113 protein-coding genes and 1 pseudogene (2 of these 114 running past the window's edge) are annotated in these 112,625 nt (G+C 61.4%); 51 read left to right on the forward strand and 63 right to left on the reverse strand.

What is annotated here, in order from left to right:
• From IF199_RS18175 to IF199_RS18185, 3 genes are all read right to left on the reverse strand, one after another.
• On the reverse strand, positions 1-1,012 hold the 5' portion of the coding sequence (locus IF199_RS18175) for an HAAAP family serine/threonine permease (RefSeq protein ID WP_192558306.1). The gene continues 269 nt to the left of window position 1, outside the view; 1,012 of the gene's 1,281 nt are visible here — the first part of the coding sequence; the start codon lies at positions 1,010-1,012; the stop codon falls past the left edge of the window.
• A gap of 254 nt (positions 1,013-1,266) precedes the next feature.
• On the reverse strand, positions 1,267-1,437 hold the full coding sequence (locus IF199_RS18180) for a hypothetical protein (protein ID WP_192558307.1): 171 nt from the start codon (positions 1,435-1,437) through the stop codon (positions 1,267-1,269).
• Positions 1,438-1,484: 47 nt separating this feature from the next.
• Positions 1,485-1,679, reverse strand: a complete 195-nt coding sequence (locus IF199_RS18185) for a hypothetical protein (RefSeq protein ID WP_096820205.1) — start codon at positions 1,677-1,679, stop codon at positions 1,485-1,487.
• A 272-nt stretch (positions 1,680-1,951) separates the two neighbouring features.
• Between IF199_RS18185 and IF199_RS18190 the strand changes: the two genes are divergently transcribed.
• From IF199_RS18190 to IF199_RS18200, 3 genes are all read left to right on the forward strand, one after another.
• Positions 1,952-2,335: a tautomerase family protein gene (locus IF199_RS18190; RefSeq protein ID WP_096820206.1), complete on the forward strand. Its 384-nt coding sequence runs from the start codon at positions 1,952-1,954 to the stop codon at positions 2,333-2,335.
• A 213-nt stretch (positions 2,336-2,548) separates the two neighbouring features.
• Positions 2,549-3,073, forward strand: a complete 525-nt coding sequence (locus IF199_RS18195; protein WP_192558308.1) for a cysteine hydrolase family protein — start codon at positions 2,549-2,551, stop codon at positions 3,071-3,073.
• Between the two features lie 139 nt (positions 3,074-3,212).
• Entirely contained in the window at positions 3,213-4,181 is a 969-nt protein-coding gene (locus tag IF199_RS18200) for a 2-hydroxyacid dehydrogenase (RefSeq protein ID WP_096820208.1), read from the forward strand.
• Here IF199_RS18200 and tssA read toward each other — a convergent pair.
• Genes tssA through IF199_RS18225 form a run of 5 tightly spaced genes read right to left on the reverse strand, consistent with a single transcriptional unit; the run spans position 4,178 to position 11,684 of the window.
• Positions 4,178-5,260 (reverse strand): type VI secretion system protein TssA, encoded by a 1,083-nt coding sequence (tssA, locus tag IF199_RS18205; protein WP_102622080.1) that lies wholly within the window; start codon positions 5,258-5,260, stop codon positions 4,178-4,180. The two genes, IF199_RS18200 and tssA, sit on opposite strands and share 4 nt — an antisense overlap.
• Positions 5,257-9,078 (reverse strand): type VI secretion system protein, encoded by a 3,822-nt coding sequence (locus IF199_RS18210; RefSeq protein ID WP_192558309.1) that lies wholly within the window; start codon positions 9,076-9,078, stop codon positions 5,257-5,259. The genes tssA and IF199_RS18210 overlap by 4 nt, the downstream gene beginning before the upstream one ends.
• A complete protein-coding gene (locus tag IF199_RS18215; RefSeq protein ID WP_192558310.1) occupies positions 9,075-9,839 on the reverse strand; it encodes a DotU/TssL family secretion system protein in 765 nt (254 codons plus the stop codon). Before IF199_RS18215 ends, IF199_RS18210 begins: the two co-directional genes overlap by 4 nt.
• 18 nt (positions 9,840-9,857) lie before the next feature.
• The gene (gene tssK / locus IF199_RS18220; RefSeq protein ID WP_192558311.1) at positions 9,858-11,189 is read right to left on the reverse strand and encodes a type VI secretion system baseplate subunit TssK; all 1,332 of its coding nucleotides are present in this window, start codon (positions 11,187-11,189) and stop codon (positions 9,858-9,860) included.
• Between the two features lie 48 nt (positions 11,190-11,237).
• Positions 11,238-11,684: a type VI secretion protein gene (locus tag IF199_RS18225; protein ID WP_096820236.1), complete on the reverse strand. Its 447-nt coding sequence runs from the start codon at positions 11,682-11,684 to the stop codon at positions 11,238-11,240.
• A 228-nt stretch (positions 11,685-11,912) separates the two neighbouring features.
• Between IF199_RS18225 and tssB the strand changes: the two genes are divergently transcribed.
• From tssB to IF199_RS18280, 11 genes are all read left to right on the forward strand, one after another.
• Positions 11,913-12,455, forward strand: a complete 543-nt coding sequence (gene tssB, locus IF199_RS18230; RefSeq protein WP_064117633.1) for a type VI secretion system contractile sheath small subunit — start codon at positions 11,913-11,915, stop codon at positions 12,453-12,455.
• Positions 12,456-12,484: 29 nt separating this feature from the next.
• The gene (gene tssC, locus IF199_RS18235) at positions 12,485-13,969 is read left to right on the forward strand and encodes a type VI secretion system contractile sheath large subunit (protein WP_039767165.1); all 1,485 of its coding nucleotides are present in this window, start codon (positions 12,485-12,487) and stop codon (positions 13,967-13,969) included.
• 77 nt (positions 13,970-14,046) lie between these two features.
• Positions 14,047-14,544, forward strand: coding sequence for an Hcp family type VI secretion system effector (locus IF199_RS18240; protein ID WP_102622083.1), 498 nt, complete (start codon positions 14,047-14,049; stop codon positions 14,542-14,544).
• Between the two features lie 15 nt (positions 14,545-14,559).
• Positions 14,560-15,003, forward strand: coding sequence for a type VI secretion system baseplate subunit TssE (gene tssE, locus IF199_RS18245; RefSeq protein WP_192558312.1), 444 nt, complete (start codon positions 14,560-14,562; stop codon positions 15,001-15,003).
• Positions 14,987-16,780: a type VI secretion system baseplate subunit TssF gene (tssF, locus tag IF199_RS18250; RefSeq protein WP_192558313.1), complete on the forward strand. Its 1,794-nt coding sequence runs from the start codon at positions 14,987-14,989 to the stop codon at positions 16,778-16,780. Before tssE ends, tssF begins: the two co-directional genes overlap by 17 nt.
• Positions 16,744-17,769: a type VI secretion system baseplate subunit TssG gene (gene tssG / locus IF199_RS18255; protein WP_102622086.1), complete on the forward strand. Its 1,026-nt coding sequence runs from the start codon at positions 16,744-16,746 to the stop codon at positions 17,767-17,769. The genes tssF and tssG overlap by 37 nt, the downstream gene beginning before the upstream one ends.
• A 1-nt stretch (position 17,770) precedes the next feature.
• Entirely contained in the window at positions 17,771-20,311 is a 2,541-nt protein-coding gene (tssH, locus tag IF199_RS18260) for a type VI secretion system ATPase TssH (protein ID WP_192558314.1), read from the forward strand.
• Positions 20,312-20,388: 77 nt separating this feature from the next.
• On the forward strand, positions 20,389-21,051 hold the full coding sequence (locus tag IF199_RS18265) for a hypothetical protein (protein WP_192558315.1): 663 nt from the start codon (positions 20,389-20,391) through the stop codon (positions 21,049-21,051).
• A gap of 97 nt (positions 21,052-21,148) precedes the next feature.
• On the forward strand, positions 21,149-21,718 hold the full coding sequence (locus IF199_RS18270) for a hypothetical protein (RefSeq protein WP_192558316.1): 570 nt from the start codon (positions 21,149-21,151) through the stop codon (positions 21,716-21,718).
• An 11-nt stretch (positions 21,719-21,729) separates the two neighbouring features.
• On the forward strand, positions 21,730-23,739 hold the full coding sequence (tssI, locus tag IF199_RS18275) for a type VI secretion system tip protein VgrG (RefSeq protein ID WP_096820220.1): 2,010 nt from the start codon (positions 21,730-21,732) through the stop codon (positions 23,737-23,739).
• A gap of 12 nt (positions 23,740-23,751) precedes the next feature.
• A complete protein-coding gene (locus IF199_RS18280; RefSeq protein ID WP_192558317.1) occupies positions 23,752-24,294 on the forward strand; it encodes a toxin-antitoxin system YwqK family antitoxin in 543 nt (180 codons plus the stop codon).
• Between the two features lies 1 nt (position 24,295).
• Here the strand turns inward: IF199_RS18280 and IF199_RS18285 are convergent, their stop codons facing one another.
• The gene (locus IF199_RS18285) at positions 24,296-24,691 is read right to left on the reverse strand and encodes a DUF4280 domain-containing protein (RefSeq protein ID WP_085732036.1); all 396 of its coding nucleotides are present in this window, start codon (positions 24,689-24,691) and stop codon (positions 24,296-24,298) included.
• Between the two features lie 190 nt (positions 24,692-24,881).
• On the opposite strand from IF199_RS18285, the gene IF199_RS18290 reads away from it, so the two are divergent.
• Together IF199_RS18290 and IF199_RS18295 are read left to right on the forward strand one after the other, a co-directional pair.
• On the forward strand, positions 24,882-25,949 hold the full coding sequence (locus tag IF199_RS18290) for a phosphotransferase family protein (RefSeq protein WP_102622091.1): 1,068 nt from the start codon (positions 24,882-24,884) through the stop codon (positions 25,947-25,949).
• A gap of 38 nt (positions 25,950-25,987) precedes the next feature.
• Positions 25,988-26,755, forward strand: coding sequence for an SDR family oxidoreductase (locus IF199_RS18295; protein ID WP_085687598.1), 768 nt, complete (start codon positions 25,988-25,990; stop codon positions 26,753-26,755).
• 45 nt (positions 26,756-26,800) lie between these two features.
• Here IF199_RS18295 and IF199_RS18300 read toward each other — a convergent pair whose 3' ends face one another.
• The 3 genes from IF199_RS18300 to IF199_RS18310 all read right to left on the reverse strand — a co-directional run bounded on the left by IF199_RS18300 (position 26,801) and on the right by IF199_RS18310 (position 30,245).
• On the reverse strand, positions 26,801-27,397 hold the full coding sequence (locus IF199_RS18300) for a trimeric intracellular cation channel family protein (protein ID WP_244142401.1): 597 nt from the start codon (positions 27,395-27,397) through the stop codon (positions 26,801-26,803).
• 935 nt (positions 27,398-28,332) lie between these two features.
• A complete protein-coding gene (locus tag IF199_RS18305) occupies positions 28,333-28,575 on the reverse strand; it encodes a DUF1652 domain-containing protein (RefSeq protein ID WP_192558318.1) in 243 nt (80 codons plus the stop codon).
• A gap of 179 nt (positions 28,576-28,754) precedes the next feature.
• Positions 28,755-30,245, reverse strand: coding sequence for a helix-turn-helix transcriptional regulator (locus IF199_RS18310; RefSeq protein ID WP_192558319.1), 1,491 nt, complete (start codon positions 30,243-30,245; stop codon positions 28,755-28,757).
• Positions 30,246-30,665: 420 nt separating this feature from the next.
• Between IF199_RS18310 and IF199_RS18315 the strand changes: the two genes are divergently transcribed.
• Complete coding sequence (locus IF199_RS18315; protein ID WP_096822539.1) at positions 30,666-30,875, forward strand: hypothetical protein; 210 nt, start codon at positions 30,666-30,668, stop codon at positions 30,873-30,875.
• A gap of 5 nt (positions 30,876-30,880) precedes the next feature.
• Here the strand turns inward: IF199_RS18315 and IF199_RS18320 are convergent, their stop codons facing one another.
• From IF199_RS18320 to IF199_RS18330, 3 genes are all read right to left on the reverse strand, one after another.
• A complete protein-coding gene (locus tag IF199_RS18320; RefSeq protein ID WP_192560976.1) occupies positions 30,881-31,801 on the reverse strand; it encodes a DHH family phosphoesterase in 921 nt (306 codons plus the stop codon).
• Between the two features lie 71 nt (positions 31,802-31,872).
• Complete coding sequence (locus IF199_RS18325; protein ID WP_192558320.1) at positions 31,873-33,156, reverse strand: Zn-dependent hydrolase; 1,284 nt, start codon at positions 33,154-33,156, stop codon at positions 31,873-31,875.
• Between the two features lie 30 nt (positions 33,157-33,186).
• The gene (locus tag IF199_RS18330; RefSeq protein ID WP_096822542.1) at positions 33,187-34,671 is read right to left on the reverse strand and encodes an NCS1 family nucleobase:cation symporter-1; all 1,485 of its coding nucleotides are present in this window, start codon (positions 34,669-34,671) and stop codon (positions 33,187-33,189) included.
• A 621-nt stretch (positions 34,672-35,292) separates the two neighbouring features.
• Here IF199_RS18330 and hydA point away from each other — a divergent pair.
• The 3 genes from hydA to preA all read left to right on the forward strand — a co-directional run bounded on the left by hydA (position 35,293) and on the right by preA (position 39,564).
• Positions 35,293-36,732 carry a dihydropyrimidinase gene (hydA, locus tag IF199_RS18335; RefSeq protein ID WP_192558321.1) on the forward strand — a complete coding sequence of 480 codons (1,440 nt, stop codon included), beginning with the start codon at positions 35,293-35,295 and terminating at the stop codon, positions 36,730-36,732.
• Between the two features lie 189 nt (positions 36,733-36,921).
• The gene (locus tag IF199_RS18340; RefSeq protein ID WP_192558322.1) at positions 36,922-38,289 is read left to right on the forward strand and encodes an NAD(P)-dependent oxidoreductase; all 1,368 of its coding nucleotides are present in this window, start codon (positions 36,922-36,924) and stop codon (positions 38,287-38,289) included.
• Positions 38,290-39,564 carry an NAD-dependent dihydropyrimidine dehydrogenase subunit PreA gene (preA, locus tag IF199_RS18345; RefSeq protein ID WP_192558323.1) on the forward strand — a complete coding sequence of 425 codons (1,275 nt, stop codon included), beginning with the start codon at positions 38,290-38,292 and terminating at the stop codon, positions 39,562-39,564.
• 40 nt (positions 39,565-39,604) lie between these two features.
• Here the strand turns inward: preA and IF199_RS18350 are convergent, their stop codons facing one another.
• Positions 39,605-40,225: a TetR/AcrR family transcriptional regulator gene (locus IF199_RS18350; protein ID WP_007952885.1), complete on the reverse strand. Its 621-nt coding sequence runs from the start codon at positions 40,223-40,225 to the stop codon at positions 39,605-39,607.
• A gap of 194 nt (positions 40,226-40,419) precedes the next feature.
• On the opposite strand from IF199_RS18350, the gene copC reads away from it, so the two are divergent.
• Together copC and copD are read left to right on the forward strand one after the other, a co-directional pair.
• A complete protein-coding gene (gene copC, locus IF199_RS18355) occupies positions 40,420-40,782 on the forward strand; it encodes a copper homeostasis periplasmic binding protein CopC (protein WP_192558324.1) in 363 nt (120 codons plus the stop codon).
• 3 nt (positions 40,783-40,785) lie between these two features.
• Positions 40,786-41,643: a copper homeostasis membrane protein CopD gene (copD, locus tag IF199_RS18360; RefSeq protein WP_192558325.1), complete on the forward strand. Its 858-nt coding sequence runs from the start codon at positions 40,786-40,788 to the stop codon at positions 41,641-41,643.
• Between the two features lie 2 nt (positions 41,644-41,645).
• On the opposite strand, the gene IF199_RS18365 is transcribed toward copD, so the two are convergent.
• Positions 41,646-42,788 carry an HlyD family secretion protein gene (locus IF199_RS18365; RefSeq protein ID WP_192558326.1) on the reverse strand — a complete coding sequence of 381 codons (1,143 nt, stop codon included), beginning with the start codon at positions 42,786-42,788 and terminating at the stop codon, positions 41,646-41,648.
• Entirely contained in the window at positions 42,785-44,440 is a 1,656-nt protein-coding gene (locus tag IF199_RS18370) for an MFS transporter (RefSeq protein WP_192558327.1), read from the reverse strand. The genes IF199_RS18365 and IF199_RS18370 overlap by 4 nt, the downstream gene beginning before the upstream one ends.
• 150 nt (positions 44,441-44,590) lie before the next feature.
• Here IF199_RS18370 and IF199_RS18375 point away from each other — a divergent pair, with 150 nt between their 5' ends.
• Positions 44,591-45,541 carry a polysaccharide deacetylase family protein gene (locus IF199_RS18375; protein ID WP_192558328.1) on the forward strand — a complete coding sequence of 317 codons (951 nt, stop codon included), beginning with the start codon at positions 44,591-44,593 and terminating at the stop codon, positions 45,539-45,541.
• A gap of 45 nt (positions 45,542-45,586) precedes the next feature.
• On the opposite strand, the gene IF199_RS18380 is transcribed toward IF199_RS18375, so the two are convergent.
• From IF199_RS18380 to IF199_RS18390, 3 genes are read right to left on the reverse strand one after another with little or no spacing between them, the layout of a single operon-like run.
• Positions 45,587-46,387 carry a sulfite exporter TauE/SafE family protein gene (locus IF199_RS18380; protein ID WP_096822551.1) on the reverse strand — a complete coding sequence of 267 codons (801 nt, stop codon included), beginning with the start codon at positions 46,385-46,387 and terminating at the stop codon, positions 45,587-45,589.
• Positions 46,388-46,396: 9 nt separating this feature from the next.
• Positions 46,397-47,641: an NAD(P)/FAD-dependent oxidoreductase gene (locus IF199_RS18385; RefSeq protein ID WP_192558329.1), complete on the reverse strand. Its 1,245-nt coding sequence runs from the start codon at positions 47,639-47,641 to the stop codon at positions 46,397-46,399.
• Positions 47,642-47,679: 38 nt separating this feature from the next.
• Entirely contained in the window at positions 47,680-48,018 is a 339-nt protein-coding gene (locus tag IF199_RS18390; RefSeq protein WP_007952897.1) for an ArsR/SmtB family transcription factor, read from the reverse strand.
• Between the two features lie 98 nt (positions 48,019-48,116).
• Here IF199_RS18390 and IF199_RS18395 point away from each other — a divergent pair, with 98 nt between their 5' ends.
• Both IF199_RS18395 and IF199_RS18400 read left to right on the forward strand, forming a co-directional pair.
• Positions 48,117-48,980 carry an MBL fold metallo-hydrolase gene (locus tag IF199_RS18395; RefSeq protein ID WP_192558330.1) on the forward strand — a complete coding sequence of 288 codons (864 nt, stop codon included), beginning with the start codon at positions 48,117-48,119 and terminating at the stop codon, positions 48,978-48,980.
• A 126-nt stretch (positions 48,981-49,106) separates the two neighbouring features.
• Positions 49,107-49,967 (forward strand): tyrosinase family protein, encoded by an 861-nt coding sequence (locus IF199_RS18400; protein ID WP_192558331.1) that lies wholly within the window; start codon positions 49,107-49,109, stop codon positions 49,965-49,967.
• Positions 49,968-49,979: 12 nt separating this feature from the next.
• On the opposite strand, the gene bkdR is transcribed toward IF199_RS18400, so the two are convergent.
• Complete coding sequence (gene bkdR, locus IF199_RS18405; RefSeq protein WP_007915088.1) at positions 49,980-50,468, reverse strand: Bkd operon transcriptional regulator BkdR; 489 nt, start codon at positions 50,466-50,468, stop codon at positions 49,980-49,982.
• Positions 50,469-50,653: 185 nt separating this feature from the next.
• Here bkdR and IF199_RS18410 point away from each other — a divergent pair, with 185 nt between their 5' ends.
• The 5 genes from IF199_RS18410 (at position 50,654) to IF199_RS18430 (ending at position 56,784) form a co-directional block, all read left to right on the forward strand.
• Entirely contained in the window at positions 50,654-51,889 is a 1,236-nt protein-coding gene (locus IF199_RS18410) for a 3-methyl-2-oxobutanoate dehydrogenase (2-methylpropanoyl-transferring) subunit alpha (RefSeq protein WP_007965287.1), read from the forward strand.
• Position 51,890: 1 nt separating this feature from the next.
• On the forward strand, positions 51,891-52,949 hold the full coding sequence (locus tag IF199_RS18415) for an alpha-ketoacid dehydrogenase subunit beta (protein ID WP_192558332.1): 1,059 nt from the start codon (positions 51,891-51,893) through the stop codon (positions 52,947-52,949).
• Positions 52,950-54,221, forward strand: coding sequence for a dihydrolipoamide acetyltransferase family protein (locus IF199_RS18420; RefSeq protein ID WP_096822556.1), 1,272 nt, complete (start codon positions 52,950-52,952; stop codon positions 54,219-54,221). It begins immediately after the preceding gene.
• Positions 54,222-54,225: 4 nt separating this feature from the next.
• Complete coding sequence (gene lpdA, locus IF199_RS18425; protein ID WP_192558333.1) at positions 54,226-55,599, forward strand: dihydrolipoyl dehydrogenase; 1,374 nt, start codon at positions 54,226-54,228, stop codon at positions 55,597-55,599.
• A 165-nt stretch (positions 55,600-55,764) separates the two neighbouring features.
• A complete protein-coding gene (locus tag IF199_RS18430; protein ID WP_096822558.1) occupies positions 55,765-56,784 on the forward strand; it encodes a branched-chain amino acid aminotransferase in 1,020 nt (339 codons plus the stop codon).
• Positions 56,785-56,836: 52 nt separating this feature from the next.
• On the opposite strand, the gene IF199_RS18435 is transcribed toward IF199_RS18430, so the two are convergent.
• Positions 56,837-57,715 (reverse strand): LysR substrate-binding domain-containing protein, encoded by an 879-nt coding sequence (locus tag IF199_RS18435; protein WP_192558334.1) that lies wholly within the window; start codon positions 57,713-57,715, stop codon positions 56,837-56,839.
• Positions 57,716-57,821: 106 nt separating this feature from the next.
• Here IF199_RS18435 and IF199_RS18440 point away from each other — a divergent pair, with 106 nt between their 5' ends.
• A complete protein-coding gene (locus IF199_RS18440; RefSeq protein ID WP_192558335.1) occupies positions 57,822-58,430 on the forward strand; it encodes a LysE family translocator in 609 nt (202 codons plus the stop codon).
• 23 nt (positions 58,431-58,453) lie between these two features.
• On the opposite strand, the pseudogene IF199_RS18445 reads toward IF199_RS18440, so the two are convergent.
• From IF199_RS18445 to IF199_RS18455, 3 genes and pseudogenes are all read right to left on the reverse strand, one after another.
• Positions 58,454-59,272 (reverse strand): annotated as a pseudogene (locus tag IF199_RS18445) (TIGR03915 family putative DNA repair protein); the annotation flags it as partial.
• Entirely contained in the window at positions 59,269-60,489 is a 1,221-nt protein-coding gene (locus IF199_RS18450) for a putative DNA modification/repair radical SAM protein (protein WP_192558336.1), read from the reverse strand. The pseudogene IF199_RS18445 and the gene IF199_RS18450, both read right to left, overlap by 4 nt.
• Positions 60,490-60,577: 88 nt before the next feature.
• Positions 60,578-61,333 carry an ArsR/SmtB family transcription factor gene (locus IF199_RS18455; protein ID WP_192558337.1) on the reverse strand — a complete coding sequence of 252 codons (756 nt, stop codon included), beginning with the start codon at positions 61,331-61,333 and terminating at the stop codon, positions 60,578-60,580.
• A 79-nt stretch (positions 61,334-61,412) separates the two neighbouring features.
• Between IF199_RS18455 and IF199_RS18460 the strand changes: the two genes are divergently transcribed.
• Positions 61,413-62,513, forward strand: coding sequence for a cytochrome P450 (locus tag IF199_RS18460; RefSeq protein ID WP_192558338.1), 1,101 nt, complete (start codon positions 61,413-61,415; stop codon positions 62,511-62,513).
• On the opposite strand, the gene dmeF is transcribed toward IF199_RS18460, so the two are convergent.
• The 4 genes from dmeF to IF199_RS18480 form a co-directional block, all read right to left on the reverse strand.
• The gene (gene dmeF / locus IF199_RS18465; RefSeq protein ID WP_192558339.1) at positions 62,510-63,436 is read right to left on the reverse strand and encodes a CDF family Co(II)/Ni(II) efflux transporter DmeF; all 927 of its coding nucleotides are present in this window, start codon (positions 63,434-63,436) and stop codon (positions 62,510-62,512) included. The two genes, IF199_RS18460 and dmeF, sit on opposite strands and share 4 nt — an antisense overlap.
• 11 nt (positions 63,437-63,447) lie before the next feature.
• Entirely contained in the window at positions 63,448-63,723 is a 276-nt protein-coding gene (locus tag IF199_RS18470; protein WP_102621998.1) for a metal/formaldehyde-sensitive transcriptional repressor, read from the reverse strand.
• A 181-nt stretch (positions 63,724-63,904) separates the two neighbouring features.
• A complete protein-coding gene (locus tag IF199_RS18475; protein ID WP_192558340.1) occupies positions 63,905-64,216 on the reverse strand; it encodes a helix-turn-helix domain-containing protein in 312 nt (103 codons plus the stop codon).
• Positions 64,217-64,219: 3 nt separating this feature from the next.
• Positions 64,220-64,543 (reverse strand): type II toxin-antitoxin system RelE/ParE family toxin, encoded by a 324-nt coding sequence (locus tag IF199_RS18480; protein ID WP_065258430.1) that lies wholly within the window; start codon positions 64,541-64,543, stop codon positions 64,220-64,222.
• 585 nt (positions 64,544-65,128) lie between these two features.
• Here IF199_RS18480 and IF199_RS18485 point away from each other — a divergent pair.
• Together IF199_RS18485 and IF199_RS18490 are read left to right on the forward strand one after the other, a co-directional pair.
• A complete protein-coding gene (locus IF199_RS18485; RefSeq protein WP_192558341.1) occupies positions 65,129-65,500 on the forward strand; it encodes a DUF6124 family protein in 372 nt (123 codons plus the stop codon).
• Between the two features lie 10 nt (positions 65,501-65,510).
• On the forward strand, positions 65,511-65,792 hold the full coding sequence (locus IF199_RS18490) for a hypothetical protein (RefSeq protein ID WP_192558342.1): 282 nt from the start codon (positions 65,511-65,513) through the stop codon (positions 65,790-65,792).
• 75 nt (positions 65,793-65,867) lie between these two features.
• On the opposite strand, the gene IF199_RS18495 is transcribed toward IF199_RS18490, so the two are convergent.
• Positions 65,868-66,275 (reverse strand): hypothetical protein, encoded by a 408-nt coding sequence (locus IF199_RS18495; RefSeq protein WP_192558343.1) that lies wholly within the window; start codon positions 66,273-66,275, stop codon positions 65,868-65,870.
• Positions 66,276-66,311: 36 nt separating this feature from the next.
• Complete coding sequence (locus tag IF199_RS18500; protein WP_192558344.1) at positions 66,312-66,650, reverse strand: FKBP-type peptidyl-prolyl cis-trans isomerase; 339 nt, start codon at positions 66,648-66,650, stop codon at positions 66,312-66,314.
• A gap of 142 nt (positions 66,651-66,792) precedes the next feature.
• Between IF199_RS18500 and IF199_RS18505 the strand changes: the two genes are divergently transcribed.
• Positions 66,793-67,869, forward strand: a complete 1,077-nt coding sequence (locus tag IF199_RS18505) for a sensor domain-containing diguanylate cyclase (RefSeq protein WP_192558345.1) — start codon at positions 66,793-66,795, stop codon at positions 67,867-67,869.
• Between the two features lie 3 nt (positions 67,870-67,872).
• Here IF199_RS18505 and IF199_RS18510 read toward each other — a convergent pair whose 3' ends face one another.
• Complete coding sequence (locus IF199_RS18510; protein WP_192558346.1) at positions 67,873-68,337, reverse strand: hypothetical protein; 465 nt, start codon at positions 68,335-68,337, stop codon at positions 67,873-67,875.
• 101 nt (positions 68,338-68,438) lie between these two features.
• On the reverse strand, positions 68,439-68,747 hold the full coding sequence (locus IF199_RS18515; RefSeq protein WP_192558347.1) for an RcnB family protein: 309 nt from the start codon (positions 68,745-68,747) through the stop codon (positions 68,439-68,441).
• A 247-nt stretch (positions 68,748-68,994) separates the two neighbouring features.
• Here IF199_RS18515 and tcuC point away from each other — a divergent pair, with 247 nt between their 5' ends.
• Positions 68,995-70,287 carry an MFS transporter gene (gene tcuC, locus IF199_RS18520; protein WP_192558348.1) on the forward strand — a complete coding sequence of 431 codons (1,293 nt, stop codon included), beginning with the start codon at positions 68,995-68,997 and terminating at the stop codon, positions 70,285-70,287.
• Between the two features lie 13 nt (positions 70,288-70,300).
• Positions 70,301-71,068 (forward strand): substrate-binding domain-containing protein, encoded by a 768-nt coding sequence (locus IF199_RS18525; RefSeq protein ID WP_192558349.1) that lies wholly within the window; start codon positions 70,301-70,303, stop codon positions 71,066-71,068.
• On the opposite strand, the gene IF199_RS18530 is transcribed toward IF199_RS18525, so the two are convergent.
• From IF199_RS18530 to IF199_RS18580, 11 genes are all read right to left on the reverse strand, one after another.
• A complete protein-coding gene (locus tag IF199_RS18530; protein WP_192558350.1) occupies positions 71,058-71,972 on the reverse strand; it encodes a LysR family transcriptional regulator in 915 nt (304 codons plus the stop codon). The two genes, IF199_RS18525 and IF199_RS18530, sit on opposite strands and share 11 nt — an antisense overlap.
• 106 nt (positions 71,973-72,078) lie before the next feature.
• Positions 72,079-72,696 (reverse strand): hypothetical protein, encoded by a 618-nt coding sequence (locus IF199_RS18535; protein ID WP_244142402.1) that lies wholly within the window; start codon positions 72,694-72,696, stop codon positions 72,079-72,081.
• Between the two features lie 92 nt (positions 72,697-72,788).
• Positions 72,789-73,820 (reverse strand): 3-oxoacyl-ACP synthase III family protein, encoded by a 1,032-nt coding sequence (locus IF199_RS18540; protein WP_244142403.1) that lies wholly within the window; start codon positions 73,818-73,820, stop codon positions 72,789-72,791.
• A gap of 26 nt (positions 73,821-73,846) precedes the next feature.
• Positions 73,847-74,089, reverse strand: a complete 243-nt coding sequence (locus tag IF199_RS18545) for an acyl carrier protein (RefSeq protein ID WP_096822577.1) — start codon at positions 74,087-74,089, stop codon at positions 73,847-73,849.
• A gap of 33 nt (positions 74,090-74,122) precedes the next feature.
• Positions 74,123-75,481: a class I adenylate-forming enzyme family protein gene (locus IF199_RS18550; protein WP_192558352.1), complete on the reverse strand. Its 1,359-nt coding sequence runs from the start codon at positions 75,479-75,481 to the stop codon at positions 74,123-74,125.
• Positions 75,482-75,527: 46 nt separating this feature from the next.
• Entirely contained in the window at positions 75,528-75,854 is a 327-nt protein-coding gene (locus tag IF199_RS18555; RefSeq protein ID WP_102622007.1) for a hypothetical protein, read from the reverse strand.
• 38 nt (positions 75,855-75,892) lie between these two features.
• Positions 75,893-76,699: an SDR family oxidoreductase gene (locus tag IF199_RS18560; RefSeq protein ID WP_192558353.1), complete on the reverse strand. Its 807-nt coding sequence runs from the start codon at positions 76,697-76,699 to the stop codon at positions 75,893-75,895.
• Positions 76,699-77,472, reverse strand: coding sequence for an SDR family NAD(P)-dependent oxidoreductase (locus IF199_RS18565; RefSeq protein ID WP_096822581.1), 774 nt, complete (start codon positions 77,470-77,472; stop codon positions 76,699-76,701). The genes IF199_RS18560 and IF199_RS18565 overlap by 1 nt, the downstream gene beginning before the upstream one ends.
• On the reverse strand, positions 77,469-78,650 hold the full coding sequence (locus IF199_RS18570; RefSeq protein WP_096822582.1) for an oxidoreductase: 1,182 nt from the start codon (positions 78,648-78,650) through the stop codon (positions 77,469-77,471). Before IF199_RS18570 ends, IF199_RS18565 begins: the two co-directional genes overlap by 4 nt.
• Positions 78,647-79,726, reverse strand: a complete 1,080-nt coding sequence (locus IF199_RS18575) for an AfsA-related hotdog domain-containing protein (RefSeq protein ID WP_192558354.1) — start codon at positions 79,724-79,726, stop codon at positions 78,647-78,649. The genes IF199_RS18570 and IF199_RS18575 overlap by 4 nt, the downstream gene beginning before the upstream one ends.
• 56 nt (positions 79,727-79,782) lie before the next feature.
• Positions 79,783-83,451 carry an indolepyruvate ferredoxin oxidoreductase family protein gene (locus IF199_RS18580; RefSeq protein WP_192558355.1) on the reverse strand — a complete coding sequence of 1,223 codons (3,669 nt, stop codon included), beginning with the start codon at positions 83,449-83,451 and terminating at the stop codon, positions 79,783-79,785.
• 1,355 nt (positions 83,452-84,806) lie between these two features.
• Here IF199_RS18580 and IF199_RS18585 point away from each other — a divergent pair.
• Positions 84,807-86,615, forward strand: coding sequence for a monovalent cation:proton antiporter-2 (CPA2) family protein (locus tag IF199_RS18585; protein WP_096822585.1), 1,809 nt, complete (start codon positions 84,807-84,809; stop codon positions 86,613-86,615).
• Positions 86,616-86,660: 45 nt separating this feature from the next.
• Here IF199_RS18585 and hcnC read toward each other — a convergent pair whose 3' ends face one another.
• From hcnC to IF199_RS18610, 5 genes are all read right to left on the reverse strand, one after another.
• Positions 86,661-87,920, reverse strand: coding sequence for a cyanide-forming glycine dehydrogenase subunit HcnC (gene hcnC, locus IF199_RS18590; protein ID WP_192558356.1), 1,260 nt, complete (start codon positions 87,918-87,920; stop codon positions 86,661-86,663).
• On the reverse strand, positions 87,913-89,322 hold the full coding sequence (hcnB, locus tag IF199_RS18595) for a cyanide-forming glycine dehydrogenase subunit HcnB (protein WP_192558357.1): 1,410 nt from the start codon (positions 89,320-89,322) through the stop codon (positions 87,913-87,915). The genes hcnC and hcnB overlap by 8 nt, the downstream gene beginning before the upstream one ends.
• Complete coding sequence (hcnA, locus tag IF199_RS18600) at positions 89,319-89,633, reverse strand: cyanide-forming glycine dehydrogenase subunit HcnA (RefSeq protein ID WP_096822653.1); 315 nt, start codon at positions 89,631-89,633, stop codon at positions 89,319-89,321. The genes hcnB and hcnA overlap by 4 nt, the downstream gene beginning before the upstream one ends.
• A 245-nt stretch (positions 89,634-89,878) precedes the next feature.
• Positions 89,879-90,418 (reverse strand): hypothetical protein, encoded by a 540-nt coding sequence (locus IF199_RS18605; RefSeq protein ID WP_102622013.1) that lies wholly within the window; start codon positions 90,416-90,418, stop codon positions 89,879-89,881.
• Between the two features lie 222 nt (positions 90,419-90,640).
• Complete coding sequence (locus tag IF199_RS18610) at positions 90,641-91,579, reverse strand: hypothetical protein (RefSeq protein ID WP_192558358.1); 939 nt, start codon at positions 91,577-91,579, stop codon at positions 90,641-90,643.
• A 298-nt stretch (positions 91,580-91,877) separates the two neighbouring features.
• On the opposite strand from IF199_RS18610, the gene IF199_RS18615 reads away from it, so the two are divergent.
• On the forward strand, positions 91,878-92,561 hold the full coding sequence (locus tag IF199_RS18615; RefSeq protein WP_096822590.1) for a response regulator transcription factor: 684 nt from the start codon (positions 91,878-91,880) through the stop codon (positions 92,559-92,561).
• Positions 92,539-93,933 (forward strand): sensor histidine kinase, encoded by a 1,395-nt coding sequence (locus IF199_RS18620; protein WP_192558359.1) that lies wholly within the window; start codon positions 92,539-92,541, stop codon positions 93,931-93,933. Before IF199_RS18615 ends, IF199_RS18620 begins: the two co-directional genes overlap by 23 nt.
• 48 nt (positions 93,934-93,981) lie before the next feature.
• Here IF199_RS18620 and IF199_RS18625 read toward each other — a convergent pair whose 3' ends face one another.
• Genes IF199_RS18625 through IF199_RS18635 form a run of 3 tightly spaced genes read right to left on the reverse strand, consistent with a single transcriptional unit; the run spans position 93,982 to position 96,233 of the window.
• Positions 93,982-94,392, reverse strand: a complete 411-nt coding sequence (locus tag IF199_RS18625) for an SRPBCC family protein (RefSeq protein WP_192558360.1) — start codon at positions 94,390-94,392, stop codon at positions 93,982-93,984.
• Positions 94,393-94,416: 24 nt separating this feature from the next.
• Positions 94,417-95,214 carry an SDR family NAD(P)-dependent oxidoreductase gene (locus IF199_RS18630; protein ID WP_096822593.1) on the reverse strand — a complete coding sequence of 266 codons (798 nt, stop codon included), beginning with the start codon at positions 95,212-95,214 and terminating at the stop codon, positions 94,417-94,419.
• On the reverse strand, positions 95,211-96,233 hold the full coding sequence (locus IF199_RS18635; protein WP_192558361.1) for an aldo/keto reductase: 1,023 nt from the start codon (positions 96,231-96,233) through the stop codon (positions 95,211-95,213). Before IF199_RS18635 ends, IF199_RS18630 begins: the two co-directional genes overlap by 4 nt.
• A gap of 113 nt (positions 96,234-96,346) precedes the next feature.
• On the opposite strand from IF199_RS18635, the gene IF199_RS18640 reads away from it, so the two are divergent.
• Both IF199_RS18640 and IF199_RS18645 read left to right on the forward strand, forming a co-directional pair.
• Positions 96,347-97,246 (forward strand): LysR substrate-binding domain-containing protein, encoded by a 900-nt coding sequence (locus IF199_RS18640; protein WP_192558362.1) that lies wholly within the window; start codon positions 96,347-96,349, stop codon positions 97,244-97,246.
• Positions 97,247-97,422: 176 nt separating this feature from the next.
• A complete protein-coding gene (locus IF199_RS18645; RefSeq protein WP_192558363.1) occupies positions 97,423-97,794 on the forward strand; it encodes an endonuclease domain-containing protein in 372 nt (123 codons plus the stop codon).
• 215 nt (positions 97,795-98,009) lie between these two features.
• Here IF199_RS18645 and IF199_RS18650 read toward each other — a convergent pair whose 3' ends face one another.
• Complete coding sequence (locus IF199_RS18650; RefSeq protein WP_192558364.1) at positions 98,010-98,927, reverse strand: pyridoxal-phosphate dependent enzyme; 918 nt, start codon at positions 98,925-98,927, stop codon at positions 98,010-98,012.
• 164 nt (positions 98,928-99,091) lie between these two features.
• Between IF199_RS18650 and IF199_RS18655 the strand changes: the two genes are divergently transcribed.
• Positions 99,092-99,751: a methyltransferase family protein gene (locus IF199_RS18655; protein WP_096822597.1), complete on the forward strand. Its 660-nt coding sequence runs from the start codon at positions 99,092-99,094 to the stop codon at positions 99,749-99,751.
• Here the strand turns inward: IF199_RS18655 and IF199_RS18660 are convergent.
• Complete coding sequence (locus IF199_RS18660; protein WP_096822598.1) at positions 99,745-100,413, reverse strand: HAD family hydrolase; 669 nt, start codon at positions 100,411-100,413, stop codon at positions 99,745-99,747. The genes IF199_RS18655 and IF199_RS18660 overlap by 7 nt on opposite strands.
• 63 nt (positions 100,414-100,476) lie before the next feature.
• Positions 100,477-100,890: a response regulator gene (locus IF199_RS18665; RefSeq protein ID WP_096822599.1), complete on the reverse strand. Its 414-nt coding sequence runs from the start codon at positions 100,888-100,890 to the stop codon at positions 100,477-100,479.
• Positions 100,891-101,078: 188 nt separating this feature from the next.
• Here IF199_RS18665 and IF199_RS18670 point away from each other — a divergent pair, with 188 nt between their 5' ends.
• The gene (locus tag IF199_RS18670) at positions 101,079-102,020 is read left to right on the forward strand and encodes a class I SAM-dependent methyltransferase (protein ID WP_192558365.1); all 942 of its coding nucleotides are present in this window, start codon (positions 101,079-101,081) and stop codon (positions 102,018-102,020) included.
• Between the two features lie 6 nt (positions 102,021-102,026).
• Here IF199_RS18670 and IF199_RS18675 read toward each other — a convergent pair whose 3' ends face one another.
• Positions 102,027-102,800: a helix-turn-helix transcriptional regulator gene (locus IF199_RS18675; RefSeq protein WP_192558366.1), complete on the reverse strand. Its 774-nt coding sequence runs from the start codon at positions 102,798-102,800 to the stop codon at positions 102,027-102,029.
• A gap of 111 nt (positions 102,801-102,911) precedes the next feature.
• Between IF199_RS18675 and IF199_RS18680 the strand changes: the two genes are divergently transcribed.
• Both IF199_RS18680 and IF199_RS18685 read left to right on the forward strand, forming a co-directional pair.
• Positions 102,912-104,015, forward strand: a complete 1,104-nt coding sequence (locus tag IF199_RS18680; RefSeq protein ID WP_192558367.1) for a polyamine ABC transporter substrate-binding protein — start codon at positions 102,912-102,914, stop codon at positions 104,013-104,015.
• Positions 104,016-104,042: 27 nt separating this feature from the next.
• Positions 104,043-105,161 (forward strand): DmpA family aminopeptidase, encoded by a 1,119-nt coding sequence (locus tag IF199_RS18685; RefSeq protein WP_192558368.1) that lies wholly within the window; start codon positions 104,043-104,045, stop codon positions 105,159-105,161.
• 18 nt (positions 105,162-105,179) lie between these two features.
• Here IF199_RS18685 and IF199_RS18690 read toward each other — a convergent pair whose 3' ends face one another.
• Complete coding sequence (locus IF199_RS18690) at positions 105,180-105,764, reverse strand: NAD(P)H-dependent oxidoreductase (RefSeq protein WP_192558369.1); 585 nt, start codon at positions 105,762-105,764, stop codon at positions 105,180-105,182.
• Between the two features lie 87 nt (positions 105,765-105,851).
• Between IF199_RS18690 and IF199_RS18695 the strand changes: the two genes are divergently transcribed.
• Complete coding sequence (locus tag IF199_RS18695) at positions 105,852-106,484, forward strand: TetR/AcrR family transcriptional regulator (RefSeq protein ID WP_192558370.1); 633 nt, start codon at positions 105,852-105,854, stop codon at positions 106,482-106,484.
• Positions 106,485-106,676: 192 nt separating this feature from the next.
• Here IF199_RS18695 and IF199_RS18700 read toward each other — a convergent pair whose 3' ends face one another.
• A complete protein-coding gene (locus tag IF199_RS18700) occupies positions 106,677-107,303 on the reverse strand; it encodes a TetR/AcrR family transcriptional regulator (RefSeq protein WP_192558371.1) in 627 nt (208 codons plus the stop codon).
• 163 nt (positions 107,304-107,466) lie between these two features.
• On the opposite strand from IF199_RS18700, the gene IF199_RS18705 reads away from it, so the two are divergent.
• Positions 107,467-107,907 (forward strand): hotdog fold domain-containing protein, encoded by a 441-nt coding sequence (locus tag IF199_RS18705; protein ID WP_192558372.1) that lies wholly within the window; start codon positions 107,467-107,469, stop codon positions 107,905-107,907.
• 65 nt (positions 107,908-107,972) lie between these two features.
• On the opposite strand, the gene IF199_RS18710 is transcribed toward IF199_RS18705, so the two are convergent.
• Positions 107,973-108,659, reverse strand: coding sequence for a GNAT family N-acetyltransferase (locus IF199_RS18710; protein ID WP_085732106.1), 687 nt, complete (start codon positions 108,657-108,659; stop codon positions 107,973-107,975).
• Between the two features lie 183 nt (positions 108,660-108,842).
• On the opposite strand from IF199_RS18710, the gene IF199_RS18715 reads away from it, so the two are divergent.
• Both IF199_RS18715 and IF199_RS18720 read left to right on the forward strand, forming a co-directional pair.
• Positions 108,843-109,166 carry a YXWGXW repeat-containing protein gene (locus IF199_RS18715; RefSeq protein WP_192558373.1) on the forward strand — a complete coding sequence of 108 codons (324 nt, stop codon included), beginning with the start codon at positions 108,843-108,845 and terminating at the stop codon, positions 109,164-109,166.
• Positions 109,167-109,208: 42 nt separating this feature from the next.
• Positions 109,209-109,421 carry a YXWGXW repeat-containing protein gene (locus tag IF199_RS18720; protein WP_192558374.1) on the forward strand — a complete coding sequence of 71 codons (213 nt, stop codon included), beginning with the start codon at positions 109,209-109,211 and terminating at the stop codon, positions 109,419-109,421.
• A 6-nt stretch (positions 109,422-109,427) separates the two neighbouring features.
• Here IF199_RS18720 and IF199_RS18725 read toward each other — a convergent pair whose 3' ends face one another.
• Together IF199_RS18725 and IF199_RS18730 are read right to left on the reverse strand one after the other, a co-directional pair.
• Entirely contained in the window at positions 109,428-109,985 is a 558-nt protein-coding gene (locus IF199_RS18725) for a YceI family protein (protein WP_192558375.1), read from the reverse strand.
• 54 nt (positions 109,986-110,039) lie between these two features.
• Positions 110,040-110,945: a LysR family transcriptional regulator gene (locus tag IF199_RS18730; RefSeq protein ID WP_192558376.1), complete on the reverse strand. Its 906-nt coding sequence runs from the start codon at positions 110,943-110,945 to the stop codon at positions 110,040-110,042.
• A 120-nt stretch (positions 110,946-111,065) separates the two neighbouring features.
• Here IF199_RS18730 and IF199_RS18735 point away from each other — a divergent pair, with 120 nt between their 5' ends.
• Positions 111,066-112,502, forward strand: coding sequence for an amidase (locus IF199_RS18735; protein ID WP_192558377.1), 1,437 nt, complete (start codon positions 111,066-111,068; stop codon positions 112,500-112,502).
• An 84-nt stretch (positions 112,503-112,586) separates the two neighbouring features.
• On the opposite strand, the gene IF199_RS18740 is transcribed toward IF199_RS18735, so the two are convergent.
• A protein-coding gene (locus IF199_RS18740) for an MATE family efflux transporter (protein ID WP_102622031.1) crosses the window boundary here: on the reverse strand, positions 112,587-112,625 show its 3' end. It continues 1,317 nt past the right edge of the window; only the last 39 of its 1,356 coding nucleotides appear in the window; the start codon falls outside the window, past its right edge; the stop codon is at positions 112,587-112,589.

Genomic DNA, 112,625 nt, shown 5'->3' on the forward strand with positions numbered 1-112,625 from the left:
TGCCGCTTTTGACGATCAGGCCTTTCAGACCTTCGCTGGCACCGATGTAGTGACCGAGGAACGACTTGGAGATGGCCACGAACGCAATCAACGGCGCTGCGAAAGCGATGGTCGGGTTGCTGAAGTGGTTGGCCAGGTACGACAGGATCGACAGGTTCTGCGCCTTGGCTTCAGCCAGTTGCTCTGGCGACAGGGTCAGCACGCAGCTGAAGACGAAGAACAGCACCATCACCACCATCAGCAGGTGGGCGCGGGACAGTATCTGCGAGCTGCGCTCGTCGGCGTGAACACCGTAGCGACGCTTCTGGTCCACCGCAAACGCCGAGATGATCGGTGAGTGGTTGAACGAGAACACCATCACCGGAATCGCCAGCCACAGCGTGTGCAGCAGCGCCGACGGCGCCGGCACCTGCGAAGCGGTGGACAGGATGCCGCCGTTCCAGTGCGGAATCAGGTACACGGCGAGGAACAGCAGCGCAACGATGAACGGATACACCATCAGGCTCATCGCCTTGACGATCACTTGCTCGCCGCAGCGCACCACAGCCAGCAGGCCGAGGATCAGCACGAACGACAGCAGCGCGCGCGGTGGCGGCGTGATGTGCAGTTGGTGTTCGAGGAAGCTGGCGACCGTGTTGGTCAGGCCGACGCTGTAGATCAGCAGGATCGGGAAGATCGCGAAGAAGTACAGCAACGTGATCAGCGCACCGGCCTTGATGCCGAAATGCTGCTCCACCACCTCAGTGATGTCGGCGCCTTCGCGACCGGAAAGCACGAAGCGGGTCAGGCCGCGGTGTGCAAAGAAGGTCATGGGGAATGCCAGCAGCGCGAGAATCACCAGCGGCCAGAAGCCACCCAGACCTGCGTTGATCGGCAAAAACAGGGTACCGGCGCCGATGGCCGTCCCAAACAGTCCCAACATCCAGGTAGTGTCATGGCGATTCCAGCTCGACAGTTGCGCTGGTGCTGCCGCTTCAAAGCGTTGTTCGACGCTATTGGCCTGATCATTCATCCGGTCGGATCTCCGCATTCCGGTCACTTGCCACTCGGTCAGGACGCGTCGGAAAAAACCGACAGACATGCTCCGGCCGAAACAGGGGCGCGATTCTCCGCGATAAATGAGCGGAAGCAAAGACTTAGCTGAGGAATGGTTGTGCGGAGCAGATTGGAGCGATGTCGTTTTTTGGAATATTGCTGTCGGCAACAGGTACGCTTGATGTCGTTTTATGACGCGTCCCGGTGCCGAGTTTGATCAGAAAAACCTGGTCAGATCGATCGGCCCACTATGAAGCCAAGTGACATGCAGAAGAGACCGAAACCCAGCATGCTCCAGACCGGGTACCTGTCCTCTTTGTCTTTGATTCGCATTTTTTCGACCCACTCATCGTACTCTCGATCTGCTTGTTCAATGATGGCCTGACGGTCAAATGTGTTCATGTTGGCTCCTTCGGGTCAAGGGTCTGTTTTTTATGAGTAGCGAATACTCAAAACTTGAAGTAAACACTTGCTACTGCAGTGATTGCGGTCACCACACCACCCAATACTGCGATTGGATACAGGTATATTTCACTGTTCAGCTTTTTAACCTCCGCCAAAAGCTTTTGCCTTTCAGCAACGAGTTTTCGTGATTCATGCAGTAACCTTTCGAGTTCCAGCTCTTCGCGGTTGTTCTGAAGCATTGGCCTTCCTTGGCTAATGGCAATCACCGTTCAGGTTGCTGCCTCATACTGAAGAGCACATCCCGTCTTGCCTGAATGATTTCGCATTTCTCACCCCGTCAGATAGCGGATAAATCCACCAGCATCCGTAGGCAGCTTCCGTAACTTTTGCAGGACGGCACTGACATCGTCGAACGGCTTTAAACAACCTCACCGACTGGCATTTTTCGGCTATACCCAATGGCGAACCGACTGACAGCCGCTTCCAGTCCCCTGCCCCAAGGAGCCTTTTCATGCCCCTCGTCCGTGTCGAACTCAAGAAACGTCCCGACCCGACCTTCGCCAAACGCGTCGGCGAGCAGATCTACGCCGCGATGCGCAGCACGATCAATGTCCCGGAGCACGACAACTTCCAGATCCTGGCCGAGCACGACGGCGAGCATTTCATCTTCGATACGCAATACCTGGGGATCCAGCGCAGCGACCAGCTGGTGATCATCCAGATCACCCTCAATGAGGGCCGGACGCTGGAGCAGAAAAAAGCGCTGTACCAGACCATCGCCCAGAACCTGAACACGCACCTGTCGATCCGTCTGGAGGATGTGTTCATCAATCTGGTGGAAGTGAAGAAAGAAAACTGGTCATTCGGCAACGGCATCGCCCAGTACGCCAGTTGATGCATCTATTGACAGCCCGTTGACGCCGCCAGCATGATCGCCCCCATGAACCTTTGCGCGTTGCACCGCACCACCACGACCGCCACCGGCGGGTCGTGGTGTTTGCGCCTGAGGTAAATCCAGCGCAGCAAACCCAAGGCCCCGCCAGCAATGGACGGGGCCTTGTTGTTTCTCCCGTCCGTGCGGCACGTTTGGTACCGAAGGAGAAACACCATGCCCGCAGCACTGTTGATCATCGATATGCAGGTCGGCCTGTTCCAGGGTCAGGAAAAACCCAACGACGGCGAGCGTATGCTCGCCAACATCCAGCACTTGATCGCCCAGGCACGCCAACGGCAAGTGCCGATCTTTGCCGTGCGCCACACCGGGCCGGTTGGCTCGCCGATTGCCGCCGGCAGTGCGTTCTGGCAGTTATTGCCAGCGCTTGAGCTGGCCGCTGAAAACGCCACCTTCATCGACAAATCCCGCCCCAATGCCTTCCACGGCACAGATCTGGCTCAACAACTCAACGCCGCGAAAATCGAAGATCTGTACATCGTCGGCATGAAAACCCAGTTCTGCATCGACAGCACCTGCCGCGCCGCTGCCGATCTGGGCTTCAAGCCATTGCTGGTAGCCGATGCCCATACTTGCATGGACACACCCGCACTACCGGCCCAAGCGATCATCGAGCACCACAACGCAACCCTTGGCGCGGCGTTCGTGCAGTTGATCAACACTGCCGACGTTGCCTTCTGACGAAGCGCCCACGCGCTCCCCGTATCAGCTCCTACACTGGCTGGTGCGGGGCAGTGCCGGCCATTGCCAAACCGCTCTGGAATCAGCACTCTGACACGACTTTCGCGACCGACACGCCGACGATCACAGGAGCCGAGCAATGCCCGCCACCGTTCTGGTACTGGTTGAAACCATCAATGACTACCTGCCCATTCTCGAACGACAGGGCTTTCACCTGATCCTCGCCCCGACACCCGCCGAACGCGCCCAGGCCATTGCCACCCACGGCGCACGCATCGACGCGGTGCTGACCCGTGGCCCGCTGGGGTTGTACGCCGAAGAAATCGCCGCGTTGCCCGCGCTGAAAATTATCTGCGTGATCGGCGCCGGCTACGAACAGGTGGACCTGCAAGCCGCCAGCAACCGGGGCCTGACCGTCACCAACGGCGCCGGCGTCAACGCCTCGTCGGTGGCCGACCATGCCATGGCGTTGCTGCTGTCGCTGGTGCGCGACATTCCGCGCTGTGACGCGGCCGTGCGCCGTGGCGAATGGCCGAAGATCATGCGCCCGTCCCTGGCGGGCAAGCGGCTGGGGATTCTCGGCCTCGGCGCGGTGGGAATGGCCATCGCCAAACGGGCGAACCTGGGCTTCGACATGGAGATCAGCTACCACAACCGCCAGGTGCGCAGCGATGTGCCCTACGCCTTCTGTTCGACCCCCACCGAACTGGCGCGAGCCTCGGACTTTCTGGTGGTGGCGACGCCCGGCGGCATCGGCAGCCAGCATCTGGTGACCCGTCCCGTGCTGGACGCACTGGGGCCCAAAGGCTTTATCGTCAACATCGCCCGCGCCAGCGTGATCAACACGGCGGACCTGATCACGGCACTTGAGCAACGGCGAATCGCCGGCGCCGCACTGGATGTGTTCGACCACGAGCCCCGGGTGCCGGACGCACTGAAAACCCTGAGCAACGTGATTCTCACCCCGCACGTCGCCGGGCTGTCACCGGAAGCCACCCAGGGCACCGTGGAGCTGGTGGGGAAAAACCTGGTGGCGTTCTTTGCCGGGGAACCGGTACTGACACCGCTGACACTGCCGCCGAAGCAGAACAACCAGCGCGTGCACTAAAGCACGCCGAGCAACGTCCACAGCCGCCGCGATTCGGCGTCGGCCGAGATCAACTCGCCGAGCAGTTCGCTCAACGGCTTGTTGCCCCACTCCACCCCGCGCCGGATCAGGTATGGCACGGGGCTGTGAGGTTCGGTGCGGGCCAGGTATTCGGCGATCAGCAGCAATTGCCGATAGGCTTCTTCGCGGTTCGCCGGCTCACGAAAGACCTGCGCCGCCACGGGCGCTTCATCGACCGGCTGCGCCTCCACCACGGGGGCTTCGACAGGGGCGACCGGCGCCGGTTTTTGTGGGTGCATGGCGATGAACTCCTGAACCAGTTTCAGCAGCGCTTGAATGATCTCCTGCAAGGGCTGCAAACCCGGCCCCTGATCGCCCAGATACGTATCGCTCCAGGCGTTCAGACGCTGCAGGTGTTGCTGGCTCAGCAGCAGGTTGCCCTGTTGGCGCAGCCAGAATGCCAATGGCGTGGCGCGCACCTGATCGCTGAGTTTCTTCTGTTCATTGCGTGCGGTTTCCGCCGAGGCCTTGGCATTCTTGCTGTCGTTGACCTGCACCTGCTGCACCTGCAAACGGCGCCAGGTTTCCAGGTTGTATGCCTCGAAATCGCTGTTGTGCGAGCCGAACAGCGGCACCCGGGTCAGCAGCACCTCACTGTACCGACGCACCAGCCACTCCAGCGGAATCACCCGCCACGACTGATCACCCTCCTCGGCCTGCGGGTGCAACTGTTCGGGATAGCGCTCACACAATCCGGCGATCAGCGCCAGGCTGCCGGGCAATCCGTCCAGCCCTTGAAGGTGCAGCCAGGCCTCGCCGAGCCAGGCGCTGAGCATCAGGTCCTTGCTGCGCTCGATCAGCAACGTCGTGGTGAGTTTTTCCACTTCCGGCCAGTTCGCCTGCTTCAGCGTCGATTGCCAGACCCCGGTCGGCAGGCTCGCATCGTCCTCGCGACGCAGGTCGCGCAATTGATCGAACTCGCGTTCGTAACGCAGATCCGCACCACACGGCGCGTCGGCGCTGATCGGTGCGAGCAACTGATCGATCAGGTCCGGCATGGTTGCAGATGGCAGGCTCACAGGCCCTCCTCGCGGGATTCAATGGCGGCGGTGGTGCCGGTCGCCTGAAACGGCGAACGCGGCGCCCGGGTCGGCAACGGTGGAATCGACAATGGCAGCTTCGAGCCCTGGCTCATCAACGACAGACGCACGAACATCCGGGTGAACTCCGTGGTGACGCTGTCGTTGAGCGCGGTGACCGGCAGGCGCAGGGTCAGCGGAAAGTCCGTGTAATCCATGCTCGGCTGACGCTGCACCGAGAAGTGCGCGCGCATCAGCCGCAGCAACGACCATGGCCCGCCGTACTCCCAGCCCGCCTCCATGTCCCGCACCACCAGGTTCGGTTGCAGCGGATCGTTGACCGGGCGCTCGCGACCGTTGCGCGCCCAGCGCAGGGTCAGGCGGATCGGCTGGCCGACCATCCAGCGCAGGTTCGGCTGCTCGGCGGCGGGATAGCTAATCTGCTGACTGCCGGCCAGCAAGCCCCCGGCGATCACCTGATCGGCACCGCGCTCATCGTCGCGATCGGTGCGCCAGCGAACGTCCATCTCGACACCGAGAATGCCGCTCTTGTCGCGTACGAACAGCGGGGTCAGCCACAGGCTCGCCTGCTTCAAACGGTTGAGAAAATCTTCCGCCGCCAGTCGTTCCGGGGTCTGACTCAGCACCAGCCCGGCCTGGGCGACCGGCAGGCGCTTGTCGATGATTTCCAGAAAATGCTGCACCCGCGCCGGGTCGGCATCCTGCGCCTGCAAACCGTTGGCAAACGGGAAGCGATCGGCCAGGTACTGATTGAAATAGTTGGCCAGTTCATTCCACGCCGCTGCTGCCTGTTGCTGTTGCAGGTACTGGCAACGCTGCATGGCCGACTGTTGCAATTCCACCGCACGCATTGCCAGAGTGCCGCGCCCGCCCGCCAGATTGGCGGTCTGCAACACCTGCACGCAGGAGCCGGTGTCCATCTCGATGAAATCGCGGCTGACCAATTGCTCGATCTGTGCCGGCGAACTGGCCGGGTTCGAATCCTTGTACTTGAGCAGTTCGTCGTTGAGCGCGCTGAACTGGGTCACCCGTTCGTAATCCAGCGCCGACAGATTGCCCTGCTGGGTCATCAGCCATTGCAATGCCGACGTGCGCCGCTCGGTGATGCCGAGCATGGTGTTGAATTGCTGCTTGAGGCTCAGCTTCAAGTCCTGCACATCGCTGGCGCCGTACAGTTGCAGACCGAGGTTTTTCGAGCCGTCCCACTGGCTGATTTCAGTCCGTCCGCCGAACAGCGGTTGTGCGGTGATTTCATCCAGACCGTTGATGATCTGCGCCATGGCCCGACGGTTCAACGCCCCTTGCAGACGCGCCGCCAGATCGCTGCGATGGACTTCGACAAACGCCTTCTGCAAAGCCATGGCCTGCTCGGCCTGCACATTGAACACCGCATAGGGATGAGTCTGGTCGTTGTGATCTTTCAGGCTCAGCCACATGGCCTGCGCCGCCGCGCCTTCAGCCGCTTGCAGCAGCGCACCGCGATAAGCCGGGGGAATGCGCGGCAGTTCTTCGGCGACATAACTCTTGTAGCTGGCGAAATAGTTGAGCGATGTGTTGAGATCGTCGCCATCGACGGTCTGGCCTTGCAGGTTGACGTTGTCTTCGGTGGCGCGCATGGCGATGGACACGAAGTCGCGCTTGAACAGCGCCTGCACCGCGTTATTGAGCTTCACCACCTGATCCTGCAACGCCAGTTGCCCGCTGCCCTGCTGCACCAGCAAGTTGCCGCGCGAACCGACCTGAGCGATCCACTGATCACGGAAACTCTGCTGCAACTTGCCCGCCTGGGCGTCGAGTTGTTGCTCGACCGCCGGCCCGAGCAACGTGCTCTTGCGCACCTTGTCGAGAAACTCGCGGTAGCCCGGCACCAGTTCCTGGCCCTTGCCGCGACTCCAGGTCGAATTGGTCAGGGCGATCGCCGCTTGCAGGTCATCGATCAGCGCGCGCAGGTCTTCCAGCTCGCTGAGGCTGTTGCCACTCCCGGCCTCAAGCTGTTCCAGGTGCAGCTTGAGGTAGCCGGCCTTGCTGACAAAGTTGTCGGCGAGGAAATACTGATCGAGCCAGCGCTCCATCAGCCCGTTGAAGTTGCTGACGATCAGCGGCCGCTCGACACTCAGATCCAGCGCCTGCAAATCACCACTGTCCCCTGCCGCCAACAGCCGATTGTAGTAAGCGGCGTGGGGCACCGTCGCCGCGTTGAGGTTGAGCGACAGCGCGTTGTTGCTCAGTTGCACCAGGTCGTCCAGCGGTGCCCGCTGATTGTTCTGCACCTCAGCGAACAACTGGTTCTGTTGCTCCAGGCGCAGCGCCCGGTCCACCAGGTCCGTGGCTTTCTGGTAGTTCTGCCACTGGGCCGGGTCTTCGCTTTCGACGCTGTTGCGCCGATCCGCCACGCGGATCGCCTTGAGCTTCGTCAACTCCGCCACCAGCAACGCATGCAGCGGCTGAACCATATGACGCTGGGCAGCCTGGAACACCGCCCGTTCGATCTTCACGTCCACAGAGGAAATCCACGAAGACGGAAACGCCAGCGACACGTAGTGCCAGTGCGGCGCTTTTTCCAGTACCCGCCAGAAGCTCTGCACGTTGCGCCGGGTCGGCTCGACGCGGTGCGCCTCGTCGGTGACCGTGACGTAGCTCTTGTGCGCGCCCTGCATCAGCCGCGCCAGTTCATGGGCATCCTTGACCGACTGGTTCCACACCCAGAACATCGCCAGTGCCCAGACGACGCCGACCACCAGCGCCACGCCGGCCGTCAGCCGTTGCCAACGCTGACGCAGGCGCAACAGCCGTGGCACCCCTTGCGCCAGACCACGCTCACCGACCAGGCGCTGACGCCACAACTGACGCATGAACACACTGCGCTGCAAGCCGCTGTCATCGGCGCTGAACCCGTCGAGCGCATCCTCGCAGGGTTGATTGGCGCTGAAATACACACCGCGAAAACACGGTGCCTCGCCCTGCGCGTTGCCCTGAAACACCGGCTCAAGCACGTTTTGCAGACCCCGTCGCAGCGTTTCGAGACGCTCCGGCAAGGCATACAGGTCAGCACTCAAATGCCCGGACAAGGTGCCGAGTTCAATCACTGCTTCGGCGACGGCGCGGTGCAGGCGATCCAGCGCCTGATCACTCCACTGCCCCTGCCACACCGCATCCCGCGCAAACGGCGATGACCAGCCCAGGGTGCGTTCGCGTGCCTCATCAGGCAGCGCACTGATCAGGTCCTGAAACCCCGGCAGTTCCTCAAGCCCGGTGACGATCACGTACACCGGTACACTCAGGCCAAAGCGCTGCAGCAGATCGATGAAACGTCGGCGCGCCGCAAGCCCCAACTGCGTCGCCTGTTCCAGATTGCCGAGGCGACTGACCGGCACGGTCCAGATCACCCCGTCGAGCGGACGCTTGCTGCGCAGACGCAGGATCAACCCGAGCAGTCGCCACCAGCCGCCACGTTGCAGATGCATGCCGTCTTCCGGCAGAAACAAGCCTTGGGGCACCACCAGCACCGCACCTTCCGGGTCCGACCACCAACGGCCGAACCAGGCCGGTTTGTCGGTGGGTTGCAGGCGCCACTCAGTCACCAGTTGCGTGCCCTGGACCTCATCACCGAGCATCAGCAACCATGGCAACTGATAGCGATCGTGAGTGCCCTGCTCTTGCTCCATGTGCCGCACCGCAAGATAGAAGCTGCGGATCGCCGCGCCGCTTCGAGTGCGCAGCCACCACACCGCCACACCGACGATCACCAGCAACAACACCACCGCGACCACCCACGCGACGATCGTCAAGGTACTCATGAGTCTTGCTCCGGCGCCGCCATCGAGTCGGTGGTTTGCAGCACCGGTTCCAGTTCGGAACGAATGTCGCTCCACAAGAACTGGCCGACCCCGGTCAGCAACAGCACCATCGCCAGAATGCCCAACGCCAGACGAAAACCGTCCGGCAACGCCGTGCGCACCGGCAGTTGCAGGGGTGCGACCAGCGACGGCTGGACCAGTCGTTCGCTGACATCGTCGTAACTGGCCTCGTCCTGCCAGGCAAAGGTGAACAGCGCCAGCCGCCACTTTTCCAATTGCGCCTGACTGTGCTCGCCACGCAGGCGCCCGTGAAAACCGAGGATCAGACATTGCAGGTAGACGTTGGCGAGGTCACGGGTGGTGGGTTGTTGTTCATCGAGAAGGGTTTGAATCGCCGCCGGTAACTGTTCACCCGCCTGACGACTGGCATACAGGCGCGACTCCAATGGTTTTTCCTGCCAGGCGCCCTGGCCCGGCCATGGGCTGAACAGCAGGGTTTCATCGACCAGCGCAACGAAGGCGTACACCAGCGCCTTGACCTGTTCGGTCGCCGAGTCGCCGACCCGCGAAAACGCCGTGCGCCACAGTCGCTGTGAAGCCTGGGTGGACAGCTCGACCACGGTTTCGACCAGCGCCGCATCGTCCTCGATGTCCTTGGGCAATTGAGTCCAGTCCAGTTGCCATTGCTGCCACGTCTGACGGAACGCGCTGCTCAACGGTGCGTCCTGCAACCCAAGGCTTGCGGCACTTCCTTGCGACATACGGCGTTCCTTGTGTGATCAGGCACTTTCACTGTTCTGGGCGACAAACAGCACCACTTGCCACGGACTGCTGGTCAGCCGTGTGGCCGGCGCGGCGATCATCAGCGGCAATTGCGCGTCGAACCAGTTGCCTTCGGCCGTCACCACAAACAGTCGGGTGTCATCGCCGACGCTGTAGGCCACTTGCTCACTGCGGCTCATCGCCTGATGCATCAGGCCGCTCATGCGCTGGCGGCTGAGCAAGGCGATGTGTGGCGCCGAGGCGATGATCGCACCGCGCAGCCACTCGCCGGCCGCCTGCTCGCTGGCACCGTTGGGCATGCGCAGGCCGATGACCAGCCGCTGACTGGGCTGCTCGTCCGGCAACTGAATGGAAAAACTGTGTTCGCTGCGTTCGAAAGCGATGCTGCGGTAACCGGCGCGGATCAGCTCCAGGGTGGTTTCCAGCCAGTCCAGCAGCGGCTCGTATCCGCGCTGCAACTCGAAAAAATCCAGCGGCGCAAATGACGGCACGCCCGCCAGCGGATCCAGCGCCGACCACGCGCCGGCCAGGCCCAGCAGCTGTACGTACAAACCCTGTGGATGGGCAATGCGACTGTTCAGCGAACCTTCGACTTCCGGCAGCCGCGTCCATAACGCGGTCAGTTGGCGGCGGATCTCCAGCGCATCGTCCTGATTGCCGGACTGTTGTGCCTGACGCAGACGCCCGCCAAGGAACAGGCATTTCTCCCGGGCTCGCGCGCAGAGCCCGGCAATCCGCCGACCCAGCGGCGACTCCGGTAACAGGACCGGCGTCGGCGGTGTATAGGGCAACGGCAGGAAACCGCCACCCTCCCTGCGGATTTTCAGCAGTGGCAGGCAGATCGAATCGGCCTTGTTCAGTTGCGTGCACAGACGCGGGTTGGGTCGCCACACCGTGATCGATTCGGGGAATTCGCCGCTGGTGAGATCCGGCAGCGCCTCGCCAACCACCGACTGCAATCGCCCCTTGAGCGGCAACAGTTGACCGGCGCGCCACAGCGGACTGATCGCCAGGTAAACGGTGACGGTCGCATCGTCGGTTTCGTTGATCGACGGGCCGACATCCAGCTCCAGCAACGGCCCGACTCCCGCCTGCAGATTGACCGGCAACCCGTCGGGCATCGTCCCTTGCAACGACAGCACCCGCACCACCCCGGCACTCATCGCCGAAGGGTCGAACTCCATGTGGCTGACACCAAAGAACCACGGGTTGCACGCCTGGGCCAGATGCGCGCCGAGCGCCTCGGCCCGCAAGCCCTGCAACTGAAAATGCTGTGGCAGCAATTGCATGCCTTCATGCCAGCAGACCGCGTCAGGTAGCAGACTCATACGACTCCCTTCGACTGCACCGCGAACCGGCGGCGGACGGTGTTTTTTTCAGTTTTCCTTGCTGACCAGGCTCATCTCGCGGCTGTCGAACTTGAGCCAGGCATCGCTCTGATCGTCCAGCCGCAAGCGGTGCGCTCCGGGTGTGTTATAGCTGGCGAAGACTAAAAGTCCAGCCGCCCGCTTGCCCCCCAGCGGGAAGGGTTGGCGGTCGATGAATTGCCCCGGCACCAGCTCCAGTCCCCACACGCTCATCAACTGACGATAGTCGCGCTGGTACTGCTCGCGCCCGGCGAACCACTGCTGGGCGCTGATGCCCGACAGTTGCTTGAGCAGATCCGGATCGTTGACCGCGATGAAATCCACGGCGATCGGTGTGTCGTCATTGGCCTTTGGCGCGACGTCGAGGGTCAGGCTGTCGAGGTCGACTTTCGGCCCGAAGAACGAACAGCCCGCGAGCAGCGCAAACCCGAGTGTTAGAAAAAGTCGTGCAGACAAAATGAATTTTCCTTTTCGCGAGACAGTCCAAAAATGTTTTTCGCTTGCATTTTTATAGACCTGTTCTAGCGTCTTGGGTAGTTCGGTTCCTACAGCCGAATGTGGAAGGTTTGTCAAAGGAACGACAGGTCATCTGCCTCCCTTTCTAACCTGTGGTCCAGCAAGGGAAAGCGATGAACGGGCCTCCCCGATGCATTGCGCCCGCTCATCGCATCGGAGTCCGCCGACATGGCAGAAAGTACCCAGCACAAGCTCGACCGGGTTCGCCCGCCTCGAGTGCAAATCACCTATGACGTCGAAATCGGCAACGCCATCGAGAAAAAGGAATTGCCGCTGGTCGTCGGGATCCTGGCCGACCTCTCGGGAAAACCGCTCGAACCATTGGCAAAACTGACTGAGCGACGTTTCACCGAAATCGACCGAGACAACTTCAACGAAGTGCTCGCCTCCATCGGCCCCCGTGCCACGCTGCAAGTCAACAACACCCTCAGCGGCGACGACAGCAAGCTGAACATCGAACTCAACTTCAAACACATCGACGATTTCGATCCGGTCAAGGTGGTGGAGCAAGTCACCCCGCTGCGCCGCCTGTTCGAAGCCCGTCAGCGCCTGCGCGATCTGCTGACCAAACTCGACGGCAACGATGATCTGGACAAGCTGTTGCGCGATGTCATCGCCAACACCGAAGGCTTGCAAGAGATCAAATCGGCCCGCCCGGACACCGCTACCCCGGCAGCTGATGCCGAGGCTCCGGCCGAACCGCAAGCCTGATCGTCCACCTGACCGAGGAAGAATTCGCCATGCCCGCCGCCGCCCAGAATCAAGCCAGCGAAAATGCTGCTGCCGAGACTTTATCCCTGCTTGACCGGATCATCGCCGAGGGCCGCATGGCCCATGACGACAGCCAGCAGGACTACGCCCGCGACATGCTCGCGGAATTCGCCACCCAGGTACTCGACGAAGGCATGGCCATCGACAAGGACACGGTGGCGATGATCAACGACCGCATCAGCCAGATCGACGAGCTGATCAGCGCCCAGCTCAACGAAGTGCTGCATCACCCGGACCTGCAAAAACTCGAAGCGTCCTGGCGCGGCCTGCACATGCTGGTGCAGAACACCGAAACCAGCACCCGGTTGAAACTGCGGCTGCTTAACGTGACGCAGAAAGAGCTGCAGAACGACCTGGAAAAAGCCGTCGAATTCGATCAGAGCGCCCTGTTCAAGAAGATCTACGAAGAGGAATACGGCACCTTCGGTGGCCACCCGTTCAGCCTGCTGGTGGGTGACTACACCTTCGGCCGCCACCCGCAGGACATCGGCCTGCTGGAGAAACTGTCGAACGTCGCCGCCGCTGCGCACGCCCCGTTCATCGCTGCCGCCAGCCCACGTCTGTTCGACATGAACAGCTTCACCGAACTGGCGGTGCCGCGTGATCTGTCGAAAGTGTTCGAGAGCCAGGAGCTGATCAAGTGGCGCTCGTTCCGTGAGAGCGAAGACTCGCGCTACGTCTCGTTGGTGCTGCCGCACTTCCTGCTGCGCCTGCCTTACGGCCCGGACACTTCGCCGGTGGAAGGCATCAACTACGTCGAAGACACCAACGGCACCGACCACAGCAAATACCTGTGGGGCAACGCCGCGTGGGCGCTGTCGCAACGCATCACCGAAGCCTTTGCCAAGTACGGCTGGTGCGCGGCGATCCGTGGCGCTGAAGGTGGCGGCGCGGTCGAAGGCCTGCCGGCGCACACCTTCCGCACCAGCTCCGGCGACCTGTCGCTCAAATGCCCGACCGAAGTGGCGATCACCGACCGTCGTGAGAAGGAACTCAACGACCTCGGTTTCATCGCCCTGTGCCACAAGAAGAACAGCGACATCGCGGTGTTCTTCGGCGGCCAGACCACCAACAAGTCCAAGGTCTACAACACCAACGAGGCCAACGCCAACGCGCGAATCTCGGCGATGTTGCCGTACGTGCTCGCGGCCTCGCGTTTCGCCCATTACCTGAAGGTGATCATGCGCGACAAGGTCGGCAGTTTCATGACCCGCGACAACGTGCAGACCTACCTCAACAACTGGATCGCCGACTACGTGCTGATCAACGACAACGCGCCGCAGGAGATCAAGGCGCAGTACCCGCTGCGCGAAGCACGGGTGGACGTCACCGAAGTCGCCGGCAAACCCGGTGCCTATCGCGCGACCGTGTTCCTGCGGCCGCACTTCCAGCTGGAAGAACTGACGGCATCGATCCGCCTGGTCGCCACGCTGCCGCCTCCGGTAGCCGCCTGACCCGCATACGCCCGCAGGATGTTCCTGCGGGCGCTCCCCTGTTTGTCTAGCGCGACACCTTTCAGGAGTTTCAAGCGATGGATGCAATCATTCTCGACCTCGGCGGCGACATCAAAGGCGACAGCCTGCTCGAGGGCTACAAGGACAAGATCGAAGTCATGTCCTACAGCCACAACGTGGCGATGCAGGTGACCAACGACGTCAGCAACTCGGAGCGCACCTCCGGTCGCCCACACATCGGCGAGTTCACCCTGACCAAGTTCGTCGACAGCTCGACGCCCTCCCTCAACGAATATTGCTGCGCCGGCAAACCGATCCCGGAAGCCAAGATCACCATCGGCCGCAACGCCGCCGAAGGCAGCGGGCAACTGATGCCGTTCATCATCTACACCCTGACCAACGTAGTGCTGTCCAACGTCAGCGTCAGCGGCGGTACAGGTGGCAAACCGGTGGAAACCATTTCCCTGAACTTCACCAAGATCAAATGGGAACTCACGGCGCAAAAAGACGACGGCACCAAGGAAGGCACCGCCGGCACGGTCTGGGACCTGGCGGCCAACAAGGCCAGCAAGTAACCGGACGCCCTCGCCATGGCTGGCACCGGCATACGCGCACCGCTGTTCGAACGCCTCGCCTGGAGCGAGGCCGACGAGCCGCCGGAGTTCGATCGGCAGGATTTGCTCGACTCGGTGCACACCGAGCTCGGGCGCCTGTTCAACACCCGCCGTGGCCCGCGCACATTGACGGTGCCCCCCAGCGTGATCGACTACGGCATCGCCGACTGGAGTGCCCTGCAACAGCAGCGCAGCGATGATCGCCGTCGCCTGGCACGGGACATTCGCGAGGCCATCACCCATTTCGAACCGCGCCTGCTGCTGGGCGAGGTTCAGGTCAATCCCCTCCCCGAACAGCCACAGCGATTGAGCATCCGTCTGCTCGGCGAGTTGCGCAGCGGCTCGCAGCACTGGCCGGTGGCCTTTGTCATCGAGCCCGGCAACGAAGGGCTGGAGGTGCGCCATGAGCGACTCGATTGACCCGCAACTGCTCGACTATTACCAACGCGAACTGACCTGGTTGCGCCACGCCGGCAGCCAGTTTGCCGAACGCTATCCGAAAGTCGCGCGGCGGCTGGAACTGTCGCCCGGTGAATGCCCGGATCCGCACGTCGAGCGATTGCTCGAAGGCTTCGCCCTGCTCGCGGCGCGCCTGCAACGGCGTCTGGATGACGACTACGCAGAGTTCAGCGATGCGTTGCTGGAGCAGCTCTATCCCTTGGCCGTGCGCCCGCTGCCGTCCTGCGCCATCGTGCAGTTCGAGCCGGACCCGAGCAAAGGCAAACTCGACGGCGGCTATCCCCTGCCCCGGGACACGCCGCTGTTCGTCACCACCAGCAAGGGCGAAAGCATTCACTTTCGCACCAGTGCCGCCGTGCGGCTGTGGCCGATCGAAGTGACTGAAGCGCTGTTGCTTGGCAGCGACGAAGCCCAGGCGCTGACCGGCGTGGCGCAGTCCCGTTCGGCGTTACGCCTGAGCCTGCGCTGCCTGGGCGAAAGCCAATGGTCCGAGCTGGAAATCGAAAGTTTGCGCATTCACCTGGCCGCCTCGCCCGTGATCAACGCCGGCCTCTATGACCTGCTCGGCGCCCATGCGGTGCAGGTACTTGCAGGCTCGCCGGGGAGTATTCCGGCGAAGGTGAAGGGACTGCCGCAGATCGTCGGGTTCGCTGACGACGAGGTGCTGCTGCCGGATGAAGACGGCGTGCATCCGGGCATGCGGCTGCTGGCGGAGTACTTTGCCTTCCCGGAAAAATTCCACTTCTTCGACCTGCCGCTTGCCGGCGTTTCCAGCGACAGCCAGACGCTCTACCTCTACATCGTTTTCGACCGTGCGCCGGCCGGCCGACTGCACTTGCAGGCCAGCGACATCGCACTGGGCTGTGCGCCGGTGATCAATCTGTTCCCGCGCACATCCGAGCCGCTGCGCCCCGACGGCACCCGCAGCGAGTACCGACTGGTCGCCGACAGCCACCGGGAAAACAGCGTCGAGATCCACAGCATCCGAGGCATGCGCGCCAGTTCCAGTGCCGGCGTGCAACGCCTGCCCGCCTATTACGGCAGCCAGCACAGCGGTGGTGATCAACAGCGTTACTGGCATGCGCGGCGAGTCAGTGGCCAGTCGCCGAACCGGCTCGGCAGCGATCTTTTGGTCAGCGTCGTCGACACCCGTTTTGAACCGCAAACCGATCTGCCCGACTACAGCCTCACGGCCGAACTGCTGTGCACCAACCGGCATCTGGCCCAGAGCCTGCCGGCCGGTACACCACTGGGATTCGAACGGCCGGGCCCGGTGGCGTGGGCACGCCTGCGCAATCCGCCGAGCCCGCAGAGTCTGCCGCGACTGGACGGCGATTCGCGCTGGCGGCTGGTGTCGCAACTGACCCTCAATCACCTGTCGCTGGTCGAAGGGCCACAGGCGCTGGACGCACTGAAGGAAATTCTTCATCTGCATAACCTGCGCGATGAAGCCAGCGCCCTGCGCCAGATCGAAGGCTTGCTGAGCCTCGCTTGCGAACGGGTGATCGGCCACGTCGGTGCCGATGCCTGGCGCGGCTGGCGCAACGGACTTGAAGTGCAGTTGCAGCTTGATCCGCAGCATTTCGTCGGCAGCAGCGCGGTGCTGTTCTCGGCGGTGCTCGCGCAATTCTTTTCGGTGTACGCCACGGCCAATCGCTTTGTGCGCACGGTGCTCATGCAGGCTGACAAGGAGGTCAAGGCATGGCAACCCCAAGCCGGCATGCCCCTGTCGCTCTGACACTCGGTCAGCGACTGCGCCGCGATCCGCAGGCCTTCGAATGGTTGCAGGCGTTGCTGTTGCTGGAGCGCGAACAGCCGCAGGCCGACTCCCTGGGTTCCGGTACGTCGCCGCAGGCCGAAGCGTTGAAATTGCGCGGGCCGTTGACGCCCGTGTTCGCCGCTAGCCAGATCGAAAGCCTTGAGGAAAAACCGGGCGAACCGCTGACCCTGAACACACCGATGTTCGGCCTCGGCGGCCCCGACGGCCCGTTGCCTTACGCCTATCAGGAATGGCTGCAACAACGGGCCCGGGCCAAGGATCACGCGCCCGCCGAGTTCCTCGACCTGTTCCAGCATCGGTTGCTCAGCCTGCTCTACAAGGTGATGCGCAAACACCGGATCGCCCTCGGCTTTACCACGCCCGGCGCTTCGCCGGTGCAGGCGCAATTGCGGGCGCTGACCGGGTTGCTGCCCAAGTCGTTGCAGGAACGCCAGGCGATTCCCGACTGCGCCGTTCTGGCCTGCACCGCGTTGTACGCCGATGGCCGTCGGTCGTTGGCGGGGTTTGCAGCAATTGTCCGCGAGCAATTTGCGGTGCCGGTGGAGCTGAGCGCGTATGAAGGCGCGTGGCGTGAGATTCCGGCCGCCAGCCGCAGCGTCATGAAGGCCGGCGGGCGCAATCTGCAACTCGGTCGCACTGCCGTGGCCGGTACTCGGGTCTGGGATGAACACGCCGGAATTCGCCTGACGCTCGGCCCCTTATCCTCGGCGCAGGCCGGGCGCTTTTTGCCGGACGGCGAGGCGCACCCGGCACTGGCCAGCCTGGCAGCGCTGTATTTCGGCCCGGATCTGGACGTGAAACTGGTGATGCTGGTGCGCGGTGCCGGGCCGATGAAACTCGGTCGCCAGACCCCGGCGTTGTTGAGCTGGAACGGCGGTTTGCAACGGCAGGCCAGCCTTGCAGTACAACGGATCGAAACCCGTCTTCGTCAGCTGGAGATCACCTGAAATGGAACTGGCCAGCCTGATCGGACGCCTCAACCCGGACAACCGCCGCGCCCTCGAACGCGCCGCGCAACGATGCCTGCAACGCGGGCATCACTTTGTCGAGATCGAGCATTTGTTACTGGAGTTGCTCGACATCGAGGGCGGAGACTTTGCCTTTCTGCTGCCGCGTTTCGGGCTGGAACGGGATGCACTGACGGCTGAAATCAACAAGGCGCTGGACCTGTTCAAGGCTGGCAGCACCCGCACGCCGGCGCTGTCTTCGCACACGCTGGGATTGCTGGAAGATGCGGTTGTGCAAGCCAGCGTGCTGGGGATCGACAGCATTCGTTCCGGGCTGCTGTTGCTGGCATTGATCGACCGTGACGAGCGCCGCAGTCTGTTGCTCAACAGTGCATCGTCACTGCTGCGCATTCCAAAAGAAGCCCTGCGCGCGAACCTGCTGGAGTGGACGGAGAACTCCCGCGAGCACGCAGGCCCGCGCTCTGTCGCCTCTGGAAACCCTGCGCCACGGCAGGACTCGGTGCTCGATCAGTACACCCAGGACCTGACCGCTGACGCTCACGCCGGGCGCATCGACCCCATCGTTGGTCGCGACGGCGAGATTCGTCAGTGCATCGACATTCTTTTGAGGCGCCGGCAAAACAATCCGATTCTGGTCGGCGCACCGGGCGTGGGCAAAACCGCCGTGGTCGAAGGCCTGGCGCTGCGTATCGCTGCCGGGGACGTGCCGCCCTCCTTGCAGGAAGTCAGCCTGCGGGTGCTCGACCTGGGTCTGTTGCAGGCCGGGGCCGGGGTCAAAGGTGAATTCGAACAACGGCTCAAAGGCGTGATCGACGCAGTTCGCAGCGCCGACAAGCCAATCATCCTGTTCATCGACGAAGCCCATACATTAATCGGTGCTGGCGGTGCCGAGGGCGGCAGCGATGCGGCCAACCTGCTTAAACCAGCGTTGGCCCGAGGCGAATTGCGCACCCTCGCCGCCACGACCTGGATGGAATACAAGAAATACTTCGAGAAAGACCCGGCCCTCGCCCGCCGCTTCCAACTGGTGCAGGTCGAGGAACCGGACGAAATCACCGCCGTGGAAATGCTCCGTGGCGTGGCCGCCAAACTCGAACAGCACCACGGCGTGCAGGTTCTGGATGCGGCGATCCATGAAGCGGTGAAACTCTCGCACCGCTACATTTCCGGCCGTCAGTTGCCGGACAAAGCCATCAGCGTCCTCGACACCGCGTGCGCCCGGGTCGCCCTCGGTCAGCACGACGTGCCGCCACCGCTGGAGAGCCTGCGCCATCGCCAGCAAAGCCTGAAAGAAGAGGTTGAACGCCTGCGTCGTGAACAGGCCACAGGGCTCGACCACCGCGAACGCATCACCCTGCTGGAAGGTGAATCGAAGACCAACGTCCAGGCGATCCGCGAACTGGAGACCCGCTGGAGCGAAGAGCGCGTCGCCGTGCGCGAACTGCTCGACACCCGCCGCGAATTACTCGACCTCAGTGAACGCGCCGACAGCGACAAGCCCGACGAAGCCACGGACAGTCGCATTGATCATCTGGCAGCCGAATTGTTGCGGCTTGAGGCAGGCCTCGATGCGATTCGCCAGGACGATCCGCTGGTGCCCGAACAGGTCGACAGCAAAACCGTCGCTGCCGTGATCGCAGGCTGGACCGGCATCCCCGTCGGCAAAATGCTTGCCGACGAAGCCCATGCCGTGCGCACCCTCGGACAGCGCATGGGCTTGCGCGTGATGGGCCAGAAAACGGCACTCGCGACCATCGCCCAGCGCTTGCAGGCCTACCGCGCAGGGCTCACCGATCCGCAAAAACCGGTCGGTGTGTTCTTGCTGGTCGGGCCCACGGGCGTTGGCAAAACCGAAACCGCGTATGCGCTGGCCGACGCGCTGTACGGCGGCGAACGCAATCTGATCAGCATCAACCTCTCCGAATATCAGGAAGCCCACACCGTCAGCCAACTCAAGGGCGCCCCTCCGGGTTACGTCGGTTATGGCAGTGGCGGCGTGCTGACGGAAGCGGTACGGCGCAAACCGTATTCGGTAGTGTTACTGGACGAAATCGAGAAGGCGCATCCGGATGTGCTGGAAGCGTTCTACAACGTCTTCGACAAGGGCTTGATGGAGGACGGCACCGGCCTGGTGGTGGACTTCAAGAACACCGTGATGCTCGCCACCAGCAATGTCGGCGCTGAACTGTTGCTCGATACGCCCGTGTCACAGATCGGCTCTGAAGCCTTCAACGAAGCGCTGCACAAAGTCCTTTTGCAAGCCTTCCGCCCGGCGTTTCTGGCACGCATGACGGTGGTTGCGTACCGGCCGCTGGATGAGGCGACGCTGGAAGGAATTGTGTTGGCGAAGCTGGAAAAACTGCGCGGGCGCTACAAGGCGGCAACCGGCAAACAGTTCGAGTTTGATGCAGGAATCGTCAAAGCAGTACTCGCCAAATGCAGCGCGGCCGGGGCGCGTGATGTCGAGAACGTGTTGATGACGCAGGTGACCGGGAAGTTAGCGGAATGGGTGCTGGAATAGCACCCTTCATTTGCAAGGAATCAAACGGGCCGAGCTATTCGTCATTCGCTGCTTATTTATTCAAAAGGCGTTCAACCATGGGCAATACCTCATCAAACTCAAAAAAGGCCGATCAGCCTGAAGCATTGCTGTCATTGCTGCGCACAAACCCTGAAGCCTTTTTCGGCAGCCATGCCCTGATTGTGCGAGGCGGCTCCGCCACCTCGGACTGCAGTGTTTCACCCGTCTCGACGGGCAATAAAAGTGTATTGCAATTGAACGTCACGGCGGCGGGCATCGATTGGTATATCCCCTATAAAAACTTTGACGCAGGTTCTATCGAGGTCCCAAAAGGGCAGGACACAGGCACGCTGGTTGTGACGTGTTCAATGAACGGTTGTGCGCTGTCCGTTCATGGAACGGCAACCGGCAACCGCTTCTTTCATGATGCCGACGGCAAACACATGCCCGATCCGTTACCTGAAGGTGTTGAGCCCCTCCCCAAGTTTCGCCGCACAGATGCAGACTTTTCCGGAAGCGACTCCACCGACCTCAGCGCATTTATCGTCAAAGCCAAACAGGCTGCCGAGGAAGGCGCGAAGGACACTAACAAGTTTGTGAAGACCTGGTTTGAACACACGGTTGTCTCGGTAAAAACCGATGCCGGCTGGTCGGTTTACCGCTGTACCGTATTGATGTGGGGATCTGACTACACGTGGCTTAACAAGAACAAGCCTTTACTGGGCACGTTCCTGGACTGACGCCTGGTAAAAGCAAACCGGACGGCAAGAGAACAGTTCCAGAGAATCAAACGGGAGTCGATGAGGCAGCACGTGGTAGACATAAGGAAAAGTCATCATGTTGAAAAGTATTCTCGAAAGAACAAAAACACACCTGATGATGAACATAGACACAACTCATTCAGGAACCGTTGACTTCGACCTGGAACGTCCGTCTTCCGGTCCGCAATACATGCTGGTCAATTCCGGGGGGCCTTATCGGGCCTACTACCTGGCGTGGCGTGAGGACAGCGGACTGTTTATTGACCTGCCTGCCGCCCCCACCGGAACCGACCCGATTGTTTTTCTTACGGCAAATCTCACGGGCTGTTGCGTAGGCATTCAGAATTACGGTGGTTTTATCAGGGTTCGTCATTACAACCTGGCGACTGAGGACGATCACAAACCGGTCTTCTCCCGTGATGATCTGGCCAGATACGGCACTAACATTTCCTGGTTATTGCCGGCGGACAAGTACAACGCGGCTACTCTGAACAACGCGACTTCCTATACGCATTTTGGCCCATGGACAGATGCTGTCATCTGGGGTGAATACGTGGCCCGATACTGGCCGTTCACCTCAAAGTGGCACTTCTACTATCAGGATGGCAATGCCAGTACTGTCGTTCGTGAGTTGAACTATCAATAGCAGGCCATTTGATGCCCCGCTCCACCGACAGCAATACCACGCTCTCCCTCACCGCCCCCTCGCTGTCGGCGCTTTACCCCGATTCGCTGGCCGGTGACGAATCGCTCAACTCACTCGGCTCGCAAACCCTCAACGGCCTCAACGACGGCACCGCCCTCACCCTGACCAGCGCTGTCGCCACTCACGTCACCACCACCCTGCACAACGACGCCCAACTCCGTCCCTTCGACGCACTGGTCGCCGAAATCCGCCAACTCCCTGCCGACGCCACCGCCGAACGCTATCAACTCGTATTGCGTCCGTGGCTCTGGTGGCTGACCCTGGCCAGCAACAACCGCGTATTCCAGAACCTCGCCACTTCGGACATCGTCACCACGATCTTCAAGGCCCACGGTTTCACCGACTTCAAGCTGTCGCTGACCGGCAGTTACACGCCACGCGAATACTGCGTGCAGTACGGCGAGACCGATTTCGCTTTTGTCTCACGGTTGCTGGAAGAGGAAGGCATCTTCTGGTTTTTCACCCACGAAGACGGCAAGCACACGCTGGTGCTGGGTGATAGCAATGATGCCTTCGTGCAGATCCCCAACGGTCCGAAGGTCAAGTATCTGGGTCAGCAAATGGGTGAACGTGAGCTGCACGGCATCCGCTCCGGCCAGGTGTGCGTGCAGGCTGTCGCGGGCGTGTATCGAGCGACGGATTACGAGTTCACCACACCGACCACTTCACTTTATGGCCAGGCCGAAGCCGTGGCCGGGCCGCGCTCTATCTACGAGCATCCCGGTGGTTACAACGCCAAGGCTCGGGGCGATGCATTGACCAAACAACGGGTCGACGGTTTGCGCAGTGAAGAGAAACGTTTTGTCGGCGAAAGCGATTGCCGCTGGCTGATCCCGGGCCACTGGTTCACCCTCGACGGCCATGACGATGCGAGCCTGAATATCGATTGGGTGGTCACGCATGTCACCCACGACGCCAGCCACGAAAGCTATCGCAACCGCTTCGAAGCAATCCCCAAAGCCACGCCGTTCCGCCCGCAACGCACCACACCGAAACCACGCATGCATCCGCAGACCGCCCTCGTGGTCGGCAAGTCCGGCGAGGAGATCTGGACCGACGAGTACGGCCGGATCAAGTTGCAGTTCCCCTGGGATCGCGACGGCAAGAACGATGAAACCAGCTCCTGCTGGGTGCGCGTGGTGTTGCCGTGGAGCGGCAAGGGTTTTGGCATGCAGTTCGTACCGCGCATCGGCCAGGAAGTCATCGTGACCTTTATCGACGGCGATCCGGATCGGCCGCTGGTCACTGGATGCGTCTACAACGGCGACAACGCCCTGCCCTATGCCTTGCCCGCCAACCAGACTCAATCGGGGATCAAGACCCAGTCGTCCAAGGGCGGCGGAGGGTTCAACGAGCTGCGTTTCGAGGACAAGAAGGATGCCGAAGAGGTTTTCCTGCAAGCGCAGAAAGACCTGAAGATCAACGTGCTCAACGACACCACCGCCACCGTCGGCCACGACGAAACCCTCACGGTGCAGAACGCCCGCACCCGCACGGTCAAGGAAGGCGACGAAACCGTGACGCTTGAGAAAGGCAAACGCAGCGTGACCATCCAGACCGGCAGCGACAGCCTCGATGTGAAGGACAGTCGCACCGTGAAGGTCGGCGCCGACCAGACCCACAGCACCGGCGGCAACTACACCGATAAGGTCACGGGCGATTACAGCCTGACGGTGGACGGCAACCTGACGATCAAGGTCAGCGGCACCCTCACCCTGCAAAGCGGCGGCAGTTTCACGATCAAGAGCGGCGCGGATCTGGCGACCTCCGCCAGCACTTCGATCACCCAGAAGGCCGGCACCGCCATGACCAACCAGGCCGGCACCTCGCTGGACAACAAGGCCGGGACAACATTGACCAATGATGCCGGCATCAGCCTGACCAACAAGGGTGCGGCCTCGCAGACCGTGGACGGCGGCGGCATGCTGACCATCAAGGGCGGGCTGGTGCAGGTCAACTGACACGGAGTCACCATGGCGATCACACCGCTGGATTTGCAGCAGGATGACAAACACCTCAAGGGGCGTCTGCAGGACGGGCAACTCGATGGTCCGTTGAGCATCAAGGATGACGGTCGCCAACAGGCAGACCTGAATTACAGCCAGGGCGAATTGCAGGGCACCTCCCTGCTCTATCACCCCAACGGTAAGGTGTCGGCGCAGATGCCGTTCGTGCGCGACAAACTGCAGGGCATCGCCAGTTTCTACGCGCCCGAGGGCTGGTTGCAGCGCAAGGCCACCTACCGGCGCGGGTTATTGCATGGCGAGGCGTTCAATTACTTTCCCGACGGACAAGTGGCGGAGGCCGAGTTCTATCGCGACGGCGTGCGTGAGGGTCGCTATCAGCGCTTTCACCCGAACGGCAAACCGGCGGTGGATGCGCGTTATCTGAATGGTCAGTTGGTGGAGCCGGAGCAAGGGTTCGCCGAGGACGGGCGGCCGCTGGATGCCGATGGCAAGCCGATTTCCCGGGTGCGCTGGTGGTATCGCAAATGGACGGATCCGGCGCAGGCCTGACTCAGGGAATCAACATCTGCATCTGCCCCGGCATCACGATCTTGATCACCCCCGCCCAGTTGCACATCAACGTGCTGTTGGCATCGATCGCCGGCATCCCGCCCAACAGCAAGGTCGGCGCGCCGCCGGGGATCCACGGCGAGGCGGTGGCGGGAATGCACGGCATCGGCGTCAGCACACCCAACGCGGCAGCCGTGGCAGCCGCGACCATCGGATTGGCCATGCTCATGCACATGCCGAACGTGGTGACGTTAACCAGCGGAATATGATCCATGATGTTCGCCGCCGGCATCCCGCCGGTCAGCGTGCGGTTGACCGGCAGCACGTTGAGCACCGCCGGCGCGGCGCCGAAACTGCATTGCAGAGTGGCGCTGGCACAGACTTGCGGGCAGCCCATTTCAAAGCTCCTTTCTGAACAAGGCATTCGCGCTAAACCTTAGTCGCCTGCGGCCCGCCGCGCACATTCCCAAAGGTGATTATCGTGCAACACGCTAACCTATAAGACCGAACCGCGCTTGTGACCGCCCGAGCGCGCCATTAGATTAGCCAATGATGTCTGGCCTCCAAAATAAGCAGAAGGGATAAGCATGGCGCTTACTGACCAGTCCACCCGTATCCGCTCTGGCGAAGAACTCGATGCCAGCCTGATCGATCCGTACCTCAAGGCGCACATTCCGGGCCTGACCGGCACGCCGCAGATCAGCCAGTTTCCCGGCGGTGCGTCGAACCTGACCTACCTGCTGGAATACCCGGATCAGGAATTCGTCCTGCGCCGTCCGCCGTTCGGCCACAAAGCCAAGTCCGCCCACGACATGGGCCGCGAATTTCGCATCCTCAACCAGTTGCGCGACGGCTTCCCGTATTGCCCGAAAGCCTACGTGCACTGCACCGACGAATCGGTGATCGGCGCCGAGTTCTACGTGATGGAACGGGTCAAGGGGATCATCCTGCGCTCGGACCTGCCACCGGAACTGGGCCTGGATTCGGCGAAAACCGAAGCCCTGTGCAAGAGCTTCATCGACCGTTTCGTCGAGCTGCACCGGGTCGATTACAACGCCTGTGGCCTGGGCGATCTCGGCAAGCCTGAAGGCTACGTCGCCCGCCAGATCAAAGGCTGGAGCGAACGCTACGAAAAAGCCCTGACCCCGGACGCACCGCACTGGGAAAAGGTCAAAGCCTGGCTCAACGACAAGATGCCGGCCGATCACCCGACCTCAAGCATCGTGCACAACGACTACCGCTTCGACAACGTCATCCTCGACCCGAACAACCCGATGCAGATCATCGGCGTACTCGACTGGGAACTGACCACCCTCGGCGATCCACTGATGGACCTGGGCAACACCCTCGCCTACTGGATCCAGGCCGACGACCCGGCGCCGGTGCAACTGATGCGCCGCCAGCCAAGCCACGCCCCGGGCATGCTGACCCGCCGCGAATTCGTCGACTACTACGCCGAGCGTTCGGGCATCCAGATCGACAATTTCGACTTCTACTACACCTACGGCCTGTTCCGCCTGGCCGGCATCGTGCAGCAGATCTACTACCGCTTCTTCCATGGCCAGACCCAGGACAAACGCTTCGCACAGTTCATTCACATGAACAAACTGCTGGAGCACATGAGCCTGCAGGTCATTGCCAAATCCAGCCTCTGATGACGGCGTTATAACAAGGCTTACTACAAGGGAATCCCATGTCCAAGACTCAGTTGTTCGACCTCGACGGCAAGATCGCTTTCGTCTCCGGCGCCAGCCGTGGCATCGGTGAAGCCATCGCCAAACTGCTGGCCCAGCAAGGCGCCCATGTGATCGTTTCGAGCCGCAAACTCGAAGGCTGCCAACACGTGGCCGACGCCATCATCGCCGCCGGCGGCAAGGCCACAGCGGTCGCCTGCCACATCGGCGAAATGGAACAGATCAGCCAGGTCTTCGCCGGGATCAAGGAACAGTTCGGGCGCCTCGACATTCTGGTCAACAACGCCGCGACCAACCCACAGTTCTGCAACGTGCTGGACACCGACCTCGGCGCCTTCCAGAAAACCGTCGACGTGAACATCCGCGGCTACTTCTTCATGTCGGTGGAAGCCGGCAAGCTGATGCGCGAAAACGGTGGCGGCAGCATCATCAATGTGGCGTCGATCAACGGCATTTCGCCGGGGATCTTCCAGGGCATCTACTCGGTGACCAAAGCCGCCGTGATCAACATGACCAAAGTCTTCGCCAAGGAATGCGCGCAGTTCGGCATCCGCTGCAACGCCCTGCTGCCGGGCCTGACCGACACCAAATTCGCCTCGGCCCTGGTGAAGAACGACGCGATCCTGAAACAGGCCCTGACGCAGATCCCGCTCAAGCGCGTAGCCGACCCGAGCGAAATGGCCGGCGCCGTGCTGTACCTGGCAAGTGATGCCTCGAGCTACACCACCGGCGTTTCGCTGAACGTGGACGGTGGTTTCCTGTCCTGATCCGCCGCTGACGCAAAAGAAAAGGCAGCCCAAGGGCTGCCTTTTTCATGCCTCCAGAACCTTCGGCAACTGCCAGCCGAAATGCACCGACAACAACCGCAACAACAAACACGCCGCCCCCGCCAGCAACGCCGCAGCCACTGGCGGAACCCCCAGCCTGCGCCCGATGATCAACACCGCTGCGCCGACAAACGCCGAACTGGCATACAAATCCGCCTGCAACACCACCGGCACCCGCGCCAGCACGATGTCACGCAGCACCCCGCCACCGACGCCGGTAATCGTGCCCATCAGCATGGACACAAACGGCGAGATCCCGAAATTCAACGCTTTCTGCGCCCCGGCCACGGCAAACAGCGCCAACCCCGCAGCGTCCAGCACGATCAAGGTCGAACCGGACCAGCCCAGCACCAGTTCATGAAAAACAAACGCCACCCCACCCATGGCAAACGCCAGCGCCGGATAACGCCAGTCAGCCACAGCCTTGGGTGGTGTAGCGCCGATCAACAGATCACGGGTCACCCCGCCGCCGAGTGCGACGATAAAGGCAATCACCATCACCCCGAGCAGATCGAGCTGACTGCGCATCGCCGCAATCGCGCCTTCAACCGCAAACACCGCCGTGCCGACGAGATCGGCCACCAGCACAATCCACTCGACCCGCGCCTTCACAGGCGCCCGGGCTATTGAGTGACGCAACGGGTCGTTGAGATGTGTCGAGTCACTTGACCGTCGGCATACGCATCACCGGCGACCTCGGTATTTTCAATCACCTGACAGGTACGCTCCGGTGGCGGAGGCGGCGCGGCCGGCGGAGGGGGTGGAGGACTGGCGCAACCGCTGAGCAGCACCAGACCGAAAGCCGACAACAGCGAAGAACACACGCGTTTCCCAGGATTGTTCATAGGATGACCCGCGATGAATGGAAGACAAACTCCCGTCGCCGAGCGTACAAATGCCCGGTTATGGAAACCGAACCACTCATTCCTTATAGACCAGTGGGCTGCGAGTGCCAGTGAAATGGCTTGAACTGGTGGGATTTGCTGTCGATTTTTGGGATGAGTAGCTATCAATTGAACGAGTCGACTGATCCGTCGCCACCACTGACAAGCCAGTGCCAACAGGTGAATGTCAGATTGGGACGCAGAGCGTCCCGGGCTGCATTCCCACGCGGAGCGTGGGAACGATCAAAGAGCACACAAGTCGGCTTCGCGCTCCTCACCACTCAACACGATGAGCGTTAGCTCGAGTACCGCTTTTGATCGCAGGGCCCGTCGGCAGGCTGAGTGGAGGGATTGATCCGGGGGTGGGAGCGCAGCGACCGTGCGGCGCAGCCGCATGCATCGAGAGGAGGTGCAGCGAAGCAAACCGTAGGCGATGCCCCCGGATCAATCCCGGAGCGAAGGAACCCGAGCCACAGCGAGGGCCGAACGTCAGGGTAAAGACTTTTTGGTTACTTTTGAGGCGTTTGGAAAAGGTGACCCGCCGTAAGGGCGGAACCCTAAGAAGCCGTTACCGCAGCAACGGATATTCACCCAAACTACCCCAGAACATGGTCGGCCCAAAGGCCGCCAAGTTCACCCCGGCGACCGCAAAGAATTACTCTCAAGCTCATACCGCAACTCATCAACCAAACCATCCACCGCCTCATCCGTGCGCAACGCATCCAGACTCAACCCACTGATCACCAGATCCACCCGCCCCGAAACCGGCTCATACAACTTCACCGTAAGGGAGTGATCCCCATCCACCACACACTCACAAGCCAACGGCGAAAAACTGCGCTCAAGCCGAGCCCGCAACTGCGCCAGATAAATCATCGCGCCAGCTCCGCACAACGAGACTCAACGAAAAACAACACATTCATAAAGGGCTGATCCATTAGCAGGTTCCAAAGAGACACGATCACCAAAAAAATGCATCGCACCTCACCAGACTAAGAACACCCCGCCCGATCAAACACCCGAATTTGCACCCCATGAACTAGTGCATTTGCACCTTACCGCTGCCCTCTGCTGCTCCCCGAAAACAACCCACGCTCCCGAGCCCAGACAATCGCCTCACTGCGACTGTGCACATCGAGCTTCGAATACACCGTCGCCACATGATTGCGCACCGTGTTCGGCGCCAGTTTCAAGCGCGCAGCAATCTCCTTGTCCGCCAACCCCTCACAGATCAGCCCCAGCACATCGCGCTCGCGGGCGGTGAGATCGGTGAACGACACGCTCGGCAGTTGCGGCGAATTGACCTTCTTCACATTCGCCAGTTTTTCGATCAGCGTACGACTGAACCACGAAGCATCCTTCATCACCTCTTCAATCGCCGCCACCAGCTCAAGCTCGGTGCGCTTGCGCTCGGTGATGTCCATCAGCACCAGCAGATAGCACACCGTGTCCTGAATGTTGACGGTGTCGGCGGACACCGCGCACTCCAGCAATTCGGCGTCTTTCTTGCGGATCCGCATATCGACGCGATCGACCCGACCGGTCTTCTCCAGCGCCGCCAGCAACCGGGCGCGTTCCGCCGGTTCATCGATGAATTCCAGTTGTGCGACGGTCTTGCCGAGCACGTCGTCGCTCTCGTAAGCCAGGGTATCGAGAAAGGCCTGATTGACGTCGATCAGCCGCTGCTCGTCGGCACTGCAAATCAGGATCGGCACCGGGGTCAGGCGAAAGGCCTTGGCGAACCGCTCTTCACTTTGGCGCAAGGCAACTTCGGCCTTGTGCCGAGGCTCCATGTCGACGAACGAAAACAGCATGCAGTCCTCGTCATTGAGCACCAGCGGCTGCCCCGCCACGATCACCTGCTTGCTGCCACCGTCCGGCAGACGCAATTCAGCCTGCATCTGCGGAATGGTCGCGACATCGCGCAGGCGCTGGATCGCCAGGTCCTTGCGCTCGGCCTGTTCGAGAATATCCAGTTCATAGGTCGAGGCGCCGATCACCTGATCGCGGGTGTAGCCGGTCATTTCCAGGAACCCCGGATTGACCTTGATGTAACGCAGATCGCTGAGGCGGCAGATCACTGCCGGAGCCGGGTTGGCATTGAAGGTTTTTTCGAAGCGCTGCTCGGCGTTGGCCCAATCGGTGACGTCGCTCATGATCAGCACCAACGACTCGGTCTCGCCGTCGCGGTCGGTCAATACCATGCTGCGCACGCTGTGCACCCAGGTGCGCTCCTCATCGCTGCGCGGGGTGACTTCGACCAGCACGTCGCTGAAGGCTTCGCCGGCGGCTACACGGCTGATCGGGTACTGCTCCAGCGTCAGTGTATGGTTGTTGCGATAACGCAGATTGAAACGCTCGACGTATTCCCCGGCGTTGATGCCCAACTCGCCGATGCGACTGACGCCATGCATCGCCAGCGCCGCCTCGTTGGCCCAGAGAATCGTCTGGTCGAGTTCCAGCAGAATCACCCCGTCAGACAGGCCGGCAATGATCTGCTGCAACTGACGGCGATTGGTTTCGGTGGTCAGGACGTCCCGGCTCATTGGCTCTCCACAAATGCACGCATGTGAAGTTTACGACCGCAGGCCGTTGTGATCGTGCCGGGCAACTTTGTCCCTGATTATCGCGATGTGTGATCGACCAGTTCGCGCAGCGTATCCAGAAACAGCTTGAGTACCGGCGAGGCATCGTCCGCCCGATACGTCGCGCCGGGCCAACGGGTGATCCGCCGGCATCACCACATGGATCGGCTCGTGGATCAGCAATTCATTGCGCAGCTGCGGGTCGTCATAGCCGACGCGAAACACGAATGGCTCGGCCCGGACGTCTGCGGCGGTGCGACGATTGGTCTCGTCAGCTCCCACCGGCGGCGTTCGCGACTTTCGGCTTTCTCGACTAACGTTAGTACCTCATCGGATTGAGCCCCTGCCAGCTACACCGGGCTCTTGATCAAGGAGAGACTGATGACATCCAACCGCCTCATCGAACAGACCTATCGCACCTGGTCCAGCCCCATCCTGCTGGAGCTGAAAAAGCGCGAACACCAGATGGCGCCAGCCGAACGCCAGGCGCTTGAGAATGTGCTGGTGGAAAGACGATTGCTGGACGTTGGCAACCCGAATGGCGTTGAACGACGAAAAGGCGCGGCGAGTAAAACCGACAATCCCGGGTAATCACTTCACCCGCCTGAGTTTGCGTTCAGCCCCAGGCTCAGTAGTTCCTTGCGCAAGATCGAGGGTTTTAGAAACGCCAACCCAGCCTGCCATTCCATCGGCAGCAAACGACTCAACTTCTGCTGGCTGACCACGGGTTCGGCCAGCAAACAACTTTTGCGTTGACTGATGCAGATGACGTTCAGCAACCAGTCATCACCCTGCCCGTCCATCCAGCGGCAAATCTCGCTGCGATACTTCTCGATCAGCGCGTCGGCATCCCATACGGTCATCTGCGCAAAAACCTCAGGCAACCGGCTTTCGGGTTTCATGCGTTTGAGATCGGCGGCCAATGCAGCCGACATGTCTGATTCGATGGCCGCCTGACATTCGAGGAAGTATTGCCCGGGCCAGTCCGCCGTGAGTTTCCCGTGTGGCGCGAGTTCGGCGTAGGCATCGATGTCCGCGGTTGTGGTCATTTGCCCGGTGAAATTCAGCGTGTTGTCCAGAATCGCCGTGGCCAGCAGCGCGGCGCTTTGCTCGCTGATCTTCGAAATCAAACCTGCCGTTTCCCAACGTTGGAAAACCTGAGTTGCCGCCGCGCCGATCATGCGAATGTCGGCGGCAGATCCGAGTGTCTGTGCCCAATGGTCTTCGAAGCCCGGATGATGGTCGATGACTTCCACCACCCGATCGAGCGCGACCATCGGGTCGAAATGGTGGTAATCGGAGACGTCGACCAGAATGAACTCATCGTTGGAGGTCGGGCGGTAATCGTGCAGCACCGCGCCCCAGCCGAGCACGGTGTTCGAAACGCTGGCGTTGGGTTTTGCGCTGCTGACGGCGCGGGCAGGAATGCCTTGCAGGTTGAGCAGTTCTGCGTAGGCGATGCAGCAGGCGTAGGCGTCGATGTCCAGATACGCCGAGCCTGAGGTGATGACTTTGATGGGCGACATTGCGCGTCCCTGGCTTCCCTTTCAGGGGCGGCAACGTCGCACGTACAGATGACAGTTTCAAGTCAGGCGGCGCGCTGTCCTCCCGCCACCGCCGCCGAAGCCGCCAGCATCGCCCGCAGCAACACTGCACAGCCGGCCGCCAGATCGTCCGGCGCGGCGTTTTCGATTTCGTTGTGGCTGATGCCGCCTTCGCACGGCACGAAGATCATCCCGGCCGGGCCGAGTTCGGCGAGGAAGATTGCGTCGTGTCCGGCGCCGCTGACGATGTCCATGTGCGACAGGCCCAGACCTTTGGCGGCGCCACGCACGGCTTCAACGCAGCCTTTTTCGAAGTACAGCGGCGGGAAGTCGGCAGTCGGGGTCAGTTCATAGGTCAGGCCGTGTTCTTCGCAGGTCGCTTCGATGACTTGTTTCACCTCGCTGATCATCGAGTCGAGACGTGCCGGTTCCAGATGCCGGAAGTCGAGGGTCATGCGCACTTCGCCGGGAATGACGTTGCGCGAGCCTGGATAGGCTTGCAGGCAACCGACCGTGCCGCAGGCGTGGGGTTGGTGGCCGAGGGCCGCGCGATTGACCGCGCCGACGATCACCGAAGCGCCGACCAGAGCATCCTTGCGCAGGTGCATCGGGGTCGGGCCGGCGTGGGCTTCGACGCCGCGCAGTTTCAGGTCGAACCACTTCTGGCCCAGCGCGCCGAGTACTACGCCGATGGTTTTCTGTTCGTCTTCAAGGATTGGTCCTTGTTCGATGTGTGCTTCGAAATAGGCGCCGACCTTGTGCCCGCTGACCTTGCGCGGCCCGGCGTAGCCGATGGCGTTCAGTGCTTCACCGACGGTTACGCCGTCGGCATCGACCTTGGCCAGGATTTCTTCGAGGGTGAATTTTTCCGCGAACACGCCGGAGCCCATCATGCACGGGGCGAAGCGCGAGCCTTCTTCGTTGGTCCAGACCACCACTTCCAGCGGCGCCTCGGTTTCCACGCCCAGGTCATTGAGGGTGCGCAGCACCTCGACCCCGGCCAGCACGCCGAAGCAGCCGTCGAACTTGCCGCCGGTGGGCTGGGTGTCAATGTGGCTGCCGGTCATCACCGGGGGCAGGTTCGGGTTGCGGCCGGGGCGGCGGGCGAAGATGTTGCCGACTTCATCGACCGTGACGCTGCAACCAGCGTCCTTGCACCACTGCACGAACAGGTCGCGGGCCTGGCGGTCGAGGTCCGTCAGGGCCAGGCGACAGACCCCGCCCTTGACCGTGGCGCCGAGTTTGGCGAGTTCCATGAGCGACGCCCACAAGCGATCGCGGTTGATGTGCTGATGGGTCGATTGCAGAACGTCTACGGCTGCGTTCATGGGGATCTCCTCAGGCAGTTCTTATGGGAATTACAACGGCGATTTGACGACCACCGGGCTGGTCCGCATCGCGCACAACCCGTAATAGATCAACCCGCCCAGCGCCGAGCCGGTGAACCATCCGTAGCTGTAAAACCAGCTGAATGCGCTGCTGCCCAGCGACAGCAGGGTCAGCACCACCGGCACGCCGAACGCGATGAACCCGGCCCAGTTCCACGCCGGGTACACGTCGTCGCGGTACAGGCCGGCCAGGTCCAGTTGCTGTTTCTTGATCAGGAAATAGTCCACCACCATGATCCCGGCGATCGGCCCGAGCAGGCTGGAATAGCCCAGCAGCCAGTTCGAATACACGGTTTCCAGGCTGACATCGGAGACAATCCATCCGAGTTTTTTCAGCAGTTCATGGCCCATCAGCGCCAGGCCGACGAACCCGGTGAGGATCACCGCTTTGGTACGGTTGATCACCTTGGGGGCGATGTTCTGGAAGTCGTTGGTTGGCGAGACGATGTTGGCGGCGGTGTTGGTCGACAGCGTGGCGATGATGATCAGCGCCATGGCCACCGCGACCCACACCGGGCTCTGGATATGGCCGATCAGGGTCACCGGATCGGAGACGCTGACACCCACCAGTTTCACCGACGCGGCGGTCATCACCACGCCCAGTGCGGCGAACAGGAACATGGTCAGCGGCAGGCCGAAAATCTGCCCGAGGATCTGATCCTTCTGGCTGCGGGCATATCGGCTGAAATCGGGAATGTTCAGCGAAAGGGTGGCCCAGAAACCGACCATCGCTGTCAGCCCGGCGGCGAAGTAACTGACCACGCTCGCACCTTCGGGACGCTTCGGCGGAATCGCCAGCAGTTCAGTCATCGACACATTGGGCATGGCCCACACCAGCAACCCGATGCCGACCGCCACCAGCAACGGTGCCGACAGGGTTTCCAGCCACTTGATCGACTCGGCTCCCCGAATCACCACCCACAGGTTCAGCGCCCAGAAAATCATGAAACCGATCACCTCCCCCGTCCCGCCGAGGGATTTCCAGCCCTCAAACACCGAGCCGAGAAACAGGTGAATCGCCAGCCCGCCGAACATGGTCTGGATGCCGAACCAGCCGCACGCCACCAGCGCCCGGATCAGGCACGGCACGTTGGAGCCGAGAATCCCGAACGACGAACGCAGCAGTACGGGAAACGGAATCCCGTACTTGGTGCCGGGAAACGCGTTGAGCGTGAGAGGAATCAGGACGATGACGTTGGCAAACAGAATTGCCAGCAATGCCTCGCCAACGGTCAGGCCAAAGTACGCGGTGAGCACCCCGCCGAGGGTGTAGGTCGGCACGCAGATCGACATGCCGATCCACAGCGCGGTGATGTGCCATTTGTTCCAGGTTCGTTCGCGCACCTTGGTCGGTGCCATGTCGTGGTTGTAACGGGGACTGTCGAGGACGTCGCTGCCGGCTTCGAGCTCGAACAAGCCGTCGCGCTCGATCACTTGTGATCTGTTCTGTTGCATGGCCGCTCCACTGTTCTTCTGATTATTTTTTTGCTCATCAGGCGGCTGCACACGCGGGTGCAAGCCGGACGATGGCCGGAGGAACTGACAACTTTCTTGCACCGGCCATGGTGTCAGCGGCGGCATCAATAAACGTGCCGGGGGAACCGCTTGGCGCTAGGGCCGTGCTTTCAACTTTGTGTAACTGACTGATGTTTATCAGTTTTAATTATTCACCTTATGAGGCCGGGAAAACTTGACTGAACACTCAGGCTAAATGCCAGGCAAGTTGTCCGAACTGTCAGGACTCAATCTGGTGCACTGCACTTTTTTTCGTCGTGGGCGATCAACCGCAGCTCAACTTCAAGCGGCTGATTTCACATAGGAAATCTTGCTCATATTTCCAACCTGTCAAGTGCGTCAAAATGGTGAAGCACCTCACCATTTTGGTGATTTTGTGTTTTTATCGTTATTTATCAGTCACTTAAAACAGATATAAGCTTATAAAAAATATTCTTGCTCAATTGTAAAACTGCGACTAGCGTCTATTCCTGACAGCGCTGACAAGATTACGCATTGGCGCTGCAAACAATAAAACATCTAGAACCGGCACAAGTCGGTCATGCCTGCGAGGAACTCGGAATGTCTCTGTTGATCCGTGGCGCCACCGTTGTTACCCATGATGAAAGTTACCGCGCCGATGTCTATTGCGCTGACGGCGTGATCAAAGCCATTGGTGAAAACCTGGATATTCCCGCCGGCGCCGAAGTGCTCGACGGCAGCGGTCAATACCTGATGCCCGGCGGCATCGATCCACACACTCACATGCAACTCCCGTTCATGGGCACCGTGGCCAGCGAAGACTTCTACAGCGGCACCGCCGCAGGCCTGGCCGGTGGCACCACCTCGATCATCGATTTCGTGATTCCCAATCCGCAGCAGTCGCTGCTCGAAGCGTTTCATCAGTGGCGTGGCTGGGCGGAGAAGTCCGCCTCCGACTACGGTTTCCACGTCGCGATCACCTGGTGGAGCGAGCAGGTCCGCGAGGAAATGGCTGAACTGGTCAGCCATCACGGAATCAACAGCTTCAAGCATTTCATGGCCTACAAGAACGCGATCATGGCCGCCGACGACACGCTGGTGGCGAGTTTCGAGCGCTGCCTGGAACTCGGCGCCGTGCCGACCGTGCACGCGGAAAACGGCGAGCTGGTCTATCACCTGCAGCGCAAGTTGATGGCCCAGGGCATCACCGGGCCGGAAGCGCACCCGCTGTCGCGGCCCTCGCAGGTCGAAGGTGAAGCCGCGAGCCGGGCGATCCGCATCGCTGAAACCATCGGCACGCCGCTGTACCTGGTACACGTCTCGACCCAGGAGGCCCTCGACGAAATCACCTACGCCCGCAGCAAGGGTCAACCGGTCTACGGCGAAGTGCTGGCCGGGCATCTGCTGCTGGACGACAGCGTCTACCAGCACCCGGACTGGCAGACCGCCGCCGGTTACGTGATGAGCCCGCCGTTCCGCCCGCGCGGGCATCAGGAGGCGCTGTGGCATGGCTTGCAGAGCGGCAATCTGCACACCACCGCCACCGATCATTGCTGCTTCTGCGCCGAGCAGAAAGCCGCCGGCCGCGACGACTTCAGCAAGATCCCCAACGGCACCGCCGGCATCGAAGACCGCATGGCGGTGTTGTGGGATGAAGGGGTGAACTCGGGACGGTTGTCGATGCAGGACTTCGTCGCCCTCACCTCCACCAACACCGCGAAAATCTTCAATCTCTATCCGCGCAAGGGCGCGATCCGCGTCGGTGCGGATGCCGACCTGGTGCTGTGGGATCCGCAAGGCACCCGCACCATCTCCGCCAAGACCCACCATCAGCAGGTGGACTTCAACATCTTCGAAGGCAAGACCGTGACCGGTGTACCGAGCCATACCGTCAGCCAGGGCCGGGTGGTCTGGGCCGACGGCGACCTGCGCGCCGAGCGCGGGGCAGGCCGGTATATCGAACGGCCGGCGTATCCGGCGGTGTTTGACTTGTTGAGCAAGCGGGCTGAGTTGCACAGACCTGTGGCCGTCAAACGCTGATTCCCTGATTCCCTGATTACCGATGATCGTTCCCACGCTCTGCGTGGGAATGCAGCCCGTGACGCTCCGCGTCACTGGACGCGGAGCGTCCCTTGAGGCATTCCCACGCAGAGCGTGGGAACGATCGACAACAAAAAACCACTGCCCGACAGAGGCAGAAAACCTCAAATAACCGTGAGGCAAAAAACCGTGATCGAGACCCTGAATCATCTCCCGCACCCGCACGAAAGTGCGGCCGCCCTCGCCGGCCATTTCACTGATCTGGCACCGCCGCTCAACGACCGTCAGGCGCATCTGGAAGCTTCGCGCTGCCTGTATTGCTACGACGCGCCGTGCGTGAATGCGTGCCCGAGCGAGATCGACATCCCGTCGTTCATCCGCAATATCCATCAGGACAACGTACCGGGTGCCGCGCAGAAAATCCTCTCGGCGAACATCCTCGGCGGCAGTTGCGCGCGGGTCTGTCCGACCGAGATCCTCTGCCAGCAAGCCTGCGTGCGCAACAACGCCCACGAATGCGCGCCGGTGCTGATCGGCCTGCTGCAACGCTACGCCGTGGACAACGCGCACTTCACCGAGCACCCGTTCCAGCGCGCCGCCGCCACAGGTAAACGCATTGCGGTGGTCGGTGCCGGCCCGGCGGGTCTGTCCTGTGCGCATCGCAGCGCCATGCACGGTCATGACGTGGTGATTTTCGAAGCGCGGGAGAAGGCTGGCGGGCTCAACGAATACGGAATCGCCAAATACAAACTGGTCGACGACTACGCGCAGAAGGAACTGGATTTCCTCCTGCAAATCGGCGGCATCGAAATCCGTCACGGCCAGAAACTCGGCGATAACCTGACCTTGAGCGAGCTGCATCAGCAGTTCGACGCGGTGTTCCTCGGCCTCGGCCTGAACGCCAGCAAGCAACTCGGCCTGGCCCACGAAGACGCGCCCGGCCTGCTCGCTGCCACCGACTACATCCGCGAACTGCGCCAGGCCGATGACCTGTCGCAACTGCCGCTGGCTGAACACTGCATCGTCCTCGGCGCCGGCAACACCGCCATCGACATGGCCGTGCAAATGGCCCGCCTCGGCGCCAGCGACGTCAACCTGGTCTATCGCCGTGCCGCGGCGGACATGGGCGCCACCGGCCACGAGCAGGACATCGCCAAGGCCAATCAGGTGCGGCTGCTGACCTGGGCGCAACCAGACGAAGTGCTGCTCGATGCTCAAGGCAAGGTGCGCGGCATGCGCTTCGCCCGTACGCATCTGGTGGAAGGTCGCCTGCAAACCACTGGCGAGACGTTCGAGCTGGCCGCCGATGCGATCTTCAAAGCCATCGGCCAAGCCTTCGACGGCAGCGCCCTCGCCGACCCACTGGCCCGCGAACTCAAGCGTCAGGGCGAACGGATTCAGGTCGATGAAAACCTGCGTACCAGCATCCCCGGCGTGTACGCCGGCGGCGACTGCACCAGCCTCGATCAGGACCTGACCGTGCAAGCGGTGCAACACGGCAAGCGCGCCGCCGAGGCGATCAACGCTCAACTGATGCTCAACGTGGAGGCTGCGTAAATGGCCGATCTCTCGATTGTCTTCGCCGGTATCAAAGCCCCCAACCCGTTCTGGCTGGCCTCCGCGCCGCCGACCGACAAGGCCTACAACGTGGTGCGCGCCTTCGAGGCCGGCTGGGGCGGCGTGGTCTGGAAAACCCTGGGTGAAGACCCGGCGGCGGTCAACGTCTCTTCGCGTTACTCGGCGCATTACGGCGCCAACCGCGAAGTGCTGGGCATCAACAACATCGAACTGATCACCGACCGCTCGCTGGAAATCAACCTGCGGGAAATCACCCAGGTTAAAAAAGACTGGCCGGATCGCGCGTTGATCGTGTCACTGATGGTGCCCTGCGTCGAAGAGTCGTGGAAAAACATCCTGCCGCTGGTGGAAGCCACCGGCGCCGACGGCATCGAGCTGAACTTCGGTTGCCCCCACGGCATGCCCGAACGCGGGATGGGCGCGGCAGTCGGTCAGGTGCCGGAGTACGTCGAGCAGGTCACGCGCTGGTGCAAGACCTATTGCTCGCTGCCGGTGATCGTCAAACTCACACCGAACATCACCGACATCCGCGTCGCCGCCCGCGCCGCACACCGGGGCGGCGCCGATGCGGTGTCGCTGATCAACACCATCAACTCGATCACCAGCGTCGACCTCGAACACATGGTCGCCCTGCCCACCGTCGGCAGCAAAAGCACCCACGGCGGTTATTGCGGCTCGGCGGTCAAACCGATTGCACTGAACATGGTCGCGGAAATCGCCCGTGATCCACAGACTCAAGGCCTGCCGATCTGTGGCATCGGTGGTATCGGCAGTTGGCGCGATGCGGCGGAGTTCATTGCACTGGGCAGCGGTGCGGTGCAGGTGTGCACGGCGGCGATGCTCCACGGTTTCCGGATTGTCGATGAAATGAAGGATGGCTTGTCGCGGTGGATGGACAGTCAGGGCTACGCCAGCCTCGCCGAGTTTTCCGGGCGTGCGGTGGGCAATACGACCGACTGGAAGTACCTGGACATCAACTATCAGGTCATCGCGAAGATCGATCAGGAAGCGTGCATCGGTTGCGGGCGCTGCCACATTGCCTGCGAAGACACATCACACCAGGCAATCAGCAGCCTGAAACAGGCCGATGGCACGCACACATATGAAGTGATCGATGATGAGTGTGTGGGGTGCAATCTGTGTCAGATCACCTGCCCGGTGGCGGATTGCATCGAGATGGTGCCGATGGAGACGGGCAAGCCGTTTCTGGACTGGAATCATGATCCGAGGAATCCCTACCATGTAAGTGCCTGAGTCACAGATCGTTCCCACGTCGATGCGTGGGAACGATCGATCAAGGCTCCAACCCGATCCCCCGCAAAATCACACTCGTCACCGTCTGCACCGCCCGCTCGAACTGCATGTCCGACAACGGCTGATGCTCATTCAGAATGTTCACCTGGTGATCGAAGTCGGCATAGTGCTGGGTCGACGCCCAGATCATGTACAGCAGGCTCGACGGTTCCACCGGCAGAATCCGCTTGTCTTCCACCCACTGCCGGATCTTCGCCTCTTTCATCTTCGCCCAGTCGTACAGGCTGACATCCAGCGCCTCACCCAGGGTCGGCGCGCCGTGGATGATTTCGTTGGCCCAGACTTTCGAGCCGTAAGGCCGGCTGCGCGAGTGGTTCATCTTGGCGCGGATGTAGCTGCTGAGCACCACCCGCGGATCATCGAACATCTCGAAGCACAGGGCGTCCTGCTTCCACACTTCCAGCAGGTCGAACAGCACCGCGCTGTACAGCTCGCTCTTGGTCGAGAAGTAGTAATGCAGGTTGGAACGCGGCAATTGCACTTCGGCGGCGATGTCGGCCATGGCGGTGCCACCGAAGCCTTTTTCGGCGAATACCTTTTCCGCCGCCAGCAGGATCTTGTCGACATTGGTGCGGCGGATTTCGATCTTGTGATTGCCCATGAGGGCTCCCTGAAGACAACGTTGTTGAAGACTAGCATCCGCTCTGGGCAAGGGGCGACAGCCGAGAACGATTCTTCACACACCCGGGCATTTTTCTGGTTTAGGATCGCCACCCGCCTCCTTGTCTCACCTCAAGGCAACGTGCACGGCACACCCTATACTGTCCGCCGTCACTCACTGAAAAGGGATTGCCCATGAAGCTGAAAAACCTGTTCACCGCCGGCGCGCTGCTCGCCTCGCTGGTCATCACTTCCCAGGCGTTCGCCCACGCACATCTGAAAAGCCAGACCCCGGCCGCCGACAGCACCGTCGCCGCGCCTGCGGATCTGCGCCTGGTGTTTTCCGAAGGCGTCGAAGCCAACTTCACCAAAGTCATCGTGACCCACGATGGCGCGCCAGTGAAGGTCAAGCCGCTGACCACCGAAGGCGACAAGAAAACCCTGATCGTCACCCCCGAAGCACCATTGACTGCTGGCGAATACAAGGTCGAATGGCATGCGGTGTCGGTCGATACGCACAAGAGCGAAGGCGCCTATCAGTTCAAGGTTGGCCAGTAATTCATGAGTGAAGCGCTGGTGTTGTGCCGGTTCCTGCATTTCATCGTGGTATTGATGCTGTTCGGGGCCTGGCTGTTCCGGCCGCTGCTGCTCAAGGGTGAAGCGCCGGCGCTGGATCGACACATGGCGCGGCTGGCCCGTTGGCTGGCAGCGATTGCGCTGGTCAGCGGCGTTGCCTGGGCGTTGCTGATCACCGCGAGCATGGCCGGTTCGGCCGCTGCGGCGTTCGATCCGGACACCGTCGAATTGGTGCTGGGTCACACGTTTTTCGGTCAGGTCTGGCGCTGGCATCTGCTGATCAATGCACTGCTATTGGCGTTGCTGTTTACCCCGTGGCGATCGAGCCAACCATTGCGGCTGGGCCTGAGCGCGTTGCTGCTGATGACCCTCGCCCCGGTCGGTCACGGGGCGATGCTCGACGGCTTCAGCGGCCAGATGCTGATCCTCAATCAAGTGATACACCTGACCTGCGTCGGCGCCTGGCTCGGTGGGTTGCTGATGCTGGTGATGATCCTGCGCCAGTCCGGCGAAACGGTTCGTGAGGTCCTGCAACGGTTCAGTGGGCTCGGTTACGTGCTGGTCGCCGGTCTGTTGATGACCGGACTGATCAACGTGCGCGTCCTCACCGGCCAATGGTGGCCGACGCCGTTGTTTTCGGGATTCGCCCTGATCCTGCTGATCAAGGCATTGCTGGTGTTCGGCATGCTCGCACTGGCGCTGTTCAACCGCTTGCGCATCAGCGTTTGCGAACAACGGATCGACACCCTCAAGCGCAGTGTCATGCTCGAATGGTTGCTGGGGATCGGTGCCGTGGCGGCCGTGTCCGTGCTCGGCACCCTGCCGCCGATGATCGCTGCCTGAGGTCAGTGTTTCTGGGTATCGCCCGCCGCCGTATCGATGCTGACCACCACCGACATCCCCGGCCGCAGCCGCTCGCTCTCCTGCTGCCCCGGATCGATGGTGATGCGCACTGGCACCCGCTGAGCGATTTTCACGAAGTTGCCGGTGGCGTTGTCGGCCTGCAACAACGCAAATTCCGAACCGGTGCCCGGCGAGATGTGCTGCACATGACCCGTGAACTTGCGGTGGTTCAAGCCATCCACAGTGAAGGTCACCGGTTGCCCGACCCGCACGTTGTCCATCTGGGTTTCTTTCATGTTGGCGATCACCCACTTCTGGTCCGGCACCAGTGCCATCAACTGCGCCCCGGAATTGACATAGGCGCCGAGGCGCACACCGATCTGCCCGAGCTGGCCGTCGCGCGGGGCGATGATCCGGGTGTTGGACAAATCGATCCGCGCCAGTTGCACCGCTGCCTCGGCGCTCGCTACCGCCGCTTCCAGCGAGCCGCGATTGACGATCACCGTTTGCAGATCCTGCCGGGCGATCTCCAGGTTGGCCTTGGCCTGCGCCACCGACGCGATGCCCTGCGCATTGGCGGCCAGCGCCACGTCCATCTCACGCTTGGAGACGGAGCCGTCATTGACCAACGCCGTGTTGCGTCGCAGGTCAGCCTCACTTTTGCGTAACTGCGCCTCGCTATCAGCCACCACCGCCTGCCGCAACTTGATCGTCGCTTCGGCGCTGTTGCGCTGCTGCACGACGTTAGCCAGCGAAGCTTTCTGCACCGCCAGTTGCGCCAGCGACTGATCGAGACGCTGCTGATAAATGCGGTCATCGAGACGCACCAGCAAATCGCCTTCCTTCACAAACTGGAAGTCCTGCACCGGTACTTCAAACACATAACCACTGAGCTGCGGACCGATGATCGTCACCTGCCCCCGCACCAGGGCGTTTTCAGTGGTCTCGACCGCGCTGCTGAACGGCGGCAACTGCCAGGCGTAGAGCACGATCAGCACACCGACGATGGCAATCGCGGCAAAGCCCAGCGACGAGATGATCCGCACCCGCAACGAGCGCGGTTCGGTGTTCGGTGATGACGGCGGCGCTACACCTTCAGGGGTGGCAGCGATGGCATTGGTGGTCGTGGTAGTCGGTTCGGTCATGAAGAAGTGGCACCGCTGGAAGGTACGGAAGGTGTCGGGGCGACGGCTTTGGTGGTGCTGATCAGCCACAGCGCACGGAGGGAAATCCAGATCATGGTGAGGATCGCGATCACCGCAATCAGCATGAACACATCGTTATAGGCCAGCACGTTGGCTTCGCGGGTGGCGGCGTTGGCCAGGCTGCGAATGCCTTGCAGGTTGCGCAGGCTCGGGTCCGTGATCACGGAGCCAACCGCGGAACCACCGCTCTGCACCCGGGCAGCCACCAACGGATCGGACAGCACCAGTTGCTCGACGATATGGCTGGAATGAAATTTCTCGCGCACGATCTGGAACGTCCCCAGCAACGCTGCGCCGATCAGGCCGCCGAGGTTGTTGCAGATCCCGAACAACACCGAAAAACTCACCAAATTACGCGGATTGGTCAGCACGTTGCGCGTGCCGAGAACCATGGTCGGGCCGAGGAAAAAGGTGCTGCCGAACGCCAGCAGGAACTGGCTGAAATAGAGGTTTTCGGGGCGGGTCAGGTTGTTCGAGGAGCTGTCGATGATCGAACCGGTGGCCATCAACGCCAGCGACACAATCAGCGGCATCAGCAGGTGCTTTGGGTCGATGGTCAGCGCACTGGTCAGCAGCCCGGCGACGCTGCCGATCAGCATCACCACGTAGAGGCTGTGCAACTGCTGGCTGCTCATGTTCAGGTTTTGCATGAAACCCACTGCGCCGGTGGATTGCTCCGAGGTCACCATGCGAATCAGGATCACCGCCAGTGCGAGGCGGATCATCACCCCGCTGCCGAGCCAGCGGGTCATCAGCATCGGGTTGCTGCGGTTGTGTTCGATGGCCAGCCCCGCGAGGATCAAGGCAATCGATGCGGCCAGGGCAATGCCGATCCATTGTGCTTCGAGCCACCAGTCGATCCGCCCTAGGGACAGCACCGCGCACAGCAAGGCCACGCCACTGGCGAGGATGGCGAAGGTGAGAAAGTCGAGGGGTTCGAAAGTCTTGAAGCGGTCACCCGGCGGCAGCTTGAGCATCAACACGCAGCCGAGCGACAGCAGCGCCATGCCCAATTCGAACAGGTACAGGCCGCGCCATTCGGCGATCTGTAGCAAGTCTTCGGAAAACAACCGGGCCAGCGGCAACGCCAATTGCGAAGTGCCAAGCCCCAGCACCAGTGCCTTCATCCGCCATTTGGCCGGGAACGCCTGCACCATGTAATACAGGCCCAGCGAGCTCAACGCCGCACCGACCATGCCGTGAGCGGCACGCACCGCAATCGCCGAGCTCAGGTCATTGACGAACAAATGGCCGAAGGTCACCAGCGCATACAAAACCAGGAACACCTCGGTGAACGCCCGCAAACCGAACTGCTGGCGAAACTTCACCAGCAACAGGTTCATCGACACGTTGGTCATTACATACGCCGCCGGCAACCAGGCCATTTCGGCCGTGGTCGTGCCGATCGCGCCTTGCAGGTAAGGCAGGTTGGCGACCACCAGCGAATTGCCCAAGCCACCGGTCAGCGCCACCAGCAACCCCACCAGCGCATAGGCCAGGCGCCTGGGGTTGGAGTGCAGCGGCGTCGAGGGGGAACCGGGCAGACTGGGCTTCTCGTGGGGCTGCCAGTCGCGCGGGGCGTATTGATTCATTGAAAGGCCTTGTGCCGAAGATGGCTTCAGTGTGCCGGGGTCGCCGGGATTCGTAAATTTCGTTTAAAGGTCATCTCGCACGCAGCGGATTTTTCCCAAGCGTAGCGAATGCCAACCTTGCAGCACTTCTCAACCTGCAAGGTGCCCGTTATGACCACTTCCCGCTGGCAACGCTCCCCGCGTCTGCTGAAAAACCTGCTGGCAGCCGCCCTGTTGCTGCCCGCCCTCGCCTTCGCCCAGGAACGACCCTGGCCGGATGGCTCGCAGCTGGTGATTTCGGTGTCGATGCAATTTGAAACCGGCGGCCAGCCCGAGGGCGCTGAAAGTCCGTTCTCCGGCACACCGCTGCCAAAAGGTTATCCGGACCTGCCCGCGCAAACCTGGTTCGATTACGGCTACAAGGAAGGCCTGTGGCGAATGCTCGATCTGTGGGATCGCACCGGCATCAAGGTCACCTCCCACGTGGTCGGCGAAGCGGCGCTCAAGCATCCGGAACTGGCCAAGGCGATCGCCGAGCGCGGCCACGAACTGGCAGCCCATGGCATGCGCTGGGCCGACTCGTACAACATGAACTACGCCCAGGAAAAACAGTTCATCGGCGACGGCGTCGCTGCCGTGGAAAAAATCACCGGCCAGCGCTCGGTCGGCTACAACGCCAACTGGCTGCGGCGCAGTCCCAACACGTTGAAGGTGCTGCAGGATCTGAATTTCACCTACCACATCGACGACGTCAGCCGCGACGAACCCTTCGTTACGATGGTTCGTGGGCGCAAATTCGCCGTGGTGCCTTACACCCTGCGCAACAACGACATCGTATTGATCGAGGGCCGGCACTTCTCCGCCGAGCAGTTCTATCAGCAACTGGTGCTGGAATTCGATCGCCTCTACGCCGAAGGCGCGAGCAAGCGGCGGATGATGTCGGTGAGTCTGCACGACCGCATCGGCGGCACGCCGGCGATGGTCGAGGCGATGGAACGCTTTATCCGTTACGCGCAATCGCATCCGAAGGTGACATTCATGCGCAAGGATCAGATTGCCCAGGTGGTGCTGACCGAGAAAAACCCGCTGATCGACAACACCGAGGCGGCGTACAACCAGTGACAAAAAAATCGCAGCCTGACGCTGCGATTTTTTCACTGCAACGACTCAGGCCCGCAGCAGCATGTAAGCCGCGACCACCAGGCACACACTGGCAAACCCCACCTGCAACGCCCGAGCCGGTACCCGCGCGCAAAGTTTGCGGCCGACGATCATGCCTACGATGCTGGCCACGATGAATGCCGCACCCAAATGATCGATCCGCACCCCGGCATGGAACGCGCCGATCACGCCAATCGCGGAAATCAGGCTGATGACCATCAAGGACGTGGCGACGATCCCGCGCATCTGCACATCGGTCAGTTGCTTGAACGCCGGCACGATCAGAAACCCGCCGCCAACGCCCAACAATCCGGACACCACGCCGGTGACAGCACCCAGCGCCGCGAGGGTCGCGGTGCATTTGGCGGTCCAGTCGAAACGACCGGTCTGTTCGTTGAGCATGCAGTTCTTCTGCCCCCAACTGGCGTGGCCATGATCGCTCGGGCCCGGCTCCTGGCGTTCACGGCGCAGCATGCGCCACGCCACCATCACCATCAGCAGGCTGAACAGGATCATCAGGATCTTTTCCGGCAACTGATGGGCGAAGTAGATGCCCACCGGCGAAAACACCGCGCCAAGTGCCGCAATCAACAGCGCCGCGCGATAACGCACCAGACCATGGCGCAGACCGTCGATGGCACCGACCGCCGCCGCGCTGCCGACGGCGAACAACGCCACCGGCGCCGCTTGCGTCATCGTCCAGCCCAGCCCGAGCACCAGCGCCGGCACCGCGAGAATCCCGCCGCCGGCCCCGGTCAGACCGAGGATCAACCCCATCAACACGCCAAACAGACTTGCCAGCAACATAGAGTGTTCTCAGTCGACTTTGGACAGGCTCGTCAGCCACTCGCGGCCCTTGAGCATGCCGTGCCAGTAGAACCACGGCAGCAGGGTCGCCTTCAGCCACCATGCAGAACGGCGCGGCACGGTCGGGTCGAGGGGAAAGGTCGGCAGCAACTTACCGCCATAGCCGAACTCGGCGAGGATCACCTTGCCCTTCTCCACCGTCAGCGGGCAGGAGCCGTAGCCGTCGTACTTCAGCGGCAGCGCCAGCTCCTTGCGCAACGCCAGCACGTTTTCCGCCACCACCACGACCTGCTTGCGCACTGCCGCCGCAGTTTTCGCATTGGTGGTGCCGCAGATATCGCCCAGCGCAAACACTTCGGGATAACGCGGATGTTGCAGCGTGTGCGGGTTGACCTCACACCAGCCGGCGGCGTCGGCCAGCGGACTCTGCGCGATGAAGTCCGGCGAAACCTGCGGCGGCACCACGTGCAGCAAGTCAAAGGTTTTCGCCTGACGGGTGACGTTGCCGTCCGCGTCCTTGACGTCGAACCAGGCGGTTTTCGCCGGGCCGTCGACCTTCACCAGATTGGAATTGAACGCCAGCCGTGCGTTGTATTTTTCGATGTATTTCATCAGCGGCGGCACGAAGGTCGCCACGCCGAACAGCGCAGCGCCAGCCAGGTTGAATTCCACTTCGATGTTGTTCAGCACGTTGCGCTTGAGCCAGTGATCGCAGGACAGGTACAGCGCCTTTTGCGGCGCGCCGGCACACTTGATCGGGATCGGCGGCTGAGTGAACAGCGCTTTGCCGCCGCGCAGTTTCTGCACCTGATCCCAGGTGTATTGCGCGTGCTGATAGCTGTAGTTGGAGGTGACGCCGTGCTGACCGAGGCTTTCCTGCAGGCCTTCGATCTTCTCCCACGCCAGGCGCAGGCCGGGGCAGACGATCAGGTTCTGATAGGTGACGGTGCGTTGATCGTTGAGGGTGAGACGGCGCTGGTCGGGGTCGATGCCGGTCACCGGCGCCTGAATCCATGTGGCCTGACGCGGCATTACCTTGATCATCGGTCGGGCGGTGTCTTTGGCGTCGTAGGCGCCACCGCCGACCAGCGTCCAGGCCGGTTGGTAGTAATGCTGGGCACTCGGTTCGATCACCGTGATATTCAGGTGCGGGTCACGTTTGAGCAGGCTGGCGACAAAACCGATGCCGGCAGTGCCCCCGCCGATGACCACGATGTCCGCACTGATGGATGGGCCCCAGTGTTGATCGTTCATTGCTTGTTCCTTATTGCTGCACGCAAGGATAGCCGGGTCTATTGCGCCCAGCTTTTGAGCACGGCTCCGCAGTAGAGTCCGGACAGTGTTTTCATCACCTGGATGACTTCATGACTGGCGAGACCGTAGAAAATGTACTTGCCTTCACGACGGGTCGCGACCAGCCCTTCATCACGCAGGATGCCCAATTGCTGGGACAGGGTCGGCTGACGCACGCCGGTCATTTTCTCCAGCTCGCCGACGTTGCGTTCGCCCTGGGTCAACTGGCACAGGATCAACAACCGATCCTCGTTGGCCAAGGCCTTGAGCAGCGAACAGGCCTTGGAGGCCGAGGCCCGCAGTTGGGCGACTTCACATTCGGTCAGACTGGATTGCATTTGCAGGATGCCTTCAACGTCACTTAAGCTGCGAACATTATGTTTTTACATAAAGTGTTGCAACCCTGACTTTCCACCTCCTGCACAGGACCGTGTCCATGCCCGCGCTGATTGAAGCTTTCCTAGACCCCGCCTCTTCGACCTACAGCTATGTGGTCTACGAGGCCGATGGCGGGCAATGCGCAATCGTCGATCCGGTGCTTGATTACGACGGCGCCGCCGGTCGCACCTGCACGGCCCAGGCCGACAAGATCATTGCCTTTGTTCGCGCCCATAAGCTGCAAGTGCAGTGGCTGCTGGAAACCCACGCCCACGCCGACCACCTGTCCGCCGCGCCTTATCTGCGTCGTGAACTGGGCGGCAAGATCGCGATTGGCGAATCGATCAGCAAAGTGCAAAACGTGTTCAAGGCGCTGTTCAACCTGGAACCGGAATTTCGCGTCGATGGTTCGCAATTCGATCACCTGTTCGCGCCAAACGAGTCATTCAGGATTGGCATTCTCAAGGCCACCGCCCTGCACGTCCCCGGCCACACCCCGGCGGACATGGCCTACTTGATCGACGGCGAACAGATCCTGGTCGGCGACACGCTGTTCATGCCCGACGTCGGCACCGCCCGTTGCGACTTCCCTGGCGGCAACGCGAATCAACTGTTCAATTCGATCCACAAACTGCTGGCCTTCCCCGCCAGCGTGAAGCTCTACGTCTGCCACGACTACCCACCCGCAGGTCGCGCCTCACAGTGCCAGACCACCGTTGGCGAACAGCGTAAAAGCAATATCCATGTGCATGACGGCATCGACGAAAACGCTTTTGTCGAAATGCGCACCAAACGTGATGCGGGGTTGGGCATGCCGACCCTGCTGTTGCCGGCGATCCAGGTCAATGTGCGGGCCGGGAATCTGCCGCCGGCTGAAAGCAATGGCGTGACGTACCTGAAGATTCCAATCAATGCGCTATAAGAAAAAACTGCACAGGGCGTGATGGGGGAAGCTTTTCCCACATCACGCGTCGATAACCATGAACTGGTTTAATTCCGGCCAGCAGGCAGACTTCATTGGGCAATCAACCAATGGAGTTTTTGCAATATGGATATTCGCCGCAACCACCGGGATCTGTCCCGGGATGAGAAATCCGCTTTCATCGACGCGGTTCTGAGGCTGAAAAACAATGTCGACAGCGTGCTGCGGCCCGGCCAGCAGAACCGCTACGACGACTTTGTCCAGATCCACAAGAATTCGATGGGCCGGGGCAACCCGCTGGTCCCCAATCCGCACGGCAGTCCCCTGTTCTTTCCCTGGCACAGGATTCTGATTCGCCAGTTCGAACTCGCCCTGCAAGCCGCTGCCAACAATCCGGGCATCACCTTGCCCTACTGGAACTGGCAACTCAGTGGTGCCGACAACCCCTTCACCTCCGACTTCATGGGGGGAAACGGCGACAATACGCTGGAGCAGCGCGTCACCACCGGCCCGTTTTCCCGGGAGCAATCCCGGTTCGAAATCACTGTGTGGGACGAGGCACCGGAAAACACCGGCCTGCTTCGAAACCTGGGCGCAGAAGGCGCCTTGCCGTCGGAAGACGCCGTCATCTCTGCCCTCAACAGGACGCCCTACTGGCTGGAGCCAGCAGGTTGGGAAAACGTGGCGGAAAGAGAATTGCACAACCCGGTTCACGCCTGGGTCGGTGGCAACATGCTACACGCGGCGTCCCCGAATGATCCGGTCTTCTTCCTGCATCACTGCTACATGGATTTGCTGTGGGAGCGCTGGAAGCAACAACATCCGCGCCTCCCGGCATTTACGTCCAGTGAAGGCGATCCTGATGCGATGAATGAAACTACGCTGGTCTTCCACCCGGAGAATGAACTCGCCCCCTGGGCACAAACATTCACGGTTGGGCAGGCGATCCATACGACGGAGCTGAATTATCGATATGACCGCCTGTAATCCGACCAGCGATCAGTTGCCGAGGGTCAGACCGTTCGCCGGCAACGGCAAAGCGGTCTTGTAGCGCACCTGCTTGAGCGCAAAGCTTGACCGAATGTTGGCCACCCCCGGTACCTTGGTCAGGAAGTCCATCATGAACCGCTCAAGCGACTGAATGGTCGGCACCAGCACCCGGATCAGATAGTCCGGGTCGCCGGCCATCAGGTAGCACTCCATGACCTCCGGGCGGTCGGAAATCGCTTCTTCGAAATGCTGCAGCGCTTCCTCCACCTGCTTCTCCAGGCTCACGTGAATGAACACGTTCACGTGCAGCCCGAGCAGGTCGGCATCGAGCAGGGTCACCTGCTCTCGGATCAGCCCCAGTTCTTCCATCGCCTTGACCCGGTTGAAGCACGGTGTCGGCGACAGATTGACCGAACGGGCCAGGTCGGCATTGGTGATGCGCGCGTTCTCTTGAAGGCTGTTGAGAATGCCGATGTCGGTACGGTCCAGTTTGCGCATGAGACAAAACCACCTGTTTTTTATGTTTATGCAGAATTTCTATCTGCAAATGATCTCCAGTGCAACGAAACAGAGAGAAATATTCTTCTTGCCCGGGCCTATGATTGTTGTAGGACAAGATTTCTTTTATCGAAGAATGACTGCCAGCTCACTACAAGAAATTCACAAGATCGAGCGTAGAAGCCATGACCCAAGCGTATGAACCGCTGCGTCTGCACGTCCCTGAACCCTCGGGCCGCCCAGGCTGCAAAACCGATTTCTCCTACCTGCATCTGACCGATGCCGGCACGGTGCGCAAACCTTCCATCGACGTTGAACCCGCCGACACCGCAGACCTGGCCCGTGGCCTGATCCGTGTGCTCGACGACCAGGGCAATGCTCTCGGTCCATGGGCCGAAAACGTGCCGGTCGAGATCCTGCGCAAAGGCATGCGCGCCATGCTCAAGACCCGGATCTACGACAACCGCATGGTGGTCGCCCAGCGTCAGAAAAAAATGTCGTTCTACATGCAAAGCCTTGGCGAAGAAGCCATCGGCAGCGCTCAGGCCCTGGCCTTGAACATCGACGACATGTGCTTCCCGACCTACCGCCAGCAAAGCATCCTGATGGCCCGCGACGTACCGCTGGTCGACCTGATCTGCCAACTGCTGTCCAACGAGCGCGATCCGCTCAAGGGCCGTCAGCTGCCGATCATGTACTCGGTCAAGGACGCCGGTTTCTTCACCATTTCCGGCAACCTCGCGACCCAGTTCATTCAGGGCGTGGGCTGGGGCATGGCCTCGGCGATCAAGGGCGACACCAAAATCGCCTCGGCCTGGATCGGCGACGGCGCCACCGCCGAGTCGGACTTCCACACTGCCCTCACCTTCGCTCACGTTTACCGTGCACCAGTGATTCTCAACGTGGTCAACAACCAGTGGGCGATCTCGACCTTCCAGGCCATCGCCGGTGGTGAAGCCACCACCTTCGCCGGGCGTGGAGTGGGTTGCGGCATCGCCTCGCTGCGGGTTGATGGCAACGATTTCTACGCGGTCTACGCCGCCTCCGCCTGGGCAGCTGAACGCGCCCGCCGCGGCCTCGGCCCGACCATGATCGAGTGGGTCACCTACCGCGCCGGCCCGCACTCGACCTCCGACGATCCGTCCAAATACCGGCCTGCCGACGACTGGAGCCACTTCCCGCTGGGCGACCCGATTGCCCGCCTGAAACAGCACTTGATCAAGGTCGGCCACTGGTCGGAAGAAGAGCACGCCGCCGTCAGCGCCGAGCTCGAAGCCGAAGTGATCGCCGCGCAGAAACAGGCCGAACAGTACGGCACCCTCGCCGGCGGCCAGATTCCAAGCGCCGCGACCATGTTCGAAGACGTCTACAAAGAGATGCCGGAGCACTTGAAGCGCCAGCGTCAGCAGTTGGGGATCTGACATGAACGATCACAACAACAATATTCAGTTGGAAACCGCCATGACCACGACCACCATGACCATGATCCAGGCCCTGCGCTCGGCCATGGATGTGATGCTTGAGCGTGACGACAACGTTGTGGTGTTCGGCCAGGACGTCGGCTACTTCGGCGGCGTGTTCCGTTGCACCGAAGGCCTGCAGGCCAAGTACGGCACCTCGCGGGTGTTCGACGCACCGATCTCCGAGAGCGGCATTGTCGGGACCGCCGTAGGCATGGGCGCCTACGGTCTGCGTCCGGTGGTGGAAATCCAGTTCGCCGACTACGTCTACCCAGCCTACGACCAGATCATTTCCGAGGCGGCACGCCTGCGTTATCGCTCGGCCGGCGAATTCACTGCGCCGATGACCCTGCGCATGCCTTGCGGTGGCGGCATCTACGGTGGTCAGACCCACAGCCAGAGCATCGAAGCCCTGTTCACCCAGGTCTGCGGCCTGCGCACCGTCATGCCGTCCAACCCGTATGACGCCAAGGGCCTGCTGATCGCCTCCATCGAAAACGATGACCCGGTGATCTTCCTCGAACCCAAACGCCTGTACAACGGCCCGTTCGACGGCCATCACGAACGTCCGGTAACCCCATGGTCGAAACACCCGGCCGCGCAGGTGCCTGACGGCTACTACACCGTGCCGCTGGACGTCGCCGCCATCGCCCGTCCGGGCAAGGACGTAACCGTGCTGACCTACGGCACCACCGTGTACGTGTCGCAATTCGCCGCCGAAGAATCCGGCGTTGATGCTGAAGTCATCGACCTGCGTAGCCTGTGGCCGCTGGACCTGGAAACCATCGTCAAATCCGTGAAGAAAACCGGCCGTTGCGTCGTGGTTCACGAAGCCACCCGCACCTGCGGTTTCGGCGCCGAACTGGTGTCGCTGGTGCAAGAGCATTGCTTCCACCACCTGGAAGCGCCGATCGAGCGCGTCACCGGTTGGGACACCCCCTACCCGCACGCGCAAGAGTGGGCGTATTTCCCTGGGCCGTCCCGAGTGGGCGCGGCGCTGAAACGGGTCATGGAGGTCTGAATGGGCACGCACGTTATCAAGATGCCGGACATCGGCGAAGGCATCGCAGAAGTAGAACTGTCGCAGTGGCACGTCAAGGTCGGCGATCTGGTCGTTGAAGACCAGGTGCTGGCGGATGTGATGACCGACAAGGCGATGGTCGACATTCCGTCGCCGGTGCACGGCAAGGTGATTGCACTCGGCGGTCAGCCGGGTGAAGTGATGGCGGTCGGCAGTATTCTGATCAGCATCGAAGTGGAAGGCGCTGGCAATCTGAAGGAGTCCGACAAACCGGCGCCTGTTGCGGCGAAAGAAGCACCTGTCGCAGCAAAAGTTGAAGCTGTCGTTGAAAGCAAACCCGCCGCGCCACGTACGGCTCCGGTTTGCCAGGGCCCGATGGTCGCCCGCGAAGCCGATGAGCGCCCGCTGGCCTCGCCGGCCGTGCGCAAACATGCGCTGGATCTGGGCATTCAGTTGCGTCTGGTGCGCGGTTCAGGCCCGGCCGGCCGTGTGTTGCACGAAGACCTCGACGCCTATCTGGCGCAAGGTCAGTCGAACGCTTCAGCACCTGTCGCCGCCGCTTACGCCCAGCGTAACGATGAAGAACAGATTCAAGTGATCGGCATGCGCCGCAAGATTGCCCAGCGCATGCAGGACGCCACTCAGCGTGCCGCGCACTTCAGTTATGTCGAGGAAATCGACGTCACCGCGATTGAAGAACTGCGCGCCCACCTGAACGAAAAACACGGCGCCAGCCGTGGCAAGCTGACCTTGCTGCCGTTCCTCGTGCGTGCCTTGGTCGTCGCCCTGCGCGACTTCCCGCAGATGAACGCCCGCTACGACGACGAAGCCCAGGTCATCACCCGCCTCGGCGCGGTGCATGTCGGCGTCGCCACCCAAAGCGATGTCGGCCTGATGGTGCCGGTGGTGCGTCACGCCGAGGCGCGCAGCCTGTGGGACAGCGCGGCAGAAATTTCCCGCCTGGCCAACGCCGCCCGCAATGGCAAGGCCAGCCGCGATGAACTGTCCGGCTCGACCATCACCCTGACCAGCCTCGGCGCCCTCGGCGGCATCGTCAGCACCCCGGTGCTGAACCTGCCGGAAGTGGCGATCGTCGGTGTGAACAAAATCGTCGAACGCCCGATGGTCGTCAAAGGCCAGGTGGTGATCCGCAAGATGATGAACCTCTCCAGCTCCTTCGATCACCGCGTGGTCGACGGCATGGACGCGGCGCTCTTCATCCAGGCCATTCGTGGCCTGATCGAACAACCCGCGACCCTGTTTGTGGAGTGATGCAATGCAAACTCTGAACACCACGCTGCTGATCATCGGCGGCGGCCCTGGCGGTTATGTAACGGCCATCCGTGCCGGGCAACTGGGCATTTCGACCATTCTGGTCGAGGGCGAATCGCTGGGCGGCACCTGCCTGAACATTGGCTGCATTCCGTCGAAAGCGCTGATTCATGTGGCCGAGCAGTTTCACCAGACTCAACATCACAACCAGCATTCGGCACTGGGTATCAACGTTTCCGCACCGACCCTCGACATCACTAAAAGCGTCGAGTGGAAGGACGGCATCGTCGATCGCCTGACCACCGGCGTCGCCGCGTTGCTGAAGAAGAACAAGGTTCAGGTCATCAACGGCTGGGCCAAGGTCGTCGACGGCAAGACCGTGGACGTCGGCGACACCCGCATCCAGTGCGAACATCTGGTGCTGGCCACCGGCTCGAAAAGCGTCAACCTGCCGATCCTGCCGATTGGCGGGCCGATCATTTCGTCGACCGAAGCACTGGCGCCGAAGTCGGTACCGAAACGCCTGATCGTGGTCGGCGGTGGTTACATCGGTCTGGAATTGGGCATTGCCTACCGCAAGCTCGGCGCCGAGGTCAGTGTGGTCGAGGCGCAGGATCGGATCCTGCCAGCCTACGACGCCGAACTGACCCAACCGGTGCACGATGCGCTGAAGCAACTGGGTGTGAAGTTGTACTTGAAGCACAGCGTATTGGGTTTCGACGGCACGTTGCAGGTGCGCGATCCGAACGGCGACACCCTGAACCTGGAAACCGATCAGGTGCTGGTGGCCGTCGGTCGCAAACCCAACACCCAGGGCTGGAACCTCGAAGCGCTGAACCTGGACATGAACGGCTCGGCGATCAAGATCGACAGCCGCTGCCAGACCAGCATGCGCAACGTCTACGCCATCGGCGACCTGAGCGGCGAGCCGATGCTGGCTCACCGCGCCATGGCCCAGGGCGAGATGGTCGCCGAGCTGATCAGCGGCAAGACCCGCGAATTCAACCCGACCGCCATCGCTGCCGTGTGCTTCACCGACCCGGAACTGGTGGTCGTCGGCAAGACCCCGGACGAGGCCAAGGCGACGGGACTGGACTGCATCGTGTCGAACTTCCCGTTCGCGGCCAATGGTCGGGCGATGACCCTGGAATCGAAAACCGGCTTCGTGCGGGTGGTCGCCCGTCGGGACAATCATGTGATTGTCGGCTGGCAGGCGGTCGGGGTCGGGGTGTCGGAGCTGTCGACCGCGTTCGCGCAAAGCCTGGAAATGGGCGCGCGACTGGAGGACATCGGCGGCACCATCCACGCGCACCCGACGCTGGGTGAAGCGGTGCAGGAAGCGGCGTTGCGTGCCCTCGGGCATGCGTTGCACCTGTAAAAACCCGACGCGGGGGAGTTTTTTCATAAGCAGGCTAATAAATCTGCTGCTCCCCCCATCGCCCGGGCTGCGAAACCGCTCAAGAATGAAGTATTGTTGTGCCCATCCAAAAAAACGTCAGAAGCCTTGAACCGTTTCGACGGTTGTTAAGTGATAGAGGGTGTCATGGGTAACGAAAGCATCAATTGGGACAAGCTGGGTTTTGATTACATCAAGACCGATAAACGCTATCTGTCGTACTTTCGCAACGGCGAGTGGGACAAAGGCACCCTGACCGAAGACAACGTGCTGCACATCAGCGAAGGCTCCACTGCCCTTCACTATGGCCAGCAATGCTTCGAAGGCCTGAAGGCCTATCGTTGCAAGGACGGCTCGATCAACCTGTTCCGTCCGGACCAGAACGCCGCCCGCATGCAGCGTAGCTGCGCCCGCCTGCTGATGCCGCATGTGTCCACCGAGCAATTCATCGAAGCGTGCAAGGACGTGGTTCGCGCCAACGAGCGCTTCATCCCGCCTTACGGCACCGGAGGCGCGCTGTACCTGCGTCCGTTCGTGATCGGCGTGGGTGACAACATCGGCGTGCGTACCGCCCCGGAGTTCATCTTCTCGGTGTTCGCGATCCCGGTGGGCGCCTACTTCAAGGGCGGCCTGACCCCGCACAACTTCCAGATTTCCTCCTTCGACCGCGCCGCGCCACAAGGCACCGGTGCCGCCAAGGTCGGTGGCAACTACGCTGCCAGCCTGATGCCGGGTTCCCAGGCCAAGAAAGCGCACTTCGCTGACGCCATCTACCTGGATCCGCTGACCCACAAGAAGATCGAGGAAGTCGGTTCGGCCAACTTCTTCGGGATCACCCACGACAACAAGTTCGTGACCCCGAACTCGCCATCGGTACTGCCGGGCATCACCCGTCTGTCGCTGATTGAACTGGCCAAGTCCCGTCTGGGCCTGGAAGTGGTCGAAGGCGACGTGTTCATCGACAAGCTGTCGGACTTCAAGGAAGCCGGTGCTTGCGGTACCGCTGCGGTGATCACCCCGATCGGCGGCATCAGCTACAACGACCACCTGCACGTGTTCCACAGCGAAACCGAAGTCGGCCCTGTGACCCAGAAGCTCTACAAAGAGCTGACCGGTGTGCAGACCGGCGACGTCGAAGCGCCAGCAGGCTGGATCGTCAAGGTTTGATCTGACGCCCAGATGCACAAAAGCCCCCATCGAGTGATCGATGGGGGCTTTTTCATGGGGTCTGTTTTTGCAGCCACGCCAGAAACACCTGAGCCGATGCGGACGCCTGTGGTGCAACGCCGTAGTAATAACGTGGCAACGGCATGCGCAAGTCGGGCAGCGGACAGACCAGTCGACCGCTCGACAAGTGCGTGCCCAGCAACGTGGTCGGGCACAAGGCAATGCCCTCGCCCGCCACCGCAGCCTCCAACACCCGATGCATGTAATCGAACTGGCGAATCTCCTGGCTCGCACTCTGACTCTGGCCAAAACGCAGCGCCCAGTGGTGCCAGTCCTCACGCCGGGCCCTGACGGTCAGCAAGGTGTGCCGGCCCAGATCCGAAAGATCCGCCAGTGGTAGTCGCTCGATCAACTCGGGCGCTGCCACCATCAGCAATTCATCCTCGAACAACGCGTGCGACTCGATGGTCGGCGCCCAGTCGTCACGACCACGGCGGATGACAATATCGAAGCTGTCCTGTGCAGGATCCGGGGATCGAGTCTGGGTGATCACTTGCGGCTCGATGTCCGGGTGCTCTGCCATAAAGGCATCCAGCCGGGGCATCAGCCACAACTGGGCAAAAGACGGTCGAGTGTTGATGATCACGGTCGGCCGTGCCGCCTGCTGTCGCAATTCGGCAGCAGCGTCGGCGATCTGCGCCAGACCGGCGCTGACCTGGTGATAGAAACGCTGGCCGGCGGGCGTCAACAACGATTGCCGGATGCGCCGTTCGAACAGCAGCACACCCAGGTGTTCTTCCAGCAATTTGATGTGTCGACTGACAGCACTGTGACTCACATGCAGTTCTTCGGCCGCCAGCGTGAAACTCTGATGACGGGCGGCGACCGCAAAGGCACGAACCGCGTTGAGCGGCGGGAGTGATTTGTTCATGGGTCTAATTTAGTCACGTATGCGCTGCATTTAAAGCGTTTGTCACTCGCTCGTCGCCGCGCCAATCTGCCCGCACGCCCAATCCCGCGCCCTGACGGAGCCAGACATGCACAGTTACGGACTCTTTGTACTCTTCGCCACCCTGACCATTTTGAGCCCTGGCCCGGGTGTGGTGCTGACCTTGTCCAACGCCGTGCGTCTGGGCTGGGCCGGCGCAGTGCCGGGAATTCTGGGGATTGCCTCGGGGGCGTTCGTGGTTGCCGCCCTCAGCGCTACCAGTATCGGCCTGATTCTCAGCGCCTCGGCAACGGCTTTTACCGTGCTGAAATACGCCGGCGCCGCCTATCTGTTGTACCTGGGTTTCAAGAGCTGGCGTTCGGATCGTTTCCGTACCCTGCAAGACGTCCGCCCTTCTCGCCCGGGTTACCGTTTTCTGGAAGCCGCGTCCCTGCAGTTCTTCAATCCCAAAGCCATCTTTTTCTTTCTGGCGGTGTTCCCGCAGTTCATCGACACCGCACAGGCGTTCCACCCGCAGTTTTTCAAACTGGTGGCCTCTTATGCGGTGCTGGTGATTCTGGTGCACGGCAGTTATGCCCTGCTCGCCAATGCCGCCAAAGGCTGGTTGTCGAGCCCGAAAGGTTCCTGGCTGGCAGCGAAAGTCTCGGGCGTGACCTTTGCCGGTTTTGGTCTGTTGATGGCTTCGGCAACTCGCTGATCAGACGGCGGATGCTCCACCTTTTTCAACGCAATACGTTTGCCGCCACGCCCGGCAATCCCGCCGGCCTGCCCGTTCTGCTGCTTGCCCATGCGCGCCTGGGTAATCAATCCGGGGATCAATTCCCCTTCAGGCAGATTCTTCCAGAAGCGCATGGGCAAATGCCCCTGCATGACCTTCTCGTTCAACCGCGCCGGATTGAAGATGTGGCTGTAATAAGCCAGCCACAACTCACCCTGCGGATCATCAACGTTCTGCGCCAGTTGCCGCCATTCCACCGGGCACTGGCGATGATGAATCAACTGCTCGCCATCGTAGTAAACCCCGTCGCGCGGCGTGGCGATCAGCCAACGATGCCGGCCCATGCGGCCGATGAAGTGTTCGCTGGCGCTGTGCAGGATGTCGTGGGCCGGTTCGTGCCATGCTACGTATTGGGGGCCCGGCAGCTCTGAAGGACGCTCGATGAAACGCACGAACGCATGCAGATGATGGGCTTCGCGCTGCACCTGCTTGATCCGTCGCTGCAACTCGCTGCCCAGTTTGTCGCCGGCCATCATTGCAGTGCGATCACCATGGCTGACCCGCCAGAGCACTTCATAAAGCAGACTCCAACGCTGATCGCCACGGTATCGCGACGCTTGTTCCAGGGTGTCGAGCAACGCACGCGGAATCCGCGCCTGAAAGGGTCCCTGCCCTTCAGGCACCGACACGTCACCGGCAAACAGATCACTCACCCCTTCCGAAGCCCAGCTCACCAGACTCGGATCGATTTCATGGCTGAGCAGCCAGCGCGCCTGTTGGCGCCAGGTGTCGAACAGGTCGTCGCAATCGAGATTGATCATCCCCACAACCCCATCTGCTGCGGCATCGGCCGGTCGCGCAGTTGTTGATAGAGCATCTGGCTGGTGACTTCCGACTGCTGCGGGTGGTAATCGCTGGTGATGATGAACGGTTTGGCCTTGGCCAGCACACAGCGCATGCGCGCCACGTCTTCGTAGCGAATGCGCCGCTGCCGACGCAGTTCCACCAATCGCTCGGTGGTACGCAGGCCAATGCCGGGAATGCGCGAGATCAACGCCGGCTCGGCGCGGTTGAGATCCAGCGGAAACACCTCGCGATTCTGCAGCGCCCAAGCCAGTTTCGGGTCGATGTCCAGCGCGAGATTGCCCGGCCCTTGAAGCAATTCATCGGCGGTGTAGCCGTAACTGCGCAGCAGAAAGTCGGCCTGATACAAGCGGTGCTCGCGCATCAGCGGCGGCGCGGCCAGCGGCACGCTTTTCGGGCTGTCGGGAATCGGGCTGAACGCCGAGTAATAGACCCGGCGCAGGCGGAAGTTGCCGTAGAGCGCCTGAGCGCTGTGCAGAATCGTACTGTCGTCGGTGTCATCGGCACCGACGATCATCTGCGTGCTCTGCCCGGCCGGGGCGAACTTCGGTGCGCGGGGCTCGTTGAGTACGGTCTGCACACCGGTGTAGATGGTGTTCATGGCTTGCTTGATCGAACCGATCTGTTTTTCCGGCGCCAGCGTCTGCAGGCTGGCATCGGTGGGCAATTCGATGTTGACGCTCAAGCGGTCGGCATAACGCCCGGCTTCTTCGATCAGCGCAGGATCCGCTTCGGGAATGGTCTTGAGATGGATGTAGCCACGGAATTCATGTTCTTCACGCAACAGCTTGGCGACGCGCACCAGTTGCTCCATGGTGTAGTCCGCCGAACGAATGATCCCGGAGCTGAGGAACAACCCGCTGACGCAATTGCGCCGGTAGAAATCCAGGGTCAGCGTCACCACTTCCTCGGGCGTGAAACGCGCACGGGGCACATCGCTGGAGCGTCGGTTGACGCAGTATTGGCAGTCATAGAGACAGAAATTGGTCAGCAGAACCTTGAGCAGCGACACACAGCGCCCGTCCGGCGTGTAGCTGTGGCAGATGCCCATGCCATCGGTGGAACCCAGCCCGCTCTTGCCCTCGGAGCTGCGCTTGGGCGCGCCACTGCTGGCGCAGGAGGCGTCGTACTTGGCGGCGTCGGCGAGGATGCTGAGCTTGTCGATGAGTTGCATGGCAAGGACCTTATACTGTTCGCATATACAGTATAGAGTCCGCCCACGGGCCACAAGCCGTAAAACGCCCCTTCATCAGTCAGACTTATTACAGTCGGCTGTCAGCTGCGATGGTCGAGGATTTACGCACCGGGACAGGCTGCATCGCTTCGGGCCATTTCACCCCGAACCGCGCTGTCATCTCCTTGCGCCCCGTCGCCGTCAACGTCAGCGTCCGACTGTCCAGATCCTGCGTCACCCATTTGCGCTTCAACGCGGTCTGCAACAACGCCGCCCCGAGCGATCCGCCCAGATGCGGCCGGCGCATGCTCCAGTCCAGGCACGGGCAGGCAAAGCGTCGGCGCAAGGTCGACAGATCCCTGACCTCAATGCCCACCCCTTCGAACAGCGCCTCTCCGCTCTCGCTCAAGCGGTAGGTCTGCTCATCGGTTTCCACCAGCCAACCGCCCTCCAACAACCGGTCATGCAGCAACACCGCCAACGTCCCGGCCATGTGGTCGTAGCAAGTACGGGCGAATTGCAGGCGATCCGGTGTGTGGGGTTTGAAGGCCGGCGCGGGGTTCTGGCCGATCACCATCAGCGCTTCGAGGGCCTGGGCCACGCGCTTGTCGGCGAGGCGGTAATAACGGTGGCGGCCCTGCACGTGCAGGCGCACCAACGCCAGGTCCTTGAGTTTGGCCAGGTGCGCACTGGCGGTCGAAGCGCTGACGTCGGCGAGGGTCGCCAGCTCCGTCGCGGTGCGGGCATGGCCGTCCATCAACGAACACAGCATTTTGGTTCGCGCCGGTTCCGCGATGGCGGCCGCCACTTGCGAGACGCCGATGTCTTGATGTTCTGCGTGCATATTTCGCTCCCGGACGAATCATCGCCCTCAAGGACTGGAGATAGTAGCAACACTTTCCCCACCGACAAGGTTGCGAACCATGGACCCGATCATCGCTGCGACTCACGCCGATCCCTACCCTTACTACGCCGAACTGCGCGCGGCGGGCGGTTTGACCTTTCATCACGGACTGAAACTGTGGATCGCCAGCAGCGCCCGAGCGGTGTGCGCGGTGCTGGCGCATGCGGATTGCCGGGTGCGCCCCGTGCAGGAACCAGTGCCCAAAGCCATCGCCGATGGCATGGCGGGCAAGGTGTTTGGCCAGTTGATGCGCATGAATGACGGCGAAGCTCAGCGCTGCCCGCGTTCGGCCATTGAGCCGACGCTGGGGCTGATCAATGACGAAGATGTCAGAGCGCTGGTCGCCGCACGGTTGGTGACTAACGATGCCGACGGCTTATATAAGGCAATGTTTCGCGGCCCGGTGTGCGTGGTTGCGGCTTTGCTCGGATTCACTCCGGCACAAGCGCGGGCGATCAGTGAGCTGACTGCGGATTTTGCAGCGTGCCTTTCACCGCTGAGCAATGACCTGCAACTGGCGGCAGCGCATCGAGCGGCAGAGCAATTGCACGGTTACTTCATTGAATTACTGGCGGAGCCAAACCCGTTTCTCGCCGACATTCAGCAGCGCTTTTCTGGCGAAGAAGACGCACTGATTGCCAACCTGATCGGCCTCTGTTCGCAGACGTTCGAGGCTACCGCCGGGCTGATCGGTAACGCGTTGGTGGCGTTGCAGCGTCAGCCTGAATTACACGACGTGTCAGTCGATTCGCTGCTGGCCGAAGTCCAGCGCTTCGATCCATCGGTGCAGAACACCCGACGTTTTGTCGCGAACACCTGCGAAATCGACGGCGTGCGCTTTGAAGCGGGCGACGTGATTCTGGTGTTGCTCGCCTCAGCCAACCGCGACCCGGCACTGAATGAAAACCCGGATCGTTTTCTGCCGGATCGCCCGAACCGCCGCAGCTTCACGTTCGGCAGCGGTCGTCATCAATGCCCGGGGCAAAGGTTGGCGATGACCATTGCCAGCGCCACCGTCGGTGAAATCCTCGCCCATGACATCGACCTGAAGCGGTTCGCCTGGCATTACCGCCCTTCTCTCAATGGGCGGATTCCATTGTTCTGCGAGGCAACGACTTAAGCGTTGCGCAATTCGATGGTCAGGTGCGACAGCTCATGCACCGGTGCCAGACGCTCGCGAATCGCCTCGGCAGTCACGCCCGCAGCCGCCACCACACTGACAATCGCCGCCCGCGCCTGCGGGCCGACCTGCCAGACGTGCAAATCGCTGATGCGCACATCGTCGGAGGTTTCCAGCAGTTCGCGGATCTCCTCGGCCACCGGTTCATCGGTGGTGTCGAGCAGCACGGCGGCGCTGTCGCGCATCAGATTCCAGGCCCATTTGGCGATGACGATGGAACCGACGATGCCCATCACCGGATCCATCCACACCCAGCCCAGATAGCGACCGGCAAGCAGCGCGGCAATCGCCAGCACCGACGTCAACGCATCGGCCAGTACGTGCACGTAGGCTGAGCGCAGGTTGTTGTCGTGATGGTGGTGATGGCCGTGATCGTGGCTATGGCCGTGGTCATGATGACCGTGATGGCCGGCCAGCAAAAAGGCGCTGAGCAGGTTGACGCCCAGGCCGACCACGGCGATCAAGGTGGCCTCGCCGAACGCCACACTGGTGGGCTCGAACAGGCGGAAAACCGATTCCCCGGCAATGCCCAGCGACACAAGCCCCAACACCATCGCCGAGGCAAAACCCGCCAGATCGCCGACCTTGCCGGTGCCGAAACTGTAGCGCCGGTTGTTGGCGTTGCGCCGGGCAAAACCATAGGCCGCCGCCGCGATACCGAGGGCGCCGGCGTGGGTCGCCATGTGGAAACCATCGGCCAGCAGTGCCATGGAACCGGTGAGGTAACCGGCAGCAATTTCGCCGATCATCATCACGAACGTCAGCGCCACCACCCACAAGGTGCGGCGGGCGTTGTCGTCATGGGACGCGCCAAGAAACTGGTGATCGTGGGAAAAGTCGTCAGACCGAGTCGTCAGATTCATGGTGTCGGTGCTCACTTGGAATAACGGCGGATGGCTTGCAGCAACTCTTCCACGCCCTGGGCGCGGGCTTCGTCGCTGAGGTCGGGATGGGCGACATGCTCGCGGGCATGGGCCTCGATGAACTGCTCCATCAAACCGTTGACCGCGCCGCGAATCGCCGCCATCAGGTGCAACGTCTTGGCGCAATCGGCCTCGGACTCCAGCGCCTTTTCGACGGCCTGAACCTGCCCGGCAATGCGCCGGACCCGGTTGAGCAACTCGCCTTTGTGTTCGTGCGTGTGCGACATACCTATACCCCCTACCCCTATATGGCGAGCATAGTCGCTGTTCGGATCGAAAGGGGCAAGGTCTGTTTTCGACCGTCCGTCGCGGTTTGAGATTTTGACGTGAAAGGATTGAGGCGGAGCGTCAGACGGCACCGCCTCTAGAAGGCTTTTCAGATGCAGGGCCGTTGGGAGCCCTCGTCTGTCAGGCCCATTGCAGTGGCGGGGACGACGAGAAGCAGAGGTCTACGTCCAGTTTTGCGGCGGCCGACAGATTGACCAACGCGTCCAGAGAGAACTTGTCGATTTTGCCGTTGAGTACGTCGTTGAGGCGCGGTTGAGTGATGCCAAGGCGCTTGGCCGCCTCCTTTTGGGGAAGCTCCCAGGCTCGAATGGTTTCGCAAAGCGTGCGCATCAGCTTGGCCCGCAGACGCATGTTGGCCGCTTCCTGCGGCGTGTCTTCCAGTGCATCCCAGACGCTTGAGAAACGCTGGGGTGGGTTTTGATGATCCTTCATGGTTTAGCCTATTTCCTGGTATCTGGCGCGTGCCAGTTCTATGTCTCGCGTCTCGGTTTTGCGGGTGGTCTTTTGCAGGGCGTGCAGCACATAAATCGCGTCAGGCCGGTTGACCACATAAAACACTCGAAACGCCCCTGAGTCCTCGGTGATTCTGATTTCATTGACGCCTCGTCCGACGGTTTTCATGGGGCGCCAGTCAAAGGGTTCGTCGCCCTGTTGCAACAGATCCAATTGGAATCCTGCAGCTCTGCGAGCATCGAGGGGAAAAGCTCTCAGATCCTTGAGCGCACTCCCGACAAATACCACGTCCTTGTGTCTTGGCATTGGCTTCTCCTGTGTTGGAAGGAAAAGCGTAATAGCCCGGACAGAATCGTGTGGCGGCGGTGTGTTGCAAGGAATGGCAGCGATCACATACCAGCATGCTATATCGAAACCGATATAAATCAAGTTTGAATTGGCTTATCTGACATTTGGTATCACAAAGCAGAATTTCGCGAGCCAGCCCCCCTGATAAGCCGACTCAGACCCTCTGTGGGAGCGAGCTTGCTCGCGAAGGCGGACTGAAAAATGACGCATCATTTTGCCCCCATCCGGGAGGCTACATCGCCTTGCGCCTTTGCCTACAACTACGCCAGAATCCGCCGGCTTGTGCGGCTTGGAGCCTGCCAGTAACTTGATTCGCATCACTGAATGGTCAGTGAACGGGTTTAGTCGCTCGGACGGTTTTAAGTTGCATGCAGTCCATTTAGTCAGGTGTTCATTTGCCTGTGCTCAATGGTAGCTGTGCGTAGGGCGTCTTCGGGCGCGCCGGGAATGCTTAGAACCACCGGTCGACTAACCTGCGCATAGCTGCCACCTAATTGTTTAGTCGCAATGACGGTGTAAGCCCCAATTAAAGGTTCTAGGCAAATGTTCAAATACGTTCCCGATCCACCCGAAACTGACGTACCCAACGAGTCCGACCCAACTTCGCCCTACTCCTCCACCGATTCAAAAAAACTCCACGAAGCCGCCGAGCGCGCCCTCGACCATTACCTGAAACCCACCGCCCCGAAACAACACTGCCCCGGCCGCATGTTCCTCATCGCCCCCCACATCGATCAACATGCCTTGCTGGCCCACGCCTGCGAATCGATGGCCTCGGCCAGCGTGATGCTCAGCGACTTCGCCGCACTGCTGGACCCGCCCTACCGCAGTGCCGTCCTGGGCATCGCCCAAGTGGTGATGTGTGGCGAACTCGCCGTGAACCGGGCGCTGGACACTCTCGATGCCACGACCTGAGGAACACCCCATGGAAAGCAAATCCGATGCACACGTCGTCGCCGCCCTGATCTCCATCGGCCTCAACGAGAAAGACAGCCAATGGGCCGAAAAGGCCTGCCTGCTTCTGCTCGAGAGCGAAAGAAAATCCATCGTCACCGCCGCCCTCGAAGCCCTCGTCCAACTCGCCCGCAATCACGGCAAACTGGACCGAAACCGCGTAATGCCGGTACTTAACAGCGTAAAACGCAGATTTCCGAGCCTGACCAGCACGGTTGCCGCAACGCTGGATGAGATGGCGATGGCTGCGTAACGCCTCAGGTAAAAGGGCGAGAAAAAACCCGCTGGCTCCGTGAAGGGAGACAGCGGGTTGTATAGGCGGACGCAATCAGCGCCGAAAATCAGACAGGATAAACGGCGTATGACCTCTCAAGTAACGATCGACCTCTTCCAACGAGTGCAATCCGTCGCTCGAAGAAACGATGGAGCCTTGAACATCCTGGCGAGTCAGGGTCACCGTATAAACCCCCTCTTCCTCCAGCAGAACGCCGGTGAATCTGACCTGTTGCCCGCCTTCTTCTGCAAAGGAAGTCACTGTCAGGCTTCGAGACGCCAGCGTCGTCACACGATCCTTGAGCACTTTGCTCTTTGCTATCACTTCCCTGGCCACAACCCAAGTGCCAACCGCCACAGCAGCGTTGAGCACAGCCATATACCCGTAAGACCAGCGCCCGTGCGACGAGTGCTTCTCGCCCAACCACTCGGCAAACTGGAAAATCATGTGCCACACGTCCATGCGCCAATTCCTGACTGTGATCATCAAACGCCGGAATCAATCCTCCCGCGTCAAAACCTCGAGCAACTCAATCTCGAACACCAGATTCGAATTCGGCGGGATCTTGCCCATCGTCCGCTCGCCATAGCCCAAATGCGCCGGCACCCGCAGTTTGCGTTTACCGCCGACCTGCATGCCCATGATCCCTTGATCCCAGCCCTTGATCACCCGGCCCGTGCCGATCACGCACTGGAACGGCTTGCCCCGGCTCCAGGAGGAGTCAAACTCGGTGCCGTCTTCCAGCCAACCGGTGTATTGGGTGGTGATCAATGCGCCTTTGACGGCGGCTTTTCCGTCGCCGGGCTGAAGATCGATTATCTGCAGTTCATCATTCATAACATTCACTCTATTGTTCCGCTGGCCGCCGTTTTCCCAGAAATGCCGGCCATTGGCAACCGTTTGACCCAGCATTGGTCGTGATGGATGATGGCCACCCGCTACCAACCCCGAATCGATAAGCCATGTCAGCGATGCTTGAATGACTCAACTCTGGATCGGTTTCGCCCTCGTCGTTGTGTTGATGGTCGTGATCGCCGTGTTGATTCGTCGCGAGCGTGCCCTGCGTCGGCAGCTCGGCGAATACCGTGAACTGCTCACCCGCGCCGCCGAAGGCCAGAACATTCACCAGGATGGCGATGCCGAACGTTTCAAGCGCAGTCAGTATTTCGCCCGAATCGGCACCTGGGATTGGGAAGTCGACACGGATCGGCTCTATTGGTCCGACGCAATCTTCGGCATGTTCGGGTTCAAGATCGGCGAAGTGACGCCTTCCTACGCCTTGTTTTGTTCCTGCGTGCACCCGGACGACCGCGCCAAGGTACGCGCCGGGGAATTGCGTTGCCTGGAAACCGGTGAGAACCACGACGAGGAATACCGCGTGGTCTGGCCCGACGGCACGATTCGCTGGCTAAGGGAAACCGGCAACGTGGTGAAGAACGACCACGACGCGATGATCAAGATGATGGGCGTGGTGCGCGATATCACTGAAGAAAAAGCCTCGGCCAGTTACCTCCAGCACCTGGCTCACTTCGATCCGCTGACCGGTCTGCCCAATCGGCTGGTGTTGGAAGAACGCCTGTCGGAAGCGCTGGAACATGCGCGCGCCACCACGACTCGGGTGGCGCTGGTGTTCGTCGACCTCAACGGTTTCAAAGCCATCAACGACCGCTACGGCCATGCCGCCGGCGACCGCGTTTTGATCACCACCGCCACGCGCCTGAAACGCATCCTGCGGGTCAGCGACACCGTCGCCCGCATCGGCGGCGACGAGTTCGTGGTCATTTTCCAGGGCCTCGCCCCCGGCCTGAACCTGCAGGACGAAGCGCGCAATATCTGCCAGAAACTCTTCATCGAACTGTCCCCGCCGATCACCATCGGCAACGAACAACGCCACATCGGCACCAGCCTCGGCGTCGCCGTGTTCCCCGACCATGCGCCGACCATGGACCGATTGCTGCATATTGCGGATCTGGCGATGTATGAGGCCAAGCGCAGCGGGAATAATCAGTATCGGTTGGGTGGCGGGCAGGCGGTGACTCACAGTCGGGTCGATTGAATCTCAGCGCTCAGGGGTACCGAACACGACACCGTTGAAGGTATGCGTGCAGCACTGGCAGTTGGGCATCATGTCTTCAGCCTTCAGGTCGGGATTGACGATTTGCAGGCGCTTATTCTCATCGACGTATAACCCGCTGTAGATGCTGGACTCACCCATCCCCACGACATCCCTTCGCTCATGTTCATGCAGAGCGACCATCCAGAACACCGGTTCCTGCCGATCCAGCCGCGACACAGCCTCACTGAAAATCTCATCCCAGTCGCCGCCGACACGAGACAAAAGAAAACGAAACAACGGTGTGTAATCGTAGCCATGGTGTTTGATGCCATGCATCGAGCCGCGTGTAGCCTCGCTGTGGATTTCAGCCTTGGTGTTTCGCTGATGCCGATAATGCCCGCCCGGGTTGTTGCGCCAGACGTTGTGGGCCGTGGTGTTTTCTTTGCGGTAGAGGGGTTTCTTTTCCAACGAATTGCTCCTGACATCCAGTCACTCGAAACGCCCCTCGCGTTTTACCCGAACGGCGCTCGAATGCAATCAGCCGTCCATGGCCAATTGTTGCTGGCGGTCTAACGCTCCACCGGCTTGATATCCACAATCGTCCCATTAGTAATCATCACCATCACGTACTTGTCGTTCATCTGCACCCACTGCGCCTGTGGCTCTGGCTGCTTGAGGCCTTTCTGTTTCCAGTTGTTGATGGCTTTTTCGCTGCGCTGATAGACATCCGGAGCACGGTCGTTGACCTTCAGTTCGCGGCCATCGATGGGCGAACGTTCGACGGTGTCGGCCGAGGTTGGCGCCGCTTGAACGAGCGGGCTGATCCCGGTGATGCCGGCGACGAGGGCCAGGCTGGCGATCAGGGTCTTGTTGTTCATCGGTGAACCTCCTTCAGATGTGTGATACCTGAACTCCGACTGCGGGGTTCTGGAATCATTCCTTGTTTCTTGATGATGACGGATTGGAAAGTGTAGTCGCCCCCAGACGCATTGATCCGATACACGCATCAATCCATGCCAACTATGCAATTAACAGATCGATCCCCCTGCGCCACTATCCGCCCCAATAAAAACCGTGCGCCGCCTCCCCGTCGCGCACGTCATAAAAGCGGTGGAGTATTTTTCGATGACAGCCTCAATCCCACACGGCGGCTCGCGGGCCGGCGCTATTTTCCGGGTCACCTCGGGCAACTTCCTCGAACAGTTCGACTTCTTTCTGTTCGGCTTCTACGCCACGCAGATCGCGTCGGTGTTCTTTCCGGCGAGCAGCGAGTTCGCTTCCCTGATGATGACGTTCGCGGTGTTCGGCGCAGGCTTTTTGATGCGTCCGCTGGGGGCGATCGTGCTCGGTGCGTACATCGATGACGTCGGGCGTCGCAAAGGTTTGATCGTCACCCTGTCGATCATGGCCAGCGGCACGATATTGATTGTGCTGGTACCCGGATACGAAACCATTGGCCTGTTTGCCCCGGCGCTGGTGCTGGTCGGGCGCTTGCTGCAGGGCTTCTCGGCCGGTGCTGAACTGGGCGGCGTTTCGGTGTATCTCTCGGAGATTGCCACACCGGGCCGCAAAGGTTTCTTCACGGCCTGGCAGTCGGCCAGCCAACAGGTTGCGATCATAGTTGCCGCTGCGCTGGGCTTTGCCTTGAACCAGTGGATGGCGCCGGACGTGATTGCCGATTGGGGCTGGCGGATTCCGTTTTTCGTCGGTTGCATGATCGTGCCGTTCATCTTCCTGCTGCGTCGCAACCTGGCGGAAACCGAAGAGTTCGCCGCCCGCAAACATCGCCCGAGCATGAAAGAAGTGTTCCGCACCCTCGGCCAGAACTGGGTCGTGGTGCTTGGCGGGATGTTGATGGTTGCCCTGACCACCACCGCGTTCTACCTGATCACCGTGTACGCGCCGACCTTCGGTAAAACCGTGCTGCACCTGAGCACGTCGGATGCGTTGCTGGTGACGTTGCTGGTGGGCGTTTCGAACTTCTTCTGGCTGCCGATTGGCGGCGCGCTGTCCGACCGGATTGGCCGTCGTCCGCTGTTGATTGCCATGTCGTTGCTTGCCCTGGCCACCACGTATCCGGCGCTGTCGTATCTGGTGCAGGCGCCGAGCTTCAGCCACATGCTGATGTCGCTGCTGTGGCTGTCGTTCATCTACGGCATGTACAACGGCGCGATGATTCCGGCGCTGACCGAAATCATGCCGGTGGAAGTGCGGGTGGCCGGTTTCTCGCTGGCCTACAGCCTCGCTACCGCCGTGTTCGGTGGGTTCACGCCGGCAATGTCGACCTTCCTGATTCAGTACACCGGCGACAAAGCCGCACCGGGTTACTGGATGAGCGTCGGCGCGCTGTGTGCGTTGTGCGCGACGCTGTATCTGTATCGCCGTGCGGGCGGTCGTCTGCAACCTGCGGTCGCTTGAGGAGCCCGCCGACATGAAAAAGCTCTTCAATCTGACCGCCCTCGCCCTCCTCGCCTTCAGCGCATTCGCCCAGGCCGAGGAGTTGCGGGTGATGACTTCCGGCGGCTTCACCGCGGCTTATAAAGTCCTCAGCCCGAAGTTCGCCGCGAACACCGGCAACACCCTCGACACCATTCTCGGCCCGTCGATGGGCAAGGCCCCGGAAGCGATCCCCAATCGCCTCGCCCGGGGTGAGCAGGCCGACGTGGTGATCATGGTCGGCTACGCCCTCGACGACTTGATCAAACAAGGCAAGGTCGACCCGGCTTCTCGGGTTGAGCTGGCGGATTCACGGATCGGCCTGGTGGTGCGCGAAGGCGCGCCGAAACCGGACATCAGCAACGTCGACGCCCTGAAGAAAACCCTGCTCGATTCACAATCAGTGGCCTACTCGGACAGCGCCAGCGGCGTGTACATCGAGCAGCAATTGTTCAAGAAGCTTGGCATCGAAGATCAGCTGAAACCGAAGGCGAAGATGATCCCGAAAATCCCTGTGGGCTCGGTGGTTGCGACCGGTGACTATCAATTGGGCTTCCAGCAGGTCAGCGAATTGCTGCCGGTGCCGGGGGTGAGTTTTGTCGGGAAGATTCCGGAGTCGGTGCAGTCGGTAACACGTTTTGCAGCGGGTATTCCGGTCGGTGCGCAACATCCGCAGGAAGCCAAGGCGTTGCTCGCCTATCTGGCCGCGCCGGCCGCCCAGGCCGACGTACAGGCCACGGGGCTGGACTCGGTCAAGCGCTGACCTTAGGCGGCTGGACTTTCATTTCCACCACCAGCCGCTCCAGTTCCAATGCCGCCGGGGTCAGCGTACGGCCCCGGCGCTTGATGATGCCCACGCTGCGCATCACTTGCGGACCGGTCAGCGGCACCCGCGTCAGGATCGGATGATCCGCCGCCGGCATCGCCATCAACGGCACCGCCGCCACACCCAACCCCGCTTCCACCAGACCGATCATCGTTGTCACGTGCAGGGTTTCGCAGATGCTCGGCCGCTGCGGCACCACCTTCGCCAGTGCCTGATCGAGCAAAAAGCGATTGCCCGAGGTCTTGTCCAGCGAGATGTAATCCTGCTGGTAAAACTCGTCCCAACTGACGCTGCTGCGCCCGGCCAAGGGGTGATCGCGGCGGCAGGCCACCACGTAGCTCTCCTGCACCAGCGGCTCGAAATCCACGCCCGCCTCCTGGGTACCCATGAAACTCAGGCCGAAATCCGCCTCGCCATTGACCACCGCAGTCAGCACGTCATGGGCGCTGGAATCGAGGACTTTGACTTTGATTCGCGGGAACTGCTGGTGATAGCGAGCGACCACGCGCGGCATGAAGTAATACGCCGCCGACGGCACGCAGGCGACAGTGACGTGGCCCTGCCGATTCGAGGCGACTTCGCTGATGCCGAGCAACGCCACGTCCAGATCATCCAGCAAACGCTCGACACTCGGCATGAAGCCACGTCCGGCCTGGGTCAGGCTGACTTTGCGTGTGGTGCGCTCGAACAGCTTCACGCCAAGGGCGTCTTCAAGCTTTTCGATGCGTCGGCTCAGGGCCGGTTGCGAGATGCGCACGGTGTCCGCGGCCTTACGGAAACTGCCCTGCTCGACCACGGCGCGAAAGGCTTGCAGGTCGTTGAGGTCGAAGTTGATGGCCATGGGAGACTCGGGAGGAATTGATTCGCTGAGGCTATAAATGTAACCAATTGATGCAAATTATTACAGAACCTCGATTCGATCCCCCCATAGGGCGGCCAGCCCCGGCCTACTGGATGGGTGCCGGAAATTGCCGCTGGATCGTCGCCAGGGTTCGACGCCGAATCCAGCCGCTGGCCAGGCGGATCGCCAGCCAATACGGTGTGAACAACCATCGGGTTCGAGTGTTGGGGCAAAACACGAACGTTTCGGTGCGTAACGTACGTGCGCCCTCTGCCTGTTCGATGACTTGAAAACGCAACACCAGCCTGGCGACGCGAGAATCGTCCAGCGACATGAACGCCGGAGCATCCGCCACAAGGCAAGCGTCCAGATCCGGGCGCCAAAAACGCCCCGCCAGTCCCAGGGACACTTCGTGCTCAGTGCGCCGCAGCAAGGTGAAGGTGTCAAAACCAAACGGCGCGGGCGCGGGTTGCGGTCGGTTGCCGATGGCTCTGATCAGCTTTGCCGGCAGTTCGCGCAGACGAAGCAAGGCATCGGCCACCCGATCCGCGCGCATGTCCAAGGCACACACGGCGGCGATGATGGCATCGGGCTGAGCATCAATTGCGCCCGATTGGTGAAACTCGTAAAAGTTGAATCGCGGAAGAAACGGCGAGGGTGAAATCCCGTGGGCATCGGTTCCGTCGCCATAGATCCCGAGCGTTTTCCAGAATGTCCCGAACATGCAGTGGCTTCCCTTTTCATCCGGTGGAGAGATCCGGAGTCCTTTCGGGAATGCCCGCAGACATCCCCGAAAGCTCCGACAGCATTGGCTCGTCAGGCTTCCAGACGTTCGCCGGTGCCGGCCGCCTGCGTGGCCTTTTCAGGCACGTAGCACGGCGGCACGGCGAGCGTGCGCCGAAGGTCGAGCTTCAATGCGCCCCAGGACAGACCGGCACCGAATCCGCACAGCACGACGTTCTGGGCCTGCGCTGTGCCAACTGCGCTGTGGCGAGACAGGACAATCGGAATCGATGTAGAGCTGGTGTTGCCGACATCGTCGATGTCGATCGGCATCTTCTCCGGCGCGACGCCGATCATCCGCCGCAGGTAGTTGAGCATGAACCCGTTTGCCTGGTGCAGCACCAGCAAGTCGAGCGACGCCGGCGTCAACCCCGTCGCCTCAAACAGCGACTTGACGGTCTGCGGTACCCGGTTCAGTGCAAAATTCATCACCGCCGTACCGTCCATTTGCAGACGCTGGATCGAGGCACGAGTCTGGCTGTCACCCTCAGGCGTGTAGGCGATGTCGGATTCCAGGGCCTCACGACCACTACCGTCGGCTCCGCACAGGAACTCGAACGTCCCCTCGCCCGCCTCCAGCAGAGTGGCCGACGCCGCATCGCCAAACAGCATCTTCACATGCCGGTCGCGCCCGTCCAGCAGCTTGGTGGTCACATCCCCGGTGCACAGCAACACCTTTTTGCAGGCGCCGGCGGCGATCAGCGCGCCGGCCTGAACCAGCGCAGTGACGTACCCCGAGCAACCGGCGGACACGTTCAGTACCAGACAGTGCTGGGGCAGTCCGAGCGCCTGCTGAACCAGGAAACCGACGCCCGGCACCCACGAGTCCGGAGTCTGGGTCACGACGATCAGTCCGTCGATCTCCTGCGCTGCGCACACGCCCTGATCCAGCAGGTGACGGCACGCGGCGATCACCAGGTCGGACGTGGCCAGCGATCCGGCTTCCCTGATCGATTCGATGCCGGTGCTTTTGGCGATGCGGGCCACTTCCTTGGCGCCGAACAGTTCGGCGAAGTCGTCCAGCCCCACACGCCGTTCGGGCAACGCGGACGTGACCGCACGCACGGTCACTCCGCAAAGGGTGCGCAGGGTCATGCGGTTTCCTTCATTTTCAGGGTTACCAGATCAAAGATGTCCTGCACCGTCACGATACGGTCCATCTCTTCGCCAGACACCGTCACGCCGGTCGATTCGAACACCAGGGCGACAATGCCGATCCTGGCCATCGAGTCCCAGTTGTCACTGTTCTCCAATCGGACATCGCCCTTCAGTTCATCCAGCGGCAGGGTCAGGATTTCCGCGATGCTTGCGCGCATTGCTTCGAGTACGGCCATGTTGTCATTTCCTTATAACGTGGTAATCAGGTCTTACGACCCGCTGAGGACGCCGGGATGGCGCATTTTCTTGAAGCGGCTGGTGAACAGTGGCGTGTCGCTGACGGAAATCAGCCGGGGCAACTGCTCCGGTGACAGCACGTCGCGAATCGCCGCATACAGCCGTGGCTTGAACGCTTCCAGCGTTTCCGGCTCCAGCAAGGTGAACCGCGCGGCCACGATCTGACCGAGCAACGGGTTGGGCTGACCGTAGACCACGACGTCAGAAACGTTGTCGATGCCCATCAACACGCTCTCCACGTGAGACGGGAACACCTTCTTGCCGCCGACGTTGATCACATCGACCGCCCGCCCGCTGACCCTGAAGTACCCGTCGCGCTCTTCCGCCAGGTCCTGGGTAATCAGATAACCATCATCGGACAGCTCGCCCGGGCCGCTCAGGTAACCGAGCATATTGGTCGCTCCGCGCACCTGCAGAATGCCGTCGACCACCCGCAGGCTGTAGGCCCGATCCTCGACGGTCATCCAGGCGCTGTCGCCGTCCAGACCCCGACAGGGCAACACACCGATTTCCGACATGCCGTACAACTGGTTCAGCCGCACCTGCGGCAATGTGCGGGCGATGCGTTGAATGGCTTCGGGCGAACTCGGCTCGGAGCCGAAATAGATACGTTGCAGGCTGCCGGTGTCCCAGGTCTGGAACACGCCGGTGATCGTCGCCAGGTTCAAAAGCGTCGGCGACACGTGCAACGTTTGCACCTTGAACGTTTCGATACAGCGGCCGACTTCCTGAGGCGAACGTTCGTTGGGCAGGACCAGCGTCCCGTGTGTGGCCAGCGCCTGCAGGACGGTGACCAGCCCGCCGATGTGGTCGAACAGCAGGAACGCCAGAATCGCGCCACATTGCTCGGCCTTCAGATAACGCTCGAAGAACGGTGCGATGTCGTGGACGACGCCCTTGGCCGGCCCGGTCGAGCCGGACGAGAACACAATGAAACCGGCCTGCCGGCGCGACAGGAGACCGTCGACAGTCGGCGGCACCGCAGCACCATCGTTCGCCAGCACCGAGTAACCCTGCGGCCCGTTCCCCGTCACGGTAAACCGTGCGCCGGCAGCGTTCGCCAGATTCACCAACTGCTCGCCGTTTTTGGGCACCGACAACGCCACGACATTGTTGCGCCGCCACAATGCAAACAGCAGGCAGACGCTGTTGAAGCTGTAGTTGTCGACCAGCAGCACACAGCAATCGCTGACCGATTGCGCCGCCAACGACTCGGCATAGGCGTCGATCTGTCGACATAGCTCGGCGTAAGTGAAGCGACCTTCGTCGCTGATGATCGCCGGCCTGTCCGCGCCGGCCTTCAGATGTTCCAGAAATGTTTCGACTTGCATGTCCACCTCTCGATAAAGGCGCCGCCCTACGACGGCGACCGTTGAGTCAATTGGCCAGAGCCTCTGCACCGGCCGCCGTCAGGGCTGACTCCAACCGGTTCATGACATACGCGCACAGCGTGCCGAGTGTCGCGAACGGCGTGGCGGTCGCAGGCAGGTGGGAGGTATCGGCCAGGTGCACTTCGGCACCGAATCGATGGCGGATCTTTTCTTCGGTGTCGACGAGGATCGAGACCAGGGTCATGGAGTCGATGGTGCCTTCGACGCCATATAGCGGGCTGTCTTCACCACGGGACAGGTCGATGGGTTCGCTCAGTAACAGATCCTGTTGCCGCACAGCGGTTTCGACCAGGGTTTTGACTTCGTTCAGCATTCCAACATTCCTTTATTGGGGGTGCGTCCACGGGTTCGCTAGGTTTGGGGTAGCGGCTCGTTCGCCTTCGGTTGACGGGTCAGCACAGTCCTCATGTCGACGAACACGCCGCTTTTCAAGCCGTAGTCGGCGGGTGCGCCGATCACATCGCGGATGTCCTCGGCACGCTGGGCGGCGGAGATCATGTAACCAGGGGCAAGGGCCCGCTGTTGAAGGGAACGCAGATCCGGAAAATCGGCGGTCCTCTGGCTGAAGCTCACTTGCCGCGACAGCCCGGTGTCGACATTGCACAGGCCCAACACGGCAAAGAAGATGTCCGGGTTTTCTTCGGCGTAGACACCGCCCAGTGCCGCCAGCGCCGCTTTCGACAGGCTGTAGGTCAGCGTGCCCGCGCGAAAGCGCACACCGGCCATCGAAGCCGACAGCACGCAGGTGGTCGGTCGATGCGCCGAGGCGAGGATCAGATCGAGAATGGCCTTGTTCGCCAGCACATTGACGTTGAGCACATGCTGTACGTCCGCCACCGAAAACTCCTCGCCCCGGGCCGGCACGTTGCCGCTGATCCCCGCGTTGAGAAAGAGCACATCGACACCCCGGCTCAGGATCTCGGCGAACGGCCCTTTGAACAACTCACCCATGTCGCCGGTTTTCGAAAGATCGAATGACCGGAACCGGAAGTTCGGGTGCGACATGAAGCGGTAGGGTTCCCGCCTGGAAGTGCCGAACACGGTATAGCCGTGTTTCAGATGCAACTCGGTCAGCGCCTCGCCGATGCCGCTGCTCACGCCGGTGATGAACACCCGTTTGCCAGTTGGATGAGGCAGATCGCGCTCTGTGGTGCTCATCAGAATTTACCGGCCGAAAAGCCGCCGTCCACTGGCATCACGGTGCCGGTGACGAATGATGAAGCATCGCTGAGCAGCCACAGGATCGCCGCAGAAATTTCGCCCGGATCGGCGAAACGCTTCATTACCGTGACCTGAAGTTTGTGTTTCGTGGACTCCGGGTTGGCCTTCAAGCGTTCCTCCGAGTTCATGCCGCCCATCGTCGGGCCGGGGCACACCGCGTTGACGCGAACCGGATGGCGCTCCGGCAATGCCGCTTCCGCAGACTCGATGGCGCAGACCTGGGTCAGCATGTTCAGGGCGGCCTTGCTGGTGGAATAGGCACTCTGTCTGGCAACGCCCAGCAGGCCGGCACAGGACGACACGTTGACGATCGAGCCACCCGGATGCTTCGAGATCAGATTCGTCTGGTGTTTGAGCAACAACAGCGGGCCCAGCAGGTTGATCTCCAGCACGCGTTTCCAGTCGGCGAAATCCATGTCACGGATCGGTGCGTGTTTCGAGGTGACGCCGGCGTTGTTCACCGCCAGGTCGAGTCGCCCGTGGCGGTCGTTGATGATCCTGAACAGCTCGGCCACCGATGCCTCGTCCGTAACATCGCTCTTGATGAACATGCAGCGTTCGCCGAGCCGGCTTTGCGCAGTCAGGCCGTCATCCTCGTTGCGACCGGTGATGTAGCAGATGCAACCGGCTTCGACGAGCTTCTGGCTGACGTTGAAACCGATGCCGCGCGTACCCCCGACAACCAGGGCGATTTTTCCGGTGAAATTCATTTCAGACTTTCCTCATAGTGCAATTGCAGTTTTTCCGGCCGGCGGTAGTCAGGATTGACGCAGCAGTACACCCGCTCGGCCATGGGATCCTTCTTGTCACGGAAACAGAACGCATCGCCCCGGCAACGGTTGACCCGTCCGGCCTGACCGGTGAGCTCCTTGGCGATGAAATGGTTGTCGGCCAGCATGGCGCGGCCGAATCCGACGAAATCGGCATCGCCGCTCTCGATGATTTCGTTGGCTTGCGACACATCGCTGACCGAACCGGTGAAACCCACCGGAATCCGCACAAAACCTTTGAGGTAGCGGCAGCCCGCACGCGACAGGGCCAGCGCCTGCGCCTTGTTCCTGAAAAAGAACGGAAAGGTTTCGCTGACACCTGTGGAACAGGTGATGGCCGCCACTCCGGCGGCCTCGAGCGCGACCACGACATCGCCCAGCAGACTCGCGCGCTGGCCTTCCTCACCCAGCCCGTCGTCGATGCCCAAACGCACCGTGACCGGCACCTGATCGCCGGTGGCCGCACGGATGCCTTCGACGATGGCTAGCAGCAATCGGGCCCGTTTGAGCGGGCTGCCGCCCCATTCATCCTCGCGGTGGTTGGTCCGCGGCGACAGGAAACTGCTGACCAGATAGCCGTTCGATGCCTGGACCTGGATCAGGGCGGCACCGGCCGCTTGTGCAAGCCGGGCGGCAGACGAGAATTGATCGACGCAGCGCAGGATCTGCGTGTGCGACATCGCCACCGCCCGCGCCTGGGGATAGGCCTTGAGGATCGCAGCGGACGCGATACCGCTCGGGCTGAGGATGATGCCCTGCTCCGACGGCATCGACTGCGGGCCGTAGTGCTGCAGCTGCACGCCCAGTGGAAAGCTTCTCTGCCGGGCGACTTCGAACAGCGGACGCAAGGCGTCGGCGTGAGCCGGCGACGTCAGTTTCAGGCCACGGCTGTTGTAGCGTGCGTCGGCATCCACACTGGCGTTGCCGAGAAAGCCGAAACCGGCCCCGCCGTCCATCAGCGATCGGTAGACCGCAAAGAACGCCGGCAAGGGCAAGCCGTGTTCGTCACACAGATCCATGCCCAGGGACGAAAAGTACATCCGGTTTTTCGCAACCACCTGCGCACCCAGTTGCAGCACACCGGTGGCCGGCATCGGCTCGTCGATGTCATTGCTCATGCGCGCAACGCCCCGAGGGCCGCCTCGTCCAGATTGACGAATCCACGCTTGATCATGTCGCTCAGAGTCTGCAGGTCTTCGAACCCCAGTGCCGGGAATTCCCACGACGCGTGCCGGCCGTGGCCGCCACTGAGGATGGCGGAGGAGAAATCCAGCTTGCCTTCATAACGGATGTGCAGCCTGGCCGAGTCGATGAAGTCGGTCTCCGGCATCGTCGTCACGCAGCCGCTCTTGCCCAGGCCCAGCAACTCCACATCGGCCTTGCGGCCCTGGCCATCGCTGACGCTGCACGCCAGTTTCGAAGGGTCGATGGGCGCGAACCAGTCGCTGGACTGAATGAAGATGTTCCGCGTTTTCTCGAACAGGCGGATGTCGATCACCGTAGCCTTGGTGTCGATGGTGGCGAACAGGGTCTGCCGCTGATAGAACGCCACTCGGAAGAAGATTTTCTTCGGCGATGTGCTGTCGGTCGGGGTCATGTTGTCGACCACCAGCTCGATGGGGTACATCAACTCCGCATAGGCGAAGAAGCTCGCGTTCAGTTCATTGACGCTGACGGTCACGTCACCCCGCGCATAACCGGTGTGGTGATACAGATGGTGATACACCGCCTGGCGCGCCGCTTCGATGAACATGGTGCCGGGCACATGCTCGTGGGACTTGCGGTAGAAAAAGTAGTTGTCGGCGTTGTTGATGAAGCGGAACGAACTGGCACGGCGGATGGCCGGAACCGACTCGCACAAACTCGCCACTGCCTGCTCCGGGCTGACGTTGGCAGCCGCGCCCTCCAGCAGGGCCGGAGTGACGATCTGGTACGGCAGCGCCCTCACCCGGCTCCATTCGTCGTCCGCCTCCGTGCCGCCCATGCGGCTCCTTTTCTGCACGTCGGGTGTCAGCTCAAAGGTTCGCTGCGAGCCGCTGCCGGCCGAAAACCGGCGCGCCAACAGGTCATTGTCGGCAGCCTGCAGAAGCGCTTCGTCGATGTGTAGCGGCAGCGCGACTCTCGGGGCGCAGATCAGTACGTCATCGGTCGAGCCTTTGTGCAAAAGCTCCGGTGAAATGCTCTCGTTGTTCATGTCGGGTCCACTCATTCTGGTCGTTGTTGTCTTGAAGGCAGGTGAAATCCCGCCGGCTACGAGGCCTGCTTGACGTCCCGCGCTTCGCCCTTGGGGGGCTGCGGGGCGAGGGTCGATTGCGGCAGCCAGGTCTCGACGACCGGGGCCACCGACAGGCTGTGGGTGCCCGCCACGATTTGCACGATCAGCTCTTTTTCCCGCTGCCGTGCGGCGGCGATCGACCGCTCCTTGACGTGGCCATAGCCGCGAATCGAGTCCGGCAGATTCGCCCACTCCACAAACAACGGCAGGTTCTCCGCGCTCAGGTTTGGCAGCAGGCGTTGCAGTGTCTGCTCGTAGTCGAGCAACAGGCGCCGCTCCTCACGGCGCTCGGCGGACCAGCCCAGCGGATCGAAGCGGGTGTGGCGCAACACGCGGCCCTTGGCCAACACCTTCAGCAGCGGCAACACCCAACCGGAGACGGCGATCTTCTTCGGCTCGCCGTTGCTGTCCTTGCGGTTGCGCATCAGGGGCAACGCGAAGTGGAACTTGAGCCTGACACCACTCTCGAAGCGGGCTTTGATTGGCGCCATGAAGCGACTGTCTGTGAGCAGCCGCGCGACTTCGTACTCGTCCTTGTAGGCCATCAACTTGAACAGGTTGCGTGCCACGGCCTCAGTGAGCGGGCTGTCATCGCCGATCGCAGGCGTCGAACGAAGCCGTTCGATCACCTGACGGTAGCGTGCTGCATAGGCCGCGTCCTGATAGTGGGTCAGGAACACACTGCGGGTCTCGACCAGCCGTTCGATGCTTTCGCGCCGAGCGGCAAGGTCGATGATCGACACCGGCGACACGTCGTTACTGGTCGGGTCGAGATATGGCATGACGAACGCCGGCTCCTGAGCCCACAGCCGCCCCCAGGCGAACGCCAGGTGGTTGGCGGCGGCGCTGCCGGCCTGATCGATGGCTTCTTTCAGCGCTTGCAGCGACACCGGCACCGTCCCCCGCTGCCAGGCATAACCCAGCAACAGCATGTTGGCCTGCATCGGATCGACGAGGTTGTTGGCCAGTTGTGCCGCATCCAGCGCGTGGTAGTGCTCGGCACCCACCCGTTGCTTGAGGAAGGCTTGAATCGCGGCGGTTTCGATGCGCAATTCGGTATTGCGCAGCATCGCTCCCGTCTGGGTCTGGGCGGTGTTGGCGATGACCACCGTTTTACCTGCCCGCAGTGTCGTCAATGCATCGTCTTCGCTGGCGACCACCAGATCGGCCGCAAGCAACAGGTCGGCACCACCCAGGTCGATGCGGTGCTGGTGCAGCACGTCGGCCACGTTAGCCAGACGCACATGGCTGAGCACCGACCCGCCCTTCTGGGCGAACCCGGTGAAATCGAGCACGCTGACCGCCCGGCCGTCCAGATGCGCAGCCAGGGCAACCGTGCGTGCCACCGTCACGATTCCGGTGCCGCCGATGCCTGCCAGCAGCATTTCATACGGGGTTTCGAGTGAGCACGAAGACGGCAGTGCCAGTGCCTCGGCGCGGGCCAGAACCTGGCGGCTGTCGGCTTGCCGACGGTATTGCGCGCGCGGTTTGCCGGTCACCGTGACAAAGCTCGGGCAGAAGCCCTTGATGCAGGACAGATCGGTGTTGCATCCGTGGGGATCAATCCGGCGCTTGGTGCCGAACGGAGTCGCGACCGGTGTCACGGACAGGCAATTGGACTTGACCTGACAGTCGCCACAGCCTTCGCACACGGCTTCGTTGATCAATACTTCGGTTTTCATGACAGGCGTCGGCAACTGTTTCTTGCGCCGACGCCCCTCAATGGCGCAGACCTGATCGAACACCAGCACACTGACACCCCGTGTCTCGCGCAACTGTCGCTGAACCTCTTCCAGCCGCTCACGGTGGAACAGCTCGACGCCCTGCGGAAGGCTGCCCGGCGCTTCGAAGCGTTGCGGATCGTCCGCCACCACCACGACCCGGTGGGCGCCTTCGGCTTGCATCAGTTCGACGGCTTTCTTGACCGTCAGTTTGCCGTCGATCGGCTGGCCGCCAGTCATGGCCACCGCATCGTTGTGCAGCAGCTTGTAGGTGATGGTCGCGCCGGCCGCAATGGCCTGACGGATTGCCAGATAGCCAGAATGGAAAAACGTACCGTCGCCGATGTTCTGGAAAATGTGAGGGGTTTCGACGAAGGGCGCCTGCCCCAACCAGTCGACCCCTTCGCCCCCCATCTGCACGCTGCCGCTGGTTGCACGTTCCGGCATGCGCGCCGCCATCGCGTGGCAGCCGATACCGAGCCGCGCCTCGCTGCCTTCCGGCACTCGGGTGGAGGTGTTGTGCGGGCAACCCGAACACAGGTACGGCGTACGGCGGATCCAGTCATGAGTCCGGCTAACCACAGGCAGATACCAGTACTCGGGCACTCTCAGTGTGATGCCCAGACCTTGCAGCCGTTGTTGAAGCATCGTCGCGAGGCGCGACGGCCTCAGTTCTTCGTGATCCGAGATCAACGGAGCGCCGCTTTCGTCACGCTTGCCCAGGATGACGGCACGCTGCCCGGACTCCGCGTTGTAGAGCGCTTGCTTGAGTTGCTCTTCGACGATGGCTTGCTTCTCTTCGACGATCAGCACCTGATCGGCCCGCTTCGCCCAGGCCTCCAGCACCGGTGACAGCGGGTAGACCAGATTGATCTTCAGCAGTGCCACACCGGCACTTTCCAGCTGTTCAAGCGAAACCCCGCCCTGCTGCAAGGCCTGGCGTACATCGCCATAGGCCTTGCCGATTGCACCGATCACCAGCCTCGGCTGCTCCGGTGCCGTCACGGCGATATCGATCGGGTTGGCCAGCGCAAATGCACGGGCAGCGTCGAATTTGTAGGGAAGCCGCCGCTCGATCTGCATGCCCGGCAGGTCGGGCCAGCGCCAGTGCAGGCCGTCCGGCCCCGGATCGATTTCGGGCGTGACGAATCCTGGCAACGGGGACGACTCGACGGAGGTGGTGGCCTCAACAGTCTCGGTGATGGCCTTGAAGCCGACCCATAGCCCGGACACCCGCGACAACGCCCAGCCCCACAGGCCGCAGCGTTCGTAATCGGCCAGTCCCGCCGGGTGAATCACCGGCAGCCCCCAGGCCATCAGGGTGCGGTCGGACTGATGGGACATCGACGACGAAACGCAGCCATGGTCGTCGCCGGTGACCACCAGGACGCCCCCGTTGGGCGATGATCCGTAGAAGTTGCCATGCTTGATCGCGTCCCCGGAGCGGTCGACGCCAGGGCCCTTGCCGTACCAAAGGCCATAGACACCGTCATAGCGCTTTTTCGGATCGGTCTCGACGCGTTGAGTGCCGATCAGTGCCGTGGCCGCCAGATCTTCGTTGATGGCAGGCAGGAAGCGGATATCTGCGCTTTCCAGCACGTCTTTGCTTTTCATCAACTCCCGATCCACGCCACCCAGAGGCGAACCGCGATAGCCGCTGACGAACCCGGCGGTGCGCAAGCCGTTGGCTCGGTCCAGCGCCGACTGGGACAGAAGCAACCTCACGAGCGCCTGCTGACCACTCAGGAAAATGCGCCCGTTCGGCGTCGCGGATTCACGCGAATAGATGGAGTGAGCCTCAGGCTGGCGGCCAGACTGCGACGCTGCAACTGCCCCTTTCCCGGCCGCTGCCGTGGGCGTCCCCTGTGAGTGTTTGTCGGACTGAAGCCGCAGGTGTTCCGGATCAATGGCGTCTGAGTACACAGTTTCAAATCCTTATGAAAACTTCACGTTAAATGTGCTTGTTTACCCACTACAGCGAATGCGAATTCAGTACTTACAGTGATCTTCCATCAGATCCCGAGAGTTACACCTTCGCCATCAGGCCCCTCTTGCAAGACCTGAAACAAGCGGTTCGCAACCGCTCGAATACTCATTCATCGCAAAATCATTGACGCCACTATTCCGTCAAGCCAACAACCCCGGGCACAACTTTTCCTGGTGCGCTCGCGCAAACCATCGGCAAACTTTAAAACAAACAATTCCCGACCATTGCCGTAGGTTTAAATAACTAAAAAAGCCCGGACATAAATCTAAAGTTCGCGAGTGCGCTTCAAATCAAGTACAGCATCCGGCCGCCACGAAGAGCGTGGTTTAAAGACGTTTGACTGAAATTCTGGAAATTAGAATCGCCCGGCCCGCCGCCTGAAACGCGAGCTGAAAATGAACGAATGCTCGGTAGCCCGCCGGGCCAAGGGCAAAGTGCGCACGTTCGACGTCGAGAGATGCCGAGTGCACATTACGTTGTTGGATGTTTTGAAGATGGGCGCCGCGTCAACGGGCAAACGCTTGCCAGCCGCCACGCGGGGCGTGTCGCAAGCGAGCCGGACAGGCACAGATAACGGGCGTGCCGCCCCCTTGGAATTCGAGTACAAGGTTTCAAATCCTTATGAAAACTTAACTTCAAGCGGGCTTTCCTGCCCACCCTGTCGAATGAGACCTGATACTTGCAGCGGCGCCTTGCCAGGCGGCCAGCACAATACAGGTGTGTGGTCGCAACCGCCTCGCCGCAGACTTCTTGTTTGCGGTGAAACGGGATAAACAATCGTTATTTGCAAACTCCCTGCAACGATCATTTAACGACCTGCTTTTGCGGGGAAAATAGTAAGTTCGGAGGAATTGCATTGTCAATCACTGTTACGAAAGTTTCACAAACAAAATAATTTAATGAACTACCTAGTCCACACAACCACCCTGCTCATGCTTTTAAAAACCATAAAAAAGACTTCGATTGATCGAATAAGCTGCTGCTTTTATTGAGCAATACCGGCGAGTCAAGCAACCCTCTTCTCAGCATTACACCCGTCATACAAGTTGCATGACCGGATAAAACTCTCCCCCACAAACCCGAACTTTTTAGTCGCTGTTCCAGAGAAACACTCTCCAACTCTCTAAGACCAAAGTAGAACTTTACATGACCAGATATCGCCTGACGGTTCAAAGATGAACAGCATCATCAGAAACCGCCACCCACCACATCAGTTTCCCCCGCAGGTGGTGTGCCATGGGGCGAGCCTTTATCCTTGCCCTCCCGTCGTACCGTGTTATGGAGTTGTGCCATGCCCCATGAAGGCAACCTGTTGCAAGCCGCTGTCGTATTTCTGTTCGCGGCAGTGCTTACCGTTCCCCTGGCCAAGCGCCTGCAACTGGGCGCGGTGCTCGGTTATCTGTTTGCCGGAGTGATCATCGGCCCGTCGGTGCTGGGCCTGATCGGCAATCCGCAGAGCGTCAGCCATATCTCCGAGCTGGGCGTGGTGTTGCTGCTATTCATCATCGGTCTGGAGCTTTCGCCGCGACGCTTGTGGGTGATGCGCAAATCGGTGTTCGGCGTTGGTCTGGCACAGGTGCTTTTGACCGGTTCGGTGATTGGCGTACTGGCGTTGTCGGTGTTCGGCCAGCCGCTGAACAGCGCGATTGTTCTGGGCCTGGGCCTGGCCCTGTCGTCCACCGCGTTCGGTCTGCAAAGCCTCGCCGAGCGCAAGGAACTGACCAGCCCCCACGGTCGTCTGGCGTTTGCAATTTTGCTGTTCCAAGACATCGCCGCGATCCCGCTGATCGCCCTGGTGCCGATGCTCGCGGGCGTCGATCACCACACCAGCACTGCCGACGATGTGCGCCACAGTTTGCAGGTCTTGGGCAGCATCGCTGTGGTGGTGATTGGCGGACGATATCTGTTGCGTCCGGTGTTCCGCGTGGTGGCGAAAACCGGCCTGCCGGAGGTGTCTACCGCCACCGCATTGCTGGTGGTCATCGGCACCGCGTGGCTGATGGACATGGTCGGTGTGTCGATGGCGCTGGGCGCGTTTCTCGCCGGATTGCTGCTGGCGGACTCGGAATATCGTCATGAGCTGGAAGCGCAGATCGAGCCGTTCAAAGGCCTGCTGCTGGGGCTGTTCTTCATCAGCGTCGGCATGGGCGCCAACCTCAGTCTGCTGCTGAGCGCACCGATCACGGTGCTGGGGCTGACGCTGTTGCTGATTGCGCTGAAGTTGCCACTGTTGTTTGTGGTCGGGCGTCTGGCCGGTGGGTTGAACAAGGTCAGTGCGATTCGCCTGGGCATCGTGCTGGCGGCGGGTGGTGAATTTGCATTCGTGGTGTTCAAGATCGGTCGCGATCAAGGTCTGTTCGAGCCGCGTCTGTACGACCTGCTGGTGCTGACCATCACCCTGTCGATGGCCGTCACGCCGTTGCTGCTATTGATTTGCGCACGGCTGGTCAGCCCGAAAGTGCAGCCAGTTGAAGTGCCGGAGAAATTCCGCCAGATCGACACCGAAACTCCACGGGTGGTCATCGCCGGCATGGGCCGGATGGGTCAGATCGTGGCGCGGATCCTGCGGGCGCAGAACATCAAGTTCGTGGCGCTGGACACCTCGGTGGAAACCATCGAACTGTCGCGCAGTTTCGGCGGTGTGCCGGTGTTCTACGGCGACCCGATGCGTCCGGAAATCCTCAGCGCGGCCAAGGTCGGGGAAGCGGAATATTTCGTGATTGCCACGGACGATCCGGAGACCAACATCAAGACCGCCGAGATCGTGCGCAAGCTCTACCCGCACATGAAGATCATCGCCCGGGCGCGTAACCGGCAGCACGTTCATCGCCTGGTGGATGTCGGCGCCGATCCGATCCGGGAGACCTATTACTCCAGTCTGGAAATGAGCCGTCGCACGTTAGTGGGCCTCGGTTTGACCCAGGCCCAGGCCGATGCGCGAATCAAGCGCTTCAAGCACCACGACGAACAGGTACTGGAAGCTCAGCACGCGGTGTACGACGACGCGGCCAAAGTGCTGCAGACCGCGCAGGAAGCGCGGGCGGAACTGGCCAGACTGTTCGAGTCGGATCAACTGGAAGAACAGTCCGGCAAGTCCTGAGCCCCGCCATCAATCCTTCCCACGCAATGCGCGGGAAGGTTCTGATCAGGCCATCTCCAGCGTCCGCTCTTCCTGCACGGGCGTCACTTCAAACCGATCCGCCAGAAACGGTGTGATATCCAGCGGCAGCGGCTCATCGTTGACCAGCTTATCCAGCAACACCCCGGTAATCGCTGACGTCAGCACCCCGGTGCGGAAGTGCCCGCAGGCGTTGAGGTAACCGTCCACCCCGACCATGGGCCCGAGAATCGGCAACTCATCCGGCGAGCCCGGCCGCAGCCCGGCCCAGGTGCGCTTGAGGTTGATGTCCGCCAGTTCCGGCAGACAACGCACCGCGCCCTGCACCAGCCCGGCGATTTCCGGCCAGGTGGTGGTGACGTCGAAGCCTTTGTCCTCGGTGGTGCTGCCGATCAGGATCTCGCCGTTGTCCTTCTGCGCCATGTAGCAATCGCTGGTGGTCAGGCAACCGTTGAGGATTTTCGGCAGGCGTTCGGTCAACAGGATCTGCCCTTTCACCGGTTTCACCGGAATGCGCACGCCAGTGGCCCACTCGCTGAGATCTGCCGCCCACGCCCCCGCCGCGTTGATCAGGGTCTTGCAGTGAAACACCCCGGCTTCGGCGGTTTGAACACCGGTCACCCGCGTGCCGTGATGCAGAACGCCGGTGATGTTGGTGTTGACGTACATGTCCACGCCATTCTGCCGGGCGCCTTCGGCATAGGCGTCGGCGAGGCGGAACGGACTGACCTGGTGATCGCAGAGAAACTCCAGCGCGCCACGCGCTTCATGACTGACGCTCGGCTCGGACTCGCGCAATGCCGCCTGATCGAGCCAGCGCACCTGATCGGCCAGGTGCGGAATGCAGCCGACGATGTGCTCGGCGTACAACCGGTCTTCATCGTCATAAATGACGAACTTGAGCCCGGTCTTTTCGAACTTGAAATCCATCCCGTGGTTGTCTTTCAGCTCACGGTGCAGCGCCGGGTACAGCGCGTTGGACTGCAAGGCGAAGTCGAAGAACGACGGCGGCAGGATGTGCGGCGTGCTGGAATCCACCGCCACCGCCGCGCCTTGGGTTTCGCGCTTGCGGTTGGCCGACATCATGCGGAAGAAAATCACCCCGCAGCCCAGTCCCACCGACTCACCGATGGCCCATAAGCCGCCGGCCGAGGCTCGGGTCGCGTTGCCCGGGCGCTTGGCGTCGATCATCGCGACCTTGAGATTTTTGCGCTTGGACAACTGATAGGCGATGGACGCGCCGATCACACCGCCGCCGGCGATGACCACGTCATAGAACTTACTCATGGGAAACGGCCTCCGTGCCGAGGGACTGGAACGCGGAAAAAGGAATCGGATCGACCGGGAAACGCGGCCGCAGCCAGCCGACATCCTTGCGCCCGGTGGCCTGACGCAAACGGTCGCTGCAATAGCCGACGCACATCCGCCCCTGACAGTCGCCCATGCTCACGCGGGTGCGCATTTTCAGGCTGGCGATGTCTTGCACGCCCTGCTCCAGCGCCCGGTCGATGTCGGCGCGAGTCGCGTGTTCACAGCGGCAGATCACCGTGTCTGCTGCCGGCAATGCGATTTGCCCGACGCCGCGTTCGGTGTAGCGATCCACCGCCGCGCGGAAACGCACGATGGCTTTGAGTTTGCTCAGGTAACGGTCGCGGCGGACCCGCGCCAGTTCCTCTTCCAGCACACCGCGTTGCAGCAGGATCGAAGTGGCGGCGATCTTGCCGGCCAGCATCGCCGCTTCACCGCCGCGAATCCCGCCCATATCACCAGCCAGATGCACATGGGGTTCGCTGCTCTGCTGCCAAATGTTGGAATTGGCGCGCAGGTAACCGTCGTCGCTGAAGCCGTGATCCAGGCCCATTTGCTGACTCAACTGGGTACGCGGAATGAAGCCGTAACCGACCGCGAGCGTCTTCGCTTCGAAGCGTTCGACGCGGCTCATGTCCGGTTCCCACGTCGCCGAGTACGGTGCCACGCTGACGCTTTTCAACTCGCCCTCGCCATGGGCTTCGACCACGCCCCAGCCGTAGTTCATCGGGATGCCGTGCAGTTTCAGGTAGGCGAGCATGCTCAAGCCATCAAGGAAGAGTTGCGGCTTGTTCAGAAGCGCCAGGCTTTCCCTGGCAATCTTGCCGAACGCGCAGGCCTCGTAGACACCGGCAACACTCACGCCTGACGCGTGCAACTGGGTCGCCACCAGCGGCAACAGCGGCCCGGTGCCGGCGATCACCACTGGGCCCTGCGGTTTGACCACGCCACTCTTGATCTGCAATTGCAGGCCGCCAAGCATGATCACGCCCGGCAGCGTCCAGCCGGGAAACGGCACGCTGCGCTCATGGCAACCGGCGGCCAGCAGCAGTTGCGGATAGCTGATTTCGTGCAGACGCTCATCGCCATCGAGCACGACTAGCGAGCGGGTGCCTTCGGCGCCAACCACACGGTGATGCAGGCGCACATCGATCAGCCCGGCCTGCTCCTGAAAGTCGCCGTGCAATTTGCTCAGTGCTTCGGAATAGCGCGGCCCCAGGTAATCCAGCTGCACGCCGTCACGCAGCGGCCCGCGATAGACCACACCACCCAGGCGCGACGCCTCCTCAAGCAATGTGCTGCGCACACCATGGCGCGCCAGTTCGATGGCCGCCGCCATCCCCGCCGGCCCACCGCCGACGATGACCGGATGCTGGCTCATAGTGCCTCCTGACCGTGAATGCGGTTAGCCTGGGTTTCGATGTGCATGCCGTCACGCACCACGGTCTGGCAGGCGCGGCGTTTGTGCCGGCCGTTGATTTTCACCAGGCAGCACTGGCACACGCCCATCCCGCAATAGGCACCGCTGATCTGGTTGTGATCGTTGCGCGCGACCTGGCGCACGCCGAGAGACTGAATGACGCTGAGCACAGTTTCGCCGATGGCGGCGGTGACCGGTTGGCCGTTGATGTGGACAGTCATATCCGCCTGCGCCAAGGGCTGGATATCGAAGGTTCTTTCTAGGCAGTGCATTGCGATGATCATCCGTGAAAAGTTCAGGTGAGGTTGAAACAGCTCCTTGCTGCACTACACCTTGCCGACACGTGGGGGTTATCTCTCTCTATCGGGCCGGCAGGTTGGTTCCGCTCGCGCAGCAACGTGCGCGCAAGCAATGTAGTCGATCCAGCGGCAAGGGCCTGGAAAATTCACGGTAGGGGATATCGCGCAGAAGAATATTGATCCAGGCCATGGAAATGACTGTACGGTTCTGCCGCCGATCAGTTGGAAAACACGAACTGCCCTTTGATCTTTTTCGAACCGATGAAACCAAGGTCAGGGAACAACTTGGTTTTCAGCCACACGACAAAATAGACCATGGCCAATGTGAGGCCGACGCCGATCAGGGTGGAGATCGGGTCTTCGGCGTAGTCCTTGAACAGACGTGAAACCTGGCTGAGCGTAAGGATCACGAAGACGGTGTAGGTCTGAGCGGAGTATTTGTAGAAACCCCAGGCAAACAGCAGCGGGATACCGCCACCGATCAGCATGAGCGTCAGGGCCAGGCCGATGCCGGAGTCCCAGCCCAGGACAAATCCGGCGAGCGCGCCGAGCAATGCCTGAATGCAGGTCAGCACGATCAGGATCGTGACCTTGCGTGCATACTGGCGACGCAGTGCCGGGTCAATGCGTGAACCAATCCAGTAAGCCAGCACCCGATCCTTGACCGCCCCGCCCGAAAACGCCTTGAAGGTTTCGGTCTTCGAGCGCCCGGCGTCCAGCATCTCATCCAGCTGCCGTTTGATTTCCTTCTTGTCCAACGTCTTCATCCTTAAACATAAATGCAAGCGGCCGATCCGCTTGCGGCGTCGATTCTGGCTGCTGGCCCTTTAGAAAGCAAAAAGCCGCTTCCACCCGAAGGTGGAAGCGGCCGAGGCACAAGCCCCAGAGGGATCAGTGCACAAACAGAGCGATCAGAATGATGATCGGGATTGGCACGCCGAGGAAAAACAGCAGTAGTGAGCGCATGGTGACTCTCCTTGTTAACGGACCGGAGGCAGTGTGGTCGTGGTGTAGGTTTCGACTTCGACGTACTCGACCGCATCCCGGCGGCGACCGCCGAAGGTGGCCGACAGACTGGCGAAGAACGCACCGGCCAGCAGCGCGATGAACATCCACAACGAAGTCCAGGCAGCGACTTTGGCGGCGGTGTCAGCGGCTTGCTGTGCTTTGACCTTGGCGTCGGCAATCGCCTTTTGCGTACGAGCGTAGATTTCATCGACGCGACGTTCGGCGTCGGCCTGGGTCAGGTTGGTACGTTGCGCGACCAGTTGTGCAAGGTAGGTGCGATCCTCGGGGCTGAGCTGACCGTTGGCCAGGCTCTGGGCGAAGATCCGGGTCACGGTGCCGCGAGCGGCGTCATCGCTGACGGCGGCAGGACGGTCATCGCGGAACAGGCTGTCGACGAAGTAACCGTACTGGTTGCTGTCGGTGTTCGCCGCTGCAGTCCCGGCCGCCTGAGTCATGGCACTGGCCGCACCACCGGCGACACTTGCACCGGCCTGCACACCACCGCTGACGATGCTGCTGACCGAGCCGACCACCAGCGTCGCAGTAACCAGCGTGGCCACGCACCAGGCAAGGAAGCCATGGGCGGTGTCGCGGAAATACACCTCGTCACCGTGCATGTTCGCCCACTTCACCCGCAGGCGACCGGCGATGTAGCCGCCCAGGCCGGAAGCGATGATTTGCGTCGCCGCCAGCCAGACAATTGTCGAAATGCCCAGGCCCTTGGCGCTGACGCCCTCCCCGGCCCACGGTGAAACAGCGGAGAAGCCCAGACCGAAACCGAGCAGCACCAGAATCAACGACAGTGCCGCAGCGGCTGCGGCCCCTGCGAAGATCGCGCCCCAGGACACTCCTGAGACGTTGCTCGACTCGCCTTCGAAGGCAGGATAAAACCCATCAGAGGATCTATTCATTGTTGTTCTGCTCCCGGCATGAAAAATGGTGTTACAACTCGTCAGCAGATGAATTGCAGTGACCGTGCCAGTCGCCAACATTAAATAAATCGTTGAAATTCAATCTCTTAAAAAGACTGAACTTCCCAGGGCCATGCAATTTGCAACAACGGTCCGATATCAGCGGGCTTTATGCATTGGCACAAAAGCCCGGTCATTTGAGTTTGTATCAACTACAACATGAAAGTTAATTTAAAGCGTTATTGCAAAATCTTGGCAAAATGCTGCCATTCCGTTTGAACCGATCAGCAGGCCCACCATGACTCGCATCTTGACCATCGAAGACGACGCCGTGACCGCCCGGGAAATCGTCGCCGAACTCAGCAGCCACGGCCTCGACGTGGATTGGGTCGACAACGGCCGCGAAGGCCTGGACCGCGCCGTCAGCGGCAACTACGACCTGATCACCCTCGACCGCATGCTGCCCGAACTCGATGGTCTGGCCATCGTCACCACCCTGCGCACCATGGGTGTGTCCACGCCGATCCTGATGATCAGCGCGTTGTCCGACGTCGATGAGCGCGTGCGCGGCCTGCGCGCCGGCGGTGACGATTACCTGACCAAACCGTTCGCCACCGACGAAATGGCGGCCCGGGTCGAAGTGTTGCTGCGCCGGCAGCACAATGGCGGCACCCAGCCGACCACCCTGCGCGTAGCGGACCTTGAGCTCGACCTGATCAGCCATGAAGCCAGCCGCGCCGAGCAGGTGCTGACGCTGTTGCCCACCGAATACAAGTTGCTGGAATTCCTGATGCGCAACAGCGGCCAGATCCTGTCGCGGATGATGATTTTCGAGGAAGTCTGGGGTTATCACTTCGACCCGGGGACCAACCTGATCGACGTCCACATCGGTCGCCTGCGCAAGAAGATCGACCCGCCGGGCAATGTCCCGCTGATCCGTACGGTGCGAGGCTCGGGTTATGTCATTGCCGAACCCGTCTGACGGTTGGCGTTCCTCCAGCAGCCGGTTGCTGGCGCTTTACAGTTCGTTGTTCGTGGCCTGGAGCGGGATCCTCATGGGGGTCATGTATTTCGAGGTCTCCGGTTACCTCGACAGCCTGGCCAAACATTCGCTGATGCAGCGTCAGCATCTGTTCTCGCACTTTCGCGGCGAGCAGCTCGAGGATGCACTCGCCGCCAGCATGACGTTCGATATCCGCGGCATCGATGCCTACGGCCTGTTCGCCGCCGACCACACCTACCTCGGCGGGGCTTTGCAGCAAATGCCTGCGGGCCTGCCGCTGGACGGCAAGATCCACGAATTGCGCGACTGCTCCGAATCCGACGATCCGACCCTACCCGCCGACAGTTGCGATGCGGTCGCCACCTCGACCCGCGACGGTCGCTGGCTGGTGCTGGTGCGCGACAACGGTTCGCTGTTCGCCGTGACCCGCATCATTCTGCGTGCATTGCTCTGGGGCGTTTCGCTGACAATCGTACCGGGGGTCATCGGCTGGCATTTGCTGCGGCGTCGGCCGTTGCGGCGGATCCGCGCGATTCAGGCCAGTGCCCAGTCGATTGTCGCCGGTGACCTGACTCACCGATTGCCCGTGTCCAATCGCCGCGACGAACTGGACATGCTCGCCGCCATCGTCAACGCCATGCTCGATCGCATCGAGCGTCTGATGAACGAAGTCAAAGGCGTGTGCGACAACATCGCCCACGACTTGCGCACTCCGCTGACGCGTTTGCGGGCGCAGTTGTATCGCATGCAGCAACAGGCCGGCGAAGGCTCGCCGGAAGCGGCGCAACTGGATCTGGTGCTGGCCGAGGCCGATACGCTGATGGCGCGTTTTCGCGGTTTGCTGAGGATTTCCGAACTGGAAGATCGCCAGCGACGTTCGGGATTCGTCGAGCTCGATCCGGTGCGACTGCTGCAGGAACTGCATGAGTTCTACCTGCCGCTGGCCGAGGAAGACGAACTGCGTTTCGAGCTGAACATGCCCGAAACCCTGCCGATGCTCAATGGTGACCGGGCGCTGTTGTTCGAGGCGCTGGCCAACCTGTTGAGCAACTCGATCAAGTTCACCCCGCCGGGAGGCACGGTGATTTTGCGTGGGGTGAATGATGCGGGGCATACGCGGATCGAGGTGCACGACTCCGGCCCCGGCATTCCCGAGTCGGAACGGGAAGCAGTGTTCCAGCGCTTCTATCGTGCAGAGGGTGGGCAACCGCAAAGCGGTTTCGGACTGGGGCTGTCGATCGTTGCGGCGATTGTCAGCCTGCACGGGTTCAGTCTTGAGGTGGGTCGCAGCGATCTGGGCGGGGCGAAACTGGTGCTTGATTGCCGGCAGAGGCTGATTTCACAGACCTGATTTTTGGGCAGGGATCGTTCCCACTTTGCGTGGGAACGATCATGAAACTCAGGCCGGGTAGTTAGCGCGCAGCGCTTCGAGGCCGCCCTGATAGATGCCGCTGAACAGCGCCACCACTTCCTCATCGCTCACGCCCTTGGCCGTGAAGCGTCCCGACCACGTCACCCGCGCGCCCTGCCCTTGGGCGTCGACGCGAATCGTCGCCAGATAATCCGTGGCCGGAAACGGTGCCTGCTCGATCGAGTAGCTGTAGGTCTTGCCCGCGTTATCGAACGTCTCCAGACGCTCGATCACCACCGCGCCGTCGGCGGTTTGCAGGGTGCGTACACGACCGCCGTCGCTCAGCTCACTCTTGGGAATGAACGGCAGCCAGTCCGGCAGCGTGTTGAAGCCGCCGATCAATTGCCAGACCTGATCGGCCGAGGCCGGGATGTCGATGAATGCTGATGCTGTTGCCATAAATAAACGTCTCTCTTGAGGAATTCAGATTGCCAGGCTGTCGACCACGCCGCCGTCGACGCGCAATGCCGCGCCGGTGGTGGCCGAGGACAGCGGTGAAGCGATGTAGGTCACCAGGTGCGCGACTTCTTCGACATTGGCCACGCGCTGGATGATCGAGGTCGGGCGTGCCCGGCGCACAAACGCGTCGGCTTCGTCCCGCAGGCTGCGGCCGGACTCTGCGGCGGCATCCTTGAGCATCTCTTCGACGCCGTCGGTGAAGGTCGGCCCCGGCAGGATTGCATTGACCGTCACCCCGGTCCCGGCCAAGCGTTTGGCCAGGCCATGGGACACCGCGAGGTTGGCGCTTTTGGTCACGCCGTAGTTGATCATGTCGGCCGGGGTGGCCACGCCGGATTCCGAAGACAGGAAGATCACCCGACCCCAGCCCTGCTCGACCATCGCCGGCACGTAATGTCGCGACAGGCGCACGCCGGAGATCACGTTGATTTCATAGAAGCGCGTCCACTCATCGTCGGGTGCGTCGAAGAAGTCCACGGCGTTGTAGATCCCGAGGTTGTTCACCAGGATGTCGGCTTTCGGTTCGGCGGCGAACAGTTTCTGCGCGCCTTCAGCCGTGCCCAGATCCGCCGTCAGACCGCGCAGTTTCGCGCCCGGAACGGCTTGCCGAATGCTCGCCAGTGCCTGCTCGACCTTGGCCGCGTCGCGACCGATCACCACCACCGTGGCGCCCGCCTCGGCCAGCGACTGGCTGATGCCCAAACCGATACCTGCCGTGCTGCCGCTGACAATCGCCAGTTTCCCGCTCAGATCGATCTTCATGCTTTCACCTCGTCGATAGGTAATGGTGCACGTTCGGACACCAGTTTCGCTTCACGCATGGCCTGCCAGAAACCGGCCGGAATGACCGCCGACAGCGCCGCTACATCTTCAGCGATGCGCCCCGGTTTGCTCGCGCCGGGAATCACTGCCGCCACGGCCGGATTGGCCAGCGAGAATTGTAGTGCAGCCGCTTTGACATCCACGCCGTGGACGGCGGCGATGCGTTTGATCTGCTCGACCCTGGCAATGATTTGCGGGCTGGCCTTCTGGTATTCGAAGTGCGCGCCACCGGCCAGGATTCCCGAGCTATATGGGCCGCCAACAACGATTTCAACGTTCTGCGCCCGCGCCGAATCCATCAGACGCTGCAAGGCGCGGTCGTGATCGAGCAAGGTGTAGCGGCCGGCCAACAGGAAGCCGTCAGGCTGCGCCTCGGTCAGGTCGAGCGTCAACTCGCACGGCTCGACTTTATTCACGCCCAGGCCCCAGCCCTTGATCACGCCTTCTTCACGCAGGCGGGTCAGGACTTTGAAGGCCCCGGTGCGGGCCTGATTGAAATACTCCAGCCATTGGTCGCCGTAGAAGTCCTGAGCGATGTCGTGCACCCAGACGATGTCGAGGCGATCGGTTTTCAGGCGTTCGAGGCTGTCTTCAATCGAGCGCAGGGTGGCGTCGGCGCTGTAGTCGTTGACGATCCTGTTCGGGCGGCCGTGTTCGAACACCCCGCTCTTTTCGCCCAGATCCCGGGCGGCGGCGTCTTCGACTTCATCGAGAATGACCCGGCCGACCTTGGTGCTGAGCACATAGTCATCGCGCTTGTAGCGGGACAGTGCTTCGCCGAGGCGGATTTCCGACAGGCCCGAGCCGTAGAACGGCGCGGTGTCGAAGTAACGCACGCCGGCATCCCACGCCGCATGCACGGTGGCCTGGGCTTCTTCCTCGGGAATGGCGCGGAACATGTTGCCCAGTGGCGCGGTGCCGAAGCCCAGCTGGCCGGGCAGTTTGTCTTTCAAGCTCATGGGGATTTCCTCGTAGTGTCTGGGTCGTGGTTGACCGTTGAGCAGATCCTAGATTGCGACACTCAGACCGTCCAAGACATAATGTGCAGCACTTGAGTCCCTATAGGTCTGACATGATCGATTTCCGCCAATTGCGCTACTTCGTGGTCGTCGCCGAGGAAGAGCACGTCGGCCGCGCGGCCGAGCGCTTGCACATTTCCCAGTCGCCCCTGAGCCGGCAGATCGCCCAGCTCGAAGAACGCCTGGGCCTGACCCTGTTCGAACGCAGCCAGCAACGCATCCGCCTGACCCGCGACGGCCATACGTTCCTTGCCGAAACCCGCGCCTTGCTGACCCACGCCAATCGCCTGGAATCCCTCGGCAAACGCCTGGGTCGTGGTGAAGAAGGCGGTTTGTGTATCGGCTACATCGAGAACGCCATGCACGCGGGCGTATTGCCCAATGCCTTGCGCGTGTTGCGGGCAGATCGGCCGAACGTGCATGTCGCGCTGTACAACCTCAGCTCCGCCGAACAACTCGAAGGCCTGCGTCAGCGTAGTCTCGATATCGCACTGGTCAGCGAACCGCCGACGACCGACGATCCTGACTTGCTGGGCTTCCAGGTGCTGGACGATCCGATGCTGCTGGCGCTGCCGGAGCAGCATCCATTGGCCACACAGGCATCGCTGACCCCGGAGGATCTGGCCACTCAGGAGTGGATCGGCGTGCAACCCCGTCAGGACGCGGGCGACGATTTTGTGAGTGCCTGCCTGCGCGCCGGCTTCACCCCGGATGTGCGGATGCAGGCGACCGAGCCGTTCACCGCACTGGGGCTGGTTGCTTCGGGGCTCGGGATTGCGATGATCCAGAAAGGCCTGAGCCACAACGCCCCGCCGGGTGTGGTGTTGCGGGAGGTGCCTTGGTTGGCATTTACCACGCCGTTGTGGGCGGCTTGGCATCGGATTAATTTGCGGCCGTTGGTGGAGACTTTCAGGACGGTACTGACGGGCTCGGACATCTCAGGCGCCAGATAATCCGCTGGCCCCTCACCCTAACCCTCTCCCCGAGGGAGAGGGGACTGATCGGGGGATATTGACGTGATACAGCAACCTGAAAAATCTAGTGTGAATCCATAATCAGGTTGATCCGGCACTGCCGGTTGGTCTGGTCTACAGTAATTTTTCCATCCCACTTCACAAGGACGTGAAGCATGCAAAATCGCCCTACCCTCGACCAACGCCGATTCGCCCGCCGTTTACGCGCCAGCCAGACCGATTGCGAGCAGATGCTCTGGCATCGGCTGCGTGCGCGGCAGGTGGCGGGGTTGAAGTTTCGGCGGCAGGTGCCTATTCCGCCGTTTGTGCTGGATTTTTATTGTGTGGAGTTGAGGTTGGCGGTGGAGCTGGATGGGGGGCAGCATTTTGAGGCGGCGGGAGAGGTTCATGATCGGCGGCGTACGCTCTATCTTCAGCGGCTTGGGATTGAGGTGGTGCGGTTCAGTAATCTTGAGGTGATTCAGCAGATGGATGATGTTTTGGAGCAGATTGTCAGGATCGCGGAGGAACTTCGATTGCGACGTTGATCCGAAAGCGCCCTCACCCTAGCCCTCTCCCAGAGGGAGAGGGAACTGATTGGGGGATATTCGAGAAGTCCGCCGACGTGGGCGAACTGTTTTGAATCCATAATCGACTCGGTTTTTCAGGTCGATGCATGACCTGAGACACTGCGGTCGGCCCCCTCTCCCTCCGGGAGAGGGCTGGGGTGAGGGGCTTTGGGGAGTTAGTAACAACATCGGAATCAGCCCCCCAACCGCGCCCACCCCGCCACCAACTGCGCACTGATGCTCACCCCGCCACACACCACAATCACCACATCCCGAGCCCCCGCCAGCGCCGGATGATCCAGATAAGCCACCGCCAGCGACACCCCGCACGCCGGCTCCACCAGTTGCCGCAAATCACTGGCATAACGCACCACGCCCATGATCGCGTCGTCATCGGACAGCACCAGGCATTCGTGGTCGAACTCGCCGATGTGCTGCACCGGCCACTCCGCCACTTGTGCGGCGCCAAGGGAGGTGGCGACGGTGTCGATCTTGCTCAGGCGCACCGGGTGGCCGGCCTGTACGGCGGCGGCAAACGAGGCGGCGCCCTGGGTTTCGCAGGTGATGATTCGGCAGTCACGCCGGTCATGGCGCAGCAGTCCGGTGAGAATTCCTGCGAGCAATCCCCCGCCGCCGACCGAGGTGACCACGGTGTCGACCTGCGGGCAGTCTTCGAGGATTTCATCGATCATTGTGCTGTGCCCTTGCCACAACACCGGGTGATCGAAGGCCGGGACGTATTCGGTGTCCGCCGCGCTGGCCAGTTCACGGGCGCGCTGATTGGCCTCATCCCAGACTTTGCCATGGACGATGACTTCGGCACCGGTGCGACGAATGCGCGCGCGGGTGGCTTCGGGGGTGGTGTGTGGCACCACGATGCAGGCTTGCAGGCCCAGGCTGACCGCCGCCACCGCCGTCGCAAGACCTGCATTGCCACCGGACGGACAGACAACTTTGCGCTTGCCCTGCGCCACTGCCTGACTGCACAGCAGACCCATGCCGCGCAGTTTGAAAGAACCACAGGGTTGCAGGTTTTCCAGTTTCAGCCAGATACGCCGGGAAGTGGTCGACAGGGTCGGATGGAGGATCAACGGCGTGCGGATGTGCAGCATGGCGGACTCCTGATTACGCCACGCCCGGGCGACCAGTTCGCCGGCGCGTGGACGGTTGAAGTCGAAACGTCCCTGTCTGAAGCTTAGTTCACCCTGCCCCCTCGACGGTAAACGCCGGGGATCGTGCAGCGATCTACACTGAACGGAACAGCCGTGAGGTGCCTATGAAAATGTCAGCGCAAATGACCGTCGTCGCGGTAATCGCCACTCTCGCCTACCTGGGGCTGGCGATGTGGGGCATTGGTGGCGTGGCGGTGTTCTTTTCCCACGGCGCGCTGGTGGTGGTGGCGCTGGCGACGCTGGCGATGGTGGTGGTGTCGCTGTTCAGCGAGGTGAACCTGAGTTCGGGCGAACGCGAGGACCGGGCCAATCGCTGGGTGATTCCGGCGTTCGGCGTGATCGGACTGGTCAGTGCTTTTCTGCCGGCTTACTGCGACCGCATCGGTTTCTGGACCGTTGGCCGCGAAGGCACCCGTTGGCTGGGGGCGTTGTTGTTCATCGCTGGCGGTGCCTTGCGCCTGTGGCCGGTGTTCGTTCTGGGCCACCGTTTCAGCGGATTGGTGGCGATTCAGCCGGGACATCGACTGGTCACTGAAGGCATCTACACGCACCTGCGCAATCCCAGCTATCTGGGGCTGGTCGTCAACGCACTGGGCTGGGCACTGGCGTTTCGTTCGGTCGTCGGGATCCTGCTGGCGGCGCTGACGCTGATCCCGCTGATTGCCCGCATCCATTCAGAAGAAGCCTTGCTGCGCACCCAGTTCGGCGCCGAATACGATGCCTATTGCGCGCGCAGCTGGCGGTTGTTGCCGGGCGTTTACTGAGGTTGCAGGCGTAACTGGCCGTTGTTGTCGATGCTCAGCGCAACGTCGCGGTAACTGGCGATGGTCGCGTGTGAGGTTTCAATCGGATGCTGGTGAGTCGCGGTGATGATCATCAACGGCGCACCGGCCGCTTCCGCCGCCTGAATACCGACAGTCGCGTCTTCGAAAATCAGGCAATCGGCCGGTTCCAGTCCCAGACGTTTGGCGGCCAGTCGATAGCCGGCCGGGTCAGGTTTGCCCGCCGTCACGTCTTCAGCCGTGATCATCACCGCAGGCTCGGGAATCCCCGCCGCCGCCATCCGTCGCAGCGCCAGATCCCGTGGCGCCGAGGTCACCATGGCCCAGCGATCTGCCGGCAACGACTTGAGAAACGCCGCTGCACCGGGAATCTCGACAATGCCTTCAACGTCTTCAATTTCCGCCTCGGTGATGAACGCTGCTTGCGCCTCGGCGTCCACGCCCGGCAGGTTCAGGCGAGTGATGGTGTCGATGGCGCGCACGCCGTGGATGGTCGGCAGGAAGGTCTCGACATCCACGCCATGACGCTCGGCCCAGGCCGCCCAGATCCGCTCGGCGGCGGCGATGGAGTTGAGGACGGTGCCGTCCATGTCGAACAGGAACGCGCCGAACGCGCGATTGAAAACAGCATCGTGAGCAGACAAGGGATCGCATCCTTAGGCAGAGCCGGGCAAATGTGCCCGGCAATGTAGCATCTGCCGAAGGCTTCAGTGCAGACGCGGTGCCTTGGATTTGAATGCGTCGTCCACGCAATCGAGCAACTGGCCGATGGCCCAGGGTTTCTTGATGAACGCCACTGGATGGCGGACGCCGGAGGTCTCCGGCGTTTCATAACCGGACATGACCATCACCGGTTTTTCCGGCCAGCGCTCGCCGACCAGATTGGCCAGGTCCGCGCCATTGAGGGTGCCGGGCATGGTGATGTCGGTGAGCAGCAGCGCGACTTCCGGCGCGTGCTCTTCCAGGTATCGCGACGCCGCATCGGCACTGGTCTGCGGCTCGACCTTGAAACCTTCCTCCTGAAGAATTTCGCACAAAAACTCCAGAATCAACGGGTCATCCTCGACTACCAGAATCAACCCGCCAGGAAGGTGCGCGCTCGCCGTCGGAATTGGACACATGAACTGGCACTCCCTGAATTGCATGAACGATTTAGCGGCTTGATCCCGCTGCTTATCTGGTATGAGCAGCGCCTTCTACAGAAATTCATTTTTGATACAGGTCTTTTCGATAACACCCGGTCAACGGGCAGTCGCCGACCCGTAATTGCGGTTAAAATGCGCACCCTTTTGCTTGCCGATCCCGATTGATGAACCCTGAAGCCCTCGCCGTTCTCCACGCCCACCTGCTCACCGCGCTGACTTCGGCACCGGCCGAAACCCGGCGCCTGTTCCATGGCCGTGGGCGCTGCTGGCCGGGGCTGGAACAGCTCACCGTCGACTGGCTGCAAGGCGTGGTGCTGGTGTCGCTGTTCAAGGAGCCCGAGGTTTCGCAACTGGAAGATCTCAAGCGCTTGTTGCTGGAGATCACCGGTTCAGCGCCATGGCAGCAATCCGGCGCTCACACCCTGTTGATCCAGCATCGCTACCTGCCGCAGAGCACCGCCGAATGGCTGCTGGGCGAAGAAATCGACGAGATGACCATCGTCGAGGGCGGGCTGAAATACCGCGTGGATCTGGGCCGCAAGCAGAACGCCGGGCTGTTCCTCGACATGCGCTACGGACGCAACTGGGTGCGCGAGCAGTCCGCTGGCAAACGGGTGCTGAACCTGTTCGCCTACACCTGCGGTTTCTCGGTGGCAGCCATCGAGGGCGGCGCCAACCATGTGGTCAACCTCGACATGTCCCGCGCGGCGCTGAGCCGCGGCCGCGACAATCACCGCCTGAACGGGCATGACCTGAGCAAGGTGAGTTTTCTCGGCCACGACCTGTTCAAGTCCTGGGGCAAGGTCATCAACAGCGGCCCGTATGATCTGGTGATCATCGACCCGCCGTCGTTCCAGAAAGGCAGTTTCCTGCTGACCAAGGATTACCAACGCGTACTGCGCCGCCTGCCGGAACTGCTGACGGCCCAGGGCACGGTCCTGGCCTGCATGAACGATCCGGCGTTCGGTTCGGACTTCCTGATCGATGGCGTGACCCAAGAGGCGCCGAGCCTGCGTTTCGAGCAGCGGCTGGAGAATCCACCGGAGTTTCCGGACGTCGATCCTGAAAGCGGTCTGAAGGCGCTGCTGTTCAAGCAGATCGGCTGACCACGGTCAGCGTGGACGCAACACCAGCGCAAACAACTCGCCATGCCCGGTAACGTTGAGCTTGTGATAGAGGTTGCGCCGATGCACCTTCACCGTCTCCGGCGAAATGTTCATGTGCTGGGCGATGGCTTTGCTCGAGAAGCCCTGGAGAATCAGGCGCGCCGTATCGATTTCGCGCGCGGTCAGCCGCGCGTCGAAACGGTCCAGCAGCGCCGCCAGATCGCCGACCGGCGCCTCGACCACCGCACCTTGCGGCGGCATCAACTGCACATGCCGGCGCATCGCTGACAACACCCAGTCCCGCACGCACAGCAGGCGCCCTTGCTCCTGCAAACTGAACGCCTTGGCCCGGCCCATCGACAATCCGAGCACTCCGTCATCGGTGTTGACCATGAATTGCAATTCATCCGCGCCGACCACCGAGCGGAAGTAGCTCAGGTAGTACTCGCTGTGCAGAAACTGGTCCGGTGCCACGGATGCGAGGCTGTGCAAACCGTCGGTGATCCCGGCGCACGCGGCCTGATAGAACGGATCGAGCAAGTACATGCCGGCACAGTAACCGGCCAGTTCTTCCTGTTCCTCGGCGCGGCCCTGGCTGTCGACATCGATCAGCAATTGCGGCGGGCGCCCCGTCTGCATCACCGCCACCAGCGCATTGTCCAGCGGCACCAGCAGCCGCAAGGTATCGACCAGCGCCCGCCAGAAACCGTCCTGGCCGATGCTGGCGAATACCCGCGACAGGCTCTGATGCACCGGCAATTCCTGCAGCAACGCGTCCACGCTCTACCCCTTTTGAGTAACCCATGATGGGAATGGGTCTGGCGCGGCCTGCCCGATAGGCTGACCACTCCTGTTCATCACCGGCCTGCCGCAGGCCAGGAGTGCCGCATCATGCGTTGTCATCGTGGGTATATCAACCTGGGCCTGGCGGGCGTCGTGTCCGTCGCACTGACCGCTCAAGCGGCCGATGCGCCGAGCGTGCATGTCTACAACTGGTACGACTACATCGGCCCGAACACCCTGCATGATTTCAAGCGCGACAGCGGCATCGAACCGGTCTACGACACCTTCGACAGCGCCGAAGTGCTGGAAGGCAAACTGATGACCAGCCACAGCGGCTACGACGTGGTGGTGGCAAGCAATTTCAGCCTGCCGACCCTGATCAAGGCCGGCGCCCTCGCCCCGTTGCCCCGCAATCAACTGCCGGGCTGGAAGAACCTCGACAACGACCTGCTGAGCAAACTGGCCAACAACGACCCCGGCAACCAGTACGCCGTGCCGTATCTGTGGGGCACCAACGGCATCGGCTACAACGTCGACAAGGTGCGCGCCGTACTGGGCGACAAGGCGCCGGTGGATTCCTGGGATCTGGTGTTCAAGGAAGAGAACCTGGCCAAGCTCGGCGAGTGCGGCGTGGCGATGCTCGATTCGCCGTCGGAAATGCTACCGGTCGCGTTGCACTATCTTGGCTTGCCGCCGAACAGCACCAACGCCGAGGACTATCAGAAAGCCGAAGCGCTGCTGCTGAAACTGCGCCCGCACATCGCCTACTTCAACTCCTCGAAATTCATCAGCGATCTGTCCAACGGCAACATCTGCGTGGCGGTCGGCTGGTCCGGCGCGATGCTCGAAGCCAAGACCAACGCCGAGCAGGCCGGCAACGGCGTGAAGATCCAGTACAGCCTGCCGAAGGAAGGCGCGCCGGTGTGGTTCGACACGCTGGTGCTGCTCAAGGACGCGCCGCATCCGACCCAGGGCCTGGCGTTCATCGACTACCTGCTGCGGCCCGACGTGATTGCGCCGGTCAGCGATCACCTCTCCTACCCCAACGGCAACCGCGCCGCCACCGCGCTGGTCGCCGAAGCCACCCGCGACAACCCGGCGGTGTACCCGTCCGCCACGGCGATGGCCACGCTGTTCACCCTCGAGCCCCTGCCCAAAGCCACCGAACGGGTGCGCACGCGGGTCTGGAGCAAGGTCAAGAACGGCCAATAATCAAAAATGAACAGAGAAGAAAACATCATGAAACCAAGAGCCCGCGATCTCCCTATCCGCATCGGCCAGCTGCAGCCCGGCCCGCTCAATGCCATCACCGACGTACCCGGTGTGCGGGTCGGCCACAGCAATGTGCGGGGGCAAAGCGCCGCCGGACGCGACATCTGCACCGGCGTCACCCTGATCGAACCGCGCGCAGGTTCGACCAATGCACAACCGTGTTTTGCCGGCGTTCACGTACTCAACGGCAACGGTGATGCGACAGGGCTGGAATGGATTCGCGAAGCCGGCCTGCTGACCAGTCCGATCGCCTTCACCAACACCCACAGCCTAGGCGTGGTGCGCGATGCGTTGATCGAGCTGGATCGCGCGCAACAACCGGACGACGGTCGTCTCTACTGGAACATGCCGGTGGTGCTGGAAACTTTCGATGGTTTGCTCAACGACATCAACGGCTTTCACGTGAAGCCCGAACACGTGGCCGAGGCCATGAGCAATGCCGTTGACGGCCCGGTGCAGGAAGGCGCGGTGGGCGGTGGCAGCGGCATGATCTGCCATGAATTCAAGGGCGGGATCGGCACCGCATCGCGCCGATTGAGCAAGGCTCAGGGTGGCTGGACGGTGGGCGCCATCGTCCAGGCCAACCATGGGATTCGCAGCGAGTTGCGGGTCGACGGCTACCCCGTCGGGCGCTACATGGAACAGGTGGATTCGCCGTTCCTGCGTGCCTCGCTACCCCATCCGGGCATGGGTTCGATCGTGGTGTGCCTGGCCACCGATGCGCCACTGTTGCCGCATCAATGCACGCGACTGGCGCAACGGGCGAGCCTCGGTCTGGCGCGTACCGGCGGCGGTAACGAAGACCACAGCGGCGACATTTTCATCGCCTTCGCCACCGGCAACGGCCACATCCCGCCCGCCGCCTATGAAGGCAAAGGCGCGTCGACCTGTGACGGCTTGCGAATGGTCAACAACGACCACATCAGCGAGCTGTTTCTGGCGGCGACCGAAGCGGTTGAAGAAGCGATCATCAACGCCCTGCTTGCCAGCGACAGCACCGAAGGCAACGGGCATTCGGTGCCGGGGCTGGATGCCGCGCCCCTGCTCGCCGCCCTGGATAAAGCAGGCTGGCCCGGCGCTCGCTGAAACGGTTCCCAAAGACCTTTAGCGGAACAACCCAAGTCCGAGTTCGCGCGCCGCCTGCAGTTGCACCGCAGGGTCGCGCAACTCGGACTCCAGCAACAACGCCGAGCCCGCCACCGTCGCCCCGCAATAATCGAAAATACCGTGATCGATCTGCGCCCTCATCGCCGCGCCGTAGCCGTGGCGTTCGTAGGTGCGTGCATCGGCCCCACCGAGTGCCACCAGTTGCACACGCAGTCGTCCGAGCTTCTTCAGGGTCGAATCGCCATCGAAATCAAACGCCCAGCCATTGCTGAACACCCGGTCGATCCAGCCCTTGAGCAGCGCCGGCATCGACCACCAGAACACCGGATACACCAGCACCAGCGCATCGGCGCGGTCGATGCGTGCCTGCTCGGCCAGGACGTCTGCTGGCGGTGCGGATTCACGGTGATGCACCGCCCAGTCGGCCACGCCAAAACGCGGATCGAATTCCTCGGCGTGCAGGTCAGCGATTTCGAAGGTGTTGGACGGATCGCTCTCTGACAGGCCTTTGGCAATCTGCTGCGCCAGCGCATGGGTCAGCGAACGAGGGTCGTCATGAGCCACAACAATCAATGCGTGCATGGGGAAATCTCCGGTTGGTGGATGCTGACCAAGGGCTATATACTCTTGGTAAGTTACGAATCGTAAGTTACGTTTGGTATATAAGCGATGTCAACCACTGAAATCCCCGAACCCGCACAACCCCGTCGACGCCTGTCCCGGGAAGACCGCCAGCGCCAGTTGCTCGACATGGCCTGGCAATTGATTCGCGAAGAAGGCACCGATGCCCTGACCCTGGGTTATCTGGCGGAAAAGGCTGGCGTGACCAAACCGGTGGTCTACGACCACTTCACCACTCGCGCCGGTTTGCTGGCTGCGCTGTATCAGGATTTCGACAGGCGCCAGACCGCGCTGATGGATATTGCGCTAGGCAATTGCGAGGCGACGTTGAGCGGCACCGCCTCGGTGATCGCCACGGCGTATGTCGATTGTGTGCTGACCCAGGGCAACGAGATTCCCGGGGTGATCGCCGCACTGGCGAGCACGCCGGAACTGGAGAAGATCAAGCGCGAGTACGAGGCGATTTTCCTGGAGAAGTGCCGCAGCGTGCTGTCGCCTTTCGCTGAGGGTGGCGACATTACCCAGGCGGGATTACGCGCCATGCTCGGCGCCGCCGAGGCGCTGTCTCAAGCAGCGGCGACCGGAGAAATCAGCGCCGCACAGGCCCGTGACGAGCTGTTTGCAACGATCGCCGCAATGGTCGAAAGGGCCGCCGCCAGCGCCGCAAAAGCAAGTGACTGACGGTACTTGAGACTGCCGCCGCACCTTCCTAGGATGGAGATACGCAGTCGCTTGGTTCGCCAAACCGCTGCGTAGGTGCAGGTGCCCTGAACCCCAATCAAGCCCGCACTTTGTTTCACGCGCATCTTGAGCCTCACGGGCTCTACTCCTCCCTATCAAAGAGTCTTGAGGCTCTTTTTTTGTCTCTGAAAATCAGCGTTCCGGTTCGCGACGGATCGAGCGCCACGTGGCCTGCGCCAGCAACTCGCGATAAGCCTTCGGACTGCCCTTCACCCGCCCGGACAACCATGCCCGGCAATAGCTGTCCGCCTGACCGACAATCAGCGACGGCAGCAGCTCGGCGGGACACTCATTGAGTTCGGCGGCGCGCCCGGGTTCGCTCAGCCAGGTGCGCAGGCTGAGATTGCGCGTCTTGTTGCGGGCGGCCAGTTCATCCTTGTGGGGGCCCCGGGTCACGGCATAACGCGCGTGATACTGGAACCGCGCCCATTCCGGCTGGTTCTCGACCCAATCCACATAGCTGAAGACCAGCGCCTGCACGCCCTTTTCGGTGGTCGTCGCATCGGCCAGGTACGCATCGCGCAAGCGCGCCTGGTCCTCCAGGGCGGTGAAAAACAACGCGGCTACCAGCCCTTCCTTGTTGCCGAAATGGTGATAGATCGCCCCGACACTGGTGTCGCACTCGGCGCGGATCATTTCGATGGTGGTGGCCTCGATCCCCTGTTCGTTGAACAGGCGCAAGGCCTTGCGAAAGATGTCGCGCTTGAGTTCGGCCCGGCGGCCGGGGTAGCTGCGCTCGAGGAGATCTGCGGTGTCCATGGGGTTGAAGGCCTTGTAAATCCGGTTGAAAGGCACGCCCGTGCCGGTAATCGAAACGCGCCTAGGTTGACAGATTTCCCACGGACAGAATACCGTTCCGTTACAGAACAATATTCTGTTACGGAACATCATTCTGTAAATCCCCTAATTGCGAGGCTTAACCATGAGTCAGTTTCTCAGCATGTTCACCAGCGCCGGCCCCCAAGCGTTCAGCCAGATGGCCTGTCAGGTCGCGCCGTATTTCAGCAGCATCAATCCGTTGGTCAGCGAACTGCGCGCAGGTTCGGCGACGGTACAGGTGCCGTTTCGCCGCGAGATCACCAACCACCTCGGCACCGTGCACGCCATTGCCATGTGCAACGCCGCCGAACTGGCGGCCGGGATGATGACCGACGTGTCGATTCCCGCCGGTGCACGCTGGATTCCCAAAGGCATGACCGTCGAGTACCTGGCCAAGGCCAAATCCGATGTGACCGCCGTGGCCAATGGCGAAGCGCTGGACTGGCAGAGCGAAGGCGACAAGATCGTGCCGGTGGACATCCACGACGCCGAAGGCAAGAAAGTGTTCACGGCGCGAATCACCATGAACGTGAAGCTGTCCTGAAATCCCAGGCACAAAAAAGCCCTTGTTGCCGTCATCGCAACAAGGGCTTTTTGCCGTTGGCCGGGTCAGTGAACGGTCAGGCGCTGGCGGACAAACTCTTCGGTGTGCCGCGTGACTTGATCCAGATGCCGGTCGCGCTGTTTCTCGGCATCGACCATCGCCCGTTTGCCGTGCTTTTGCAGGAGGTAGGTGTGAATCTGCTGCACTTCGAGCGAGCGGTAGATCGGCGTGGTGTCGATAAAACCGCGCAAGCCGTTGCTGCGGTAATGCCGGGTGCTCATCAGCACCTGGGTCTCCAACTGGCCCAGCACTTCAAAGCCCAGCGCCTCGAAATACGGGACTTTACCCACGCTGCACGTCAACTCGGCATGGGGGTAACGCGTCAGCATGTCGGCGATCAACGCCCGGGCCACGCCCTGACGGCGGTACGGTTGCTGCACCGCCAGATACGCCACGTTGCACGCCTCCCAATCGCCCTGCACCGGCAAGTACAACAGGAAGCCGATCACCTGCTCCGGGTCTTCGTCGTCGGTGGCCACCAGCAGTTCCACCTCGGTGCCCTTCTCGCCGTTCAACGCCTCCAGATACAAATGCACCTCGTAGCCGACCGCGTACTGATAGACGTTGTACAGCAGGTTGCTCGGGCCGAGACCGATCGCGCTGATGTCGGTCAGGTAGTCGACCACCATTTGCAGGATCTGGCTGTTGACGCCTTCGGGGCACGGGGATTTGTAGTGGGTGATGCGGGGCATGGCGGGTGAACTCCGGCGGTAAAACACAAGCTGCCGGGCGGGTTGAGCGACCGGCGAACCGCGACATCATACCCTGTGCAAGCCTGACAAAAATTTCATCTGCCCGAGAACGGATCTTTCGCTGATTTGGCGTCCAATTCTTCAGCTGCGTTCATTTCCCGACGCAGGCCCTGAGGAGTTGTCATGAACGTTCTGCGTTCCCTGTTCAAATGGCGAAAAGCGCTGCTGCTGGTGCCGCTGACACTGGCCGCGCTGGCCAGTACCCCGGTGTTTGCCCAGCCCGAAATCATCATCCGTCAGGCCCCGCCACCGATGCGCATGGAACCGATGCCCGGTGCACGGCCCGGTTATGCCTGGGATCAGGGCCATTGGCGCTGGGAAGGCCGGGGATATGCCTGGGTGCCGGGGCACTGGCAACCGGTGCGTCACGGCGCACGCTGGAAACCGGGCCACTGGCAGGCCCGCGGGCCGAACTGGTACTGGATTGAAGGTCATTGGGTGCGTTGATTGCTCACTTGCCCGTCCACGTCACCCACCAGGAACATCGTCATGTCGAAAACCATAAAAACCTTGCTCGCCGCCTCACTCGTGGCAATCACCTTGTCGGGCTGCGTCGTCGAACCGGTCCGCCCGCACCGCCCACCACCGATCGTCGAAGTGGTCCCGGTAATGCCTGCGCCAGGTTATCACTGGGTCGCCGGCCATTATCGCTGGGCCGGCAACCAATGGCGCTGGGTGCCAGGGCATTGGCGGGCGTATTGAGGCCGGTCACTGCGCCGGTGCAACGACCTTGAACTTGATCGCGATGTCGTTCGAAACCACGGTGTCGGCCCACTCTCCGGCACCGAGGCCGAATGCATCGCGCTTGAGCACGAGTTCACCGTCGAAGATGCCGATGCTGCTGTCCGGCTTCAATTGCACCGGCACCTGCACCTCGCGGGTGACACCTTTGAGCGTGAGTCGGCCGGCAACCAGGTAATGGTTTTCATCGACCCGGCTGAAACGGGTCGATTCGAACACCGCCGTCGGAAACTTTTGCGTGTCGAACCACGCCGGTTTCACCAGCTCGGTGTTGGCGTCTTCGCTGCCGGCGTCGATGCTGGTGAGGTCGATGTGCAACGTGGTGCGGGCGCTGCCCAGATGCTCGGTGTCGAAGTCCAGCGTCGCGTCGAACTTGCCGAACGTGCCGTACATCCGCGAGCCCATCTGGTTGTAGGTGAAACTGATCTGACTGGCGGTGGTATTGACCCGGGTGTACTCCACCGCCTGCGCCGCCGGCATGACAATCAGGCAACACGCGGCAACCAACAACAATCGAATCGACATGGGATGCTCCGGTGCCTCGGTGGACCTCGACTGACTTAAGCAAACATCCGCCGCTTACGCCACTCCGTCCGGCATGTGCGCTTTCAGGTAACCAATCAACGCCGTCACCTTGGGCGACGGCAGATGCTCGCGAGCCGTGACCGCGTTGAGATCCTGCGGCGGGCCGATCCACTCCGGCAGTACGCGGATCAGGCGTCCGGCCTGCACATCGGCTTTCATGCTCAGGTCCATCGCCAGGCTCAGCCCTTCGCCTGCCAGTAACGCATCGTGCAACAGCGCCGGGTCGTTGGCCAGGATGGAGGGCTCGACTCGATAGTCTCTCAGGCGCGCCCCTTCCCGACGCAACGGCCAGACATAACCAACATCGCGCCGGGCCTGATGCAGCGTCAACGTCTGATGCTGAAGCAACTCTTCCGGGGTTTGCGGCGTACCGTGATGCGCGAGATATGCCGGGGCCGCGTAAATGCCCGTCCCAAAACTGGCCAGTCGGCGGGCGATCAGACTCGAGTCCGGCAATGCTCCCAGCCGCAGCGCCACGTCGATCTCCTCGCCCACCAGATCCATCGGCACATGAGAGGCCAGAATCTCCAGACGAATTTCCGGGTACGCCTGGCGAAACCCCGCCAGCAGCGGTGCAAACCAGTTCACCCCGAATGAAAACGGCACCGTTACCCGCAACCAGCCACGCGGCCCGTCACGCAATTGATGCACGGCCCGTTCGGCGTGTTCGAGGGTGTCGGCGATGGATTTGCACTGCTCGTAATACACCGCGCCCGCCTCGGTCAGGCTCAACTGGCGGGTGGTGCGGCGCAGCAGTTGCACACCGATGGCCTGCTCCAGCTCTCGCACCCGGCGGCTGACCGTGGTTTTCGGAATCTGCAAGGCGTGGGCGGCAGCGGTGAAACTGCCGAGGCGCACCACGCAGACAAACACCAGCGTGTCGTTCAAATCGCGGATCATTTCGGGCCTGCCTGAGGACAATGGATTGTGCCACTCATGGCACATTTCATGCCGCGATTATGGGCTAATCACCTGAGACCCTGCGACCTAATATCGACGCTCCCTCTCGGAGTGATACCCATGAATCTCAACGAATACGCCGAACACGATGGCATTGGCCTCGCGCAGTTGGTTGCGTCCGGCGAAGTCCACGCCAATGAGCTGGCCACACTGGCCATCGAAGCGATACAGCAGGTCAACCCATCGATCAACGCGATCATCGAACACTGGACGCCGACGGCTGCCAGCGGCAGTGGCCCGCTGGCCGGAGTGCCGTTTCTGATCAAGGATCTGGCGATCACTGCGGCCGGGCGACGTAATGAACTGGGTAGCCGACTCGCGCAGGGTCTGGTCGCAGAAAGCGATTCCACGCTGATGCAACGCTTCAACGCCGCCGGGCTCATCCCCCTCGGCCGCACCACCACCCCGGAAATGGCGTTCAGCACCGAAACCGACTCCCTCCTGCAAGGCCCGACCCGCAATCCGTGGAACCCGCAACTTTCCGCTGGGGGCTCGAGCGGTGGCGCCGGCGCGGCTGTCGCCGCCGGCATCGTGCCCATCGCCCATGCCACCGACGCGGCAGGATCAATCCGCGTTCCGGCAGCCTTCAATGGTCTGGTGGGCCTCAAGCCGACGCGCGGCCGCAGCTCCCACGGGCCATTGATGGATGAAGTGTTTGCCGGGCTCGGCGTGCAATTGGGCCTGTCGCGGACAGTGCGCGACAGCGCGGCGCTGATGGATGTGGTACAGGGCTGTGCGCCGGGTGATCCTTATTACACGACGGCACCGGCCGAAGGCTTTCTGGCTCAGGTCGGCCGCGATCCCGGACGGTTGCGCATCGGCTTGCTCGACACGCCGTGGAACGGGGCCAGCGTCGATCCCGATATCGCCGATGCCACCGCTCGTGTAGCCCATGAACTTCAATCCCTCGGCCATCAGGTTGAAACCGTCCGGGCACCGCTCGGTCTGTCGTGGGACGCCTTCGTCGAGGCCAACGCGCATATCTGGTGTGCCAGCCTGGTGCGCTGGATCGACCACCTCGCCGCTGCAACCCGGCGCCCTGTCGATCGCAGTTCCCTGGAACCGGCCACCCTCGCCTGCTACACCTTCGGCCAACAATCGCGCGGCACGGACTTCGCCGCCGCGCTGGAGGTGCGCAACAGCATCGCCCGTCAGGTGGCTGCTTGGTTCGAGGAGATTGATGTACTGCTGACCCCGACCCTGCCGCACCTGCCCCAGGCCATCGGCACCTACAACCACGACGCCGAAGCCATGAACGGGCGGCAATGGACGGCGCGGGTCTTCGAGCATTCGCCCTTCACGCCGGTGTTCAATGTCGCGGGAACCCCGGCAATTTCACTGCCGCTGGGCATGTCCGGCAGCGGCCTGCCGATAGGCCTGCAATTTGCCGCACGCTTCGGCGCCGATGACCTGTTGTTGCGTCTGGCCGGGCAGCTCGAACAAGCCTTGCCGTGGCAGCATCGTCGGCCACTGATTCGGGTCGGCAATCCGCGTTGACACTCCGTCCGTCGCCCACAAAAAAGGGCTGTCCCTCACAGGACAACCCTTTGCGGATCGGGCCGTTCGATCACCCGCGATCCGTCAAACCAGCCGCTCGATCTTCTGATGCTGCCAGACCAG

It is taken from the genome of Pseudomonas allokribbensis, assembly GCF_014863605.1.
Lineage (GTDB): Bacteria > Pseudomonadota > Gammaproteobacteria > Pseudomonadales > Pseudomonadaceae > Aquipseudomonas > Aquipseudomonas allokribbensis.

Bases quoted from the DNA above. Each gene is read 5' to 3' on its own strand.
- copD (WP_192558325.1), top strand. From the start codon at position 40,786: ATGAGTGAAGCGCTGGTGTTGTGCCGGTTCCTGCATTTCATCGTGGTA.
- IF199_RS18485 (WP_192558341.1), top strand. From the start codon at position 65,129: ATGTTCAAATACGTTCCCGATCCACCCGAAACTGACGTACCCAACGAG.
- tcuC (WP_192558348.1), top strand. From the start codon at position 68,995: ATGACAGCCTCAATCCCACACGGCGGCTCGCGGGCCGGCGCTATTTTC.
- IF199_RS18645 (WP_192558363.1), top strand. From the start codon at position 97,423: ATGCAAAATCGCCCTACCCTCGACCAACGCCGATTCGCCCGCCGTTTA.
- tssE (WP_192558312.1), top strand. From the start codon at position 14,560: ATGGCTGGCACCGGCATACGCGCACCGCTGTTCGAACGCCTCGCCTGG.
- IF199_RS18640 (WP_192558362.1), top strand. From the start codon at position 96,347: ATGATCGATTTCCGCCAATTGCGCTACTTCGTGGTCGTCGCCGAGGAA.
- IF199_RS18615 (WP_096822590.1), top strand. From the start codon at position 91,878: ATGACTCGCATCTTGACCATCGAAGACGACGCCGTGACCGCCCGGGAA.
- IF199_RS18610 (WP_192558358.1), bottom strand. From the start codon at position 91,579: ATGAATAGATCCTCTGATGGGTTTTATCCTGCCTTCGAAGGCGAGTCG.
- IF199_RS18535 (WP_244142402.1), bottom strand. From the start codon at position 72,696: ATGTTCGGGACATTCTGGAAAACGCTCGGGATCTATGGCGACGGAACC.
- IF199_RS18415 (WP_192558332.1), top strand. From the start codon at position 51,891: ATGAACGATCACAACAACAATATTCAGTTGGAAACCGCCATGACCACG.
- IF199_RS18295 (WP_085687598.1), top strand. From the start codon at position 25,988: ATGTCCAAGACTCAGTTGTTCGACCTCGACGGCAAGATCGCTTTCGTC.
- IF199_RS18285 (WP_085732036.1), bottom strand. From the start codon at position 24,691: ATGGGCTGCCCGCAAGTCTGTGCCAGCGCCACTCTGCAATGCAGTTTC.
- IF199_RS18705 (WP_192558372.1), top strand. From the start codon at position 107,467: ATGAGTCAGTTTCTCAGCATGTTCACCAGCGCCGGCCCCCAAGCGTTC.
- IF199_RS18550 (WP_192558352.1), bottom strand. From the start codon at position 75,481: ATGCAAGTCGAAACATTTCTGGAACATCTGAAGGCCGGCGCGGACAGG.
- IF199_RS18390 (WP_007952897.1), bottom strand. From the start codon at position 48,018: ATGCAATCCAGTCTGACCGAATGTGAAGTCGCCCAACTGCGGGCCTCG.
- hcnB (WP_192558357.1), bottom strand. From the start codon at position 89,322: ATGAGCCAGCATCCGGTCATCGTCGGCGGTGGGCCGGCGGGGATGGCG.
- IF199_RS18525 (WP_192558349.1), top strand. From the start codon at position 70,301: ATGAAAAAGCTCTTCAATCTGACCGCCCTCGCCCTCCTCGCCTTCAGC.
- IF199_RS18490 (WP_192558342.1), top strand. From the start codon at position 65,511: ATGGAAAGCAAATCCGATGCACACGTCGTCGCCGCCCTGATCTCCATC.
- IF199_RS18715 (WP_192558373.1), top strand. From the start codon at position 108,843: ATGAACGTTCTGCGTTCCCTGTTCAAATGGCGAAAAGCGCTGCTGCTG.
- IF199_RS18370 (WP_192558327.1), bottom strand. From the start codon at position 44,440: ATGAATCAATACGCCCCGCGCGACTGGCAGCCCCACGAGAAGCCCAGT.
- IF199_RS18395 (WP_192558330.1), top strand. From the start codon at position 48,117: ATGCCCGCGCTGATTGAAGCTTTCCTAGACCCCGCCTCTTCGACCTAC.
- IF199_RS18310 (WP_192558319.1), bottom strand. From the start codon at position 30,245: ATGAGCCGGGACGTCCTGACCACCGAAACCAATCGCCGTCAGTTGCAG.
- IF199_RS18240 (WP_102622083.1), top strand. From the start codon at position 14,047: ATGGATGCAATCATTCTCGACCTCGGCGGCGACATCAAAGGCGACAGC.
- IF199_RS18375 (WP_192558328.1), top strand. From the start codon at position 44,591: ATGACCACTTCCCGCTGGCAACGCTCCCCGCGTCTGCTGAAAAACCTG.
- IF199_RS18180 (WP_192558307.1), bottom strand. From the start codon at position 1,437: ATGAACACATTTGACCGTCAGGCCATCATTGAACAAGCAGATCGAGAG.
- IF199_RS18680 (WP_192558367.1), top strand. From the start codon at position 102,912: ATGCGTTGTCATCGTGGGTATATCAACCTGGGCCTGGCGGGCGTCGTG.
- IF199_RS18420 (WP_096822556.1), top strand. From the start codon at position 52,950: ATGGGCACGCACGTTATCAAGATGCCGGACATCGGCGAAGGCATCGCA.
- IF199_RS18495 (WP_192558343.1), bottom strand. From the start codon at position 66,275: ATGGACGTGTGGCACATGATTTTCCAGTTTGCCGAGTGGTTGGGCGAG.
- IF199_RS18435 (WP_192558334.1), bottom strand. From the start codon at position 57,715: ATGAACAAATCACTCCCGCCGCTCAACGCGGTTCGTGCCTTTGCGGTC.
- IF199_RS18700 (WP_192558371.1), bottom strand. From the start codon at position 107,303: ATGGACACCGCAGATCTCCTCGAGCGCAGCTACCCCGGCCGCCGGGCC.
- IF199_RS18555 (WP_102622007.1), bottom strand. From the start codon at position 75,854: ATGCTGAACGAAGTCAAAACCCTGGTCGAAACCGCTGTGCGGCAACAG.
- copC (WP_192558324.1), top strand. From the start codon at position 40,420: ATGAAGCTGAAAAACCTGTTCACCGCCGGCGCGCTGCTCGCCTCGCTG.
- IF199_RS18430 (WP_096822558.1), top strand. From the start codon at position 55,765: ATGGGTAACGAAAGCATCAATTGGGACAAGCTGGGTTTTGATTACATC.
- IF199_RS18330 (WP_096822542.1), bottom strand. From the start codon at position 34,671: ATGCAACAGAACAGATCACAAGTGATCGAGCGCGACGGCTTGTTCGAG.
- IF199_RS18560 (WP_192558353.1), bottom strand. From the start codon at position 76,699: ATGAGCACCACAGAGCGCGATCTGCCTCATCCAACTGGCAAACGGGTG.
- IF199_RS18710 (WP_085732106.1), bottom strand. From the start codon at position 108,659: ATGCCCCGCATCACCCACTACAAATCCCCGTGCCCCGAAGGCGTCAAC.
- IF199_RS18585 (WP_096822585.1), top strand. From the start codon at position 84,807: ATGCCCCATGAAGGCAACCTGTTGCAAGCCGCTGTCGTATTTCTGTTC.
- IF199_RS18200 (WP_096820208.1), top strand. From the start codon at position 3,213: ATGCCCGCCACCGTTCTGGTACTGGTTGAAACCATCAATGACTACCTG.
- IF199_RS18665 (WP_096822599.1), bottom strand. From the start codon at position 100,890: ATGTGTCCAATTCCGACGGCGAGCGCGCACCTTCCTGGCGGGTTGATT.
- IF199_RS18575 (WP_192558354.1), bottom strand. From the start codon at position 79,726: ATGAACAACGAGAGCATTTCACCGGAGCTTTTGCACAAAGGCTCGACC.
- IF199_RS18325 (WP_192558320.1), bottom strand. From the start codon at position 33,156: ATGAACGCAGCCGTAGACGTTCTGCAATCGACCCATCAGCACATCAAC.
- IF199_RS18635 (WP_192558361.1), bottom strand. From the start codon at position 96,233: ATGAGCTTGAAAGACAAACTGCCCGGCCAGCTGGGCTTCGGCACCGCG.
- IF199_RS18305 (WP_192558318.1), bottom strand. From the start codon at position 28,575: ATGATTTATCTGGCGCAGTTGCGGGCTCGGCTTGAGCGCAGTTTTTCG.
- tssG (WP_102622086.1), top strand. From the start codon at position 16,744: ATGGCAACCCCAAGCCGGCATGCCCCTGTCGCTCTGACACTCGGTCAG.
- IF199_RS18655 (WP_096822597.1), top strand. From the start codon at position 99,092: ATGAAAATGTCAGCGCAAATGACCGTCGTCGCGGTAATCGCCACTCTC.
- tssK (WP_192558311.1), bottom strand. From the start codon at position 11,189: ATGAGTCTGCTACCTGACGCGGTCTGCTGGCATGAAGGCATGCAATTG.
- IF199_RS18720 (WP_192558374.1), top strand. From the start codon at position 109,209: ATGTCGAAAACCATAAAAACCTTGCTCGCCGCCTCACTCGTGGCAATC.
- tssH (WP_192558314.1), top strand. From the start codon at position 17,771: ATGGAACTGGCCAGCCTGATCGGACGCCTCAACCCGGACAACCGCCGC.
- IF199_RS18470 (WP_102621998.1), bottom strand. From the start codon at position 63,723: ATGTCGCACACGCACGAACACAAAGGCGAGTTGCTCAACCGGGTCCGG.
- IF199_RS18210 (WP_192558309.1), bottom strand. From the start codon at position 9,078: ATGAGTACCTTGACGATCGTCGCGTGGGTGGTCGCGGTGGTGTTGTTG.
- IF199_RS18190 (WP_096820206.1), top strand. From the start codon at position 1,952: ATGCCCCTCGTCCGTGTCGAACTCAAGAAACGTCCCGACCCGACCTTC.
- IF199_RS18365 (WP_192558326.1), bottom strand. From the start codon at position 42,788: ATGACCGAACCGACTACCACGACCACCAATGCCATCGCTGCCACCCCT.
- IF199_RS18315 (WP_096822539.1), top strand. From the start codon at position 30,666: ATGACATCCAACCGCCTCATCGAACAGACCTATCGCACCTGGTCCAGC.
- IF199_RS18725 (WP_192558375.1), bottom strand. From the start codon at position 109,985: ATGTCGATTCGATTGTTGTTGGTTGCCGCGTGTTGCCTGATTGTCATG.
- IF199_RS18545 (WP_096822577.1), bottom strand. From the start codon at position 74,089: ATGGCCGTACTCGAAGCAATGCGCGCAAGCATCGCGGAAATCCTGACC.
- IF199_RS18450 (WP_192558336.1), bottom strand. From the start codon at position 60,489: ATGCAACTCATCGACAAGCTCAGCATCCTCGCCGACGCCGCCAAGTAC.
- tssF (WP_192558313.1), top strand. From the start codon at position 14,987: ATGAGCGACTCGATTGACCCGCAACTGCTCGACTATTACCAACGCGAA.
- IF199_RS18735 (WP_192558377.1), top strand. From the start codon at position 111,066: ATGAATCTCAACGAATACGCCGAACACGATGGCATTGGCCTCGCGCAG.
- IF199_RS18630 (WP_096822593.1), bottom strand. From the start codon at position 95,214: ATGAAGATCGATCTGAGCGGGAAACTGGCGATTGTCAGCGGCAGCACG.
- hcnC (WP_192558356.1), bottom strand. From the start codon at position 87,920: ATGAGTAAGTTCTATGACGTGGTCATCGCCGGCGGCGGTGTGATCGGC.
- IF199_RS18380 (WP_096822551.1), bottom strand. From the start codon at position 46,387: ATGTTGCTGGCAAGTCTGTTTGGCGTGTTGATGGGGTTGATCCTCGGT.
- IF199_RS18695 (WP_192558370.1), top strand. From the start codon at position 105,852: ATGTCAACCACTGAAATCCCCGAACCCGCACAACCCCGTCGACGCCTG.
- IF199_RS18670 (WP_192558365.1), top strand. From the start codon at position 101,079: ATGAACCCTGAAGCCCTCGCCGTTCTCCACGCCCACCTGCTCACCGCG.
- IF199_RS18185 (WP_096820205.1), bottom strand. From the start codon at position 1,679: ATGCTTCAGAACAACCGCGAAGAGCTGGAACTCGAAAGGTTACTGCAT.
- IF199_RS18685 (WP_192558368.1), top strand. From the start codon at position 104,043: ATGAAACCAAGAGCCCGCGATCTCCCTATCCGCATCGGCCAGCTGCAG.
- IF199_RS18650 (WP_192558364.1), bottom strand. From the start codon at position 98,927: ATGCTGCACATCCGCACGCCGTTGATCCTCCATCCGACCCTGTCGACC.
- IF199_RS18350 (WP_007952885.1), bottom strand. From the start codon at position 40,225: ATGGGCAATCACAAGATCGAAATCCGCCGCACCAATGTCGACAAGATC.
- dmeF (WP_192558339.1), bottom strand. From the start codon at position 63,436: ATGAATCTGACGACTCGGTCTGACGACTTTTCCCACGATCACCAGTTT.
- IF199_RS18565 (WP_096822581.1), bottom strand. From the start codon at position 77,472: ATGAATTTCACCGGAAAAATCGCCCTGGTTGTCGGGGGTACGCGCGGC.
- IF199_RS18500 (WP_192558344.1), bottom strand. From the start codon at position 66,650: ATGAATGATGAACTGCAGATAATCGATCTTCAGCCCGGCGACGGAAAA.
- IF199_RS18455 (WP_192558337.1), bottom strand. From the start codon at position 61,333: ATGCACGCAGAACATCAAGACATCGGCGTCTCGCAAGTGGCGGCCGCC.
- IF199_RS18410 (WP_007965287.1), top strand. From the start codon at position 50,654: ATGACCCAAGCGTATGAACCGCTGCGTCTGCACGTCCCTGAACCCTCG.
- lpdA (WP_192558333.1), top strand. From the start codon at position 54,226: ATGCAAACTCTGAACACCACGCTGCTGATCATCGGCGGCGGCCCTGGC.
- tssI (WP_096820220.1), top strand. From the start codon at position 21,730: ATGCCCCGCTCCACCGACAGCAATACCACGCTCTCCCTCACCGCCCCC.
- IF199_RS18270 (WP_192558316.1), top strand. From the start codon at position 21,149: ATGTTGAAAAGTATTCTCGAAAGAACAAAAACACACCTGATGATGAAC.
- IF199_RS18690 (WP_192558369.1), bottom strand. From the start codon at position 105,764: ATGCACGCATTGATTGTTGTGGCTCATGACGACCCTCGTTCGCTGACC.
- tssC (WP_039767165.1), top strand. From the start codon at position 12,485: ATGCCCGCCGCCGCCCAGAATCAAGCCAGCGAAAATGCTGCTGCCGAG.
- IF199_RS18265 (WP_192558315.1), top strand. From the start codon at position 20,389: ATGGGCAATACCTCATCAAACTCAAAAAAGGCCGATCAGCCTGAAGCA.
- IF199_RS18505 (WP_192558345.1), top strand. From the start codon at position 66,793: ATGACTCAACTCTGGATCGGTTTCGCCCTCGTCGTTGTGTTGATGGTC.
- hydA (WP_192558321.1), top strand. From the start codon at position 35,293: ATGTCTCTGTTGATCCGTGGCGCCACCGTTGTTACCCATGATGAAAGT.
- IF199_RS18625 (WP_192558360.1), bottom strand. From the start codon at position 94,392: ATGGCAACAGCATCAGCATTCATCGACATCCCGGCCTCGGCCGATCAG.
- IF199_RS18570 (WP_096822582.1), bottom strand. From the start codon at position 78,650: ATGAGCAATGACATCGACGAGCCGATGCCGGCCACCGGTGTGCTGCAA.
- bkdR (WP_007915088.1), bottom strand. From the start codon at position 50,468: ATGCGCAAACTGGACCGTACCGACATCGGCATTCTCAACAGCCTTCAA.
- IF199_RS18480 (WP_065258430.1), bottom strand. From the start codon at position 64,543: ATGCCAAGACACAAGGACGTGGTATTTGTCGGGAGTGCGCTCAAGGAT.
- IF199_RS18290 (WP_102622091.1), top strand. From the start codon at position 24,882: ATGGCGCTTACTGACCAGTCCACCCGTATCCGCTCTGGCGAAGAACTC.
- IF199_RS18280 (WP_192558317.1), top strand. From the start codon at position 23,752: ATGGCGATCACACCGCTGGATTTGCAGCAGGATGACAAACACCTCAAG.
- IF199_RS18195 (WP_192558308.1), top strand. From the start codon at position 2,549: ATGCCCGCAGCACTGTTGATCATCGATATGCAGGTCGGCCTGTTCCAG.
- IF199_RS18215 (WP_192558310.1), bottom strand. From the start codon at position 9,839: ATGTCGCAAGGAAGTGCCGCAAGCCTTGGGTTGCAGGACGCACCGTTG.
- IF199_RS18530 (WP_192558350.1), bottom strand. From the start codon at position 71,972: ATGGCCATCAACTTCGACCTCAACGACCTGCAAGCCTTTCGCGCCGTG.
- IF199_RS18440 (WP_192558335.1), top strand. From the start codon at position 57,822: ATGCACAGTTACGGACTCTTTGTACTCTTCGCCACCCTGACCATTTTG.
- IF199_RS18475 (WP_192558340.1), bottom strand. From the start codon at position 64,216: ATGAAGGATCATCAAAACCCACCCCAGCGTTTCTCAAGCGTCTGGGAT.
- preA (WP_192558323.1), top strand. From the start codon at position 38,290: ATGGCCGATCTCTCGATTGTCTTCGCCGGTATCAAAGCCCCCAACCCG.
- IF199_RS18385 (WP_192558329.1), bottom strand. From the start codon at position 47,641: ATGAACGATCAACACTGGGGCCCATCCATCAGTGCGGACATCGTGGTC.
- hcnA (WP_096822653.1), bottom strand. From the start codon at position 89,633: ATGCACTGCCTAGAAAGAACCTTCGATATCCAGCCCTTGGCGCAGGCG.
- IF199_RS18620 (WP_192558359.1), top strand. From the start codon at position 92,539: ATGTCATTGCCGAACCCGTCTGACGGTTGGCGTTCCTCCAGCAGCCGG.
- IF199_RS18515 (WP_192558347.1), bottom strand. From the start codon at position 68,747: ATGAACAACAAGACCCTGATCGCCAGCCTGGCCCTCGTCGCCGGCATC.
- IF199_RS18730 (WP_192558376.1), bottom strand. From the start codon at position 110,945: ATGATCCGCGATTTGAACGACACGCTGGTGTTTGTCTGCGTGGTGCGC.
- IF199_RS18400 (WP_192558331.1), top strand. From the start codon at position 49,107: ATGGATATTCGCCGCAACCACCGGGATCTGTCCCGGGATGAGAAATCC.
- IF199_RS18460 (WP_192558338.1), top strand. From the start codon at position 61,413: ATGGACCCGATCATCGCTGCGACTCACGCCGATCCCTACCCTTACTAC.
- tssB (WP_064117633.1), top strand. From the start codon at position 11,913: ATGGCAGAAAGTACCCAGCACAAGCTCGACCGGGTTCGCCCGCCTCGA.